Annotated in this window: 74 protein-coding genes, 1 tRNA gene, 1 rRNA gene and 1 pseudogene; 40 read left to right on the forward strand and 37 right to left on the reverse strand. The window is 71.4% G+C overall.

The genetic code is table 11. The features are described 5' to 3' along the window. The 3 genes from rrf to ACIRR9_RS48250 all read left to right on the forward strand — a co-directional run. A 5S ribosomal RNA gene (gene rrf / locus ACIRR9_RS48240) occupies positions 1–87 on the forward strand; the annotation flags it as partial. Between the two features lie 113 nt (positions 88–200). Beyond that, on the forward strand, positions 201–863 hold the full coding sequence (locus tag ACIRR9_RS48245; protein WP_123981300.1) for a DegT/DnrJ/EryC1/StrS family aminotransferase: 663 nt from the start codon (positions 201–203) through the stop codon (positions 861–863). A gap of 76 nt (positions 864–939) precedes the next feature. Continuing rightward, a tRNA-Thr gene (locus ACIRR9_RS48250) sits at positions 940–1,015 on the forward strand. Positions 1,016–1,074: 59 nt separating this feature from the next. Here ACIRR9_RS48250 and ACIRR9_RS48255 read toward each other — a convergent pair. Beyond that, positions 1,075–3,828, reverse strand: coding sequence for a SpoIIE family protein phosphatase (locus ACIRR9_RS48255; protein ID WP_403766026.1), 2,754 nt, complete (start codon positions 3,826–3,828; stop codon positions 1,075–1,077). Positions 3,829–4,226: 398 nt separating this feature from the next. Here ACIRR9_RS48255 and ACIRR9_RS48260 point away from each other — a divergent pair, with 398 nt between their 5' ends. The 9 genes from ACIRR9_RS48260 (at position 4,227) to ACIRR9_RS48300 (ending at position 18,489) form a co-directional block, all read left to right on the forward strand. Further along, positions 4,227–9,683, forward strand: coding sequence for a HAMP domain-containing protein (locus tag ACIRR9_RS48260; RefSeq protein ID WP_403766029.1), 5,457 nt, complete (start codon positions 4,227–4,229; stop codon positions 9,681–9,683). Between the two features lie 274 nt (positions 9,684–9,957). Next, positions 9,958–10,641: a two-component system response regulator gene (locus ACIRR9_RS48265; RefSeq protein WP_403766032.1), complete on the forward strand. Its 684-nt coding sequence runs from the start codon at positions 9,958–9,960 to the stop codon at positions 10,639–10,641. A gap of 124 nt (positions 10,642–10,765) precedes the next feature. After that, complete coding sequence (locus ACIRR9_RS48270) at positions 10,766–13,492, forward strand: DNA translocase FtsK (protein WP_403766035.1); 2,727 nt, start codon at positions 10,766–10,768, stop codon at positions 13,490–13,492. A gap of 276 nt (positions 13,493–13,768) precedes the next feature. Beyond that, positions 13,769–14,611, forward strand: coding sequence for a RodZ domain-containing protein (locus tag ACIRR9_RS48275; protein WP_365345825.1), 843 nt, complete (start codon positions 13,769–13,771; stop codon positions 14,609–14,611). A gap of 92 nt (positions 14,612–14,703) precedes the next feature. Then, on the forward strand, positions 14,704–16,176 hold the full coding sequence (rimO, locus tag ACIRR9_RS48280; RefSeq protein WP_403766038.1) for a 30S ribosomal protein S12 methylthiotransferase RimO: 1,473 nt from the start codon (positions 14,704–14,706) through the stop codon (positions 16,174–16,176). After that, on the forward strand, positions 16,173–16,934 hold the full coding sequence (gene pgsA, locus ACIRR9_RS48285; RefSeq protein ID WP_403766041.1) for a CDP-diacylglycerol--glycerol-3-phosphate 3-phosphatidyltransferase: 762 nt from the start codon (positions 16,173–16,175) through the stop codon (positions 16,932–16,934). Before rimO ends, pgsA begins: the two co-directional genes overlap by 4 nt. Next, complete coding sequence (locus ACIRR9_RS48290) at positions 16,931–17,476, forward strand: CinA family protein (protein WP_384565607.1); 546 nt, start codon at positions 16,931–16,933, stop codon at positions 17,474–17,476. Before pgsA ends, ACIRR9_RS48290 begins: the two co-directional genes overlap by 4 nt. A gap of 109 nt (positions 17,477–17,585) precedes the next feature. After that, positions 17,586–17,960, forward strand: coding sequence for a helix-turn-helix domain-containing protein (locus ACIRR9_RS48295; protein WP_189262258.1), 375 nt, complete (start codon positions 17,586–17,588; stop codon positions 17,958–17,960). A 190-nt stretch (positions 17,961–18,150) separates the two neighbouring features. Beyond that, positions 18,151–18,489, forward strand: a complete 339-nt coding sequence (locus tag ACIRR9_RS48300) for a hypothetical protein (RefSeq protein ID WP_403766045.1) — start codon at positions 18,151–18,153, stop codon at positions 18,487–18,489. Between the two features lie 289 nt (positions 18,490–18,778). On the opposite strand, the gene ACIRR9_RS48305 is transcribed toward ACIRR9_RS48300, so the two are convergent. The 3 genes from ACIRR9_RS48305 to ACIRR9_RS48315 form a co-directional block, all read right to left on the reverse strand. Continuing rightward, the gene (locus ACIRR9_RS48305) at positions 18,779–19,543 is read right to left on the reverse strand and encodes an SDR family NAD(P)-dependent oxidoreductase (RefSeq protein WP_403253349.1); all 765 of its coding nucleotides are present in this window, start codon (positions 19,541–19,543) and stop codon (positions 18,779–18,781) included. Between the two features lie 32 nt (positions 19,544–19,575). Next, positions 19,576–20,406: an Fpg/Nei family DNA glycosylase gene (locus ACIRR9_RS48310; RefSeq protein ID WP_403766049.1), complete on the reverse strand. Its 831-nt coding sequence runs from the start codon at positions 20,404–20,406 to the stop codon at positions 19,576–19,578. A gap of 76 nt (positions 20,407–20,482) precedes the next feature. Beyond that, positions 20,483–25,444 (reverse strand): ATP-dependent helicase, encoded by a 4,962-nt coding sequence (locus ACIRR9_RS48315; RefSeq protein ID WP_403766052.1) that lies wholly within the window; start codon positions 25,442–25,444, stop codon positions 20,483–20,485. Positions 25,445–25,902: 458 nt separating this feature from the next. Between ACIRR9_RS48315 and ACIRR9_RS48320 the strand changes: the two genes are divergently transcribed. From ACIRR9_RS48320 to ACIRR9_RS48330, 3 genes are read left to right on the forward strand one after another with little or no spacing between them, the layout of a single operon-like run. Further along, a complete protein-coding gene (locus ACIRR9_RS48320) occupies positions 25,903–26,781 on the forward strand; it encodes an AraC family transcriptional regulator (RefSeq protein ID WP_403766055.1) in 879 nt (292 codons plus the stop codon). Positions 26,782–26,791: 10 nt separating this feature from the next. Beyond that, positions 26,792–27,538 (forward strand): AzlC family ABC transporter permease, encoded by a 747-nt coding sequence (locus tag ACIRR9_RS48325; protein WP_403766058.1) that lies wholly within the window; start codon positions 26,792–26,794, stop codon positions 27,536–27,538. Continuing rightward, entirely contained in the window at positions 27,535–27,843 is a 309-nt protein-coding gene (locus ACIRR9_RS48330) for an AzlD domain-containing protein (protein WP_403766061.1), read from the forward strand. Before ACIRR9_RS48325 ends, ACIRR9_RS48330 begins: the two co-directional genes overlap by 4 nt. A gap of 8 nt (positions 27,844–27,851) precedes the next feature. Here the strand turns inward: ACIRR9_RS48330 and ACIRR9_RS48335 are convergent, their stop codons facing one another. Further along, the gene (locus tag ACIRR9_RS48335; RefSeq protein WP_403766064.1) at positions 27,852–28,796 is read right to left on the reverse strand and encodes a hypothetical protein; all 945 of its coding nucleotides are present in this window, start codon (positions 28,794–28,796) and stop codon (positions 27,852–27,854) included. Between the two features lie 131 nt (positions 28,797–28,927). Here ACIRR9_RS48335 and ACIRR9_RS48340 point away from each other — a divergent pair, with 131 nt between their 5' ends. Next, positions 28,928–30,688, forward strand: coding sequence for an FUSC family protein (locus ACIRR9_RS48340; protein ID WP_403766067.1), 1,761 nt, complete (start codon positions 28,928–28,930; stop codon positions 30,686–30,688). Between the two features lie 16 nt (positions 30,689–30,704). Here the strand turns inward: ACIRR9_RS48340 and ACIRR9_RS48345 are convergent, their stop codons facing one another. Next, positions 30,705–33,017, reverse strand: a complete 2,313-nt coding sequence (locus tag ACIRR9_RS48345; RefSeq protein ID WP_403766070.1) for an FdhF/YdeP family oxidoreductase — start codon at positions 33,015–33,017, stop codon at positions 30,705–30,707. Between the two features lie 326 nt (positions 33,018–33,343). On the opposite strand from ACIRR9_RS48345, the gene ACIRR9_RS48350 reads away from it, so the two are divergent. Together ACIRR9_RS48350 and ACIRR9_RS48355 are read left to right on the forward strand one after the other, a co-directional pair. Further along, positions 33,344–33,538, forward strand: coding sequence for a DUF3046 domain-containing protein (locus ACIRR9_RS48350; RefSeq protein ID WP_123973639.1), 195 nt, complete (start codon positions 33,344–33,346; stop codon positions 33,536–33,538). A gap of 60 nt (positions 33,539–33,598) precedes the next feature. Continuing rightward, positions 33,599–34,852: an AI-2E family transporter gene (locus tag ACIRR9_RS48355; protein WP_403253342.1), complete on the forward strand. Its 1,254-nt coding sequence runs from the start codon at positions 33,599–33,601 to the stop codon at positions 34,850–34,852. 53 nt (positions 34,853–34,905) lie between these two features. On the opposite strand, the gene ACIRR9_RS48360 is transcribed toward ACIRR9_RS48355, so the two are convergent. From ACIRR9_RS48360 to ACIRR9_RS48375, 4 genes are all read right to left on the reverse strand, one after another. Then, positions 34,906–35,700 (reverse strand): hypothetical protein, encoded by a 795-nt coding sequence (locus ACIRR9_RS48360; protein ID WP_403766074.1) that lies wholly within the window; start codon positions 35,698–35,700, stop codon positions 34,906–34,908. Between the two features lie 81 nt (positions 35,701–35,781). After that, a complete protein-coding gene (locus tag ACIRR9_RS48365) occupies positions 35,782–36,921 on the reverse strand; it encodes an oxygenase MpaB family protein (RefSeq protein ID WP_403766201.1) in 1,140 nt (379 codons plus the stop codon). A gap of 72 nt (positions 36,922–36,993) precedes the next feature. Beyond that, positions 36,994–38,046 (reverse strand): polyprenyl synthetase family protein, encoded by a 1,053-nt coding sequence (locus ACIRR9_RS48370; protein ID WP_403766077.1) that lies wholly within the window; start codon positions 38,044–38,046, stop codon positions 36,994–36,996. Next, a complete protein-coding gene (locus ACIRR9_RS48375; RefSeq protein WP_403766080.1) occupies positions 38,039–38,314 on the reverse strand; it encodes a polyprenyl synthetase in 276 nt (91 codons plus the stop codon). The genes ACIRR9_RS48370 and ACIRR9_RS48375 overlap by 8 nt, the downstream gene beginning before the upstream one ends. A 794-nt stretch (positions 38,315–39,108) precedes the next feature. On the opposite strand from ACIRR9_RS48375, the gene recA reads away from it, so the two are divergent. The 3 genes from recA (at position 39,109) to ACIRR9_RS48390 (ending at position 43,682) form a co-directional block, all read left to right on the forward strand. After that, entirely contained in the window at positions 39,109–40,239 is a 1,131-nt protein-coding gene (gene recA / locus ACIRR9_RS48380; protein WP_365345859.1) for a recombinase RecA, read from the forward strand. A gap of 4 nt (positions 40,240–40,243) precedes the next feature. Next, positions 40,244–41,056, forward strand: a complete 813-nt coding sequence (gene recX / locus ACIRR9_RS48385) for a recombination regulator RecX (RefSeq protein WP_403766083.1) — start codon at positions 40,244–40,246, stop codon at positions 41,054–41,056. A gap of 97 nt (positions 41,057–41,153) precedes the next feature. Further along, entirely contained in the window at positions 41,154–43,682 is a 2,529-nt protein-coding gene (locus ACIRR9_RS48390; protein WP_403766086.1) for an ABC transporter permease, read from the forward strand. 26 nt (positions 43,683–43,708) lie between these two features. On the opposite strand, the gene ACIRR9_RS48395 is transcribed toward ACIRR9_RS48390, so the two are convergent. Next, a complete protein-coding gene (locus ACIRR9_RS48395) occupies positions 43,709–44,098 on the reverse strand; it encodes a VOC family protein (protein WP_365345865.1) in 390 nt (129 codons plus the stop codon). 96 nt (positions 44,099–44,194) lie between these two features. On the opposite strand from ACIRR9_RS48395, the gene ACIRR9_RS48400 reads away from it, so the two are divergent. Then, positions 44,195–44,983, forward strand: a complete 789-nt coding sequence (locus ACIRR9_RS48400) for a TetR/AcrR family transcriptional regulator (RefSeq protein ID WP_403766090.1) — start codon at positions 44,195–44,197, stop codon at positions 44,981–44,983. Between the two features lie 28 nt (positions 44,984–45,011). Here the strand turns inward: ACIRR9_RS48400 and ACIRR9_RS48405 are convergent, their stop codons facing one another. From ACIRR9_RS48405 to ACIRR9_RS48425, 5 genes are all read right to left on the reverse strand, one after another. Next, positions 45,012–45,437 carry a rhodanese-like domain-containing protein gene (locus ACIRR9_RS48405; protein WP_403766093.1) on the reverse strand — a complete coding sequence of 142 codons (426 nt, stop codon included), beginning with the start codon at positions 45,435–45,437 and terminating at the stop codon, positions 45,012–45,014. Beyond that, positions 45,434–45,985, reverse strand: a complete 552-nt coding sequence (locus ACIRR9_RS48410; protein WP_365345871.1) for a cysteine dioxygenase — start codon at positions 45,983–45,985, stop codon at positions 45,434–45,436. Before ACIRR9_RS48410 ends, ACIRR9_RS48405 begins: the two co-directional genes overlap by 4 nt. Positions 45,986–46,051: 66 nt before the next feature. Further along, entirely contained in the window at positions 46,052–46,138 is an 87-nt protein-coding gene (locus tag ACIRR9_RS48415; protein WP_350779852.1) for a putative leader peptide, read from the reverse strand. 63 nt (positions 46,139–46,201) lie between these two features. Next, positions 46,202–47,818, reverse strand: a complete 1,617-nt coding sequence (locus ACIRR9_RS48420; RefSeq protein WP_403766205.1) for an FAD-dependent monooxygenase — start codon at positions 47,816–47,818, stop codon at positions 46,202–46,204. Positions 47,819–48,163: 345 nt separating this feature from the next. Then, entirely contained in the window at positions 48,164–48,868 is a 705-nt protein-coding gene (locus ACIRR9_RS48425; protein ID WP_403766096.1) for a TetR/AcrR family transcriptional regulator, read from the reverse strand. Between the two features lie 53 nt (positions 48,869–48,921). Between ACIRR9_RS48425 and ACIRR9_RS48430 the strand changes: the two genes are divergently transcribed. Further along, positions 48,922–50,046: an FAD-dependent oxidoreductase gene (locus ACIRR9_RS48430; RefSeq protein WP_403766099.1), complete on the forward strand. Its 1,125-nt coding sequence runs from the start codon at positions 48,922–48,924 to the stop codon at positions 50,044–50,046. A gap of 158 nt (positions 50,047–50,204) precedes the next feature. Here the strand turns inward: ACIRR9_RS48430 and ACIRR9_RS48435 are convergent, their stop codons facing one another. The 4 genes from ACIRR9_RS48435 to ACIRR9_RS48450 form a co-directional block, all read right to left on the reverse strand. After that, entirely contained in the window at positions 50,205–51,101 is an 897-nt protein-coding gene (locus tag ACIRR9_RS48435; protein ID WP_403766102.1) for an amino acid ABC transporter permease, read from the reverse strand. Beyond that, positions 51,098–51,745, reverse strand: a complete 648-nt coding sequence (locus ACIRR9_RS48440) for an amino acid ABC transporter permease (protein WP_123973623.1) — start codon at positions 51,743–51,745, stop codon at positions 51,098–51,100. Before ACIRR9_RS48440 ends, ACIRR9_RS48435 begins: the two co-directional genes overlap by 4 nt. 114 nt (positions 51,746–51,859) lie before the next feature. Then, positions 51,860–52,777 (reverse strand): glutamate ABC transporter substrate-binding protein, encoded by a 918-nt coding sequence (locus ACIRR9_RS48445; RefSeq protein ID WP_403766105.1) that lies wholly within the window; start codon positions 52,775–52,777, stop codon positions 51,860–51,862. 88 nt (positions 52,778–52,865) lie between these two features. After that, positions 52,866–53,642, reverse strand: coding sequence for an amino acid ABC transporter ATP-binding protein (locus ACIRR9_RS48450; RefSeq protein ID WP_403766108.1), 777 nt, complete (start codon positions 53,640–53,642; stop codon positions 52,866–52,868). A gap of 317 nt (positions 53,643–53,959) precedes the next feature. On the opposite strand from ACIRR9_RS48450, the gene ACIRR9_RS48455 reads away from it, so the two are divergent. Beyond that, positions 53,960–54,646: a response regulator transcription factor gene (locus ACIRR9_RS48455; protein ID WP_403766111.1), complete on the forward strand. Its 687-nt coding sequence runs from the start codon at positions 53,960–53,962 to the stop codon at positions 54,644–54,646. A 9-nt stretch (positions 54,647–54,655) separates the two neighbouring features. After that, positions 54,656–56,062: an ATP-binding protein gene (locus tag ACIRR9_RS48460; protein WP_403766114.1), complete on the forward strand. Its 1,407-nt coding sequence runs from the start codon at positions 54,656–54,658 to the stop codon at positions 56,060–56,062. A 137-nt stretch (positions 56,063–56,199) separates the two neighbouring features. Here ACIRR9_RS48460 and ACIRR9_RS48465 read toward each other — a convergent pair whose 3' ends face one another. Further along, on the reverse strand, positions 56,200–57,198 hold the full coding sequence (locus ACIRR9_RS48465; protein ID WP_403766117.1) for a TAXI family TRAP transporter solute-binding subunit: 999 nt from the start codon (positions 57,196–57,198) through the stop codon (positions 56,200–56,202). 94 nt (positions 57,199–57,292) lie between these two features. Between ACIRR9_RS48465 and ACIRR9_RS48470 the strand changes: the two genes are divergently transcribed. Further along, complete coding sequence (locus ACIRR9_RS48470; RefSeq protein WP_403766123.1) at positions 57,293–57,751, forward strand: MazG nucleotide pyrophosphohydrolase domain-containing protein; 459 nt, start codon at positions 57,293–57,295, stop codon at positions 57,749–57,751. A 7-nt stretch (positions 57,752–57,758) separates the two neighbouring features. On the opposite strand, the gene ACIRR9_RS48475 is transcribed toward ACIRR9_RS48470, so the two are convergent. From ACIRR9_RS48475 to ACIRR9_RS48490, 4 genes are all read right to left on the reverse strand, one after another. Beyond that, positions 57,759–59,204 (reverse strand): hypothetical protein, encoded by a 1,446-nt coding sequence (locus ACIRR9_RS48475; protein ID WP_403766126.1) that lies wholly within the window; start codon positions 59,202–59,204, stop codon positions 57,759–57,761. Positions 59,205–59,425: 221 nt separating this feature from the next. After that, on the reverse strand, positions 59,426–59,785 hold the full coding sequence (locus tag ACIRR9_RS48480) for a DUF6204 family protein (protein ID WP_316783428.1): 360 nt from the start codon (positions 59,783–59,785) through the stop codon (positions 59,426–59,428). Between the two features lie 56 nt (positions 59,786–59,841). After that, positions 59,842–60,393, reverse strand: coding sequence for a histidine phosphatase family protein (locus ACIRR9_RS48485; RefSeq protein WP_403766129.1), 552 nt, complete (start codon positions 60,391–60,393; stop codon positions 59,842–59,844). A 135-nt stretch (positions 60,394–60,528) separates the two neighbouring features. Further along, positions 60,529–61,269 (reverse strand): IclR family transcriptional regulator, encoded by a 741-nt coding sequence (locus ACIRR9_RS48490; RefSeq protein ID WP_403766208.1) that lies wholly within the window; start codon positions 61,267–61,269, stop codon positions 60,529–60,531. 74 nt (positions 61,270–61,343) lie between these two features. On the opposite strand from ACIRR9_RS48490, the gene mhpD reads away from it, so the two are divergent. From mhpD to ACIRR9_RS48510, 4 genes are read left to right on the forward strand one after another with little or no spacing between them, the layout of a single operon-like run. After that, entirely contained in the window at positions 61,344–62,141 is a 798-nt protein-coding gene (mhpD, locus tag ACIRR9_RS48495) for a 2-keto-4-pentenoate hydratase (RefSeq protein WP_403766132.1), read from the forward strand. Further along, positions 62,138–63,070 carry an acetaldehyde dehydrogenase (acetylating) gene (locus ACIRR9_RS48500; RefSeq protein WP_403766135.1) on the forward strand — a complete coding sequence of 311 codons (933 nt, stop codon included), beginning with the start codon at positions 62,138–62,140 and terminating at the stop codon, positions 63,068–63,070. Before mhpD ends, ACIRR9_RS48500 begins: the two co-directional genes overlap by 4 nt. Beyond that, positions 63,067–64,104 (forward strand): 4-hydroxy-2-oxovalerate aldolase, encoded by a 1,038-nt coding sequence (dmpG, locus tag ACIRR9_RS48505; RefSeq protein ID WP_403766138.1) that lies wholly within the window; start codon positions 63,067–63,069, stop codon positions 64,102–64,104. Before ACIRR9_RS48500 ends, dmpG begins: the two co-directional genes overlap by 4 nt. A 13-nt stretch (positions 64,105–64,117) precedes the next feature. Next, positions 64,118–64,951 (forward strand): isocitrate lyase/phosphoenolpyruvate mutase family protein, encoded by an 834-nt coding sequence (locus tag ACIRR9_RS48510; RefSeq protein WP_403766141.1) that lies wholly within the window; start codon positions 64,118–64,120, stop codon positions 64,949–64,951. A gap of 47 nt (positions 64,952–64,998) precedes the next feature. Here ACIRR9_RS48510 and ACIRR9_RS48515 read toward each other — a convergent pair whose 3' ends face one another. From ACIRR9_RS48515 to ACIRR9_RS48530, 4 genes are all read right to left on the reverse strand, one after another. After that, positions 64,999–67,431 carry a carbohydrate binding domain-containing protein gene (locus tag ACIRR9_RS48515; protein ID WP_403766144.1) on the reverse strand — a complete coding sequence of 811 codons (2,433 nt, stop codon included), beginning with the start codon at positions 67,429–67,431 and terminating at the stop codon, positions 64,999–65,001. Positions 67,432–67,735: 304 nt separating this feature from the next. Further along, on the reverse strand, positions 67,736–68,881 hold the full coding sequence (dgoD, locus tag ACIRR9_RS48520) for a galactonate dehydratase (RefSeq protein ID WP_403766147.1): 1,146 nt from the start codon (positions 68,879–68,881) through the stop codon (positions 67,736–67,738). 81 nt (positions 68,882–68,962) lie between these two features. Continuing rightward, positions 68,963–69,727, reverse strand: a complete 765-nt coding sequence (locus ACIRR9_RS48525) for an SDR family NAD(P)-dependent oxidoreductase (RefSeq protein WP_403766150.1) — start codon at positions 69,725–69,727, stop codon at positions 68,963–68,965. A 48-nt stretch (positions 69,728–69,775) separates the two neighbouring features. Further along, a complete protein-coding gene (locus tag ACIRR9_RS48530) occupies positions 69,776–70,810 on the reverse strand; it encodes a LacI family DNA-binding transcriptional regulator (protein WP_365345906.1) in 1,035 nt (344 codons plus the stop codon). Positions 70,811–71,180: 370 nt separating this feature from the next. Here ACIRR9_RS48530 and ACIRR9_RS48535 point away from each other — a divergent pair, with 370 nt between their 5' ends. The 6 genes from ACIRR9_RS48535 to ACIRR9_RS48560 all read left to right on the forward strand — a co-directional run bounded on the left by ACIRR9_RS48535 (position 71,181) and on the right by ACIRR9_RS48560 (position 77,121). Continuing rightward, complete coding sequence (locus ACIRR9_RS48535) at positions 71,181–72,449, forward strand: ABC transporter substrate-binding protein (protein WP_403766154.1); 1,269 nt, start codon at positions 71,181–71,183, stop codon at positions 72,447–72,449. Positions 72,450–72,557: 108 nt separating this feature from the next. After that, entirely contained in the window at positions 72,558–73,430 is an 873-nt protein-coding gene (locus ACIRR9_RS48540) for a carbohydrate ABC transporter permease (protein ID WP_403766157.1), read from the forward strand. Positions 73,431–73,511: 81 nt separating this feature from the next. Next, positions 73,512–74,426 carry a carbohydrate ABC transporter permease gene (locus ACIRR9_RS48545; RefSeq protein WP_403766160.1) on the forward strand — a complete coding sequence of 305 codons (915 nt, stop codon included), beginning with the start codon at positions 73,512–73,514 and terminating at the stop codon, positions 74,424–74,426. After that, positions 74,423–75,097 (forward strand): bifunctional 4-hydroxy-2-oxoglutarate aldolase/2-dehydro-3-deoxy-phosphogluconate aldolase, encoded by a 675-nt coding sequence (locus tag ACIRR9_RS48550; protein WP_403766163.1) that lies wholly within the window; start codon positions 74,423–74,425, stop codon positions 75,095–75,097. Before ACIRR9_RS48545 ends, ACIRR9_RS48550 begins: the two co-directional genes overlap by 4 nt. Next, the gene (locus ACIRR9_RS48555; protein ID WP_403766165.1) at positions 75,094–76,053 is read left to right on the forward strand and encodes a sugar kinase; all 960 of its coding nucleotides are present in this window, start codon (positions 75,094–75,096) and stop codon (positions 76,051–76,053) included. Before ACIRR9_RS48550 ends, ACIRR9_RS48555 begins: the two co-directional genes overlap by 4 nt. A 21-nt stretch (positions 76,054–76,074) precedes the next feature. Then, entirely contained in the window at positions 76,075–77,121 is a 1,047-nt protein-coding gene (locus ACIRR9_RS48560; protein ID WP_403766168.1) for a lactonase family protein, read from the forward strand. 126 nt (positions 77,122–77,247) lie between these two features. Here the strand turns inward: ACIRR9_RS48560 and ACIRR9_RS48565 are convergent, their stop codons facing one another. Then, the gene (locus ACIRR9_RS48565; RefSeq protein ID WP_403766170.1) at positions 77,248–78,492 is read right to left on the reverse strand and encodes an NADH:flavin oxidoreductase/NADH oxidase family protein; all 1,245 of its coding nucleotides are present in this window, start codon (positions 78,490–78,492) and stop codon (positions 77,248–77,250) included. Between the two features lie 108 nt (positions 78,493–78,600). On the opposite strand from ACIRR9_RS48565, the gene ACIRR9_RS48570 reads away from it, so the two are divergent. Further along, positions 78,601–79,176: a TetR/AcrR family transcriptional regulator gene (locus ACIRR9_RS48570; protein WP_403766173.1), complete on the forward strand. Its 576-nt coding sequence runs from the start codon at positions 78,601–78,603 to the stop codon at positions 79,174–79,176. A gap of 61 nt (positions 79,177–79,237) precedes the next feature. Here the strand turns inward: ACIRR9_RS48570 and ACIRR9_RS48575 are convergent, their stop codons facing one another. The 7 genes from ACIRR9_RS48575 to ACIRR9_RS48605 form a co-directional block, all read right to left on the reverse strand. Then, the gene (locus ACIRR9_RS48575; protein ID WP_403766176.1) at positions 79,238–79,528 is read right to left on the reverse strand and encodes a helix-turn-helix transcriptional regulator; all 291 of its coding nucleotides are present in this window, start codon (positions 79,526–79,528) and stop codon (positions 79,238–79,240) included. A 108-nt stretch (positions 79,529–79,636) separates the two neighbouring features. Beyond that, positions 79,637–79,897 carry a hypothetical protein gene (locus ACIRR9_RS48580; protein WP_403766178.1) on the reverse strand — a complete coding sequence of 87 codons (261 nt, stop codon included), beginning with the start codon at positions 79,895–79,897 and terminating at the stop codon, positions 79,637–79,639. Between the two features lie 26 nt (positions 79,898–79,923). Then, complete coding sequence (locus tag ACIRR9_RS48585; protein ID WP_403766181.1) at positions 79,924–80,670, reverse strand: PP2C family protein-serine/threonine phosphatase; 747 nt, start codon at positions 80,668–80,670, stop codon at positions 79,924–79,926. 71 nt (positions 80,671–80,741) lie between these two features. Continuing rightward, positions 80,742–81,563, reverse strand: coding sequence for a carbohydrate ABC transporter permease (locus ACIRR9_RS48590; protein WP_403766184.1), 822 nt, complete (start codon positions 81,561–81,563; stop codon positions 80,742–80,744). Then, positions 81,560–82,507 carry a carbohydrate ABC transporter permease gene (locus ACIRR9_RS48595; protein ID WP_403766186.1) on the reverse strand — a complete coding sequence of 316 codons (948 nt, stop codon included), beginning with the start codon at positions 82,505–82,507 and terminating at the stop codon, positions 81,560–81,562. Before ACIRR9_RS48595 ends, ACIRR9_RS48590 begins: the two co-directional genes overlap by 4 nt. Positions 82,508–82,522: 15 nt before the next feature. Then, positions 82,523–83,908 (reverse strand): extracellular solute-binding protein, encoded by a 1,386-nt coding sequence (locus tag ACIRR9_RS48600; RefSeq protein WP_403766189.1) that lies wholly within the window; start codon positions 83,906–83,908, stop codon positions 82,523–82,525. 136 nt (positions 83,909–84,044) lie between these two features. Continuing rightward, on the reverse strand, positions 84,045–85,010 hold the full coding sequence (locus tag ACIRR9_RS48605; protein ID WP_403766192.1) for a carbohydrate kinase family protein: 966 nt from the start codon (positions 85,008–85,010) through the stop codon (positions 84,045–84,047). A 143-nt stretch (positions 85,011–85,153) separates the two neighbouring features. On the opposite strand from ACIRR9_RS48605, the gene ACIRR9_RS48610 reads away from it, so the two are divergent. From ACIRR9_RS48610 to ACIRR9_RS48620, 3 genes and pseudogenes are all read left to right on the forward strand, one after another. Beyond that, positions 85,154–85,942, forward strand: coding sequence for a DeoR/GlpR family DNA-binding transcription regulator (locus tag ACIRR9_RS48610; protein ID WP_403766195.1), 789 nt, complete (start codon positions 85,154–85,156; stop codon positions 85,940–85,942). After that, positions 85,939–87,309 carry a 6-phospho-beta-glucosidase gene (locus ACIRR9_RS48615; protein WP_403766197.1) on the forward strand — a complete coding sequence of 457 codons (1,371 nt, stop codon included), beginning with the start codon at positions 85,939–85,941 and terminating at the stop codon, positions 87,307–87,309. Before ACIRR9_RS48610 ends, ACIRR9_RS48615 begins: the two co-directional genes overlap by 4 nt. Position 87,310: 1 nt before the next feature. Then, positions 87,311–87,425, forward strand: a pseudogene (locus ACIRR9_RS48620) (glucosamine-6-phosphate deaminase); the annotation flags it as partial.

The raw sequence follows: 87,425 nt of genomic DNA on the forward strand, positions 1-87,425 counted from the left end.
GGTTACATTCCGAACCCGGAAGCTAAGCCTCACAGCGCCGATGGTACTGCAGGGGGGACCCTGTGGGAGAGTAGGACGCCGCCGAACAAATATTGAAAGGGTTGGATCTGGAACTTCGGTTCCGGGTCCAACCCTTTTTCTGTTTGCGTAACGTGTCGTTCACGTTCCGCGCCGAACATCCAAGCATGGGTACTGCTGCAATGCTCAGGGCTGCCGGTGTCGGAGTCGGTGACGAGGTCATCGTGCCGGCCTTCGGCAACGTCGAGGTCGCCGAGGCCGTGACACTGGCCGGTGCGCTTCCGGTGTTCGCCGACATAGATCCGCTGACCTACTGCCTCGACGTGACGGCAGTGGAGGCGGCCGTAACCCCCCGCTCCGCGGCGGTGGTTGTCGTACACCGATTTGGACGGTGGGCCGACGTACGGCGATTGCGTGAGCTGGGGCAGCGGCACGGGCTGCTGGTGCTGGAGCAGGGCGAGTCCGAGGCGCCGTACGACGAGATAGCCCAGCGGCGGCAGCGGGCCGCCTACCTCGATGCGAAGCTGCGCGGTGTGCGGACACCCGACGGCGGTGACGGGCACACCTTCCAGCAGTACGTCGTGCGGGTGCCGGGGAACGGCCGGCCCGACCGGGACGCCTTCGCCCGGGCCTTGCGGGGCAAGGGAGTTGACTGCCGGGTTCCGGTGAAGACAGCTGTGCACCGGCTGCCGGAATTCCGGCGCTGCGTCTCGCTGCCGGAGACCGAGCGGGCGGCCGACGAAACGCTGGCACTGCCCGTGGACGCTTCCCTGACCAAGCGGGAGATGCAGCGGATCGTGTCCGCCTGCAATGCCCTCGGCGGACTGCTGCAGCCCGCCTTCTGAAGGAGTTTGGGAACTCGGGTCTGTTCGGGGTACGATCTATTTCGTTGCCGCGGGGGAAACCCCGAAAAGGCAACAGGCCCCTATAGCTCAGTCGGCAGAGCGTCTCCATGGTAAGGAGAAGGTCAACGGTTCGATTCCGTTTGGGGGCTCCAACAAGAAAAGTCCCGCCCTTTCGGGCGGGACTTTTCTGTGTCCTCCTCCGTCCCCGCCCTCAGTCCTTCTGAAGGCCGGGGACCCGCATCGCCAGAATGGCCATGTCGTCCGACGGGGCGTCCGACGCGAAGCGTTCCACCGCGCGCATGATGCGTGCCGCCACCGCGCCCGCCGTCAGGCCCGTACAGGTCGTCAGAACGTCCGCGAGGCCGTCGTCGCCCAGCATGCGCGTGCCCTCCCGGCGTTCCGTCACACCGTCGGTGACGCACAGCAGGACATCGCCCGGGTCGAGGGTGACCGACTGCTCGTACAGCTCCAGGTCCTCGATGACACCGAGGAGCGGCTGCGGTTCGGCCGCCGCCTCCACCGTGCCGTCCTGGCGCAGACGGAGCGGGAGCGGGTGGCCGGCGCAGACGACCTTCATCTCGGCGCTGCCGTCCTCCTGGGGGCGCATCTCGCCGTACAGGAGGGTCAGGAAGCGGCTGCGGGAGCCCTCGTCGAGGATGGCGGAGTTGAGGCGCTCCAGGACCGCCGGGCCGCTGAGGCCCTCCCGTGCGAGGAGCCGCAGGGCGTGCCGGGCGAGGCCGGTGACGGCGGCCGCGTTGGGGCCCGTACCGCAGACGTCGCCGATGGCGAAGCCGTACGCGCCGTCGGAGATGGGGAAGACGTCGTAGAAGTCGCCGCCGACCTCGTTGCCCTCACCGGCCGCGCGGTAGATGACCTCGACCTCGACGCCGTCGATGTGCGGCGTGCCCGGGGGCAGCAGGCTTCGCTGGAGGGCCTGGCTGATGGCCGTGCGCTCCGAGTACAGGCGGGCGTTGTCCAGGGCCAGGGCGGCTCGGCGGGACAGGTCCTCGGCGAGTTCCAGGATCTCCTGGCGGAAGTGTTCGTCGGTGGGCTTGCCGAGGGTCAGCATGCCGATGACGCGGTTGCGGGCGACCAGGGGGAGGACGACCGTCTCGCCGCCGACGGCGGAGGCCGTGGCGAGGGTCGGGCCGATCCCGGAGGAGACCTGCCGGGTGGGGCCGCCGGTCAGGCCGAGGCTGCGCATGGAGCTGCGCAGGGCGGCCTGGTGGGCGTGCTCGCCGGGGGCCGTCCAGACGCGGGCGCCGGGTGTGGGCACCGGGTCCGGCGGGGGCACCTTGGAGAGCAACGACTTGATGCCGTCGATGAGTTCCTCGTCCTCGTGTAGGACGTACGACAGGTACGGCTCGGAGGCCTGGTCGGCGATCGTGTAGACCGCGCACCAGGTGGCGAGGGTCGGGACCGTCATCTGGGCCATCAGGGCGAGGGTCTGGTCGCGGTCCAGGGTGCCGGCGAGCAGGTCGGAGGCCTCGACCAGGAAGCTGAGCGAGCCGCGGCGCAGCCGCTCCAGCTCGCCCAGGCGGGCCGACTCGACGGCCAGGGCGATGCGGTCGGCGGCGAACTGGAGGCGCAGTGCCTCCTCGTTGGAGTATCTGGCCGGGCCCTCCGCCGCGACGCCCAGGGAGCCCGTCAGGCGGCCCTCGACCTTGAGCGGGACCGTGACGACCGAGCGCATGCCGGTGCCGGCCAGCAGCGGTACGGCGCCCGGTACGGCCGTCAGGTCCTCGTGGACGGCCGGCATACGGGCCGAGCCGTAGCGGCCGGGGCCGGCTTCGACGGGCACGCGCGCGAAGCGCTGCCTGGCGGAGGGCAGGCCGGTGGAGGCGCGGACCTCCAACTCGGTCTCGTCATCGGTGGCGAGGAGCAGGAACGCGGAGTCGCCGTCGAGCATGTCCCGGGCGCGCTCCACTGTGCGCTGGAGGAGGCCGTCGAGGTCGTCCGGGGCCGGGGAGCCGATGAACACCTCGAAGGGGTCGGTGCTCTGGCCGTCGGAGCCGCCGGTGTCGGAGGCGGGGACGCGCAACGGGGTCTGCAGCACGGCCCGTTCGTGGTCCCGTACGAGGAGGCAGACCGTGGAGGGCTCGCCGCCGGTGTCACGGACTCTGAGGTGCGAGGCGTAGACGGAGGTCACGCGGCCGTCGGCGCCGCGGATGCCGTAACTGCCCTCCCAGCGGGACAGTTGGAGGGCCTCCGCGATACCGGTGCCGGTGCCCGGGGTGTGCGGCCAGGCCGCGAGGTCGGTCAGGGGCTTGCCTGTGACGTCCGCGGAGGTGTGGCCGAAGAGTTCCTCGGCGTCCTCGTTCCAGGCCGTCACAGAGCCCTTGCGGTCGATCTGGACCACCGCGACGCGGACCCGGCCGTCGGCGAGGGGGAGCAGGTCGGCGGGGAGGGACGGTCCGGCCGCGCGGGTGCCGACCGGGCGTTCGGGGAGGTCGAGCTGGAACCAGACATTCTTGTGCGTGGGCGTGTACTCGACACCCCAGCGGGTGGCGAGGGCCGCGCAGAGCTGGAGCCCGCGGCCGCCCTCGCGGTCGGGGCTGCCCATGTTGACGGCGGATCCCTGCAGGGGGACCTCGCGTTCCGGGTAGCGGTCGGCGACCTCGATGCGTACCCCGTCCTCCGTGCGCAGGCACAGGACGTCGGCGTGGGTGCCGGCGTGCACCACCGCGTTGGTCACCAGTTCGCTGGTGAGGACCACTGCGTCGTCGACGATGTCCGCGAAGCCCCAGCCCTGGAGCGTGTCGCGGACGAAGGACCGGGCGGTCGCGACCGATCGCCCCACGGGCTCGAAGCTGGCGGCCGCGCGCGCGGTGATCACAGAACTCCTAGTCCGGGTGTCGACATGCAGGCTTGCCTGGCCGGCCGGGTCGTGCCGCTGCTGCGGCATCAGCTCGCCCGTGGGCCGTGGCTCCGGGTTGTGTCCCCCGGGGATCACTCCGGTGGTCATGGTCTGCGGCCGCCCCTCCGAATGCCCGCTCGTTCTCGTGCCACCGCCCAGGCCGGACGGACCGGTGCGGCTGGACAGCCGCATGCAAGGTTACTTACCTTCGCCGTCCGAGCGGATGCCGGTCGCCAGTGTTTACGCCCTCAGGGTGTGCGGACGATGTGCGAAGCTGCCGAACTGTTATGGCCTGGTTCGGCCAGGGTGAAACACTGGGCAAGCTTCTGGTGAAGGTCCGGTCAGCCTGAGTGCGTTCCGTGTACGGCGGGCAGCAGCCCCTGGTGTGGTCGGATCCCATCTGGCAGAAATACGCAGCAGTAACTGGTACGCCGAAGTAAGCGGTACGCCGAGTATGGCGGTACCCGAGCACAGCAGTAACGGTCGACCCCTGCGGGAGGGACACAGTGGAGTCTGGCGCAGCGGCGCGGGGCACTAAGGCGCGCGCGAAAGGCGGACCGTCCCTGAGCAGGCAGCGGGGCGGCGGCGGGACCACCGCGGTGGACACGGCCGCCCTGAACCGGTTGCTGGTGGCTCTGGAGGCGATGCGGGAGGGCAACTTCCGCAAGCGGCTGACGGTGTCCGGCGACGGCGTGATGTCGGAGATCGCGGCGGTCTTCAACGAGGTGGCCGACCGTAATCTCCACCTCACGGGTGAGTTGTCGCGCGTACGTCGGGTGGTCGGACGTGAGGGAAAACTCACGGAACGGCTGGAAACGGGCGCCTGTGAGGGGTCTTGGGCGACCGCCATCGACAACTCCAACGCGCTCGTGGACGACCTGGTGCGGCCGGTCTCCGAGGTGGGCCGGGTCCTGACGGCGGTGGCCGAGGGTGATTTGTCGCCTCGGATGGAGTTGCGGTCGCCGTCGCCGGACGGGGCCGGGCATCCGCTGCGCGGTGAGTTCCTGAAGGTCGGCCGGACCGTCAACAACCTGGTCGACCAGTTGTCGACGTTCACCGACGAGGTCACGCGCGTGGCCAGTGAGGTGGGCACCGAGGGCAAGCTGGGCGGGCAGGCCCGGGTGCGCGGTATGTCGGGTTCGTGGCGTGATCTGACGGACTCGGTCAACACGATGGCGTACCGGCTGACGGCGCAGGTGCGGGACATCGCGCTGGTGACGACAGCTGTCGCCAAGGGTGATCTGTCCCGGAAGGTCACCGTTCAGGTCGCCGGCGAGATGCTGGAGCTGAAGGAAACCGTCAACACGATGGTGGACCAGCTGTCCGCGTTCTCCTCCGAGGTGACCCGGGTCGCCCGCGAGGTGGGCACGGACGGCATCCTGGGCGGCCAGGCGCATGTGCCGGGGGTCGACGGCACGTGGAAGGAACTCACCGATTCCGTCAACACCATGGCCGGCAACCTGACGGCCCAGGTGCGCGGGATCTCCGAGGTGACCACCGCGGTCGCCAACGGTGATCTGTCGCGCAAGGTGACCGTCCAGGCGCGCGGTGAGGTCGCGCAGCTCGCGGACACCATCAACCAGATGACCGAGACGCTGCGGATCTTCGCGGACGAGGTCACGCGCGTGGCCAACGAGGTAGGCGCGGCCGGGCAGCTGGGTGGTCAGGCGAACGTGCCGGGTGCGGCGGGCACCTGGAAGGACCTGACGGACTCGGTCAACACGGTCTTCCGGAACCTGACGACGCAGGTGCGCGACATCGCCGCGGTGACGACCGCGGTGGCCAGCGGTGACCTCTCGCAGAAGGTCACCGTGGACGTGGCCGGCGAGATGCTCGAACTGAAGAACACCGTCAACGGCATGGTCGACCAGCTGTCGTCGTTCGGCGCCGAGGTCACGCGGGTGGCCCGGGAGATCGGTGTCGAGGGCGAGTTGGGCGGCCAGGCGCAGGTGCCGGGTGCGGCCGGTACCTGGAAGGACCTGACCGACTCCGTCAACACCGCGTTCCGCAACCTCACCGGGCAGGTGCGCAACATCGCCCAGGTGACGACGGCGGTGGCCAACGGCGATCTCTCGCAGAAGGTCACGGTCGACGTCTCCGGTGAGATGCTCAAGCTGAAGAACACCGTGAACACGATGGTGGACCAGCTCTCCAGTTTCGCCGACCAGGTGACACGGATGGCCAGGGACGTGGGCACCGAGGGCCGCCTCGGCGGTCAGGCCCGCGTGGACGGCGTCTCGGGCACCTGGAAGGAGCTCACGGACTCCGTCAACTTCATGGCCGGCAACCTGACCTCGCAGGTGCGGCAGATCGCCCAGGTGACGACGGCGGTGGCGCGGGGCGATCTGTCCCAGAAGATCGACGTCGACGCGCGCGGCGAGATCCTCGAACTCAAGAACACGATCAACACGATGGTCGACCAACTCTCCGCCTTCGCCGACCAGGTCACCAAGGTGGCCCGTGAGGTGGGTACGGAGGGACGGCTGGGCGGTCAGGCGCAGGTGCCCGGTGTGGCCGGTGTGTGGCGGGACCTGACGGATTCCGTGAACGGCATGGCCGGCAACCTCACGGCCCAGGTGCGCAACATCGCCCAGGTCGCGACCGCGGTGGCCCGCGGTGACCTCTCCCAGAAGATCACCGTGGACGCGCGCGGTGAGATCCAGGAGCTGAAGAACACCCTGAACACGATGGTCGACCAGCTGTCGTCGTTCGCCCAGGAAGTCACGCGCGTCGCGCGCGAGGTGGGCACCGAGGGCATCCTCGGCGGCCAGGCCGAGGTGCAGGGGGTCGCGGGCACCTGGAAGGACCTCACCCAGTCCGTGAACTTCATGGCGAACAACCTGACCATCCAGGTGCGCAACATCGCCGAGGTCACGACCGGGGTGGCCAAGGGCGACCTGTCGAAGAAGATCACTGTCGACGCGAAGGGCGAGATCCTCGAACTCGTCACGACGGTCAACACGATGGTCGACCAGCTCTCCAGCTTCGCCGAGCAGGTGACCCGGGTGGCCCGTGAGGTGGGCACCGAGGGCATCCTGGGCGGCCAGGCGCACGTTCCGGGTGTCACGGGCATCTGGAAGGACCTCAGCAACAACGTGAACCTGATGGCCAACAACCTGACCATGCAGGTGCGCAACATCTCCCAGGTCTCGGCGGCGGTCGCCAACGGCGACCTGACCCGGCAGGTCACCATCGAGGCGAGCGGTGAGGTGGCCCAGCTCGCCGACACCATCAACACGATGGTGAAGACCCTGAGTTCGTTCGCCGACCAGGTCACCAAGGTGGCCCGTGAGGTGGGCACGGACGGCATCCTCGGCGGTCAGGCGCACGTTCCGGGTGTGGCGGGTACCTGGAAGGACCTCACCGAGTCGGTGAACCAGATGGCGTCCAACCTGACCGGTCAGGTGCGCAACATCGCGATGGTCACCACGGCCATCGCGAAGGGTGATCTGACCAAGAAGATCGACATCGACGCGCGCGGTGAGATCCTCGAACTCAAGACGACGATCAACACGATGGTCGACCAGCTGTCCAGCTTCGCCGAGGAGGTCACCCGGGTGGCCCGCGAGGTGGGCACCGAGGGGCAGTTGGGCGGTCAGGCACGCGTGCGTGACGTCGACGGCACCTGGCGGGACCTCACCGAGTCCGTGAACGAGATGGCCGGGAACCTGACCCGGCAGGTGCGTGCCATCGCGCGCGTGGCGACCGCGGTGACCCGTGGCGACCTGAACCTGAAGATCGACGTGGACGCGTCCGGCGAGATCCAGGAACTCCAGGACTACATCAACAAGATGATCGCCAACCTGCGCGACACCACGGTCGCCAACCAGGAGCAGGACTGGCTCAAGGGCAACCTGGCCCGTATCTCCGCGCTGATGCAGGGCCGCCGCGACCTGGCGGACGTGGCCTCCCTGATCATGAGCGAGCTGACGCCCGTGGTCTCCGCGCAGCACGGCGCGTTCTTCATGGCGATGCCCCTGGTCGACGGCAAGGACCTGAGCGCCGAGAACGAGGACGCGTACGAACTGCGCATGCTCGGGTCGTACGGCTACTCGATGGGTTCCATGCCGACGTCGTTCCGGCCCGGTGAGGCGCTGATCGGCACGGCCGCCAAGGAGAAGCGCACGGTCCTGGTGGAGAAGGCGCCCAGCGGCTATCTGAAGATCTCCTCCGGGCTCGGCGAGGCTCCGCCGGCGCAGGTGATCGTGCTTCCGGTGCTGTTCGAGGGCAATGTGCTCGGCGTGATCGAGCTGGCGTCCTTCACGCCGTTCACACAGATCCAGAAGGACTTCCTCAACCAGATCGCCGAGATGATCGCGACCAGCGTCAACACCATCTCCGTCAACACCAAGACCGAGGTGCTGCTGAAGCAGTCGCAGGAGCTGACCGAGCAGCTGCGGGAGCGGTCGGCCGAGTTGGAGAACCGGCAGAAGGCCCTTCAGGCGTCCAACGCCGAACTGGAGGAGAAGGCCGAGCTGCTGGCCCAGCAGAACCGTGACATCGAGGTGAAGAACACCGAGATCGAGGAGGCCCGACAGGTCCTGGAGGAGCGTGCCGAGCAACTCGCCGTCTCCATGCGCTACAAGAGCGAGTTCCTCGCCAACATGTCGCACGAGCTGCGCACCCCGCTCAACTCGCTGCTGATCCTGGCCAAGCTGCTCGCGGACAACGCGGAGGGCAACCTCTCGCCGAAGCAGGTGGAGTTCGCCGAGACCATCCACGGCGCGGGTTCCGACCTGCTGCAGCTGATCAACGACATCCTCGACCTGTCGAAGGTCGAGGCGGGCAAGATGGACGTCTCCCCGACGCGTATCGCGCTCGTGCAGTTGGTGGACTACGTGGAGGCCACCTTCCGGCCGCTGACCGCGGAGAAGGGCCTGGACCTGTCCGTACGGGTGTCGCCCGAGCTGCCCGCCACTTTGCACACCGACGAACAGCGGCTTCTCCAGGTGCTGCGCAACCTGCTGTCCAACGCGGTGAAGTTCACCGACTCCGGCTCTGTGGAGCTGGTGATCCGGCCGGCGAGCGGCGATGTGCCGGTGCGGATCAGGGAGCAGCTCCTGGAGGCCGGTTCGCTCAGCGATCCGGACGCGCCGCTGATCGCGTTCTCGGTGACGGACACCGGCATCGGGATCGCGGCCAGCAAGATGCGGGTGATCTTCGAGGCGTTCAAGCAGGCCGACGGCACGACCAGCCGCAAGTACGGCGGCACGGGCCTCGGGCTGTCGATCTCCCGGGAGATCGCGCAGCTGCTCGGCGGCGAGATTTACGCGCAGAGCGAGCCGGGCCGCGGCTCGACGTTCACGCTGTATCTGCCGCTGCACCCCAGCGAACTGCCGCCGCAGGGCTACCAGCAGTCCCTGCCCGCGCTGGAGGCAGGTGACCTGGTGGCCTCCCAGAGCCACGGCATGGAGCTGTCCGGCGTGGAGATCGAGACGCCGGCCGAGGTGAAGTCGTACCAGGAGACCCAGAACGGTGCCGCCGCGCTCTTCCGGCGCCGGCGCCGGGGTGTTCCCCAGGTCGCCGAGGCGTGGCCGGTGCTCGCCGAGCAGGAGACGACCCCGCTACCGCGCCGGGGCGTGCGGTTCGGCGGCGAGAAGGTCCTGATCGTCGACGACGACATCCGCAACGTCTTCGCGCTCACCAGCGTCCTGGAGCAGCACGGTCTGTCGGTGCTGTACGCGGAGAACGGCCGCGAGGGCATCGAGGTCCTGGAGCAGCACGACGATGTCGCGGTCGTCCTGATGGACATCATGATGCCCGAGATGGACGGCTATGCGACGACCACGGCGATCCGTCGGATGCCGCAGTTCGCCGGGCTGCCGATCATCGCGCTGACCGCGAAGGCGATGAAGGGCGACCGGGAGAAGGCGATCGAGTCGGGCGCCTCCGACTACGTCACCAAGCCGGTCGATCCCGATCACCTTCTGGCGGTGATGGAGCAGTGGATGCGCGAGGAGTGACCGCAGTGACCAGTTGTGATGTGAACGTTGCGGGAACCTTCCGTGTGCACCGGGAGTTGCTGACTCAGGGTGGCCGGACCCGTGTAGAAGTGCGGGATTGGGGGAACCTTCTGGTCTCCGGCTGCGTTTCTGCTACGTGCACAGTGACATCGCGGTGACAGGGTGTGGCGACAGGCGGGGTGCGGCTACCATGACCGGCACAAGGACGGGCGGCGAAAGGGAGTCGTCCCCTGGGGCGGCGCCCGGTGTACCGCCGGGGCGAGGAGGGCGGGCCATGGTGCAGAAGGCCAAGATCCTCCTGGTCGATGACCGGCCGGAGAATCTGCTGGCGCTGGAGGCCATCCTCTCTGCGCTCGATCAGACACTGGTGCGGGCATCGTCCGGGGAGGAAGCGCTCAAGGCACTGCTCACGGACGACTTCGCGGTCATTCTGCTGGACGTCCAGATGCCGGGCATGGACGGTTTCGAGACCGCGGCGCACATCAAGCGACGGGAGCGGACCCGGGACATCCCGATCATCTTTCTCACCGCCATCAACCACGGGCCGCACCACACCTTCCGTGGCTACGCGGCGGGCGCGGTCGACTACATCTCCAAGCCCTTCGACCCGTGGGTGCTGCGCGCCAAGGTCTCGGTGTTCGTCGAGCTGTACATGAAGAACTGCCAGCTCCGCGAGCAGGCGGCGCTGCTGCGGCTCCAGTTGGAGGGCGGCGGCAAGGGCGGCGCGGTCGCCGGCAAGGAGTCCGCGGGACTGCTCGCCGAGCTGTCCGCCCGGCTCGCGGCCGTCGAGGAGCAGGCCGAGGCGCTGTCCAAGCAGCTGGACGACGAGTCCGCGGACGCGGCAGCGGTGGCCACGGCGGCTCACCTGGAGCGCAAACTCACGGGCCTGCGCCGGGCGCTGGACGCCCTCGAACCGGGCATGGGCGGCGGCAGCGCAGTGCTTCCGTCACAGAACTGACCGCGACGGCGGACACAGTTGCCCATGAGAGCGTGTCAGTTCCGCGCCCCGGCAAGGGCGACACGAACGGGTGAAGCAGCGGGCACGCGTGTCCCCTGTCGCATCCCCCGGTAACCTCACCCCCATGGCCTCACGTTCCTCGGCAGCCAAGAAGCAGCCCGCGAAGAAGGCCGCTCCCTCGAAGGCTCCGGCGAAGAAAGCCCCGGCCAAGAAGGCGCCCGCCAAGAGGACCGCGGCCAAGAAGTCGGTGCCGGCGCCCAAGCCGGCACCCAGCCCCACCGGGGGCGTCGTCCGCCTGGTGCGCGCCCTCTGGCTCGGTCTCGCGCACGCCGTCGGCGCCATCTTCCGCGGCATAGGACAGGGAGCCAAGAACCTGGACCCGGCCCACCGCAAGGACGGCGTCGCCCTGCTCCTGCTCGCCCTCGCCCTGATCGTCGCCGCCGGCACCTGGGCCGACCTGCACGGCCCGGTCGGCGACCTGGTCGAGATCCTCGTCACCGGCGCCTTCGGCCGCCTCGACCTGCTGGTGCCGATACTGCTCGCGGTCATCGCCGTACGGTTCATGCGGCACCCCGAGCAGCCGGAGGCCAACGGCCGGATCGTGATCGGGCTGTCCGCGCTCATCATCGGTGTGCTCGGCCAGGTGCACATCGCCTGCGGCTCCCCGGCCCGCAGCGACGGCATGCAGGGCATAAGGGACGCCGGCGGCCTCATCGGCTGGGCGGCGGCGACCCCGCTGACGTACACCATGACCGAGGTCCTCGCGGTACCGCTGCTGGTGCTGCTCACGGTCTTCGGGCTGCTCGTCGTCACCGCGACCCCGGTGAACGCCATCCCGCAGCGGCTGCGCGCGCTCGGTGTGCGCCTCGGGGTGCTGCACGACCCCGAGCCGGACGAGTACGGCGAGGACGACGAGCGCTACGACGAACAGTGGCGCGAGGCGCTGCCCGCGCGCCCCCGCAGGCGTTCGAGCGCTCCCCAGGACTACGACCCCGACGAGGCCGAGCAGCAGGCCCTCGCCAAGCGCCGCGGCCGCCCGAGGCGCTCCGCGGTGCCGCAGCCCGAGATGGGCCGTCAGATGGACGCCGTGGACGTCGCGGCGGCCGCCGCCGCGGCGCTCGACGGCGCCGTTCTGCACGGCATGCCGCCCTCGCCGCTCGTCGCCGACCTCACCCAGGGCGTCGGCATCGGCGACCGCGAGGACACCACGCCCACGCCCCTGCCGAGCCCGAACCCCGCCGCGAGCCCGAGTCCGGTCCCGGCCGCGCGGCCCAAGCAGGAGAAGCTCAAGGGCGTCGTCGCGGATCTGACCAAACCGGCCCCCGACGAACCCCGCGACCTGCCCCCGCGTGCCGAGCAGCTCCAGCTCTCCGGCGACATCACCTACTCGCTGCCCTCCCTGGAGCTCCTCACCCGCGGCGGCCCCGGCAAGGCACGCAGCGAGGCCAACGACCGGGTCGTCGCCTCGCTCACCAACGTGTTCTCCGAGTTCAAGGTCGACGCGGCCGTCACCGGCTTCACCCGCGGGCCGACGGTCACCCGCTACGAGGTCGAGCTCGGCCCCGCCGTGAAGGTCGAGCGGATCACCGCGCTCACCAAGAACATCGCGTACGCCGTCGCCAGCCCTGACGTGCGGATCATCAGCCCGATCCCCGGCAAGTCCGCGGTCGGCATCGAGATCCCGAACACCGACCGCGAGATGGTCAACCTCGGTGACGTGCTCCGGCTGGCCGCCGCCGCCGAGGACGACCACCCCATGCTGGTGGCGCTCGGCAAGGACGTCGAGGGCGGCTATGTGATGGCCAACCTGGCGAAGATGCCGCATGTGCTGGTCGCCGGTGCCACCGGGTCCGGTAAGTCGTCGTGCATCAACTGTCTGATCACGTCCATCATGGTCCGCGCGACCCCCGAGGACGTCCGCATGGTCCTCGTCGACCCCAAGCGGGTCGAGCTGACCGCCTACGAGGGCATCCCGCACCTGATCACGCCGATCATCACCAACCCCAAGCGGGCCGCCGAGGCGCTCCAGTGGGTCGTGCGCGAGATGGATCTGCGCTACGACGACCTGGCGGCGTTCGGGTACCGGCACATCGACGACTTCAACCAGGCCATCCGCGACGGCAAGCTCAAGACGCCGGAGGGCAGCGAGCGCGAGCTCAAGACGTATCCGTATCTGCTGGTGATCGTCGACGAGCTCGCGGACCTGATGATGGTCGCGCCCCGGGACGTCGAGGACTCGATCGTGCGCATCACGCAGCTCGCGCGCGCGGCCGGCATCCACCTGGTGCTCGCCACGCAGCGGCCGTCCGTCGATGTCGTCACCGGCCTCATCAAGGCGAACGTGCCCTCGCGGCTCGCCTTCGCCACCTCCTCGCTGGCCGACAGCCGCGTCATCCTGGACCAGCCGGGCGCCGAGAAGCTGATCGGCAAGGGCGACGGACTCTATCTGCCGATGGGGCAGAACAAGCCCACCCGTATGCAGGGCGCGTTCGTCACCGAGGACGAGGTCGCGGCCGTCGTCCAGCACTGCAAGGACCAGATGACGCCGGTCTTCCGGGACGACGTCGTCGTGGGCACCAAGCAGAAGAAGGAGATCGACGAGGACATCGGCGACGACCTCGACCTGCTCTGCCAGGCGGCCGAACTGGTCGTCTCCACGCAGTTCGGGTCGACGTCCATGCTCCAGCGCAAGCTGCGTGTGGGCTTCGCCAAGGCCGGCCGGCTCATGGACCTCATGGAGTCCCGAGGGGTGGTCGGGCCGAGCGAGGGTTCCAAGGCGCGTGACGTTCTGGTGAAACCCGATGAGCTGGATGGAGTGCTTGCCGTGATCCGGGGGGAGTCTGAGGGGTAGGTCTGTCTCAGGGCACGGGCGCCTGTAGACCGGGTGGAGTCACGGTCGTGATCCACTCGTTAGAGATCGTCGGGCAACCGTTTCCCTTTGACGCACGTCAAGTTGAGCGAAAGGAAAGGTGTGTACTCCATCCTGGTGCGCACACCTGACCCGTCATCGGGATGTCGGGCCATACCGATGGCGTACAAAGTCGTACCGCCCGGTTGCCTCACCCTTTTGCACCCCCCATAGACTGAACCTCCAGCACAGGCGGCTACACGCTCGAAAGGCGCCCCCGTGTCCATCGGCAGCAACTCCCCTGAAGACGAGCGTCCGTTCCAAGACGAGTCCGAGGAAAACCGCCCCTCCGTAGGCCGAGCCCTCAAGCAGGCCCGCATCGCCGCCGGGCTGACCGTCGACGAGATCAGCGGGAGCACCCGGGTCCGTATCGCCATCGTGCACGCCATCGAGGCCGACGACTTCGCGCCCTGCGGCGGCGATGTCTACGCCCGAGGGCACATCCGGACCCTGGCCAAGGCCGTCGGCCTCGACCCCGAGCCGCTGCTCGCGCAGTTCTCGGCCGAGCACGGTGGTGGGCGGCCCGCGCCGACGCCCGCCGCCCCGCTGTTCGAGGCGGAACGCATCCGTCCCGAGCGGCGCGGACCCAACTGGACCGCGGCCATGGTCGCCGCGATCGTCGTCGTGGTCGGCTTCGTCGGCTTCACCGCCTTCAAGGGCGGCGACGGCAGCGACGCCAAGCAGTCGGTCGCCGAGGGAGCCACCCCGACGACCAGCAAGCCGGCCTCGCCGACCCCCAAGGAGAGCAAGCCCGACAAGGCTCCCGCACCCTCCGACAGCGCGATCGCCGCCGCGCCCCAGGACAAGGTCACCGTCCAGGTCAGCGCGACGAACGGACGCAGCTGGATCTCGGCCAAGGACCACAACGGCCGGATGCTCTTCGACGGGCTCCTGAAGAAGGGCGACTCCAAGACCTTCCAGGACAGCTCCAAGATCAACCTGATCCTCGGCGACGCCGGCGCCATCCAGCTCTACGTCAACGGCAAGAAGATCGAGGACCAGTTCCAGCCCGGAGCCGTGGAGCGCCTGACCTACACCAAGGGCGACCCGGAAGTCGGATAAACGTTCGAATAAGGCACGTACACAAGGGGTTGGCCATGATCGGCCAGCCCCTTCGACGTGGGGTGTCAGTGAGACAAAGTAGTCTTGAGCCCATGCCTGAACGCCGTACCGTCGCACTAGTCACTCTCGGCTGCGCCCGTAACGAGGTGGACTCGGAGGAGCTCGCAGGCCGTTTGGAGGCGGACGGCTGGCAGCTCGTCGAGGACGCATCGGATGCCGATGTCGCCGTCGTCAACACCTGTGGTTTCGTCGAGGCCGCCAAGAAGGACTCCGTCGACGCCCTCCTGGAGGCCAACGACCTCAAGGGGCACGGCAGAACCCAGGCCGTCGTGGCGGTGGGCTGCATGGCCGAGCGGTACGGCAAGGAACTCGCCGAGGCCCTCCCCGAGGCGGACGGGGTGCTCGGCTTCGACGACTACTCCGACATCTCCGACCGGCTGCAGACCATCCTCAACGGCGGCATCCACGCCTCACACACCCCGCGCGACCGGCGCAAGCTGCTGCCCATCAGCCCCGCCGAGCGCCAGGACTCGGCCGCGACGGTGGCTCTGCCGGGCCACGGCCCGTCCGACCTCCCGGAGGGCGTCGCGCCCGCCTCCGGCCCCCGTGCGCCCCTGCGCCGCCGTCTGGACGGCTCCCCGGTCGCCTCGGTCAAGCTCGCCTCCGGCTGCGACCGGCGCTGCTCCTTCTGCGCCATCCCGTCCTTCCGCGGCTCCTTCATCTCGCGCCGCCCGAGCGACGTGCTGAACGAGACCCGCTGGCTGGCCGAGCAGGGCGTGAAGGAGATCATGCTGGTCTCCGAGAACAACACCTCCTACGGCAAGGACCTGGGCGACATCCGCCTTCTGGAGTCCCTGCTGCCCGAGCTCGCCGAGGTGGACGGCCTCGAGCGGGTGCGCGTCAGCTACCTCCAGCCCGCCGAGATGCGCCCCGGCCTGATCGACGTACTGACCTCCACCCCGAAGGTCGTCCCGTACTTCGACCTGTCCTTCCAGCACTCCGCCCCCGGCGTGCTGCGGGCCATGCGCCGCTTCGGAGACACCGACCGCTTCCTGGAGCTGCTCGACACCATCCGCGGCAAGGCCCCGCAGGCCGGCGTCCGCTCCAACTTCATCGTCGGCTTCCCCGGCGAGTCCGAGTCCGACCTGGCCGAGCTGGAGCGCTTCCTGAACGGCGCCCGGCTGGACGCCATCGGTGTCTTCGGCTACTCCGACGAGGAGGGCACCGAGGCGGCGACGTACGAGAACAAGCTCGACGAGGACGTCGTCGCCGAGCGGCTCGCGCACATCTCCCGGCTTGCCGAGGAGCTCGTCTCGCAGCGGTCCGAGGAGCGCGTCGGTGAGACCGTGCACGTCCTCGTGGAGTCCGTCGACGACGAGGACGGCGTCTACGGCCGCGGGGCCCACCAGGCGCCCGAGACGGACGGACAGGTGCTGCTCACGAGCGGCGCGGGGCTGTCCGTGGGTCGTATGGTCGAGGCGAAGGTGGTCGGTACGGAAGGTGTCGACCTGGTCGCCGAGCCGCTGCAGGGCTCGCCCGCATGGAGTGAGGAGGCCGGCAGATGACCGGAGTCCCGGCGTCCGCCGCGGGCGGCTCGTCCGGCGCGCACGGCGCCCCGGGCTCCGCCGCCACCTCCGGTTCACAGCGTGATTCCCAGGCCGATCCGCAGAGCGCAGATCTTCAGAACGAGGAGAAGCCGCCGCGCGGAGCGAAGATCGCCGCGGCCGCCGTCAACCAGGCCAGCCTGTGGAACGTCGCCAATCTGCTGACCATGCTCCGGCTGGTCCTGGTGCCCGGCTTCGTTGCCCTGATGCTGGCCGGCGGCGGCTACGACCCGGCGTGGCGATCGCTCGCCTGGGCCGCCTTCGCCATCGCCATGATCACCGACCTGTTCGACGGGCACCTGGCGCGCACCTACAACCTCGTCACCGACTTCGGGAAGATCGCCGACCCCATCGCCGACAAGGCGATCATGGGGGCGGCGCTGATCTGTCTGTCCGGACTGGGTGATCTGCCCTGGTGGGTGACGATCGTGATCCTCGCCCGGGAACTCGGCATCACGCTCATGCGTTTCGTGGTCATCCGCTACGGCGTGATCCCCGCCAGCCGCGGCGGCAAGCTCAAGACCCTCACCCAGGGCGTGGCCGTGGGGATGTACGTGCTGGCACTGACGGGGTGGCTGGCGACCCTGAGGTTCTGGGTGATGGCTGTGGCCGTCGTCCTGACCGTCGTCACGGGCCTCGACTATGTGAGACAAGCCATTGTGCTGCGACGGCAGGGAATCGCCGAGCGCGCGGCGGCGTCGGAGGAGACGGAAGCGTGAATTCCACGGCCGCCGAACTGGTGCGACTACTGACGGTGAGGGGTGAGACCCTGGCTGTCGCCGAGTCGCTGACCGGCGGCCTGGTGGCGGCGGAGGTCACCACCGTCCCGGGGGCGTCCAAGGTGTTCCGGGGCTCGGTCACCGCCTACGCCACCGAGCTGAAGCATGAGCTGCTCGGTGTCGACGCCACCCTCCTGGCCCAGCGCGGAGCCGTGGATCCGCAGGTCGCGGCTCAGATGGCGGCCGGAGTGCGGAAGGCGCTGGGTGCCGACTGGGGCCTTTCGACCACCGGAGTCGCCGGCCCGGAACCGCAGGACGGCCAGCCGGTCGGGACGGTTTTCGTGGCCGTCGACGGGCCGTTCGGCCCTGGCGCCGGTTCTGCCGCTGGCGGAAAAGTGGAGGCCCTGCGGTTGAACGGCGACCGCGCGGAAATTCGTAGAGAGAGTGTACGGAGCGTACTCGCACTGCTTCTGAGGGAGCTTGCGAGCGAACAGACCGGGAATGAGCGGACACAGGATACGGAACAGAACGGGGGGTTTTGATGTTTGCAGCCCTGAGTGAACACGACATCGCTCCCCGCACGGCCGCGGCGCAAGGCGGTACGGTGGGGCGTGAAGGATGCGGCTACGCGGTCCGAGGAGGGAGCCACCGATGATTCTGCTCCGTCGCCTGCTTGGTGACGTGCTGCGTCGGCAGCGCCAGCGCCAGGGCCGTACTCTGCGCGAAGTCTCCTCGTCCGCCCGAGTCTCACTCGGCTATCTCTCCGAGGTGGAGCGGGGGCAGAAGGAGGCTTCCTCCGAGCTGCTCTCCGCCATCTGCGACGCGCTGGACGTACGGATGTCCGAGCTCATGCGGGAAGTGAGCGACGAGCTCGCCCTCGCCGAGCTGGCCCAGTCCGCTCGGGCCACCGAGCCCGTGCCCACGCCGGTGCGTCCGATGCTGGGTACCGTCTCGGTGACCGGTGTGCCACCGGAACGGGTGACCATCAAGGCGCCCGCCGAGGCAGTGGACGTGGTCGCCGCGTGACGCCTGCGCGGGCCTAGACCGACAGAAGTGTACGAGGCCCCGGCCGGGGCTTCTCCAGGGACATCTGGGGGTGGTGCGGCCGGGGTTTTCGTGCGTCCGGCGGGCACATGCGTCCATTTGCCGGTGTCCGGTGGTGCGGTCATGGTGGGAGAGGCATGACAGGGGGCCGACCGACCACCGGAGAGAGCGCATGTACGTCGTGAAGAGCCCGCCGTCCGACGCGGACCCGAAGACCGTGGCCGATGCGCTGCAGGGCGCCCTCGTCGATCTGGTGGACCTGGCGCCGGTCGCCGAGCGGGCCTCGGCTCCGGGCGTCCCACCGGACGGGCGGGCGGTCACGGTGGGCTCCGGCAGCGGCATCGGGACGGCACCCGCGGGCTGGGTCAAGGACTCGGACGCGGTGGGAACCCTGGCGGAGGCGCTGGGCGCCGTGATCACCCGGATGCGATCTCGAGAAGCATCACCGGATGTTCCAGGCGGAGGACGCGTAGCAGTGGCCGGTGCCGTCCGACGGCTGTTGCATCGGTGAGCCCTTGGTGCGCCTCCCCGGTGGGCCGGGCGGCGTTCTAGCGTCCGGCTGGAGGTGGCGACCATGGTGGGGCGGATAGTGCACTGGGGGGTTGCCCTGGGGTTCGCGGCGGTGTGGTGGTGGGCCGTGCTGAGGATCGCGTTCGGCGACGGCGCCGGGGCATTGGAAGGGGCCGTGGCGGCCGGGGGATGGGGACTGAGCCTGCTGCCGGTGAACTGTGTGCCGAGGGCCCGGGCGGCGGGGGCCCTGGGTCCCGGGAGGTGGCGGACCGCCTGGCGGGCGCCGGGGGTCACCAGGGCATCGCCACCCCTCCGTTCGGGCGCAGGATCTGACCCGTCGTGAACGAGGAGGCGTCGGACGCCAGATAGAGCACGGCATGTGCGACGTCCTCCGCCTCGCCGACCCGGCCCAGGGGTGACATCCGGGCCATCCACGTCTCCGTCTGTCGCTGTTCCTCGCTGTCGTGCCGGTCGGTCATGGGTGTGCGGGTCCAGCCCGGAGCGACCGCGTTGACGCGGATACCGTGCTTGCCGACCTCGTTGGCGAGCGTCTTGGTCAGCTGGACCACGGCCGCCTTGGCCGCGCCGTAGCAGAGCAGTCCGGGGCCGCCGGTGTCGATCGCGCCGGACGCCATGGTGACGATGCTGCCGCCGCTCCGCCGGGCGAGCATCAGCCGCGCCGCCTCCTGGCAGGAGTGCAGTACCCCCTTGAAGTTGACGTCCAGTACCCGGTCGAGGTCCTCGTCCCGGGTCTCGAGGACCGGGCTGCGGTGCATGATCCCGGCGATCGCAGCCATGACGTCCAGCCGCTCGCAGGACTGCACGGCCTGCGCGAGCTGCGCCCGGTCGGTGACATCGAGAGGGTGGGTGCGGGCGGTGCCGCCATGGTCCTTGATGAGCGTCGCGGTCTCGTGCAGTCCTTCCGCGTCCCGGTCGGCACAGTGCACGGTCGCGCCCGCCTCGGCGAGCAGTACGGCGGAGGCCCGGCCGATGCCGCCGGCGGCGCCGGTGACGAATGCGGTGCGTCCGGTGAGGTCGTACGCCTTGAGGGGCATGAAGGGACGGTACGAGCGGATCTGACGGGTCGTCAATTGGTCGTACGCGTTCTCCGGGACGGCGGCGGGCCCGGGGCCGGGCCGGTCTGGCAGGCGGGGCACCAGTAGGCGGGGCGCTCGCGGGAGCCGTCGCCCTGGTCGGCGACGCGGATCGGGGTGTGGCAGCGCAGACAGGGGCGGGGTGCGCGGCCGTAGACGAACAGGTCCTGGTTGCGCAGGCCCGTGGTCCGGCGGACCGGGCGGTCACGGTTGGCCTCCAGGAGCCGCTTGGCGAGCCCGGGGAGCTGCGCGGCACGGTCGGCGGGGAGCGCGCCGACCGGGAGCCAGGGGGTCGCGCCGATCAGGAAGCAGAGCTCGCTCTTGTAGATGTTGCCGATCCCGGCGAGGTTGCGCTGGTCGAGCAAGGCCTCGCCCAGCGGGCGGGCGGGATCGGCGAGGAGGTTGGCGAGGGCGCGGTCGGGGTTCCAGTCGGGGCCCAGCAGATCGGGGCCGAGGTGGCCCACGGCGCGTTCCTCCTCGCCGGTGCGCAGGAACTCCAGGACCTGGAGGCGGTAGCCGACGGCCGTGCGGTCGGCGGTGCCGAGGATCGCCCGGATCTGGTGGGCCGGGCCGCCCCGCCAGCGCTCGTCGCTGCCGTAGACCTTCCACGCGCCCTCCATCCGCAGATGAGTGTGCAGCGTCAGACCGCCCTCGAAGCGGGTGAGCAGGTGCTTGCCGCGCGGAGTGGTGCCGAGGACCGTACGCCCGGTCAGGTCGACGGTGGCGTACCTGGGCACCCGGAAGTCGCTACGGGTCAGCGCCTTGCCGGCGAGCGCGTCGTGCAGGCGCCGGGCGGCCTGCCAGACCGTGTCACCTTCGGGCATGGGTCAAGGGTGGCACGGGAGAGGCGAGGCGGGGTGGGCCCGTGGGGCGCGCGGGCCGCGAGGTTCTCATGGCGGTTCACGCTCTCAGACGCAGGCCGCGCGGGGTCGCGATGAAACCTGCTCCCTCCAGGAGGGCGCCCAGGGGCGAGGTCAGGGCCGAGACGCCGTTGACGCGCTCCACCGTCACCGTGCCGAGGGTGCCCGCGCGGGCGGCGGCCGCGAGGGCCTCGGCGGCCGTACGGAGGCGGGGGTCGTCGGTGGCGGCCGTGTCCGGGGCGGAGGGCCAGGCCAGCAGGGTCTTGCCGCCGCGCTCCATGTAGAGGGTCAGCTCGCCGTCCACCAGGACGACCAGCGAACCCGCCTTGCGGCCCGGCTTGTGACCGGCGCCCGTCGGCGGCTCGGGCCAGGGGAGCGCGGCGCCATAGGCGTTGGCGGGGTCGGCGGCGGCGAGGACGACGGCTCTGGGGTCGGGGGCGGCAGGGGTACGGGTGTGGTGGTTGCCGTAGGCGTAGGGGTTCGCGCGGCTGCCGCCCCGGGGGCCGCCGTAGCCGGGGGCGCTGAACGGGTCGGCGGGGGCGAGGTCCTTGGGGGAGACGTAGTCGCCGGGCGCGGTGCGGGGTTCCGGGGGCCAGGCGAAGTCGCCGTCGGGGTCGGGGAAGTCGGCCGTGCCGAAGGGGCCGAGGGGCGAAGGGCCGTCGAAGGAGGCCGGGTTCGCGCCGTCACCTGGGCTTGCGAACACGGGAGTGCCGGTGGATCCGAAGCCGCTGCCCGGCAGGCCCTCGCCGCGGTCGCGGGCGTTGGACACCGCGCGCAGCCGGTCGACCGCGCCGTCCATCGCGAACTGGGCCGCGCCGAGCCCCTCGACGACATAACCACGGCGCGCCTGGCCGCTCTCCTCGAACGCCGACAGGATGCGGTACACCGCCGAGAAGCCGCCCTCGATGCCCTCCGCCGCGACCGCACCCCGGGTGACCACACCATGCCGGTCGAGAAGGGTACGGGCCACGGCGTGGGCACGGACGGTCGTGTCCGGCTCCCGCTGCGGGAGCAGTGACCAGCGGCCGGCCACCGTCGGCGGGCCGGTACGCGAGGCGGTGCGGGCGGCGGCCGTCAGAGAGCCGTAGCGGCCGCGTGGGACGGCGCGCTTGGCACGGTGGGCCGTGGACCCCGCCGTACGGCCCGAGCCCAGCAGGGCGCGCATCGGGGCCAGCGTGTCGTTGGTGAGCCGGCCGGACCAGGCCAGGTCCCAGACGGCGTCGGCCAGTTGGGGGTCGGTGGCGTCGGGGTGGGTGGTGGCGCGGACCTGGTCGGCGATCTGACGGAAGAACAGGCCGTAGCCGCCGGAGAGCGCGTCCAGGACCGACTGGTGGAGGGCGGTCGGCTCCAGGGGGTGCGGGGGCGGGAGGAGCACGGGGGCCGCGTCCGCCAGATACAGGGAGACCCAGCCGTCCTTACCGGGCAGGGCACCCGCGCCGGCCCACACGATCTCTCCGGCGGCGGTGAGCTCGTCGAGCATCGAGGGCGTGTAGTTCGCCACGCGGGACGGCAGGACCAGCTTCTCCAGGGCCGACGCCGGTACCGACGCGCCCTGCAACTGCTCGACGGCGCGCACCAGTCCGTCGACTCCGCGCAGCCCGTGGCCCTTGCCGATGTGCTGCCACTGCGGCAGGAACTGGGCGAGCGCGGCCGGGGCCACCGGCTCCAGCTCGTGCCGCAGCGCGGCCAGGGAGCGGCGGCGCAGCCTGCGCAGCACGGCCGCGTCGCACCACTCCTGGCCGATGCCCGCCGGATGGAACTCGCCCTGCACCGCCCGCCCTCCCGCGGCGAGCCGTTGCAGCGCGCCCTCGGTGACCGCCACCCCGAGCCCGAAACGGGCGGCCGCGGTGGTCGACGTGAACGGGCCGTGGGTGCGCGCGTACCGGGCGAGGAGATCGCCCAGCGGGTCCTTCACGGGCTCGGTGAAGGCCTCGGGGACACCGACCGGCAGAGCCGTGCCCAGGGCGTCGCGCAGCCGGCCCGCGTCCTCGATCGCGGCCCAGTGGTCGAAACCGGCGATCCGCACCCTGATGGCCCGGCGGGCGCCGGCGAGTTCCTTCGCCCACGGCGGCTCGGCGCCCCGCTCGGCCAACTCGGCGTCCGTGAGCGGCCCCAGCAGCCGCAGCACATCCGCCACGCCTTCGGGATCCTTGATCCGCCGGTCCTCGCTGAGCCACTGAAGCTCGCGCTCCAGCTCGGTCAGCACCTCCGCGTCGAGCAGTTCGCGCAGCTCCGCCTGGCCCAGCAGCTCGGCCAGCAGCCGGGAGTCCAGCGAGAGCGCGGCCGCGCGGCGCTCGGCGAGAGGGGAGTCCCCTTCGTACAGGAACTGGGCGACATACCCGAAGAGGAGGGAGCGGGCGAAGGGGGACGGCTCGGGGGTGGTGACCTCGACCAGGCGCACCTTGCGGGACTCCAGGTCGCCCATCAGCTCGACGAGCCCGGGTACGTCGAAGACGTCCTGGAGGCACTCGCGGACGGCCTCCAGGACGATCGGGAAGGACCCGAACTCACTCGCCACCTGCAGCAGTTGGGCGGCGCGCTGGCGCTGCTGCCACAGCGGGGTGCGCTTGCCGGGGTTGCGGCGGGGCAGCAGCAGCGCGCGGGCGGCGCACTCGCGGAACCGGGCGGCGAACAGGGCGGAGCCGCCGACCTGGTCGGTGACGATCTGATCGACCTCGCCCTTGTCGAAGGCGACGTCCGCCGCGCCCACGGGGGCCTGGTCGGCGTCGACCGCCGTGTTCAAGGGCGTGCCGGCCTTCATGGGCGCCTGGTCGAGCAGGTCGAGGCCCATCAGGTCGGCGTCGGGCAGCCGCAGCACGATGCCGTCGTCGGCGTGCATGACCTGTGCGTCCATGCCGTACCGCTCGGACAGGCGGGCGCCGAGGGCCAGCGCCCAGGGGGCGTGGACCTGCGCGCCGAAGGGGGAGTGGACGACGACCCGCCAGTCACCCAGTTCGTCCCGGAAGCGTTCGACCACGATCGTCCGGTCGTCGGGGACATGGCCGCAGGCCTCACGTTGTTCGTCGAGGTACGACAGCACGTTGTCCGCCGCCCACGCGTCCAGCCCTGCCGCGAGGAGGCGCAGGCGGGCGTCGTCCTTGGGGAGCGAGCCGACCTCGCGCAGGAACGCGCCCACCGCGCGGCCCAGTTCGAGCGGGCGGCCCAGCTGGTCGCCCTTCCAGAAGGGCAGTCGGCCGGGGACGCCGGGCGCGGGGGAGACCAGCACGCGGTCGCGGGTGATGTCCTCGATGCGCCAGGAGCTGGTGCCCAGGGTGAAGACATCGCCCACCCGGGACTCGTAGACCATCTCCTCGTCCAGCTCGCCGACCCGGCCGCCGCCCTTCTTGGGGTCGGCGCCGGCGAGGAAGACGCCGAAGAGGCCGCGGTCGGGGATGGTGCCGCCGGAGGTGACGGCGAGGCGCTGGGCGCCCGGGCGGCCGGTGACCGTCCCCGCGACCCGGTCCCAGACCACGCGCGGGCGCAGCTCCGCGAACGCGTCCGACGGATAGCGGCCCGCGAGCATGTCGAGGACCGCGGTGAACGCCGACTCCGGGAGGGAGGCGAAGGGCGCCGCGCGGCGGACCATGGCGAGCAGGTCGTCGACCTGCCAGGTGTCCAGGGAGGTCATCGCGACCAGCTGCTGGGCGAGCACGTCCAGCGGGTTGGCCGGGACCCTCAGGGACTCGATGGAGCCGGTGCGCATCCGCTCGGTGACCACGGCCGCCTGCACCAGGTCGCCCCGGTACTTGGGGAAGACCACGCCGGTGGAGACCGCGCCGACCTGGTGTCCCGCGCGGCCGACGCGCTGCAGTCCGGAGGCCACCGACGGCGGGGACTCGACCTGGACGACCAGGTCCACCGCGCCCATGTCGATGCCCAGTTCGAGGCTGGAGGTGGCCACCACGGCAGGCAGTCGGCCGGCCTTCAGGTCCTCCTCGACCAGCGCGCGCTGTTCCTTGGAGACCGAGCCGTGGTGCGCGCGGGCGATGACCGGCGGGGCGCCCTGGGCCGCGCCCGAGCCGCCCATCAGCTCGGCCGGGGAGTGATGCTCTTCGAGCGGCTCGCCGGTCACGCGCTCGTAGGCGATCTCGTTGAGCCGGTTGCACAGCCGCTCCGCCAGCCGGCGCGAGTTGGCGAACACGATCGTCGAACGGTGGGCCTGGACCAGGTCGGCGATCCGCTCCTCCACATGCGGCCAGATCGACGGCTTCTCCGCGCCTTCGCTGCCGTCGGTGGCCGGGGAGCCGCCCAGCTCCCCCATGTCCTCCACCGGCACGACGACGGAGAGGTCGAACTCCTTGCCGGACTTCGGCTGGACGATCTCCACCTTGCGGCGCGGCGAGAGATAGCGGGCCACCTCGTCGACCGGGCGGACGGTCGCCGACAGGCCGATACGGCGGGCGGGCCTGGGCAGCAGCTCGTCCAGCCGCTCCAGGGAGAGCGCGAGGTGTGCGCCGCGCTTGGTGCCGGCGACCGCGTGCACCTCGTCCAGGATCACCGTCTCGATGCCGGTCAGCGCGTCGCGCGTGGCCGACGTCAGCATCAGGAACAGGGACTCCGGGGTGGTGATCAGGATGTCCGGCGGGCGGGTGGACAGAGCGCGGCGCTCGGCGGCCGGGGTGTCGCCCGAGCGGATGCCGACCTTCACCTCCGGCTCGGGCAGGCCGAGACGTACGGACTCCTGGCGGATGCCGGTCAGCGGACTGCGCAGGTTCCGCTCGACATCGACCGCGAGTGCCTTCAGCGGCGACACGTACAGCACCCGGCAGCGCTTCCTCGGGTCGGCCGGGGGCGGGGTCGAGGCGAGCTGGTCCAGCGCGGCGAGGAAGGCGGCCAGTGTCTTGCCGGAGCCGGTCGGGGCGACCACCAGCACGTCCGAGCCCTCACCGATGGCCTGCCACGCGCCCGCCTGGGCCGCGGTGGGCGCGGAAAACGCCCCCGTGAACCAGCCGCGGGTCGCGGGGGAGAAGCCGTCGAGGGCTCGGTGAGCGGATTTCGCCATGGGTCAATCCTGCACCCGGCCACTGACAATCGAGCTGACCTGCGGAAACGAGGGCGGCAGGGGAGCGAGGGGCACGATTCGGCGACGAGCGGGCAAGGGCGCCGCGGCGAGGTCGGCCACCGCCGTACCGCCGCACCACAGTGTCGTGGTCGAGCGTGGTCGCGGCGGAGGGATTTTCGAGCGGCGATCCGCAACGGAGTGCCGCTGCGGCGGGTTCGGCACCGCCGGTCTCCACCGTCGTGGCTGATCGCCGTAGCGGCGGGAACGAAAGGCAGGTGTCGGCGCGTAACGACGGGATGGGAGGGGATAGGACGGGCCGGGGCACGGGGGCACGGGGGCACGGGGGCACGGGGGCACGGGGGCACGGGGGCACGGGGGCACGGGGCACGGGGGCACGGGGGCACGGGGCACGGGAGCAGGAGGCAGGGGGAGGGGCGGGTTCGGCTGACAATGGGCTTATGGCGGGAGCGGGCGAGCGGGCGCGGCACTGGCGGTACGAGGGGTTGCCGGATGTCGATCTGCTGCGGGCTCGGTACATCCGCAAGACGTTCGTCCGGCACACCCACGAGAACTTCGTGATCGCCGCCATCGCCGACGGCGTCGAGGTCTTCCACCACCGGGGCTCCGACGTGTCCGCGGGAGCGGGGGCGCTCGCGCTGGTCAACCCGGACACCCCGCACACCGGGCGAGCCGGGGTGCCCGAGGGCTGGCGGTACGGGGCGGTCTACCCGTCGCCCGCGCTGGTGGCCGGGATCGCCACCGAGACCACCGCGATCCGGGGCACCCCCGGCTTCGTCAGCCCCGTACTCGACGATCCCCGCTCCGTCGCCCTCGTGCACCGGGTGCTGCGCGCCGCCGACGAGGGCAACGCGCTCGCCGCCGACACCCTGCTGCGGGTCGCGGTCACCCGGCTGCTGCGCCTGAACGGCGGTCCGCTGCCGCAGCGGCAGGTCCGTACCGCCGGCGCCGGGTTCGCCGCACGCGCGCGTGCCGTGCTGGAGGAGCGGATGGCCGAGCCGCCGACCCTGGAACGGCTCGCCACCGACCTCGGCACCAGCCCCTTCGCGCTGTTGCGGGCGTTCCGCGACGCATACGGCATGCCGCCGCACGCCTGGCTGACCGACGCCCGGGTGCGTCGGGCGCGGCTGCTGCTGGACGCGGGCACGACCCCCGCGGAGGCGGCTGTCACGGTCGGCTTCACCGACCAGCCGCACCTCAACCGCCACTTCGCCCGGATCGTCGGCGTCCCGCCGGGCGCCTACCAGCGCGAGCGCAGCCCTGGAGCGCACCGGCGCGAGCGCAAGAACGTACAAGACGCGCGGGACGGGCGTCCGTAGCGTCCTGGGTGTGGCACAACAGTCAGCACTCGCAGACATACGCGGCGAAGGCGAGCCGAAGCCGGACTCCGCCGTCGTTCGGGACGCCCTCGGGGTCGGGGTCGCCGTAGGACTGTCCGGGTTCGCCTTCGGGGTGACCTCGGCCGGCAGCGGGCTCGGCCTGCTGCAGACCTGCGCGCTCAGCCTCCTGGTGTTCACCGGCGCCTCCCAGTTCGCCCTGGTGGGCGCGCTCGCGGCGGGCGGCAACCCGCTCACCGCGGCGGCCGGCGCCTTCTTCCTGGGCGTGCGCAACGCGTTCTACGGGCTGCGGCTCTCACAGGTACTGGCGCTCCCGCGCGCGGTGCGGCCGCTGGCCGCCCAGTGGGTGATCGACGAGACGACGGCGGTGACACTGGCCCAGCCGACGCGGCGCGCCGCCCGGATCGGTTTCACCGTCACCGGGCTCAGCCTGTACGTGCTGTGGAACCTCACCACCCTGCTCGGCGCGCTCGGCGCCAAGGCCGTCGGGGACACCGACGCCTGGGGCCTGGACGCGGCCGGACCGGCCGTCTTCCTGGCGCTGCTCGCCCCCATGCTCGAGGGCACGACGGAGCGGGCGGTCGCCGCTCTCGCGGTGCTGCTGGGGCTCGGTCTGCTGCCCGTGCTGCCCGCCGGGGTGCCGGTCCTGGTGGCCGCGCTGGCCGCACCGGCCGCCCTGTTCGTCTCCGGCCGCAGGTCCGGCCGTACCCGTGACAACGCACCTGAGGAAGCCCGATGAACACCTGGATCGCCGTCGGCGCGACCGCCCTCAGCTGTTACGCCGTCAAGCTCGCCGGACTGCTGGTGCCCGTGGGCGTCCTGGAGCGGCCCCTGGTGCGGCGGCTGGCCGCCCTGCTGCCGGTGGCCCTCCTCGCCGCCCTGACGGCCCAGCAGACGTTCGCCGACGGGCACGCGCTCATGCTGGACGCCCGGGCCGCGGGGCTCGGAGCGGCCGCCGTGGCACTGGTGCTGCGCGCGCCCTTCCTGGTCGTCGTCGGCGTGGCCGTGCTGGTCACGGCGGGGCTGCGGGCCCTCACCGGCTGAGACTCCCGTCACCCCACGAAGCGGCCGTACGCCCTGAGTGTGCGCAGGGCCTCGATCGTCACCATGGGGCGGGCCTCCAGGGCGACGGCCGGCGCCCACTGCCGCCATCGGATCGGCCAGCCGCCGTCGTCCGCCTGCTCGGCGGCGAGGAAGTCCAGCGAGCGCTCCATCTCCTCGTCGGTGAACCACGCGCGCGCGAGGGAGTGCGGGCTCTTCGCGAAGTCGTGCGGGAAGTGGTGCTCGGCCGGGGCGTAGCCGGGCGCGACCGGGTACGCGTCGAGGTGTTCCGGGTCCAGCGCGGCCAGCCGGTGCTCGCGCACCAGGCGGCCCAGCCGGTCCGCGGCCGCCTCCGCGCGCGGCCGGTCGGGAGTGGCATCCAGGAAGGCGACGGCGGCCTCGATCTCGTAGGGGTGCGACTTCTCCAGGGACTCCACGGCCTCCCAGCAGAAGTCGGTCGCCCGGAACAGCCAGGCGTGCCACACCTCGTTGCGGTGCAGCAGGCCCACCACCGGACCGGTGGCGAGCAGCTCACTGGGCGGGTCGTCGACGACCGGGACGAACGGCGCCGCCGGGTAGCCGCGCTGGCTCGGGTGGACCGCAGGCAGTGCCCCGTCCGCCGTCGAGACGGACGTCAGATAGCGGCACACCCGCTCCACCCGCTGCCCGCCGCACCGCTCGATGGCGTCTAGGACGCGCAGCGCGTGCCCGGTGTGCAGCGGCTGGCTGACGGGACCGCGCAGATCGGGCTCCAGCGCGTGACCGTACCCGCCGTCCTCGTTGCGGTAGGCGTCCAGCGCGGTCTCCACCGGATCGGGGGCGCCGTTCAGGAAGTGGTACGAGAAGAGGCGCTGCTCCAGCACACGCGCGGTGAGCCAGATGAACTGCTCGGCGTGGAACAGCGGGGAGTGCGCCGGGGGCGCAGGGGGGAGTGGGGAAGCTCCGGTTTCGGCCATGCGAAAGACCGTAGGGCGGAAAGCGGTCTCGGCAAGCGGTCCCGGGCAGGGCCCACCCTCAGGGGCGGGATACCGGTGTCACGCGGTTGACGCTGGTATCCGAGGAACGAAAGTGGGTGATATTGCAGATTATGGGTCGTTTGTATCCCTTCCGTTCTGCCGCAGCGGAGAGCGGGCGGCGGCGTTCGGTGGCCGTGGCGCGCGTACTCTCCCCACGCGGTGCGCTTGCCCTGCGCACGGTGGACGGGGCGTTCAGCCACGCCGTGCAGGCTGCGATCGCCACCGCACTGCCCGTCCTGGTGTTGCTGGCGGCCGGACGGGCGGAGTACGCCGTCTACACGATCCTGGGCTCTTTCAGCACTACGTTCGGGCAGAACCTGCCCTACCCGCGGCGCGCTCGGGTCCTCGCGGTGGTGGGGCTGGCCATGACGGCGTGTGTGGGCTGTGGCGCGGTTCTGGCTGCGTGGGCTCGGCCGTGGGAGGGGGCGGCCGGTGCCGCCGTGGTGGTCGCGGCGATGGCCGTGGTGGCGGGTCTGGCGAAGTTCGCCTGCGACGCCACGCGCCTGGGCGGGCTCGGCGCGGTGCTGCTGCTGTTCTCGTTCGCCGTCGCGGCCAACGCCCATCCCTCCTCCTACGCCGACGTCCTCCCGCGGACCGCGCTCGCCGCAACGGGGGCGGCCGTGGTCTGGGCGGTGGCCATGGCGGGCCGGTTCGTGCACCCCGACCGGCCGCAGCGCCTCGCCGTGGCCGCGGCACTGCGCGCGGTCGCGGAACTGCTGGAGGCGACCGGCGCGGAGGAGGAGGGCAGGCCCGTACGGAACCGGGCCACCGCCGCGGTCCTGCAGGCGTACGAGTCCCTCGGCCTCATGCCCTCCGCGGCCACCGGGCGAGGTGTCCGCGGCAGCGTCTGTGTGCGCTTGACCGACCTCTCGTGGTCGCTCCTGACCGACACCGCTCGCCGGCCGCCGGACGGCCCCGCCGAGGTGGCGCGGAATCTGCGTCGGCAGGTCGCGCTTCTCGTGGATCTGCGCCGCCCGGTTCCCGCCCTGCTGCCCGAGCTGTTGTTCCCGTTCGGGGCCGTACCGACCGGCACCCCGCCGAGTTCGGCGAAGGCGGGGTCCGAGAGGGCCGACCTCGCCGCCCGTCGTGCCGCCGTGCTGCTGAGGGGGCGGCGGCACGGTCATGCCGCCGTCCTGCTGGTACCCGCGCTGCGGATGACCCTGGGCACCGGCCTGGCGGGTGCTCTGGCGCTCGTTCTGGGGCTCGGGCACGGCTATTGGGCGGCGATCTCCGCGGCGGCGGTACTCCACGCGGTCAACGTCCGTACGGCGGCGCAACGGGCCGTCCAGCGCACTGTGGGGACGGCCGCCGGGCTGGCGCTCGCGCTCGGCGTACTGGCCACGGCCCCCAGCCCCACGGCCTTGGTCCTCGTGATCGTGCTTCTGGAGTTCCTCCTGGAGTACTTCGTGGCCCGCAACTACGGTCTCGGCGTCGTGTTCCTCACCCCGCTGGCGCTGCTGCTGGCCGAACTGGCCGCCCCGGAACCAGCGCGGTCGCTGGTCCTGGAGCGAGCGGTGGGCAGCGTGCTGGGGATCGCCGTGGGGCTGTGCTGCGCACTGCTGGTGGTCCACGACCGCGCCGCGGTCCGGGCGGAGAGAGCCATGGCGGTCTGCGTGCGGGCCGCCGAGCGTGCGGAGCGTGCGCTGGCGAAGGGGCGGGAGGCGTCGCTGCCGGTCGCCCGGACGCGATTGGCCGCGGCGGTGGTGGAGCTGCGCGAGGCCGACGACGCCGCAGCCGGCGAGTTGTGGTCGGCGGAGATCGACCCCACCGAGCTCACCGCCGTGGAGCAGCGCGCTTATCACCTGCTCGACAGGCTTTCCCGACGGGAATGACGTCCGGAGCCGCGGCTCAGGCCGCTGCCTCGATCACGACGTTGATGTGCTTCATGAGCGGCTGGTCGCTCTGGGTGCTGTAGTCGCCGATCGCGATCAGTACGTTCATCTCCGGCATGTAGCCGGCCGCGCAACCGCGCGGGATCTCGTACGGGATCGCGACGAAGTCCTTCAGGGAGCGGATGCTGCCGTCCCGGGCGGTCGCGGTGATGTCCACCCGGCCGAACTCGGCGATCCCGCGTTCGCGCATGTCGTCCGCGTTCATGAACACGAGGGTGCGCAGGTTCTTGATGCCGCGGTAGCGGTCGTTGTCGGAGTAGATGGTGGTGTTCCACTGGTCGTGGGAGCGCATGGTGCCCAGCACCAAGGTGCCCGCGGTGGGGACGACGTCGGGCAGTGGGGCCGTCGAGATCTCGGCTTTTCCGGACGGCGTGAGGAAGACCAGTTCGCGGGCGGGCTGCTTGATGCGGAAGCCGAGGGGAAGGCGTACGCGACGGTTGAAGTCCTCGAAACCGTCGAGGACCTGGGCCATGGTGTCGCGGATGCGGTCGTAGTCCTCGATGTACCACTCCCAAGGTGTGGAGCTGTCGGGCAGAGCGGCGCGGGCCAGGCCCGCGATGACGGCCGGTTCGGACAGCAGATGCCGCGAGGCGGGGCGCTTCATGCCGTTGGACAGGTGAACCATGCTCATCGAGTCCTCGACGGACGTGCTCTGGAGGCCGTTGCGCTGATGGTCCTTCTCGGTCCGGCCGAGGCACGGCAGGATGAGGGCCTGGCGCCCGTGGACGAGATGGCTGCGGTTCAGCTTGGTGCTCACCTGGACGGTGAGTTCGCACTTGCGCAACGCCGCATAGGTGTACGGGGTGTCGGGTGCGGCGAGGGCGAAGTTGCCGCCCATGCCGACGAACACCTTCACGTCGCCGCGGTGCATGGCCTGGATGGTGTTCACGGTGTCCAGGCCGTGTGCACGGGGCGGGTCGATCTTGCAGACCTCGGCGAGACGGTCCAGGAACTCCTCGGTGGGCCGGTGATCGATGCCGCAGGTGCGGTTTCCCTGGACGTTGCTGTGCCCGCGCACCGGGGAGGGCCCCGCTCCTTCGCGCCCCAGGTTGCCGCGCAGCAGAAGCAGGTTGATGATCTCGCGGACGATGTCGACGCCGTGTTCGTGCTGGCTGACGCCCAGGCACCAGCTGAAGATGCTGCGGTCGGCATCGCAGTACACGCGCGCGGCCTTGACGATGTCGGCCCGGCTCAGACCGGACTGGAGCTCGAGTTCCTCCCAGGAGGTGTTCTCGCACAGCGTCCGGTACTCGTCGAAGCCCGTGGTGTGGCGGTCGATGAACTCCTTGTCCAGCGCCTTGGGGTCGGTTCTGGACTGCTCCAGGACCGCCTTGGCCATACCGCGGACGAGTGCCATGTCGCCGCCGATGCGCGGCTGCAGGTTCAGGGTGCTGGTCCGGGTCGTCTTGAAGACCGCCATGTCCAGGAAGTCGTGCGGGACGATGGTGCGGGTGGCGGCCGCCTCGACCAGCGGATTGATGTGTACGACCTGGGCGCCGCGATGGTAGGCCTTGGCCAGGGCGGTGAGCATCCGCGGCGCGTTGGAGGCGGCGTTGACCCCCATGATGAACAGCGCGTCCGCGGTCTCCCAGTCCTTGAGGTCGGCGGTGCCCTTGCCGGTGCCCAGCGCCGCCTGCAGAGCACGGCCACTGGCCTCGTGGCACATGTTGGAGCAGTCGGGCAGGTTGTTCGTGCCCAGCTCGCGTGCCATCAACTGGTAGAGGAACGTGGCCTCGTTGCCGAGCCGCCCCGAGGTGTAGTAGGAGGCCTGACCCGGGTGGTCCAGTTCGCGCACGACGCGGCCGAACAGCTCGAACGCGTCCTTCCACTTGATCGGGACGTAGTGGTCCGTGTCGGGGTCGTACCTCATCGGCTCGGTCAGCCGGCCCTGGTCCTCCAGTGCGAAGTCGCTCCATTCGGACAGCTCGGACACCGAATGGGCGGCGAAGAACTCACGCCCGACACGCTTGGGTGTCATCTCCCAGGTGACGTGCTTGATCCCGTTCTCGCAGATGTCCAGTTTCAGACCCTTGAGGTCGTCCGGCCACGCACATCCAGGACAGTCGAACCCCGAGTTCTCGTGGTTCATCCGCATGATGGCCCGAGGCCCGTCCACCAGTGCGCGCTCACGCAGCAGGACCTGGGTCACGCTCTTGGCCGCGCCCCAGCCCGCGGCCGGATGACGGTACGGATGGAACTCCGGAGAGCCCTTCGCGGCCGGCCCGACCTCCGGCTCCGGTGATTCCTGCCCGTCGCGGTTGGCGCTCATGGTCCTCAACCCCATTCGACCTTCGGGAACCACTGAGTGAAAGGGTGCCTTCCGGCAGGCTAGGACGACTGAATACGGCACGCCATCCGACTCGGCCGGCCGGCCCGCGAGCTCGGCTTTCATGACCTGCGCCACACCTTCGCCGCCCACCCCGGCCCTACTCTGCGTACGTACACGCACCTCATGCCCGACGCGGGCGCGCCGGGTTGCGCCACCATGGATGCTTGGTTCAGCGGGGAGGCGGACTCCCTGGCAACCCCCTGACGGTCGTGCGGGGCGTGCGGGGCGGTAAACATGCAGGTCATGGCGGGTATGGAGCGGAATTCATGCGGTTGACAGTCTTCTGGCAGCGGATGGCGGAACACTTCGGTTCCGGGTACGCCGAAACCTTCGCGCGCGATCACGTGATGACGGAGCTCGGCGGGCTGACGGTGCACGAGGCGCTCGACTCCGGCTGGGAGGCCAAGGACGTGTGGCGCGTGGTCTGCACGGTCATGAACGTTCCGGGGGAGAAGCGCTGACCGTGCACGAAGATCGGATACGGGCCACGTGTTGTCAGTGGCGTGGGCGAGACTTGCACCGTGGCATCCACTGACGAGGACGGGCGGACCGCCCAGAACGCATCCCCGGTCGACACGGCGCCGCGTGCCGCATCCCCGGCCGCCGACGCCGCGGCACCGGGCGCCCGCATGCCGCGCTGGCTGCCGCGCGCCATGGTGCTGGCGCTCGCCCTCGTCGCCGCGTTCCAGCTGGGCAGCTGGGCGTTCCACCAGCTCACCGGCCTGCTGATCAACATTCTGATCGCGTTCTTCCTGGCGCTCGCCATCGAGCCCGCGGTGAGCTGGATGGCCCTGCGCGGTATGCGCCGCGGCTTCGCCACCTTCCTGGTCTTCCTCGGCCTGGCGATCGCGGTCGCCGGGTTCGTCACGCTGCTCGGCTCGATGCTGGCCGGGCAGATCATCAAGATGGTCGAGGGCTTCCCGGACTACCTGGACTCGGTCATCAACTGGGTCAACGAGACGTTCCGCACCCATGTGAGACGGGTCGACGTCCAGGAGGGCCTGCTGCACTCCGACTGGCTGCGCAAGTACGCGCAGAACAGCGCGGCCGGTGTCCTCGACGTGTCCGGGCAGGTGCTCGGCGGTCTGTTCCAGCTGCTGACGATCGCGCTGTTCGCCTTCTACTTCGCCGCCGACGGCCCCCGGCTGCGCCGCACCCTGTGCTCCGTGCTGCCGCCCGCCCGCCAGGCCGAGGTGCTGCGCGCCTGGGAGATCGCCGTCGACAAGACCGGCGGCTATCTCTACTCGCGCGGCGTGATGGCGCTGATCTCCGGCATCGCCCACTACATCCTGCTGGCGGCCCTGGGCGTGCCCTACGCGCCCGTGCTCGGCGTCTGGGTGGGACTGGTCTCGCAGTTCATCCCCACCATCGGCACCTATCTCGCGGGCGCGCTGCCGATGCTGATCGCGTTCACCGTCAACCCCCTGTACGCGGTGTGGGTGCTGGTGTTCGTCGTGATCTACCAGCAGTTCGAGAACTACATGCTGCAGCCCAAGCTGACCTCCAAGTCCGTCGACATCCACCCGGCGGTCGCCTTCGGCTCGGTCATCGCGGGCACCGCGCTCCTCGGCGCCGTCGGAGCGCTGATCGCCATCCCGGCGGTCGCCACGCTCCAGGCGTTCCTCGGCGCCTATGTGAAGCGGTACGACGTCACGGACGACCCCCGAGTGCACGGGCACCGCCGCCGCGGCACGAGCGGACCCGGGCTGCTCACACGTGTGCGACGGCTGATATGGCAGCAGCCTGCCGAGGAACCCGAGGAGGGCTCGGCCTGACGGCCGCGGCGATCGGTACCGGCCGCGGCGATCGGTGCCGGCCGCGGCTGCCGCTATCGGTAGGTGAGCACCGCCCACACCCCGGCCGCGCCGACCGCGGCCGCATAGCAGCACACCGCCGCGGCCACGACCCGCCATCTGACCTGTTCGCTCCAGGAGGTGCGGGAGAGCAGCCAGGCGAGCGCCGGCAGAACCAGCACCGCGTGCAGGCTGACCCCGTGCAGCGGCTTGAGCGGGGCCGTAGAGGCGTACGCCGCCTGCTGGTGCCCGGTCCGGACGAGCACCACGCCGCGCGCGATCATCGCGGCTCCCGAGGCCAGCGCCACCAGCAGGATCGCGAACCCGGAGCGCATCGCGAGCGCCATGCCCACGGGACCGGCCGGCCGCCGCCGGAAGGACGCCACCGCGAAGACGGCGAGCAGCACCACCAGGACCCCGCCGCCCACCGCGAGCGCCATGGACACCGCCGTGTCGAACGGCGTCTCCATGTCCAGATGCGAGGGCACTCCCCGCCACGCCTGCAGTGTGATCCCGCCGACCTCCACCACACAGTCGGCGGCGAACACGAGGAGCAGCACGGTCCGCAGCCGCTCCCCGATCCTCAGATACGACGTGACCCAGGTGACCGCGATCAGCGTCAGCCCGAAGGAGAGCCCGAACGTGACGGGCTTGCGCCAGGAGACCGGGCCGTACCAGGGGCCGCCGTCCACGGCGAACACCACCAGATGCGCCAGGCCGGACAGGACGAGGAGCGCACCGGTCGCGTGGCAGAGACGCTCGGCGGGACGGGCCCCGGTCAGGGCGGTCGGCGGTGTTCTCCGGATGGGCGTCTTCACGGGCGAGGGCATGCGCCCAGCCTCCCGGGAATTGCCCGCGCGGTCGTCGTCCGGCCGAAGACAGCCGCCGTACGCCCCGAGGAGTAGCGGAGATCAGGAGACCGTGGTGGCCGGCGGGGTCCACCGCCGGGTGCGGGGCACCGTGCCCGAGACGCCGTAGTCCTTCTTGAGGTGTTCGGGGATGGCGTAGTGCATGACGCGGCCACGGGTGAGGGAGGACAGTTCGAGGACGGTGGTGAGGTGGCCGAGGCGGTCCAGGGCCCAGGCGCCCAGCGGGGAGCGGTCCTCGATGGTCTCCAGGACGCCGAGGAGGTGCGGTACGGCCTTGACGACGGTGTCCCACGGGGTGCGCGGCACGTCCAGCCAGTCCGCGCAGGTGTCGCCGACCAGGTGGCGGATCAGGGCCGAGACGACCGGGTCGAAGAAGGTGCCGGGGACGACCTCCTCGTAGAGGTCGATGAGCTGCCGGGTCAGGACCGCGCCCTCCTCGGAGGGCCCCATGTACCGGACCATGTACAGGTCGAGGAAGGCGCGTGCCTCGTCGAGGGTCTTCGGGACGGCCTCCTGGTCGACGCCGAGCATGGCGCCCACCACCCGCCACGCGTAGTAGTACGCCTCCGCGCCCTCCGTGGACAGATGGATGCCCAGCCGGTGCAGGCTGTCGAGGACCAGCAGCGAGAAGAACATCTGCCCGCCGATCATGTCCTCCTGGCAGATCGGCGTGCCCAGCGCCTCGGTGTCCCAGCGGTTCTCGCGCTTGAGGTGGTGGCGGATGGAGGCGTGCAGCAGGCGCACCTTCTGGGCGGCCGGGACGAAGCGGCTGCCGGCCTCGAAGGCGTCGGGCCGCATCAGATAGACGGTGAACTGGCCGGTCTCCGCCATCCGCTTCGAGGGGTACTTCAGCCCGTGGGTGGCCGACAGCAGCTTCGCCACGCGCGGGACGACGTAACAGGCCGGCATGGAGGCGAAGGAGAGCGCGGTCGAGATGTGCACGTTGTTGTCGATGAAGAACAGCCGGGCCTTCTCCATCTCGCTCCAGTCCACCCAGGACGGCGGCACCCGGGTGGCCTCCAGGTACTCCCGGGCGACGTCGGGCAGCCCGTCCGGCAGGGGAGCGCCGGCGGTGGAGACGTAACGCATCAGTGTGTTGAACGTCCCCACCTCCCCGCGCTCGAAGAGTGCGGCGACGGTGGCGTCGGCGAGTTCGTCACCGGCGTGCCGCAGGGCGTCCATCGAGGCCTCGGTGTGGGTGGTCACGGCGGGGCTCCTTGTCATCGCGGGTGTGTCGCGGGTGTGTCGCGGGTGTCAGGACTGGCGGACCGTCGCCGAACGGGCCAGCGCGGTCAGGGCGCCGGCGGCGGGGGCCGGCACGTCCAGTTCGTGGAGGGCGTCGAGCGCTTCGGTGACCCGCGCGCCGATCATGTGCTCGATCCGGTCGGGTGCCCCCAGCCGGCACATCACCTCGCGGACCGCGTCCAGGCCGTCCGCGTCCAGGTCACGGCTGCCGAGCAGGGCGCCCAGCCGCTCCCGGTCGTCGTCCCGGGCGAGCCGCCAGGTCTCCGCCAGCAGGGCCGTGGGCCGCTGGCCGCGCACATCGTCGGCGTTGGCCTTGCCGGTGTGTTCGGGTGCCCCGAACAGGCCGAGCAGGTCGTCGCGCAGCTGGAACGCCTCGCCCAGCGGCAGCCCGTACGCGGAGTACCCCTCGCGCAGCCGCTCGCCGGCTCCGGCCAGGGCGCCGCCGATCAGCAGGGGCTGCTCGACGGTGTACTTGGCGGTCTTGTAACGGATCACCTTCAGCGAGGCCGCGGTGTCCGGACCGGCTCCGGTGCGCAGGATCTCCAGGCACTCGCCCGCGATCAGCTCCCGGGCCAGCATCGACCACAGGGGGCGGGCCCGGGCGAGGTAGGCGGCGGGCAGCCCGCAGGTCGCGAACAGCTGCCCGGCCAGCGACATCAGCAGATCGCCGACGAGCATCGCCAGCGACCGCGCGGTGTCGTCGGCGCGCGGACGGTCCCGTACGGCGGCACGCAGGGCGATGTGCGGGGTGGGGCGCCCGTGCCGCAGCGGGCTGTCGTCGATGAGGTCGTCATGGACGACGGCCGCGGCGTGCACCAGCTCCATGGAGGCCGCCGCCCGCACCAGCGCGTCGCTGTCCGGCTGGCCCACCGCACGCCAGCCCCAGTAGCAGAACGCCGCCCGCAGCCGTTTGCCGTCCGTGACCGCCGCTTCCAACTGCTCGGCCACCGGGCCCAGGAGCGGGTCGACCGCCGCGAACAGGTCGGCCTCCCGAGCGACGAACCGGCGCAGCACCTCGTCGACACGGCTCTTGAAGGCGCCCGGATCCCACCGGTCAGTCATCGCCGGCGGCCCGCCGGACGAGGGCGTGCCGGGCGAGGATCTCCAGCTGGGCCGGGGGGACGGTCGTGTACCGGTCCAGGACCAGGCGCCCCCGAGCGGTGAGTTCGTGCTCGGCATCCGACGCCAGCGCCCCGGCGTCCGAGCGGCGCAGCAATCCCCGTACCGTCCCCAACGCGGTGCCCAGCGTGCTCACCGCCAGATCGGCCAGCCCCGCCGCCAGCAGCACGGCCTGCTCGTCCAGGCCGCGTCGTCCCGTCTCACGTGTCATGCGCTCTCCCACCCACGGCACACAGGGGCGGCGCCGCTCACCGGCCCCCTCTTCGAGCATCGCGGCACGTGGGGCGCGGCCAGGCGGAAACTCACGATCGGGTGAACGCCGGGCCGGGTGGTGCGGATCGCCGTGCCGCGCTGCCGTGTCCGGCTGCCGCCCCCGGCGTGCCACGCGCTCCCGCCCGCGTGGCGCGCACGCCCGATTCCCGCACGTCGCGCATGCCGACCTCGCACGCCCTGCGTCCGAGCCCCGGCGCGTCGCCCTGCGTCCGAGTCCCCCGGTGCGTCGCCCGTCTCCGCCTCGCGCGCCCTGCGCCCCCGCCGCGTGCGCAGCGCGTGGTCCGCCCCGAGGGCTCCCGGTCCCGTGCGCGTTCCGCCCCGTGCCTGTTCCGTCCGCGCGCTCCCGTCGCCGCGCGCCGGGTGCTCCTTCCTCCGCACGCCCCGCCCCCGTCCCCGTGCGCTCCTGCTTCCGCCCGCCCCCGTCCCTGCCCGACACGCCGTCCGAAGCCCATCCGGAGTCCGTCCGTGGGTGGTGGGTGAGCGGTGGGTGAGCGCTCTGCGGGGAAGTGGCGGGAGTACCGCGTGGTGCGCTTGACATGAAAATCGAACATCCATTCTTATGGATGCTCCGGCACGGCCCGCGGTGGGGATTCCAGCGGCAGTTCGACACGGTTTCGGTGGAGAAGTCCCCGAGTTATCCACAGGCCGGACCGGCGTCGGGGCGCATTGTCAGTGGCAGGCGTTAGCGTCTTTGACGTGAAGCGATCGACTCAAGCAAACCGGGTGGAACCCATGGCAGGAACCGACCGCGAGAAGGCGCTCGACGCCGCGCTCGCACAGATTGAACGGCAATTCGGCAAGGGCGCGGTCATGCGCATGGGCGACCGGACGAAGGAGCCCATCGAGGTCATCTCGACCGGGTCGACCGCGCTCGACGTCGCCCTGGGCGTAGGCGGCCTGCCACGCGGCCGCGTCGTGGAGATCTACGGACCGGAGTCCTCCGGTAAGACGACCCTGACCCTGCACGCCGTGGCCAACGCGCAGAAGGCGGGCGGCCAGGTCGCGTTCGTGGACGCGGAGCACGCCCTCGACCCCGAGTACGCGCAGAAGCTCGGCGTCGACATCGACAACCTGATCCTCTCCCAGCCGGACAACGGCGAGCAGGCTCTGGAGATCGTGGACATGCTGGTCCGCTCCGGCGCCCTCGACCTCATCGTCATCGACTCCGTCGCCGCGCTCGTGCCGCGTGCGGAGATCGAGGGCGAGATGGGCGACAGCCACGTCGGTCTCCAGGCCCGCCTGATGAGCCAGGCGCTGCGGAAGATCACCAGCGCGCTCAACCAGTCCAAGACCACCGCGATCTTCATCAACCAGCTCCGCGAGAAGATCGGCGTGATGTTCGGCTCCCCGGAGACCACGACCGGTGGCCGCGCGCTGAAGTTCTACGCCTCGGTGCGACTCGACATCCGCCGCATCGAGACCCTGAAGGACGGCACCGAGGCGGTCGGCAACCGCACCCGGGTCAAGGTCGTCAAGAACAAGGTCGCACCGCCCTTCAAGCAGGCCGAGTTCGACATCCTCTACGGCCAGGGCATCAGCCGCGAGGGCGGCCTGATCGACATGGGCGTGGAGAACGGCTTCGTCCGCAAGGCCGGCGCCTGGTACACGTACGAGGGCGACCAGCTCGGCCAGGGCAAGGAGAACGCGCGCAACTTCCTCAAGGACAACCCCGACCTGGCCAACGAGATCGAGAAGAAGATCAAGGAGAAGCTGGGCGTCGGCGTCCGCCCGGAGCAGCCCGCCGCCGAGCCGGGCACGGACGCGGCGGTCACCACCGCGGCCACGGACGACGCGGCGAAGACGGTGCCCGCCCCGGCCGCCGCCAAGGCCACCAAGCCCAAGGCCGCCACCGCCAAGAGCTGACGCCGTGACACGACGAACCGACTGGGCCGACCACGAGTACACGTCCCCCGGTGCCCCATGGGGCAGGGGCGCCGGGGGCGACTCGGGCTCCGCCGGGGACGGCGACGAGGCCTACGGCAGGTACGGGCGGGACAGCGCGGACGGCGGCTCGTACGAGGACGGCACACACGACGGCCCGGACGGGCCCCGCGGGCACGGGTCACCCGGCCGTGGCCCGCGGAAGCCCGGGACCCGCCGTCGGCGCGGCTTCGGGGAGCCGTCCGGTGAGGACGGGGGCTCCTCCTCCTTGTCGAGGGCCGAGCAGGGGGAGCCTCCAGCGGACCCGGCTGAGCGGGCGCGGGCGATCTGTCTGCGCCTGCTCACCGGGACCCCGCGCACCCGGAAACAGCTCGCGGACGCCCTGCGCAAGCGGGAGATCCCGGACGATGTCGCCGAGGAGGTGCTGTCGAGGTTCGAGGAGGTCGGGCTGATCAACGACAGCGCGTTCGCGGACGCCTGGGTCGAGTCCCGGCACCACGGCCGGGGACTGGCCAGGCGCGCGCTCGCCCAGGAGCTGCGGACCAAGGGCGTCGACGCGACGCTCGTCGACGAGGCCGTCGCACAGCTCGACTCCGAGCAGGAGGAGGAGACGGCCCGCGAACTCGTCGCCCGCAGGCTCCGCTCCACCCGGGGGCTCGACCGGGACAAGCGGATCCGCCGCCTCGCCGGCATGCTCGCCCGCAAGGGGTACTCCGAGGGCATGGCCCTCAGGGTCGTCCGGCGGGCACTGGAGGAGGAGGGCGAGGACACGGACCTCCTGGAGGGCGGGGACTTCTGACGGGCCGGCAGGCCCGAGGAGGGTGGGGCTAACCCCCTGTCAAGACGCCGGACCACCGCAGTGCCCGCGCACCCTCGCGTGGACGACCGTGTACGCCATGATGCTGCGTTACGCCCTCAAGACCGTCCGCGCCCGCAAGGCCGGGTTCCTCGGGGCCTTTCTGGCCCTGCTGTGCGCGGCCGCGCTGATCTCCGCCTGCGGCACCCTCCTCGACACCGGCCTGCGCGGCACGATCCGCACCGAGCGCTACGCGGCGACCCCCGTCGTGGTCTCCGCCGACCAGTACGTCCGCCGGACCACCGTCAAGCACAAGCACGGCAAGACCAAGGTCAAGCGCAAGGCGAAACCCATCGCCGAGCGCGCCTGGCTGCCGGCCGACCTGGAAACCGGACTCGCCCGCACCCCCGGTGTCGCCCGGGTCGTGCCCGAGCTGACCTTCCTCGCCCAGCCGTTGACCCCGGCCGGCACCGGCGGCCGTACCGCCTACGGGCACGCCTGGGAGTCCGCCGCGCTCACCCCGTACCGGCTGGTTTCCGGCACCGCCCCGAAGGCCGCCACCGACCTGGTCGTCGACCGCGACCTCGCCGCCCGCGCCCACCTGCGGCCCGGCGCCACCCTCACCGTGCAGTCGACGCAGGCCCCACGCGCCTACCGGATCACCGGCATCGCCGCCCCGGCCACGGACGTGCGCCAGCAGACGTCCCTCTTCTTCTCCGCCGCCGAGGCCCGCAGGCTGGCCGCGCACCCCGGGCAGGTCACCGCGTTCGGCGTGCTGCCCGCCCACGGCACCGACCCGGACCGGCTGAAGCAGGCCCTGACGCGGGCACTGCGCGGCACCACCGCCGAGGTCTCCACCGGGGACGCTCGCGGCCCCGTCGAGTTCCTGGACGCGGCCGCCGCCAGGGTCCGGCTGGTCAGCATGGGCGGTGCCATGGGCGGGACCTCGCTGCTCGTGGCGATCCTGGTGGTCGTCGGCACCTTCGCGCTCACCGTCCAGCAACGGCACCGCGAACTCGCCCTGCTGCGAGCCATCGCCGCCACCCCCGAACAGATCCGCCGACTGCTCGGCCGCGAGGCGCTGATCGTCGGCGCCGCCGCCGGCACGGCAGGCGCACTCCTCGGGCTTCCGCTCGGCGCTTGGCTGCACACCAGGTTCGTCGCCCTGGGCGCCGTACCCGCCACGCTTCAGCACACCACCGGCGTCTTCCCGCCGTTCGCCGCGTTCGCCGCGACACTGGCCGGTGCCTGGGCCGCCGCCCGTATCGCCTCTCGGCGCATCATCCGGATCCGGCCGACCGAGGCGCTGGCCGAGTCCCGTGTCGAGCCCGCCCGGCCCGCCCGGGGACGGATCGCCGCCGGTCTGCTGCTGCTCGCCGGTGGGGTCGTACTCGTCGTCCTGCTCACCTCCCTGCGTACCGAACCCGCGTCGACTCCCGTCACCTTCCTCGCCGTCGTGGTCCTCTCCACCTCCGTCGCCCTGCTCGGCCCGCTACTGGTCAGGGCCGCCGCACTGCTGCTCGCCGGCCCGCTGCGGCTCACCGGTCACGGTGGCCGGCTCGCCACCGCCAACCTGCGTGGCAACGCCGCCCGGATGGCCTCCGTCGTCACCCCCCTCACCCTGCTCATCGGTATGACCTGCACCGTGCTGTTCGTCCAGTCGACCCTCGGTGACGCCGCTCGCGCCCAGGCCCGCGCCGGGGTCACCGCCGACTGGGTGGTGGCCGCCCAGGGACCCGGTGTACCGGCCGCAGCGGCACGGCAGCTGCGCACGCGCCATGACGCCGTCACCGAAGTGGTTCGCACCACCGTCCGCATCGGGCTCGACAAGTACGCGGCGCAGGGCGTCACCCCCGAGGGCCTCAGCCGCACCTGGGACCCCGAGGTGACCGCCGGCTCCCTCGGCCGGCTCACCGACCGCACCGTCGCCGTCAGCCGACTGACCGCCGATCAGCACCACTTGGCGCCCGGCAGCACCCTGAAACTCACCCTCGGCGACGGCACGCCCGCCACGCTCACCGTCGCCGCCGTCTACGCCCGGGGTCTCGGCTTCGGCGACCTCACCTTCGCCCACGACCTCGTCGCGCACCACGTGGACAACCCGCTCGCCTCCTCCGTCCTCGTCAGCACAGCCCGTACACAAGCACAACTCGCGACTACCCTCCGTGAGTTCCCGGGGCTCCGGATTCTTTCGCCGGCCGCCGCCGACTCCCTCCAGGCCGACCGGCAGCAGGCCAACGCCGAGGTCAACTACCTGGCCATGGGGCTGGTCCTGGCCTTCACCGCCATCGCCGTCGTCAACACGCTCGCCATGTCGGTCGCCGCACGGATCCGGGAGTTCGCCCTGCTCAGGCTGGCCGGGGCCACCCGTCGCCAGGTGCTGCGGATGCTGCGTACCGAGGTGCTGTCGGTGCTGACGCTGGCCACGGCCCTCGGCAGCGGCATCTCGCTCGCCGTCCTGACCGCGTTCAGCGTCGGTATGACGGGCCGGGCCGCGCCGACGGTCACGCCGTTGCTGTACGTGACCGTCGTCGCGACCGCCGCACTGCTCGCGCTGGTGGCTGCTGCGCTTCCCGGGCGGGTGGCGCTGCGGGTGCCGGCGGTGACGGTGGCGACGGCGAAGGACTAGCCGGCCGGTCCCGGAGGCGGGTCGGCTCAGTGGCCGCCGGACGCGTTCCAGTCGACGAGCTGGACGATGACGCCGTTGGGGTCGGTGACCTGGAAGGCGCGCTCGCCCCAGGGCTCCTCGCGCAGCGGCATCGTGATCGTGACTCCCTCGGCGGTCAGGCGGGCCAGTTCGGCTTCGAGGTTGTCGACGACGAAGGCGAGGATCACCCCGTCGGCGTGGTCCTCGCGCTGGTCCTCGGGGAGCGAGGCCAGCCCGCGCCGCAGATAGACGACGTTCATCCCGGCGTCGTCGCGGGTCAGCGACGCGAAACCGTCGGCGGCCAGCTCCTCGCGGAATCCGAAGTGCTCGGTGAGGAAGGCGCTGGACGCCATGACGTCGTCGACGTTCAGGGACACGGCGGAAGCGGTGATCGACAAGGAGGCTCCTCTGGTCCGGGCGAATTACTCTGTACGCAGTACACTATACAACGTACAGAGTAATTGGCGGGGAGCGTGGTAGGGGAGGATGTTCGGATGCCTCTCGACCGAAGCGGTGCCGGTGATCCGGCCCGCTCCCTGGAACTGCTCTGGCGTGTCCCTGCCACCGCACCGCGACGCGGTCCGCGGCAGCGGCTGGACATCGACACGGTCGTTGCCGTCGCCGTAGGGCTGGCCGATACCGAGGGCCTGGACGCGGTCACCATGCGCCGTGTCGCGCAGCAGCTGGGGGTGGTCCCGATGACGCTCTACACCTATGTGCCGGGCAAGGCCGAGCTGCTGGATCTCATGCTGGACACCGCCTATGTGCAGATGCCCCGGTCCGACACCGCCGGCCGGCCGTGGCGGGTCCGGCTGGCCGCGGTGGCCGAGGAGAACAGGGCGCTGTTCGAGGCGCACCCATGGGCCGCGACGGTCTCCACCGGCCGTCCGCCGCTCGGGCCGGGGATGATGGCCAAGTACGAGCACGAACTGTCGGCGCTGGACGGACTCGGGCTGGACGACGTCGAGATGGACGCCGCGCTGACCTTCCTGCTCACCTTCGTGCAGGCCAACGCCCGCTCGGCGGCGGAGGCGCGCGCCGCCCGGCAGGACAGCGCGCTGGACGACGAGCAGTGGTGGGCGGCCAACGCCCCGCTGCTCGAAAGGGTTCTGGACCCGCGCGCCTACCCCGTCGCCGCCCGGGTCGGCACGGCGGCGGGCACCGCGCAGGGTGCGGCCTACAGCCCCCGGCATGCCTGGGAGTTCGGGCTCGCCCGGGTGCTCGACGGGCTCGCCGCTCTCGTCGACGGCCGCGGGAACTCGACCGGGACCGGCGCGTCGTAGAGGACGACAACCAGTCGCTCATGGGCGACTACGGCGTGACCGGCAGCCCCGCCGCCTTCCACGCCTGGAAGCCGCCGATCAGATCCGTCGCCCGGCGCAGCCCCAGCTGGTGCAGGGAGGCGGCGGCCAGGCTGGAGGCGTAGCCCTCGTTGCATATGACGACGACCTGGAGGTCGTGGCCGGTGGCCTCGGGGGTCTTGTGGCTGCCCTGCGGGTCGAGGCGCCACTCCAGTTCGTTCCGCTCTATGACGAGGGCGCCGGGGATCACGCCGTCCCGTTCGCGCAGCGCCGCGTACCGGATGTCGACGAGGAGGGCTTCGCCGGCCTGCGCGGCGCCGTACGCCTCGTGCGCCCCGATGCGCCGGTAGGCCGCGCGAACCCGCTCCAGCAACTCGTCGATTCCTACCGGCTGTTGCTCCACCGGCTGTTGCTCCGCCCGCTCCGCGCCGCTCACTGCCAGTCCTCCGGGCGCTCGACCTGCTCCAGGCGCAGCACCGGTCCGCTGCGGCTGTAGCGGCGGATCCGGGGCAGCGGCGGGTAGTAGGCGTGGACGGAGATCGCGTGGTGCTCGGTGGACTCGTTGAGCACTTCGTGGACGTGGTCGCGGCCGAAGGAGCGGCCCTTTCCGGCGGGCAGCCGGCGCTCGCGGTCGACGCCCTCGGAGAGCTCCAGCGTCCTCCAGCCGTCGGTGGGCAGCCGGGTGGCCAGCGAGTTCTCCTTCAGCTCACCGGCGGCGGTCAGGAAGGCGCCGACCGACTCGGCGTGGTCGTGCCAGCCGGTGCCGGTGCCGGGCGGCCAGCCGATCAGCCAGGCCTCGCTGCCGCCGGGGCCGTCGAGCCGTACCCAGGTGCGGCCCTCGGGGTCGAGCGGGAGCGAGGCGATCAGCTCGGCGTCGGCGGCCGTACGCCGGACGAAGTCGAGGAGGTCCGCCTGGGTGGGCGCGGCGCCGGGCGCGGAGGCGGAGGGAGAAACGGACGAGGAGAGAGAGGCAGACACGTGCACCGTTCCTGATGAGGGTTCGCAGAAGCGGGCGCAGACGGCGCCCGGAGAGAAGAGGTGAATGCGAAGTCAGCAGGACGGAAGACACACGCAGCCCGCATAGCGGACGAGGTCCACATGGACCTTCCGCCACAGGCGCACAGTGGTGTCGTTCACGATGCGGAGTACACCACGCCGGTCGAGGCCGGTCAACTCACCGTCAGCATGTGGACCGCTCGGTCACCGCGCGGTGGAACCGGCCTCCGCCTCCGCCTCCGTCTTCTCCGTGTCCTTGCCGCCCAGGGTCGCCTCGGCCGCCGCGTACAGATCGGCGGGCCGGACCCCGTTGAGCGCCGTGACCAGATGGCCGTCGGGGCGCACCAGCAGCACCGAGTGCGCCGGGGCGCCCGGGTAGGCCTCGGCGACCAGCAGTTCGGCGGGGTGCGGCAGCGCGGCTACGGCGGCCGCCAGCCGGGGCATGATCCCGGCGGAGACCCAGTGCTTGCGGTCCCACACGCCGGTACCCGGCGCGATCAGTACGACGAGCAGCGCGCCGCGGCCGAGCCGGGAGCGCAGCTGCACGAAGGTGCCGTCCTCCGCGGTGACCCGGACATCGGTGACCGGCGACCCCGGCGGGGTGTCGACCGCGACCTCGTGCTCCAGGTGCCGGGGTGCGAGCGGCGAGTCGGCGTACGCCCCCGGCGCGCCGAGCGGGCCGTGCCCCAGATGGCCGTCGGTGAGAAGCGCGTCGTGCCCCCGGGACGTGCCGGGGACGAACCCGCGCAGCCCGCCACCGCCGCGCAGTACCGGCAGCACCTGGTCGGCGGCGCGCAGCCGGGCGGCGACCACCGCGCGCCGCTCGGTCTGGTAGCTGTCCAGCAGAGCCTCGTGCGGGCCGTGGTGCCAGGCCGGGGCCAGCTTCCAGGCGAGGTTGTCCACGTCCCGCAGGCCCTCGTCCAGCCCGTGTGTCCCGATCGCGCCGAGCAGGTGCGCGGCGTCGCCGGCGACGAACACCCGGCCCACCCGCCACCGGCGGGCGAGGCGGTGGTGCACCGTGTGCACACCGGTGTCGAGCAGGTCGTACGGCGGTGTGGTGCCGTCCGTCCAGCCCGCGAGGGTCTCGCGGATCCGGGTGACCAGCAGCTCGGGCGTGACCAGGTCCTTGCCGGGCGGCAGCAGCCAGTCCAGGCGCCACACGCCGTCCGGGAGGGGGCGGGCGGTCACCTCCCCGGCCGAGGGCCCGGACATCCGCCACGGCGGTGTCCGATGGAGCAACGCCTGACCGGGCCACGGAAGTTCCGCGCGCAGCGCGGCGACCGCCTGCCGCTCCACCGCCGTACGGCCCGGGAAACGGATGTCCAGGAGCTTGCGGACGGTCGAGCGCGGGCCGTCGCAGCCCACCAGGTAGCTGCCGCGCCACCAGGTGCCCTTGGGGCCGCGGGTGTGCGCGGTGACGCCCGAGCGCTCCTGCTCGATGGTGTCCAGGCGGCTGTCCGTGGCCACCTTGACCAGCGGTTCGTCGGCGATCGCGGCGCGCAGGGCGTTCGTCAGCACGTGCTGTGCGATGTGCAGCGGGGACGGCTCGGCCGCCTCGTCGAAGACGACCTCGCGGATCACCTGCCGACGGCGCATCGACCGCCAGCCGGTCCAGCGGGTGCCCAGGTCGTCCAGCGGGGCCCCGCTCAACCGGGTCAGCAGGGCGGCGGTGTCCTCGCGCAGCACGACGGTGCGGGCCGGGCGCGGCTCGTCCTTGCCCGGGCCCTCGTCCAGGACGACGGACGGCACCTCCTGGCGGGCCAGCGCCAGGGCGAGCGTGAGCCCGACGGGCCCCGCTCCGACGACGATCACCGGGTCCACGGCGCGGCGCCCCCTGCCCGTACGCAAGTCCCGACGGAGATAGGTGAACAGGTTGTTGGAGCAGGGTGCACGATCACAGAACGTATGCAACAGACTGGGCGCCACCCGGTCAAGCGGCGCACCCGGGGACACGTCAGCATGGCGGGCGCGCGGCGGCTGGGACGGCAGGGAGCGCGGAGCGGCGGGAGCCGGTTCGGCGGGGCCGCCGCGCCGGCCTGCCGGGCGATCCGGGCGGCGTGGATCCGGCCGGCCGCACCCGGTTTCACGCACGGCGTGCGGACGTGGCTCCTGCCGGTGTCCGGCATGAGGTGGGCGTCAGGCCGGCGGGCGGGTGAGTCTGGCGGCTCAGGCCGGCGGTCGGGTGAGTCTGGCGGCCACGGCGTCGAGGACCCAGTCCAGGCCGGTCGTGAAGGATGTCTCGGCGTCCACGTCCGTGCCGTCGTACACGGCCTTGGCCAGCGCCGGGAAGCGGCCCGTGGCCAGCATTCTCGTCACATACGGGCCGGAGGCGCGCTGCCGGTCGCGCTCGGACAGGCCCGTGGTGCGCTCGGCCCGCACGTTCGCGATCTCGCGTCTGATCGCGCCGGTGACGTAGGCGCCGACGGTCTCGGCGGCGCGCATGACGGTGTCGACGTCGGCGAGGCCGTCGAGGGCGGCCAGCTTGGCCTCGGTCACGGCGAGGCCGTTCGGGCCCAGGGACGGGCGGCCGCCGAGCAGGTCGGCCAGCCATTCGTGACGGAGGACGGCCTGCCTGGTGCGGTGGGCGAGGACGCGCAGCGCCGCCCGCCAGTCATCCGGCTGGTCGCCCGACTGCTCCTCGGGGAGGATCTCGCCCTGGACCACGTCCACCATGAGGTCGAACAGCTCCTCCTTGGTGGAGATGTATCCGTACAGCCGCATCGGGCCGACGTTCAGCCGGGCGCCGACCTTGCGCAACGACACCGCCTCCAGCCCGCCTTCGTCGGCCAGCGCGACGGCGGCGGCGACGATCCGGTCCCGGTCGAGCGGCACGGGGCGAATCGGCGGCTCCGGCCGGTCCCACACAGTCATGGTCACATCGTACTGTTGCGATGCATCGTACTGAGAAAATACAGTGTATCGACATGAGACATCGCATCGCAGTGGTCGGCGGCGGCCCGGCCGGTCTGACCTTCGCCCGTGTCCTGCACCGCCACGGTTACCCCGTCGCCATCCTCGAACGCGATCCCGGCCCCGGCGCCCGCCCCCCGGGCGGCACGCTGGACCTGCACGAAGGGCTGGGCCAGCGCGCGCTGGACAAGGCAGGGCTGCTGGCGGAATTCCAGGCGCTGTCCCGTCCCGAGGGACAGGCCATGCGCATCCTGGACACGGACGGGACCGTCCTGCGCGACTGGCACCCCCGTCCCGACGACCGGGCCAATCCCGAGATCGACCGCGGACAACTCCGTGACCTGCTGCTCGGCCCGCTCGACGTCCGCTGGGGGCAGGGCGTGACGCGGGTGGTGCCGGGGGCCAGGGACGGCGTCCTCGTCCATTTCGACGACGGGCGACAGGAGACGTTCGACCTCGTGGTCGGCGCGGACGGCGCCTGGTCCCGGATCCGCCCGGCCGTCTCGCCGGTGACGCCGCACTACACCGGTGTCACCACGGTCGAGACCTCCCTGGACGACGTCGACACCCGCCACCCCGACCTCGCCCGGTTGATCGGCGACGGCTCAGTGGCCGTCTACGGCGTGAACCGAAAGCTCGTCGCCCAACGCAACAGCGGCGGTCACGCCAAGGTGTACGCCCAGTTCCGCGCACCGCTGGACTGGCACTCGGACCTGGGCCTGGACCTGGCCGACGCCGAGGCCGTGCGAGCGAGCCTGCTGGCCCTCTTCGACGGCTGGGCCGCGCCCGTCCTCGACCTTCTCCAGCAGGGCACCGCTTTCGTCCACCGCCCCCTCTACGTCCTGCCGGTGTCCCATACCTGGACCCATGTCCCCGGGGTGACGCTCCTGGGCGACGCCGCCCATCTGATGCCGCCCTTGGGGGCGGGCGCGAACCTCGCGATGCTGGAAGGCGCCGAACTCGCCGAGTCCATCGCCACCGGCTCCGGAGATCTGGACGACACCGTCCGCGCGTTCGAGGAACAGATGTGGGCGCGGGCCGGCCGGTGGGCGAAGATCACGACCGCCGGTCTGGAACGCCTGGTGAGCCCGGACCCCGCCGCGGCCCTCGCCGTCTTCGACCAGGTCCAGCCGTCCTGACCGCCGAGCCACGGCTGCACTCCGGCCCCTGCTCACGCCCCAGGGCGGCACGCGGGCCGACGTCACCCGGCGTCGCGACAGGGCAGGGGCGGGCGGCAGAACGATGCCACCCGCCCCTGCCCGCTACGGCTTCACCGGCTTCGCGGACCGGGTCACGATCAACTGGCCCCGGCGGCGCCGTCGAGCACCACCGGGGGCTCGGCCGCCGCCACGGCGACGCCGGTCTTCGCGCGCCGTCCCCGCCGCTCGATCCACGTCGCGAGGGACGAGAGGGCGAGGCACATGGCGATGTAGATGGCGCCGACGACGATGACGACCGCCGTGAACGGGTTGTCCCCGTTGACGATGATGTTGGAGGCCATCGTCCGCGCCGCGAACAGGAGTTCCGTGTACGTGATGACATAGCCGAGCGAGGTGTCCTTCAGGGTGACCACCAGCTGGCTGATCATCGTGGGCAGCATGGAGCGCACCGCCTGCGGCAGCAACAGTGTCGTCATCACCTGGTACTTGCGCAGGCCGAGGGCGTACGCGGCCTCCACCTGCCCCCGGGGTACGGCGTTGATGCCCGCGCGCAACACCTCGGCCTGCACGGATCCGTTGTAGAAGGTCAGCCCGACGACCAGGCCCCAGAACGCGGCGTTGTCCCCGACGACGCCCAGATCGTCCTTGTAGCTGAGGAACAGCACCCACAGGGCGTAGATGGTGATGAGCAGCGGCACGGCGCGGAAGAGCTCGATGAACCCGGTCGCGAACCAGCGGACCGGCCGGTGCTCCGACAGCCGTCCCACGGCGAGCAGCAGCCCGAGTACCAGGGACAGCGCGCCGGCCGCCGCGAACACCTTCAGCGTGGTCAGCACACCGTCGCGGATGTTGGTGCGTACGCCCGCGTTGTTGAAGATGTTCCAGATCTTCGGATCCAGCTGGCCCTTCGCGTCGAGCCGGTACACCACGAAGGCGAGCAGCGCGGCCAGTGCCAGCGAGCCGGCCACGGTGTACAGGCGGTTGCGCAGGCGGGCCTTGGGGCCCGGTGTGTCGTACAGAACGCTCGAACTCATCGCGCGACCCCCAGTCGACGCTCCAGCAGCTGGAACAGACCGCTGATCGAGAAGGTGATGACGAGGTAGCCCAGTGCCACCCACAGGAAGATCCAGGCGATGGCGTAGCCCTGGTCGCTCAACGTCTTCTGCCAGCCGAACAGTTCGGTGACGCTGAACGCGCCGGCGATCGCCGAGTTCTTCGTCAGCGCGATGAAGATCGAGCTCAGCGGCGCGACCACGGTGCGGGTCGCCTGCGGCAGCACGATCAGCCGCAGGGTCTGCGAGAACGTCATGCCGAGCGAACGCGCGGCCTCCGCCTGCCCCAGCGGGACCGTGGTGATGCCCGACCGCACCGCCTCGCAGACGAAGGCCGAGGTGTAGAAGCTCAGGGCCAGCAGGGCCTTCGTCCACGGGCTCATGCCCGGAGCGAAGATGACCGGGACGACGAACCAGGCTATGAGGAAGAGCAGCGTCAGAGGCGTGTTGCGGAACAACGTGACCCACGCGGTGCCGAACGCCCGCAGCGGAGGCACGGGGGAGACCCGGAACCCGGCGATGACGACACCCAGCACCATCGCGAGGAGCCCGCTGGCCAGCGTCAGCAGTACGGTGCCGACGAACCCCTCGCGGAAGTCGGCGAAATGGTCGAGCAATACATTCACGGGGAGGTCCTCGTGGTGGTGTGCGGGCACGGAAGACCGCGTCCGGGGCGATACGCCGCCGCGGCGTCGCGGGCGATGCCGGCGACGCCGCGGCGACGGCGTCTCAGCGGCGCGTCAGTAGCGGTTGACGGCCGGCGGCTCCTGGTACGCGGAGCCGGACAGGCCGAGCGTCGCGTCGTACGCCTTCTTGTAGTCGCCGTTCTTCTCGTGCTTCTCCAGCGCGTCGTTCACGGCGTCGCGCAGCGCCTTGTCGTCCTTGTTCATGCCCACGCCGTACGGCTCCTGCGTGAACGGCTTGCCGATCACCTTGAGCTTCGTGGGGCGCTGCGCCGCGTACCCCTTGAGGATCGCGTCGTCGGTGGTGACGGCGTCGACCTCGTTGTTGAGCAACTGCTGGACACACTCGGAGTACTTCGACAGCTCCACGGTCTTCGCGCCGTACTTGGGCTTCTTGATCTCCTGCAGCGGGGTCGAGCCCTTGATGGAGCAGACCGTCTTGCCCTTCAGGGAATCGGGACCGGTGATGCCCTGCTCGTCCTTGCGCACGAGCAGATCCGCGCCGGCCAGGAAGTACGGTCCGGCGAAGCCGACCTGCTTCTTGCGCTCGTCGTTGATCGTGTACGTGCCCACGTACAGGTCGACCTCGCCCTTGGAGATGGTGGTCTCACGGACGTTGGAGTCGACGGTCTTGAACTCGATCTGCTCCGGCTTGAATCCCAGGTCGGCGGCGACCATCTTGGCGATCTCGATGTCGAAGCCGGACCGCTTGCCGGTCGTGTCCTCGAAGCCCAGGTACGGCTGGTCGTTCTTGGCGCCGATGACCAGCTTGCCGCCCTGCTGGGCCTTCTTCAGCGTGGCGGAGTCGATCTTCACCCCGGTGGCGACGGTGTACGTCGGCAGCTTCGGCGCGTTCGCGCCGGTCGCCGTGTCGCCGGCCTGGTCGCCGGCGTTCCCGGACTCACCGCCGCAGGCCGTCAGGGACAGTGCGAGGGCGGCGAGGAGCGCCGCGGAGGCGGACGTACGAGTCTTCATGAACGGATTTCCTTCGGATCGGTGAGTTCGGCGGCACGGGGTTCCGGGCACACGCGGGCCCGGGAACCGGCAAGGCGGTGCGGCGGTGTCAGTGGTGCAGGATCTTCGACAGGAAGTCCTTGGCCCGGTCGCTGCGCGGACTGCTGAAGAACTGGTCCGGCGCGGCCTGTTCGACGATCCGGCCGTCGGCCATGAAGACCACCCGGTTCGCGGCCGAGCGGGCGAACCCCATCTCATGGGTGACGACGATCATCGTCATGCCGTCCCTGGCCAGCTGCTGCATGACCTCCAGGACCTCGTTGATCATCTCGGGGTCCAGCGCCGACGTCGGCTCGTCGAAGAGCATGACCTTCGGGTCCATCGCCAGCGCCCGGGCGATCGCGACCCGCTGCTGCTGGCCGCCGGAGAGCTGCGCGGGGTACTTGTCGGCCTGGGCGCCCACGCCGACCCGGTCCAGCAGGGCGCGGGCCTTCTCCTCGGCCTGCTTCTTGTCCGCCTTGCGGACCTTGATCTGACCGAGCATCACGTTCTCGAGCACGGTCTTGTGCGCGAAGAGGTTGAACGACTGGAAGACCATGCCGACGTCGGCGCGCAGCCGGGCCAGCTCCTTGCCCTCCTGGGGCAGCGGCCTGCCGTCGATCGAGATCGTTCCGGAGTCGATGGTCTCCAGACGGTTGACGGTGCGGCACAGAGTGGACTTGCCGGACCCGGAGGGTCCGATCACCACGACGACCTCACCGCGGGCGATCGTCAGGTCGATGTCCTGGAGCACGTGCAACGCGCCGAAGTGCTTGTTGACGCTCTTCAGGACGACCAGTTCGCCGGTCGCGGCCGTGTTCTCCTCGGCCACCGATACTTCGGTCATCGCTTTCGGGCTCCGTCCTCCTCGGTTTCGGAGGAATGTAGTGAGAGCGGATGACCAGCGTCATTACATCTGAGGGAGATCTGAGCATCACGATCCGATTGCGTCCGGACACGTGTTGTAGCGTCGGTGAGGGGCCCGCGTATCGGCCCCGTAACGGAACCGGCGCGGCGCCGGAACCCTCTTGACGCCGTCGACGTCCATCAGCGTGACTGCCTTGATGCACGCGCGCGTGCGCGTTTTCTACAATGCGCGGGTTTTCCACTGGCAAGCCGACGGCGAACCAGGACCGTACGACCGCTGAACCGGAGGGGGCCGGGATGAGACTGCTGCTCGTCGAGGACGACAACCATGTCGCCGCCGCGCTCTCCGCGGTGCTGGCCCGGCACGGGTTCTCCGTCACCCACGCCCGCAACGGCGAGGAGGCCCTCCAGGCCCTGGTCCCCGAGAGCGACGGCTACGACGTCGTCCTGCTCGACCTCGGCCTGCCGGACCAGGACGGCTACGAGGTCTGCGGCAAGATCCGCAAGCGCACCAGCACCCCGGTGATCATGGTCACCGCCCGCTCCGACGTCCGCTCCCGCATCCACGGGCTCAACCTGGGCGCCGACGACTACGTGGTGAAGCCGTACGACACCGGGGAACTGCTCGCCAGGATCCACGCCGTCAGCCGGCGCACCCACCATGAGGACGGTTCGGCCGGCGGCGACAGCGCGCTCCGGCTCGGCCCCGTCCACATCGAACTGCCCACCCGCCAGGTCAGCGTGGGCGGCACCGCCGTCCAGCTCACCCGCAAGGAGTTCGACCTGCTGGCACTGCTCGCCCAGCGGCCCGGCGTGGTCTTCCGCCGCGAACAGATCATCAGCGAGGTCTGGCAGACCAGTTGGGAGGGCACCGGCCGTACTCTGGAGGTGCACGTCGCCTCCCTGCGCGCCAAACTGCGCATGCCCGCGCTCATCGAGACCGTACGCGGCGTGGGCTACCGGCTCGTCGCTCCGGCCGCGTAGCGGGGACGGGTGCGCACCCGGCTCCTCCCGCTGCTCATCGTCCTGATGGCGGCCGTGCTGCTCGCGCTCGGCGTCCCGCTCGCCGTCAGCACGGCCTCCGCACAGCAGCAGAAGGTCGTCGTCGACCGTATCGACGACACCGCGCGGTTCGCCGCACTCGCCCAGTTCGTCACCGACGCGCCCACCACCGCGCGTCCCATGCGCACGGACGACCGCCTGGAGACCCTCCGCCGCGAACTCGCCAGCTACTACGGTGTCTACGGCATCCGCGCGGGCGTTTTCTACCGCAACGCGTCCTCCATGGCCAACGCGCCCGACGACTGGGTGCTGCCGAAGACGGGCGAGGTCCGGGAGGCGTTCGGCGAAGCGCTGCTCAGCCGCCGCAGCCACGACCCCCAGCAGGTCTGGCCCTGGCAGCGCAGCCGGCTGGTCGTCGCCTCGCCGGTGATCCGGGACGGCGATGTCGTGGCCGTGGTGGTCACCGACTCGCCGACCGGACCGATGCGTTCGCGAACTCTGCGCGGCTGGCTGCTCATCGGCGCCGGTGAGATCGCGGCGATGCTGCTCGCCGTCGGCGCGGCGCTCCGGCTGACCGGGTGGGTGCTACGGCCCGTACGGGTCCTCGACGCCACCACCCACGCGATCGCGAGCGGGCGGCTCAAGTCCCGGGTCGCGGCGGCCGGCGGGCCGCCGGAACTCAGGCGGCTGGCCCGGTCGTTCAACGAGATGGCGGACAACGTCGAGGACGTGCTGGAGCAGCAGCGCGCGTTCGTCGCCGACGCGTCGCACCAACTGCGCAACCCGCTCTCCGCGTTGCTGCTGCGTATCGAACTGCTCGCCCTCGAACTCCCCGAGGGCAACGAGGAGATCGCCTCGGTGCAGACCGAGGGCAAGCGGCTCGCGCAGGTCCTGGACGACCTGCTCGACCTCGCGCTCGCCGAGCACGCCGAGGCGGACCTGATGCTGATCGACGTCGGGCGGCTGGCACGGGAGCGGGTCGCCGCGTGGGCTCCGGCGGCCACGGCGAAGGGGGTCCGGCTGACCGGCGACTGCCCGCCGGCCACCGGGTGGGCCGACCCGATCACGCTGTCCAGCGCGTTGGACGCGGTGATCGACAACGCTGTGAAGTTCACGCCGGAGGGGGGTGTGGTGGAGGTGTCCGTGGCGGCGGACGGTGATGTGTGCACGGTCGTGGTGACCGACACGGGGCCGGGGCTGACCGATGAGGAACTGGTGCGGGTGGGGGACCGGTTCTGGCGGAGCGGACGGCACCAGAATGTGAAGGGGTCGGGGCTGGGGTTGTCGATCACTCGGGCGCTGCTGGCGGCGGGTGGGGGCGCGATCGCTTACGAGCACCATGAGCACGATGAGCAGCGGGGGTTGCGGGTGACTGTTTCGGTGCCGCGTAGTGGGTGAGGGAGGGGTGGGGTGGGGTGGGTGCGGTTGTGTCTTGGGCGCGGGTGGGTGGGGGCTGGTCGCGCAGTTCCCCACGCCCCTGACGGGGCGCTCCGGTCAGGGGCGTTTCAAACCGAAGAACCTCAAGCGGGGGAGTTTCACGGCTTGACCGAGCGGTAGTAGCGCCTCGCGCCCTCCTGCAGGGGCAGTGGGTCCGTGTAGATCGCCGTGCGCAGGTCCACCAGCTGGGCGGAGTGGACGTGGTTGCCGATGTCGTCGCGGCTCTTGATCACCGTGCGGGTCACCCACTCCGTGAGGCGCGGGTCCATGTCCTTGCGGGTCATCAGCACGTTGGACACCGCGATCGTCGGCACCGTCGTGCCCGCCTGGATCGACGGATACGCCGACTCGGGCATGTTGGTGGCCCGGTAATAGAGCGCCGCCTCGCTCTCGGTGTGCAGCTTGGTGACCAGACTGCCCTCTATCGGCACGAACGTGTAGCTGAACTTGTCCGCGAGATCCAGCAGCCCCTTGGTCGGCAGCCCGCCCGACCAGAAGAACGCGTCGATCTGGCCCCGCCGCAGCTGGTCCGGGCCGGTGTCTATACCGTCCGACACCGGTGTGATGTCCTTCACGGGGTCGATCCCGGCCGCCCTGAGCACCCGGTTGGCGATCAGCCGCACGCCCGAGTTGGGCAGCCCTATCGCCACCCGCTTGTGGCGCAGCTGCGCGACGCTGGAGATGCCCGAGTCGCGCCCCACGACGAGCTGGACGTAGTCGTCGTAGAGCCGTGCCACTCCGCGCAGCCGTCCGGCGCCCTTGCCGTCGTTGAGTTCGTACGTCTCCACCGCGTCGGCCGCCGCGATGGTGAAGTCGGCCCGGCCGGTCGCCACCCGCTGCACGTTCTCGTACGACCCCGCGCTCTGGACCAGCTTCACCTTCAGACCCGGCATGTCCTTGGCCAGTTCGGTGCGCAGCCGTTCGCCGTACTCCTGGTAGACCCCGCGCAGCGTCCCGGTGCTGAAGGTGATCGTCCCCCTCGGCGGTGCCTCGCCCAGCGGCAGCAGCCACCACAGCAGCAGGCCGAACGCGACGAAGCCGGCGGCCGCGCCCTGGAGCGCGCGGCGCCGGCCGATACGGGGGAACACCTTGGACATGCGCGCGATCCTGCCAGCCGGTCACCGTCCTGACCAGGGCCGGGGGTACGGCGGCGGAGCGGGACTGTCAGTGCCGGCCGCTAGAGTCGTTCGCATGACCAGCTCCGCGGCCGGTTCCTCGGCCCGTTCCTCGACCGACTCGCCGGCCGGCTCCTCGCCCGCCGGCCTCGTCCGGGAGTTCCACCGCGCCTTCGGCCTGCACGCCCGCACCACGCCGGCCGAGGTGGCGCCCGAGCTGGCCGCGCACCGGGGGGAGTTGCTCGCCGAGGAGGCCGCGGAGGTCGCCGAGGTGGCGGTCGCCGGGCCCCTCGACCGGCTCGCGCACGAGCTGGCCGACGTGGTCTACGTGGCGTACGGCACCGCGCTGGTGCACGGGATCGACCTCGACGCGGTGATCGCCGAGGTCCATCGTTCCAACATGAGCAAGCTGGGGCCCGACGGGCAGGTCGCCCGCCGGGCCGACGGCAAGGTCCTCAAGGGCGAGCACTACCGTGCGCCGGATGTCTCGGCGGTGCTGCGCAGCCAGGGCTGGATACCCGGCGGCGAGGCCTGACCCGGGCTCAGAGTGTGCCGCCCGCCAGCTTCCACTCGCGGTGCAGGGCGCCCAGCGGGATGCTCCGCTGCAACACCGGCGTACCGAAGACCGACAGCTGGAGACGGAGGGTGCCGGAGAGGTCGACACCGCCGTACAGGTTCCAGGCGCCCTGGGCGTCCGCGCCGGGGGTCGCCGATGTCGCGGTGATGGTGCCGGTGGCCTCGCCGCGCAGGTAGGGGGCCAGGTCGGCGGTGACGCCCACCGTGCCGTAGAGGCCGACCGAGGCCTCGGCACCCAGCCCGGCCTTGACGCTTCCGGCGGTGGTCACCGAGGAGCGCACCGGCGTGCTCGTCATGTCGGAGCTGCTGACCGGCGTCCAGCCCTGGGCCGTGCCGAAGGTGCCGCCCGCCTTGAAGTCGCCCTTGAGGCTCTGCTCCACGTCGACGGTGATCCGGCCGTCGCCGCTGATCTGGAGGTAACAGGTCAGGTCGAGGTTGACGACGACGGGGACCGGGCCGACCTGGAGGACGGGGTCGGCGTGCAGCTTGGCGAACGGGATGCGCAGCGGGGTGGCCGTGGCCGCCGCGGCCCGGCCCTTGACCGCCCAGCCCGAGTTCCAGTCGCCGGACACGCCCAGGTAGGCGGAGCCGGGCGCGCTTCCGGAGCCCTCGCCGCCGTAGGCGAAGTCGACCTGCGGGGCGACCTGGACGAAACCGGACACCGAGGCCGCGGCGGACGCCGGAGCGCCCTCGGCGGTGGGCACCTCGGCGCTGACGTCCAGGCGGAGACTGCCGAGCGGCACCGTGGCACCCTCGGGTCCGACGCGCACATCACCGGACTTGGACCAGGACACCTTCACGTCGGGCAGCAGCTTGTCCACGTCGAAGGCGGCCGGGTCGACCGGCACGGTGCCCTTCGCGGTGTCGTCGCCGAGCAGGGCGTCGAGCGTGGCGGGCTCGGTCTGTACCTCGGTGCCCTCGCCGGTCTCGCCGATCACCTTGGTCACCTTGGCGAGCAGGCCGTCCGGGGCGCCGGGGGCGGGGGCGCTGGCGATGACGTCACCGACGGCGGCCTGCCGGGCCGAAGCCGGCGCGGAGGGGCTGGGGGAGACCGTCGGAGAACCGGGGGACGCCGTCGGGGAGACCGGAGAGGCCGGGGAGGCCGTGGGCGAGGCCGAACCTCCGGTCCCGGCCTTGGATATGACGGCACGTCGGGTCTTGCTGTCGTACGAGCTCACGGTGAGCGTGGTGCGGTGGGCCGGCCGGTTCGAACCCGCCGAACCGGCGGCCGTGGCCGAGGTCGCGGCGGGCGCGGCGGCGACGGCGAGCGCCCGGCCGTCCGGGCGGGCGGCCGCGGTGGTGTCGTCGGAGACCCGGGCGGTCCCCTGGGCGCGGTCGCCGGCGGAGGTCTGGTGCTGCGACGAGGAGCAGCCGGTGGCAAGGATCAGGGCGGTCACGGCGAAGGCGGGCATGAGGGCATGCCCGTGCCTCGTGCGTCTGCGCAAGGTCAGTCCTGGGGGTGGGGGATGACGAAGAGACACCGACGATGGTTACCGGCCAGTAGAACTGGTCGGTAACTCGGTGTGGCCCCGAGCATGCCACGCCCGCGACACCTGGCCTCCGCGAACCGGCCACATCCCAACGTGACCTGGACCACGGCGACTTCAGGTCGCCGTGGCCATTTCCGGGAAGGTCAGCCCTGTCGCTGTGCGGCCGCCCGCCGCTGCCGCTTGCCGAGGGGAGCCTGCGAGAGGTCCTCGGCGCTCGACCGGAGGTTCTTGTAGCCGTACCCGCGTTCGGTGAGCCACGCCCGGGCCGCCTCCTCGGCACGTTCCGCCGCCTCCAGGATGTCCTCCTCTTCCTCCCCGCCGTCCAGGAAACGGAAGGTGAAGGCGGGCCGGGCGGCGATGTCGTAACTCAGGTGGCCCTCGGGTGTGAAGGCCGCGCGCAGCACGTCGTGGTCGGCGGCCCGGGACAGCAGTTCGGCGCGCTGCTCGGCGCCGAGACCGTCGAAGACGCCGCGGACGGTGACACGGAAGGTGCGGGTGGTCATGCCCGCGACCCTAGGCAGGGCGGCGGCCGCCGCTCCACCGGTTTTCCCGCCCGCGGTCAGCCGCCCACCTGGCCGAGCCGCAGGTTCCAACGTCCGGATCCGCCCGTGAGCTCCGTCGCCGCCAGCGGCGGGACGTCCACTCGCCAGAACGCCGCCTCGGGCGCCCCGAGGGCGTGCAGCACCACAGCCCGTACGACCTCCGGTTCCACCACGGCGACCGTTCTGCCCGCCGTCCGGCCCGTCAGGTCCAGCCACTCGACGACCCGCGCACGGAACTCCCGTACCGACTCGCCCCCGTGGGGTGCGGCCCCCGGGTCGGACAGCCACTGGACCAGCGCCTCGGGCTCGGCGGCGCCGACCTCCTCCAGCGTCCGTCCCCGCCAGCGGCCCGCGTCCAGACCCGACAACGCGAGCTCCGCCGAGACGTCGAGGCCCAGCGCGGCCGCCGTCTCCCGGCAGCGCACGCTGGGGGAGACGACCGCCCGGCCGGTGACCGGCAGGTCGAGTGCCACCGCCTCCGGGTGCTCGATGGAGTCGCCGTCGTCGAAACGGGCCCGCCGCAGGGAAGGGGTGATCGCCGGGGCTATGAGAATGACTCGGCAGCTCACGGGCCGGTTCCTCCTGGGGAGTCCATCGTCGTCAGTCGTCAGTCGTCAGCGGTCAGTCGTCCGGCGTCTGCGGCGGGGCGGACGGCTGGACGCGCATGACAGTACGCCAGTACGCCAGTACGCCCCGCTCCCGGTTCACGCTGATCCCGCTGGACGGCTGCCCCCGCGCAGCGCCCGCGACAGGCCCAGCGCCGCCGTTCGTACGGCCGGGGCCAGCTGGGCCGGGCGGAACCGGCCGCACGGTACCGCGACCGAGAGGGCCGCGACCGCCGTGGGCCCGTCGAAGACCGGCGCCGCGATGCAGCTGACGCCCGGCGCGGCCTCTTCCTCCTCGTAGGCCAGGCCCGCGACCTGGGCCTGTTCGACGGCTGTGCGCAGCCGGGCCGGATCCGTGATCGAGTGCGGGGTGAGGCGGGGGAGCGGCTCGGCCAGCACCTCCTCGACCAGTTCGGCCCCCGAGAACGCGAGCAGGGCCTTGCCGACCCCGGTGCAGGTCAGCGGGAGCCGGCCGCCGATCCGCGAGGGCAGCCGGAGCACGTCGTGGCCGTGGATGCGCTCGACGTAGACCACCTCGTGGCCCTCGCGCACCCCCAGGTGCACAGTCTCGTGGGTGGCCTCGAAGAGGTCCTGGAGGAACGGCAGCGCGGCCTCCCGCAGATCCTGCCGGCGCGGTACCAGCGACCCCAGCTCGAACAACGCCCCGCCCAGCCGGTAGGTCTCCGCGTCCCGCTCCAGCAGGCCCAGGCGGACCATGTCGGCGCAGAGCCGGAACACGGTCGTCTTCGGGAGCTTGGTCCGCGCGGCGAGTTCCGTCAGGCGGAACGCACCGCCGTTCGGGCGATAGCAGTCCAGTACGGACACCGCCTTGTCGAGCATATTGCCCTGAGAGCTGTTCCGTGTCATGGAACATATTTTGCCGCACTCCGAAGGACGCGCCTATACCTGTCGGCATGAACACCGACCTCGTGACCAAGGTGGCCGACGTCCTGGCCGAAGCCACCCGTACCGGCACCCCCTGTGCCCCGGTCCGCGCTCTCCTTCCCGGGGGCGACATCGAGACCGCCTACGCGGTGCAGCGACTGCACGTCGAGCGGGGCGTGGCCGCCGGCCGCCGGCTCGTGGGCCGCAAGATCGGGCTGACCTCGCCCGCCGTGCAGCGCCAGCTCGGGGTCGGCCGGCCCGACTTCGGGGCGCTGTTCGCGGACATGGCGGTCGGCGAGGGCGAGCCGATCGCGGCCGGGCGGCTGCTGCAGCCCAAGGTCGAGGCCGAGGTCGCCCTGGTGCTGGACGCCGATCTGCCGCACCGCGACCCCACCGTCGCCGACCTGCTGCGGGCCACCGCCTTCGCGCTGCCCGCGCTGGAGATCGTGGACAGCCGGATCGCCGACTGGGACATCACCATCGTCGACACCGTCGCCGACAACGCCTCCTGCGGCCTGTTCGTCCTCGGCGGTACGCCGGTCCCGCTGGACCGCGTCGACCTGCGGGGCGTGCGGATGACCCTGGCCAGGAACGGCGAGACCGTCTCCCGGGGTACCGGCGCCGACTGCCTGGGCAGCCCGCTCACCGCCGCCCGCTGGCTCGCCGCCACCCTGGCCGGGCTCGGCGACCCGCTGCGGGCCGGCGACATCGTCCTGACCGGTGCGCTCGGCCCGATGGTCGTCGCCGCCGAGGGCGACGAGTTCACCGCGCGCATCGAGGGCCTCGGCGCGGTCGGGGTCGCCTTCGCCACCAAGGGAGCAGCATGACCACGAAGGTCGCCGTCATCGGGTCCGGCAACATCGGCACCGACCTGATGATCAAGATCCTGCGGCTCTCCGAGTCCCTGGAGATCGCCGCGATGGCCGGCATCGACCCGGACTCGGACGGCCTGGCCCGCGCCCGCCGCCTGAAGGTGGCCACGACCCATGAGGGCGTGGACGGCCTGGTCGCGATGGACGCCTTCGAGGACGTCTCGATCGTCTTCGACGCCACTTCCGCAGGCGCCCACCGCCGCCATGACGAGGTGCTGCGCGCCCTCGGCCGTACGGTCGTCGACCTCACCCCGGCCGCGCTCGGCCCGTATGTCGTCCCGCCCGTCAACGGCGACGCCCACCTGGACGCCCCGAACGTCAACATGGTCACCTGCGGCGGCCAGGCCACGATCCCCGTGGTGGCCGCCGTGAACGCGGTCACCCCCGTCCACTACGGCGAGATCGTCGCCTCGATCTCCTCCCGCTCCGCCGGTCCCGGCACCCGGGCCAACATCGACGAGTTCACCGAGACCACGTCGGCCGCCATCGAGAAGGTCGGCGGCACGGCCCGCGGCAAGGCGATCATCGTGCTCAACCCCGCCGAACCGCCGCTGATCATGCGGGACACCGTGCACTGTCTGGTCGGCGACTGCGACGACGCGGCGGTCACCGCATCGGTGGAGGAGATGGTCGCCCGGGTGCGGACGTACGTCCCCGGTTACCGGCTCAAGCAGAAGGTGCAGTTCGAACGGGTCGCCGCCGACGACCCGCTGCGCACCCTCGCCCCCGGCGACGCCGTGAAGGTGTCCGTCTTCCTGGAGGTGGAGGGCGCCGCCCACTACCTGCCCGCCTACGCGGGCAACCTCGACATCATGACCTCGGCCGCGCTGCGCACCGCGGAGCGCATGGCCGCGTACCGCGCCCCGGAGGTGGCGTCCCGATGACCGGTCCCCGTCTGTACGTCCAGGACGTCACCCTGCGGGACGGCATGCACGCCGTCCGCCACCACTACACCGTCGACCAGGCCCGCACCATCGCCGCCGCCCTCGACACGGCAGGGGTCCGCGCGATCGAAGTGGCCCACGGCGACGGCCTCTCCGGCTCCAGCGTCACCTACGGAGTCGGCGCGCACACCGACTGGGAGTGGATCGAGGCGGTCGTCGGCGCCGTGCGCCAGGCGATCCCCACCACCCTCCTCCTGCCCGGCATCGGCACGGTCCACGACCTGAAGCAGGCCCACTCCCTGGGCATCCGCTCGGTCCGGATCGCCACCCACTGCACCGAGGCCGACATCTCCGCCCAGCACATCGCCGCCGCCCGCGGACTGGGCATGGACGTGGCGGGCTTCCTGATGATGTCCCACCTCGCCGAACCCGCCGAACTGGCCCGCCAGGCCAAGCTGATGGAGTCCTACGGCGCGCACTGCGTGTACGTCACCGACTCCGGCGGCCGTCTGACGATGGACGGCGTGCGTGACCGCGTCCGGGCGTATCGAGACGTCCTGGACCCGGCCACCGAGCTGGGCATCCACGCCCACCACAACCTCGGCCTGGGCGTGGCCAACTCCGTCGTGGCCGTCGAGAACGGCGTCACCCGCGTCGACGCCTCCCTCGCCGGACAGGGCGCCGGGGCCGGCAACTGCCCGCTGGAGGCCTTCGTCGCGGTCGCCGACCTGATGGGCTGGGAACACGGCTGCGAGCTGTTCCCGCTGATGGACGCCGCCGACGACGTCGTACGACCGCTGCAGGACCGTGAGGTGCGGGTGGACCGCGAGACCCTCACCCTCGGGTACGCGGGCGTGTACTCCAGCTTCCTGCGGCATGCCGAGGCCGCCGCCCGCAGGCACGGTCTGGACACCCGGGCGATCCTGGTCGAGGTGGGCCGCCGCAAGCTGGTCGGCGGGCAGGAGGACATGATCACGGACATCGCCCTGGATCTCGCCGGGAGCCGATGCCCCGTGGTTGTCAGTGGTGGCTGACAGACTGGGCGGCGTGGACATCGAACGCCGTGAACTGGCCGCACGCTTCGTCGGACTGCACCGGGAAGGCTGCTTCCTGCTCCCCAACGCCTGGGACGCGGGAAGCGCCCGAGTCCTGGAGTCGGCCGGCTTCCCGGCCGTGGCCACCACCAGCGCGGGCGTCGCCTTCTCGCTGGGCCGCCCGGACCACGACTACGGCGGTGACCGGGTCGACCGCGCGACGATGACCGGCCGGATCCGCGAGATCGCGGCCGGGGTTCGGATTCCGGTGAGCGCCGACCTGGAGGACGGGTTCGGAGAGTCCCCCGAGACCGTGGCCGAGACGATCTCGATGACCCTCGCCGCCGGAGCCGCGGGCGGCAACATCGAGGACTTCACCGGCGACCGCTCCCGGCCGCTCTACGACCCCGAGCTCGCCGCCGACCGGATGCGCGCCGCACGCGAGGTCGTCGACGCGGCCGGCGAGCCGTTCGTCCTGGTCGGCCGTACCGACGTGCTGCTGACCGGCGGCCCGCTCGACGAGGCCGTCCGGCGGGCCAACGCGTATCTGGCGGCGGGCGCGGACTGCGCGTTCGTACCGGGTGCGGCCGACGCGGAGACGATCGGCACCCTGGTGAGGGAGATCGACGGCCCGCTGAACGTGGTGATGGGACTGACGGGCAGCGCCCTGTCACTGGCCGACCTGCGCGAGCTGGGGGTGCGCCGGGTCACGGTGGGCGGCAGCATCGCGCGGGCGATGTACGCGCGGTTGCTGGGTGCGGCACGGGAGTTGGCGGAGCGGGGCACGTTCTCGTACGCCGAGGACCAGATCTCGCAGACGGACCTGAACGAACTCTTCCGGAGATGACGGAACGGGCGGACCGGATGGTTCCGGCCCGCCCGCGCCCGCCGCTGTTATTTCAGCTTGATCAGCGAGTAGTCGTCGCAGTAACCGGCCGCCGAACCGGAGTTCTTGTAGCAGTAGACACCGGCGGAGGTGGTGGAGACGCCCGTCGTGAAGAAGATGGGCTGCTGGGTGTAGGACGTGGTCGAGGACCGGAGATACGTCTCCGTACCGCCGAAGCTCTTCACGCCCACCGCGACCTCCTCACCGGCGGTGGCCACCTTGGCCCAGCCGACCAGCAGATAGGTCCCGCTGGAGGTCAGACCGCTGACGGTCTGGATGGCGCCGCTGGCACTGACCCCGGTCTGGAGCGCGTAGCTGCCGGAGCGGGCGTTGGAGGCGACCACGCCGGCCGCCGTACCGGTGGACTGGACCCACGGGGTCAGCGCGCCGGTCTCGAAACCGGGGTTGGTGACGGCGTTGGTGGCGGAGGACAGCGGCTCCACCGCGAGGTCGTCGCAGTAACCGGCCCCGCTGCCGCCGGCGTTCTTCCAGCAGTAGACCGTCGCCGTGGTGCTGGACGATCCGGTGGTGAACAGGACGGCCGCCTGGCTGTACGACGTCGTCGCGATGTTGGTGTAGGTCTCGGTCCCGCCGAAGTTCTTCACGCCGATCGCGAGGGTCTCGCCCGCGGTGGCGACCTTGGCCCAGCCGGTCAGCAGATAGGTGGTGCTGGGGCTGAGGCCGGTGAGGGCCTGGTTGGCGCCGCTGCTGGAGGCGGTTGTGGTCAGCGCGTAGCTTCCGGTGCGGGCGTTGGCAGCGGTCACGGAGGAGGAGTTGCCGCTGGCCTGGGTCCAGGGGCTCAACGAGCCCGTCTCGAAGCCCGCGTTGGAGAGCAGGTTGCCGCCGGTGCCGTTGTAGGCGCCGATGTTGGGGGCGGCCGTCGAGGAGACGGCGTTGCCGAAGGCGTCCTGGCCGCCGTTGGAGCTGATCACCGTGCCGGCCCGGATCACCGGGGAGGACGCGTGCACCTGGTAGGCGTTCTTGCCGGTGTACGAGGACGAGGTGTCGGCGTTGCCCGGGTTGCGGAACTCGGGGTCGGTGGTGACCTTCGCGGTGTCGGCGGGCTCGCGGGACGGGTGGTTGCCGTAGAAGAGGTTGTTGGAGTAGGTCGAGGTGCCGGTGGTGGTGAAGTAGTTGCCGGAGCCGTAGTTGAAGACGGCGTTGTTCTGGAAGGACAGGGCGCCGCTGATGGAGGTGCCGGAGCGCGAGTAGAGGATCGGGGTGCTCAGGCCGTCCCGGACGGAGAAGGTGTTGTTGTAGAACAGCGGGACCGCGCTGGAACTGCCGCTCTGGTTCGGGACACCGCCCACGAAGTGCAGGACGCCGCCGCCGTGGGTCTGGGTGCCGGAGGCCGGGCAGCCGGAGTTGCTGCCGTCGTTCTCGCTGATGTTGTAGCGGACCACCGTGCCGTCGCTGGGCACCGTCGAGGTGGGCTCGTTGGCGATGGTGAAGGGCGGCATCACCAGCAGGAAGCCGCCGAGGTTCTGGTGGCTGTAGTTGTACTGGAACGTGGTGTTGTGGTTGCCCCAGTCCACGTCGAAGCCGGTGCCGTCGGCGCCGTTGATGTGGCAGTACACCTCGTTGTTCTGGACGACGGTGTTGCTGCTGCCGGACATCCAGATACCGGCGGAGGCGCCGTTGCAGTACTGGCCGGACGGCGGGCAGGTGGACTTGGCGCCGCCGTAGCCCGCCTTGTTGCCGTCGATCAGGGCGCCGTCGTTCTTCACGACGAGGATGTCGTCGGCGCCGTCGTAGGTCATCGTGTTGTTGCGGATGACCGTGTTCGTGGTCAGGCCGGTGCCCTGGCCGTCCCCGTCGGGGGTGACGGCGACGGCGATCCGGTCGACGTGGTCGAAGGTGTTGTTCTCGACCACGACGTCGTCCCAGGTGGACACCGGGGTGGTGTGGTCGGTCTGGACGCCGACGCCCGCGTTGGTGGAGTACCACCCGCCGCCGTAGCCGGCGATGTTGTGGATGTACATGTCGTGCACGCGGATGTGGTGCAGGATCCCGCCGGAGCTGTTCTCGGCGAGGACGCCGGAGCGGTAGGCGGGCGAGGAGGCGTTGTCGACCAGTTCCAGGCCGCCGATGTCCCAGTACTGCTGGTTGAGCAGCTTGATGACCGCGCCGGTGGCGCCGGCCGCGTCGATGACCGGCTTGGCGCCGGAGCCGTAGGAGCTGATCGAGATGTTGCTGCCGGAGGCTCCCGAGCCGCCCGGGGTGAGCTGGCCGGTGCAGGTGGTGCCGGCCTTGAACAGGATGCTGTCGCCCGCGGTGAAGGTGGTGCTGTTGACGCTGCCGACCGCGTTCCAGGGGCTGGACTGGGTGCCGGTGCCGTTGCTGGCGGCCGAGCAGTCGACGTAGTAGGTGGTGCCGGCCGCTTGCGCGGCGGTGGCCGGGACGAGCAGCGCGCCCGCGAGGGTGGCCAGAAGAGTCAGCACACGGGCTGTTCGACTGGCCGGACTCACGGATGATCTGCGACGCTTCATTGCGACGCTCCTTGGTGAGAGTGAGTGTCCTCCGAAAAACCGGGCGGGTCCGTTGCCGCGGGCCCGTCCGGGGTCTTTGGGGTGGGGGGTGAAGGAAAGCGGGGGGTGCGGGACCGTCTAGCGGGTGCGGGTGCGTTGTGGCTGGTCGCGCAGTTCCCCACGCCCCCGAGAAGATGGGTCCACTGGTCGCGCCCGAAGGGGCGCGGGGAACTGCGCGAACAACCCCCACCGGCCCGCAGCCAAGTCGCTACCGTCGCTACCAGGACGCCAGAGAACCGTCCGTGTTCCGCCACACCGGGTTCCGCCACCGGTGCCCCTTCTCCGCCGCCTCCCGGATCGCCGTCTCGTCGATCTCGATGCCCAGACCCGGACCCGTCAGCCGGTCGATGTAGCCGTCCTTCACCTCGAACGGCGAGGAATCGGCCAGATATCCGAGCAGCCCGCTGCTGTCCCCGTACCCGATGCCCAGGGACTGCTCCTGGATCAGGAAGTTCGGGATCGCGAAGTCGAGTTGGAGGCTCGCGGCGAGGGCGATGGGGCCGAGGGGACAGTGCGGGGCGACCAGGACGTCGTACGCCTCGGCCATCGCCGCGATACGACGCGTCTCCGAGATGCCGCCCGCGTGGCTGATGTCGGGCTGGGCCACCGCGATCCCGTCGCCGAGCACCTCACGGAAGTCCCAGCGGGAGAACAACCGCTCACCCGTGGCGATCGGGATCGAGGTCGAGCGCACGACCTCGCCCAGATCCCTCGTGAACTCCGGGAGCACCGGCTCCTCGACGAACATCGGCAGCAGCGGCTCCAGGTACGGCAGGACCCGCCGCGACATCGCCCCGCTGAAGCGGCCGTGGAAGTCCAGCGCGAGGTCCCGGTCGGGGCCGATCGCCTCCCGGACCGCCGTGACGCGGTCGACGATCGCGGCGATCGCGGCCGGTGTCGCCAGCGGTTCCAGCTGGGCGCACGGGTTCATCTTCACGGCGGTCAGGCCCTTGGCCACCTGGCCCGCCGCGGACTCGGCGAGTTCCTCGGGCGTCTCGCCGTACAGCCAGCCGTAGATGCGGACGCGGTCGCGGACATGACCGCCGAGGAGCTGGTGCACGGGCACGCCGTGGGTCTTGCCGGCGATGTCCCACAGCGCCTGGTCGATACCGGCGAGGGCGCTGCTGAGCACCGGGCCGCCCCGGTAGAAGCCGCCCTTGGCGAGCATCTGCCAGTGCTCCTCGATACGCGCCGGGTCCTGGCCCAGGAGGTAGTCGAACATCTCCTCCACGGCCTTCGCCGTCGTGTGCGCCTTGCCCTCGACGATGGGTTCTCCCCAGCCGGATATGCCCTCGTCGGTGTCCACCCGCAGGAACAGCCAGCGCGGCTCGACGAAGAACAGCTCGTATCCGGTGATTTTCATGGTGCGGGACCTCCGGGTCCGCGGGCACGACGGCCCGGGGCGGTGACATGAGAAGGGGTTCTGAGAGAAGGCCTGCGGCCGTTACTCGTGCGCGCTGATGCTGCGGCCGCCGTCCACGACCAGGGTCTGGCCGGTGATGAACGCGGCGTCCTCGGAGCCGAGGAAGGCGACGGCGGCGGCGATGTCCTCGGGTTCGCCGATGCGGCCCACCGGGGTGCGGGCGACGGTCCGGGCGCGGTACTCGGCCGGCGCGTCCACCCACAGGCCGGTGTCCACCGCCCCGGGGGCCACCGCGTTGACGCGGATCCGGCCGCCGTACTCGACCGCCAGCTGCCGTACGAGAGCCGTGACTCCGCCCTTGGCGGCGGCGTAGGCCGGGAAGCCGGCGAAGCCGAGGACCGCGTGCACGGACGACGTGATGACGACGGCGCCCCGGGCGGCTTCCAGAAGCGGCACCGAGGCCCTCGTGCCGTAGAAGACCGAGTCGAGGGCGAGGCGCAGGTGGCTGTGCCAGGAGGCGTCGGAGAGTTCGTGGATCGCGCCGGGCAGATTGCGGCCGGCGTTGAGGTGGAGGAGGTCGAGGCGGCCGGTCCACTGCCCGGCGGCCCGGACCGCCTCCGGCCAGGCCTCGGGGTCGGTCACGTCCAGGGCGCGGTGTCGGGCGTCCCCGCCCTTGGCGCGGACCTCCTCGGCCACCCGGGCGGCGCCCTCCTCGTCCACGTCGGTGACCAGGACGGACGCGCCCTCGCCGGCCAGCCGGTGGGCGGTGGCCGCGCCGATGCCGGAGGCTGCGGCGGTGAGCAGGGCGGTGCGCCCGGCGAAGCGGGTGGGGATGGTGCGGCTCATGAGGTTCCTCTCGGTGCGACCGGCGGCTCGGTCATCCCGTTAGGTAGGTCAACTGGGTCTTGACGGGGGAGCGGTGGAGCCGCGCAGGACCAGCCGCGGCTCGGTGGGGACGACCACGTCCCCGGGTGACTTGCCCTCGATCTCGGCGACCAGGGCGTCGACGGCGGCGGTGCCCAGTTCGTACAGCGGCATCGCGACGGTGGTGAGGGAGGGGGTGAGGTAACCGGCGACCGGCAGGTCGTCGTTGCCGACCAGCGAGACGTCCTGCGGTACCCGCAGCCCGAGTTCGCCGATCGCGTGCAGTGCGCCGATCGCCTGGGCCAGCGAGCTGGTGTACAGCGCGGTGACCGGCGGCCGGGAGTCGGTGGGGGCGAGCAGCGCGTGGGCGGCCGTGGCGCCGCCCTCCTCCGTGAACTCGCCGGCGGCGACCGGCGCGGCGAGCAGTCCCAGCTCGCCGGCGCGGTCGAGGAACGCCTGTTTGCGGTCCTCGCTGGGCGCGATGCCGGCCGGGCCCGCGATATGGCCCACCACGCGATGGCCGAGCTCGTGCAGGTGGTCGAGCGCGGTGACGCTGGAACGGGCCACGTCCATGGTGACGTTGCGCCCCGAGCCCTCGACCGCGCGGTTGAGGAACACATGCGGGACGGGGCTGCGGCGCAGCGTCTCCAGGAGCGGATGACCGGGACGGGCGGAGGCGATCAGCAGCCCGTCCACGCGGCCTTCCTTGACCAGGTCGTTGAAGGTCTCGTCGGCCTCCTGCCCGTCGAAGTCCTCGGCGAGCAGGGAGAGATAGCCCAGCTCACGGGCGCGCTGGTAGGCGCCGCGGGAGATGGTGACGTACGTCGGGTTGCCGAGGGACGGGACCAGCAGGGCCAGGGCGTGGGTGCTCGCCCCGGCCAGGGCGCGGGCACCGGAGTGCGGGCGGTAGCCGAGCGCCTCCGCCACCTCGTGGATGCGCGCTCTGGTCTCGGGGCGGACGGACAGGTCCTGCCGTCCGTTGAGGACCTTGGACACGGTCGCCTTGGAGACGCCGGCTTCTCTGGCGACATCCACCAGCCTGGCCCGTACTGGCTGATCGGGCACTTCGGTTCCTCCCTGGACGGTGAGTCGGGTTGGTGAACGCTGTGTTGCGTTCGGCCTCTTGACACCTTCTGGCGCCGCAACTTAGCGTTCGCCGAAGTCTTGGTCAACCGGTTTCCTCAAGTGGATATCAGTGATATATCCATGCAGACCAGGCCGAAACGGCAGAGCTGAAACCAGCCAGTGGCAGTGGTCCGCAATCCGGACCGGCCCGATGTTCGAGATCCCGATCCATCCCCGATCCCGCCCCCCGCTCCCCCCACTTTGTTCGTCACCCCAAACTCGGTTCGAAATATCGAACGAGTCGCATGTCCGCAAACAAACCCCGCAAACACGAGATGTCGGCACCGCCGACGAATGGGTGAGGTGTGCAATGAAGCGCTCCGGGAGACTGCTCGCAGTCGCCACCACGGTCGCCGCCCTGGCGACCACGCTCGCCGCCTGTGGCGGTGGCTCCGGCTCGTCCTCCTCGGACGGGAAGGTGCACATCAAGGTCGAGGCGTGGAAGGGCGGCGGCGCGGAGCCCGCGAACGTCGCGGAGATCAACAAGGCCTTCGAGAAGGCCAACCCCGACATCAAGGTCGACTTCGAGTACATCACCGCGAACGACACCTACACCCAGAAGCTCCAGCCCGAGCTGCTGGGCGGCAAGGCCGGCGACGTGATCATGGTCGACACGGACAAGATGAACAAGTGGGGCGCCTCCGGCTACCTCGCGGACCTCTCCAAGGAGTCCTGGGCGGGCAAGATCTCCGACTCCGCAAAGCCGTTCGCGACCAGCGGCGGCAAGGTGCTGGCCATGCCGATGGAGCTGATCGGCATCGGCCTGTACGCCAACATGGACCTGCTGAAGAAGGCCGGCATCACCGAAGTCCCGTCGGACTGGCCGACGTTCCTCGCCGACCTCGCCAAGGTCAAGAAGGCCGGCATCACCCCCATCGCGCTGCCCGACAAGTCCGGCTGGACCGGCAGCTCCACCTTCCAGGCGATCGGCTCCACGCTCGTCTACCAGAAGAACAAGGAGTGGGACGCCGACTTCCTGGCCGGCAAGACCTCCTTCGGCACCGACTGGAAGACCTCCCTGGACCAGCTCAAGACCCTTGAGGACAAGGGATACGTCAGCTGGAAGAACGAGCTCGGCGTCGACGAGTGGTCGCAGGGCCCGCAGGACTTCACCGCCCAGAAGAGCGCCTTCTGGTACCAGGGCGCCTGGCAGGTCTCCAACGTCGCCAAGGCCGGCTTCCCGGTCCAGTTCACCCCCTGGCCGGCCGGCGCCGCCGGGACCAAGCCCAACGCGATGCTCTTCTCCGGCACCATGTGGGGCGTCAACTCCCAGTCCCAGCACGCCGACGCGGCCAAGAAGTACGTGGACTTCTGGTCGCAGAGCGAGAACCTCGCCAAGTACCTGGACGCCGAGCACGCCGAGTCCCCGTTCACCGGCGGTACGACCCCGGACGCCACGGAGACCAGGACCTTCAACGCCGCCTTCAACGAGGGCCGTTACCGCGTCCTGCCGTCCAACTCCTGGTACGGCGCGACCGCCGAGACCACCGTCGGCTCCAAGATCCAGGCCTTCCTGCTGGGCCAGGCCTCCGAGGCGCAGACCCTGAAGGACATCCAGACGGCGGCCTCCGCCAAGTAGACCGGCCGTACCGCCCCGTCCCGGGACCGCCGCGGTGCGGGTGCGGCCGCTTCCCCGCACCTCCCGCCCGCCCTCACCGCGGCCCCCGGCCAAGGAGGATCGATCCTCGTGTTCCACCGCCGGCGCGCCACCATGGCCGCCTTCCTGCTCCCGGCGATCGCCGTGTACAGCGTCTTCATGCTGTATCCGCTGGTCCGGGGCGTCTACCTGAGCTTCACCGACAGCCTCGGCGGCCCGGTGGCGAACTTCGTCGGGCTCGACCAGTACAAGGCGATGGCGGACGACCCGGCCATCACCGCCGCACTGTGGCACACCGTGCTCTACGCGGTCGTGGTCGTCGTCGTGCAGAACGGCCTCGGTCTGTTCTTCGCGTCGATGCTGTTCCGCCGGCCCCGGGTCCGCAAGGTGCTCAACGTCGTCCTGCTGACACCGACCCTGATCTCCCCGGTGATGGCCGCGTTCATCTGGTCGTACCTCTTCGCACCCAGCGGCGGGCTCAACGCGATGCTCGACACGATCGGACTCGGCAGCCTCCAGCACGTCTGGCTGGGCGACCCGCACACCGCGCTGTACGCGGTGGCCGCCGTCAACGTCTGGATGTTCACCGGCTACTCGTGCGCGATCTTCCTCGCCAGCTATATGAGCATGCCGGCCGAACTCCTGGAGGCGGCCGCGCTGGACGGCGCGAGCGGCTGGCGGCGGTTCCGCAGCATCGAGTGGCCGCTGCTCGCCCCCGCCCTCACCGTCAACGTCACCCTCAGCCTCATCGGCTCGCTCAAGGTCTTCGAGTTCCCGCTCGTCCTCACCAACGGCGGCCCGGCCGGCGCCACCGACACCCTGACCCTGCTGGTCTACCGGAACATCTTCGGCGGCGGGAAGTTCGCCCTCGGCGTCGCGCTGTCGGTGCTGCTCCTGGTGACCGTGGTCGTCCTGTCCAGCGCGACCAACTCCCTGCTCAGGCTGCGCGAACGGCGCATCTGACAGCGCCCCCGACGGCAGCGCTTCTGACGTCGGCGCGTGTGACGTCGTACCGCACCTGATCGATTCGGACGGATCGCCACCATGACCTCTCAACTCTCCGCAACCGCACGGGAGACCGGCCACCGGGCCGGGACACCCGGCCAGGGCGTCGCGCCCCGTACGCCGAGCCGCTGGACCCCGCGCCGTCTCGCCGGCGGCCTCGGCACCGCCCTGCTCTGCCTCGGCACCGTGCTGTTCGTGCTGCCGTTCCTCTTCACGGTCGTCACCTCGCTGCGCACCGCCGCCGATGTCGCCCGCTCGCCGCTGGGCATCCCGCACTCCTTCACCCTGAAGAACTTCAGCGACGCCTTCAGCCAGATCCACTACGGGCCGAGCACCCTCAACACCCTGCTGATCACGGGCCTTTCGTGTGTGTGCATCACCGCGCTGGGCTCGCTGGCCGGGTATCCGCTGGCCCGGATCACCGCGGGCTGGTCGACGGCCGTGTACCGGCTGTTCATCCTCGGCACCTCCATCCCGGTCTTCGTGGTGGTGGCACCGCTCTACCTGCTGATGCGGGACATGAACCTGCTCGACACCTACGCGGGCGTGGTCTTCATCTACACCGCGATCAACCTGCCGCTGGCGGTGTTCTTCTACACCAGCTTCATCCGCTCGGTCCCCACCGACCTGGAGGAGGCCGCGGCGCTCGACGGCTGCGGCGCGTTCCGCACCTTCTTCGTCGTCATCCTGCCGCTGCTGCGGCCCGTCACCAGCACCCTGCTGACCTTCGTCGCCCTGCAGATCTGGAACGACCTGCTCGTCCCGCTGGTCTTCCTCCAGGACCCGGGCAAGCGCACCGTCATGGTGAACGCCTACTCCTTCATCGACCCGCACACCGTGCAGCCGACCACCCTCTTCCCGGCCGCCCTGCTCGGCGTGCTGCCGCTGCTGGTCATCTTCATGTTCTTCCAGCGCCAGGTCGTCGCCGGCATGTCCGCGGGAGCGGTCAAGTGACCGTACGCCCCGCCCTCACCCCCCAGCTGGACCGCACCCGAGTGATGGCCATCCTGCGTTCGGCCGACGCCACCGGACTGCCCGCCGTCGCCCGCGCGCTCGCCGCCGGCGGCGTCACCTGCCTGGAGGTCACCCTCACCACCGGGGGAGCCCTGGACGCGCTCGCCCGGATCCGGGAGGAGCTCGGCTCCGCCGTCGCGGTCGGCGCGGGTACCGTCATGACCCTGGCCGACCTGCGCGACGCGGTCGCCGCCGGTGCCGAGTTCCTGGTCGCCCCCGTCGTCGAACCCGAGGTGATCCGCGCCGCCGCCGACCTCGGCATCCCCTGTTACCCGGGCGCCTGGACCCCCACCGAGGTCGCCACCGCCTGGCGGGCCGGTGCCGCCGCCGTCAAGCTCTTCCCCGCCTGCACCGGCGGACCCGCGTACCTACGGCAACTGCGCGCCCCGCTCCCGGACATCCCGCTCGTCGCGGTCGGCGGGGTGGGCCTCGCCGAGGCCGCGGACTACCTGGCCGCCGGGGCCCTGGCCGTGGGCGTCGGCTCCCCGCTGCTGCGCGGCGCGGACCTGGCCGCCGACGACCCGGAAGCCCTCGACGCGCTCACCGGGCGAGCGCGCGCCTTGCTGGAGACGGTCAGGCTCGCGGCGCGGGCCGGGAAGGGCGACCTGTGAACAACTCCGCCGACCAGCCGTACCTCGTCACCGTCGGCGAGACCCTCGCCGTCCTCTCCGCCGCCGGGCCCGGCCCCCTCGCCCTGGGCGCCGCGCTGCGCCTGGGAGTCGCCGGGGCCGAGTCCAACGTGGCCGTCGGCGTGAGCCGGCTCGGCGGCCGGGCCACCTGGATCGGCCGGGTCAGCGAGGACCAGCTCGGCGAACTCGTGCTGCGCGAGCTGCGCGCCGAGGGCGTCACCGCGCTGGCCGTCCGCGACCCCGCGCCCACCTCGCTGCTCCTCAAGGAGCGGCGCACCAGCACCCACCACCGGATGCGCTACTACCGCACCGCCACCGCCGGGGTCCGGCTCGCCCCCGAGGACATCCCCGAGCAGGTCGTCGCGGGGGCCGCGGTCCTGCACATCACGGGGATCACCCCGGCCCTCGGCGAGGACCCCGCGAGCGCGGTCCGGCGCGCGGTGCGGATCGCCAAGGACGCCGGTGTCCTCGTCTCCTTCGACATCAACTTCCGCTCCCTGCTGTGGAGCGAGGAGGAGGCCCGGCGGGCCGTACTGCCGCTGCTGCGCGACAGCGACCTGGTCTTCGCGGGACCGCACGAGGCCCGGCTCGCGGTGCCCGACCTGCACGAGCCCGCGGAACTCGCCAAGGGGCTCTGTGAGCTGGGGCCGAGCGGAGCGGTCGTGAAACTGGGCGCCGAAGGGGCGTACGCGCTCCTGGACGGGGTGTCGTACCGGCAGCCCGCGCTGCCCGTGCGGGTGCACGACTCGGTGGGCGCCGGGGACGCGTTCGTCGCCGGCTACCTCGCCGAACTGCTGGCCGGTGAGCCGCCCGAGCGCCGGCTGAGCACGGCCGCCCGGCTCGGCGCGTTCGCCGTCGCCACCACCGGGGACTGGGAGGGCCTGCCGCGGCGCGCCGAACTCGCCCTCCTCGACCACCACGACGACGTACTGCGCTGACCCCCCACCCGAGGAGCTTCCATGTCCACAGTTCTCGCCGGCTCCTACACCCCCGACACCGGGGGTGCGGGCGTCGGCCTCTCCGTCCTGAGCCTGCACGCCCGGTCGTTCACCGCCGAGGCGCCCCCGGTGCCCGCGAGCGGCGCCTCCTTCCTGGCCGCCCACCCGACCCTGCCCGTCGTCTACACCACCCACGAGTCCACCGAGGGGGCCGTCTCGGCCTTCTCGGTCCAAGGGCCGGTCGAGGGGCCGGTCGAGGGGCCGGCCCCGCTGGGCGCGCCCGTCACCAGCGGCGGCGCCAACCCCTGCCACCTCACCGTCCACCCGGACGGCGGGTGGCTGCTGACCGCCAACTACGGCACCGACACCCTCCCCGGCACGGTCGCCGTGCACCGGCTCGACGCGGCCGGCCGGATCACGGACCTCACCGACGTCGTCGAGCACAAGGGCTCGGGACCGGTCGCCGGACGGCAGGAGGGCAGCCACGCCCACCAGGTCCTGGCCGACCCGGCGGGCCGGTTCGTGCTCGCCACCGACCTGGGCGCCGACGCCGTGTTCACCTACCGCCTGGACGCGGTGAACGGCACGCTGGAACGCACGGCGGTGAACCGACTGCGCCCCGGCTCCGGACCCCGTCATCTCGCCTTCGCACCCGCCGGCGACCTGGTGTTCAGCGCCGACGAGCTGTCCTCGACGGTGACCTGCCACCGGTACGAGGCGGAGACCGGCACCCTCGTCGAGCTGTCCCGCGTGCCCGCGACGGTCGTGGCCGACGTGCCCAACCAGCCCGGCGGGATCGTCGCCTCGGACCGCTTCGTCTGGGTCACCAACCGGGGCGCCGACACGGTGGCGGCCTTCCGCGTCGACGGCACCACGCTGGTGCCCCTCGGGGAGACCCCGGCCGGCGGTACCTGGCCGCGCGGCCTGACCTCGGTCCCGGGCCACCTCCTCGTCGCCAACCAGCACGGCGGCACCCTGGCCGCGCTGCCGGTCCTGGAGTCGGGCGCGCTGGGCGAGGCGGTCGCCACGGCGGCCGTTCCGTCGGTGGTGTGCGCGCTGGTGCTGTGAGGGCTGGTGGGGTGTGAGGCCCGGTGGTGCCGGCGCTGGTGGTGTCAGGGCTGGTGAGGTGAGACCTGGAGGTGCCAGAGCCTGGTGGTGTCGGGCCTGGTGATGCGAGGCCTGGTGATGCGAGGCCTAGCGGTGTGGGGTCGCCTTCGGCAGCCAGGAGCGGTAGCGGCGCAGTTGGCGGCGCGCCCGCAGTTGTTCGGAGGCGAGGGCACAGGCCGGGCGGGTGGTGACCCTCGGCTCGGCGCCGCGGGCCATCCGGCGCAGCTGATGGCGGACCAGGGCCATGCCCGCCGCCGACGCGAGGGTCTTGTCCGACCAGGTCACCGGGGGCAGCTGCCCGTCCGCCTCGCGGCCCTGCCGCCAGCGGGCGGGCAGGTCCGGGGTCACCGCGAGCGCGGTGCCGACGCCGACCAGATCGACGCCGTCGGCCAGGACCTGCTCGGCGGAGTCCCGCCGCGTGATCCCGCCCGTGAGCATGAGCGGGAGCGGGCTGGTGGCGGCCAGATCCTTCGCCAGGTCCAGGAAGTAGGCCTCGCGGGCCCGGGTGCGGGCGTCGGCCGGGCGGCCCGACATGGCGGGGCTCTCGTAACTGCCGCCGGACAGTTCCACCAGGTCGACGCCGAGCGGTTCGAGCAGCGCGATCACCCGGCGGGCGTCCTCGACGTCGAAGCCGCCACGCTGGAAGTCCGCGGAGTTCAGCTTCACCGCGACCGCGAACTGCGGCGGCACCACGGCCCGTACCGCGCGCACGACGTCCAGGAGCAGCCGCGCCCGGTTCTCCAGCGGGCCGCCCCACCGGTCGGTACGCCGGTTGACCAGCGGGGACAGGAACTGGGACAGCAGATAACCGTGCGCCGCGTGGATCTGCACCCCGTCGAAACCGGCTTCTGCGGCGCGCCGCGCGGTGACCGCGAACCGCCGCACCGTGGCCTCGATCTGCTCCGGCGTCATGGCGGTCGGCCGGCCGAACCGCTTGCTGTGCCTGCCCAGGTCGACGCGCACGTCCGACGGTCCCCAGACGACCCCGGGCATGCCGGCCTGGATCTGGCGGCCGGGGTGGTTGATCTGCATCCACAGCGCCGCGCCCCCGGCCCGGCCGGCCCTCGCCCACTCGGCGAACGGCTCCAGCGGTGTCACCTCGTCGAGCACGACGCCGCCCGGGCCGGTCAGCGCCTCGGCGTGCACCATGACATTGCCGGTGATCAGCAGCCCGGCGCCGCCGGCGCCCCAGCGCCGGTAGAGCGAGAGCAGCCGGTCGTCCGGGAGCTGCCCGGCACCGGCCATCCCCTCCTCCATGGCCGCCTTCGCGATCCGGTTGCGCAGGACCGCCCCGGACCGCAGGTGCAGGGGCGAGAACAAGGGGCTGGACATGCGGGGTCTCCTCTCGGCCGCCGTAGAATGTGTGCGGCGCCAACAATGTGTACGACGCTCACATTAGGTCGCCGATGTCAGCACTGTAAACATCGCTGAGGGTGACCCATGACACCGTCGACCGACTCGTACCATCACGGCGATCTACGGGCCGCCTGCCTGCGCGCCGCCCGGGAGCTGCTGGAGGAGGACGGCAGCGGCGCGCTGTCGCTGCGGGCGGTGGCGCGGCGGGCCGGGGTCTCGCCCACGGCCCCCTACCGCCACTACGCGGACCGCGACGCACTGGTCTCCGCCGTCGCCGCGGAGGGCTACCGCGAACTCGCCGGGTACCTCACGGCAGCGCACCCCGCGCCGTCGGCCCCCGACGACCTCGTCGCCGTCGCCGTGGCCTACGTCCGGTTCGCCCTCGACCACCCGGCGCTGTTCCGGTCGATGTTCGCGGAGCCGTGCGACCCCGGCAGCGCCGAACGCGTCGAGGCGACCGCCGTGATCTCCGCGTACGTCGACACCCTCGTCGCCGACGCCTTCCCCGGCGACACCCGGGACGGACTGCCGACCGCGGTGTGGGCCCTGGTCCACGGGCTGGCGTTCCTGTTCCTGGACGGCAAACTCGACGCCGCCACACCGGAGGCGGTCGCCGAGCAGGTCCGCGTCACGGTCCGGGCGGTGCTCAGCCTCGGGTGAGTGCGCATGGACGACTTCGCAGCGGGTGACCCTGCCCGGGTGGCTCCGGCGCGGCCCCGGATCAGCGCGCGGCCGTGTCGTCCGGACCGGCGGACAGCGCGCCGCGCGGCCGGCCGCGCGAGGTGACACCGAGCTTCGCGAAGACCTTGCCCAGGTGGTACTGGACCGTCCGCGGGCTGAGGAACAGCCGTACCCCGATCCCGGGGTTGGACAGGCCCTCCCGGGCCGGCCGTGCTGTCCGGGCCTCCTGGGGCGTCGGTTCGACCGTGCTGGTCACGGCCCGCTTGCGGGCGCTCTCCCCGGTGGCGCGCAGCTCGCGGCGGGCCCGAGCCGCGAAAGCCGCCATCCCCATGGACTCCAGCATGCCGTGCGCGACACGGAGTCGGGTGCGCGCGTGGGCGCGGCGCCGCTGCCTGCGGCTCGGCCGTCGGACCACGCCGTAGCGCCGGGTGCCGCCCGGTCAGACCTCCATCACGGTGTCGCAGTCCGGGCAGGCCACGGAAGCGTGTTCCGCGGGGTACCAGGGCTCTCCGGGGTGTTCGGAGGGCCGGCGGCCGGTCGTCTCCATGGCGAAGGTGTCCTTGCCGCAGAGCGTTCGGGGTCCCGCGACGGTGTGCGATCCCGGGGCCGCGGGAGCCACGTGCACCCTGCGGACGCGCCGCTGTGCGCCACCCGACGCTGCCGCCGGCCGGTCGAGTTCGTTGACGACGATCTCGGTCATGTCTCCACCGTAGGCGGGGACCTTCCTCAGGTGTCCGCGACGCGTACGACCGCCAGCGTGATGTTGTCGGGGCCGCCCGCCGCGATGGCGGTCTTCCACAGCTCGAAGGCCGCCCGGCCGTCGTCGTGCTCCCGGATCACCTCGTCGAGTACGTGCTGCGGCACCGGGTCGGTCAGGCCGTCGGTGCAGATGAGGTAGCGGTCGCCGGCAGACAGGGGCACGGTCGTCACATGGGGCTGGACGGCGCGGTACGCGAGCGTGCCGCCCAGGCACTGGGTGACGAGGTGCGTGGTGTGCCGCCCCTGTTCGAGCGGGGGGCTGTCGTCGACGCTCACCTGGCGCAGCCCGTCGGGAGCGGCCGCGAAGACCCTGCTGTCGCCCACGTTGAACACCGTCAGCGAGTCCGGCTGCACAACGACCCCGGCGACCGTGGTCCCCATGGTGGCGAGGTCGCCTCCTTCGCCGCCACCGGCCTCGTGCACGGCGCGGTTGCAGGCGTTCAGGGCGTCGCGGACGGCGTCCTCGCCGCTCAGGGCGGGGCCGATCGACGCCATCCGGCGGGCCACCAGGGCGCTGGCCACGTCGCCGCCGGGCTGCCCGCCGAGCCCGTCGGCGACGGCGACGACGAGGGGCGTCCCGAGCGGGAAGACCAGGGTCTGCGAACTCTCGGTCACCGTGGCGCACAGGGTCCACGGCCCGATCACAAGGCTGTCCTCGTTCCGTTCGCGGAGCAGCCCGGGGTGGCTGAGCGCGCTCACAGCCGCGTATCGCATGGGACGCCACCGCCTTCCCGCACGGGCCACGGCGGTCGGTCGACTCGCCGCGCGGCGACACTCTCACCTTCTCACGCCTTGACGGCGCCGGAGAGCATGCCCGAGATGAAGTGACGTTGCAGGAAGACGTACAGCGCGACCACCGGCAGGGCGACGATGATGGACGCGGCCGCCAGCAGGGAGTACTGGGTGGTGTGCTCGCTCTGGAAGAACGCCAGGCCCAGGGGTGCGGTGCGCTTGTTCTCGTCGGTGATCATGACCAGCGGCAGCAGGAACTCGTTCCAGGTCCACATGAACACCAGCATCGCCATCGTCAGCAGGGCGGGACGGCTGGTGGGCACGAGGATCCGCCACAGGAGCCGCCAGTCCGTGGCGCCGTCCAGGCGGGCCGCCTCGATGATGCTGACCGGCACCGAACGGAAGAAGTTGCGCATCCAGAAGACGCCGAACGCGAGGGACTGGGCGGTCTGCGGCAGGATCAGCGCCCAGTAGGAGTCGGTGAACCCGGCGTCGCGCAGGTTGAAGTAGAGCGGGATGACGAACGCCTCGGGCGGGACCATCAGGCCGATCAGGGTGATGTAGAAGAGCAGCGACCGGCCGGGGTAGTCGAAGTGCGCGAAGGAGAACCCGGCGAGGATGGCGAGGAGGGCCGTGAGGACCACCACCGCCACCGCGACCAGGACGCTGGAGCCCAGGTAGGTGGCGAAGTGGCCCTGGTGCCAGGCGGTGGTGAAGTTGCCGAAGTCGAGGTGGTGGGGCCAGGTGAAGGACGGGGACGCCTGGGCGGCGGGGGTGAGGGCCGAGGCCACCACGCCGATCAGCGGGACCAGGGCCAGCCCGGCGAAGACGGTCAGGACGACGTAGTTGAGCGCGCGTTCGCGGGCGGAGATCATGTCCCGTCCTCCTCGGGCTGGAGCTTGGTGATCAGGAAGGTGATGAGCAGGATCACCGCGGTCAGCACGACGGCGATGGCACAGGCCGAGCCGACCTGGCCGGTGCCGAAGGCCCGGTTGTAGACCTCGAAGGCGGGCAGGCTGGTCGCGTTGCCGGGGCCGCCGTGGGTGGCGACGTACACCAGGTCGAAGGTCTTCAGGGCGGCGATCACGGTGAGGGTGAGGGCGACGGTGATCTGGCCGCGCAGGCCGGGGAGGGTCACGGCGAAGAACTCCCGTACGAGGCCTGCCCCGTCGAGCTTTGCCGCCTCGTACAGCTCCCCCGGGATCTGGCCGATGCCGGCGATGAACAGCACCAGGCACAGGCCGATCTCCAGCCAGGTGCCGATGAACCCGACGGACGGCAGCGCGGTGGAGAAGTCGCCGAGCCAGGGGCGGGCGACGGCCTTCAGACCGATGGCGCGCAGGGCGGTGTTGAGGACGCCGTCGGGGGCGTAGATCGCCGTCCAGGCGGTCGCGGTGACGACCATGGCGACGACCTGCGGCAGGAAGATCAGCGCGCGGAAGACCGAGACCCCGCGCAGCCGGGAGGCGCGGGTGGTGATCGCGGCCAGCATCAGGGCGAGCGCGATCGGCAGGACCGAGAAGAAGAGGATCAGGACGAAGGAGTGCAGGAATCCGGCGCGCAGCTGCGGGTCCCGGGCGATCTCGGTGTAGTTGGCGAACCCGGCCCAGGTGGAGGCGGAGATGCCGTCCCAGTGGAAGAGGGAGATCTGGACCAGCTGGCCGAGCGGGATCAGGAGGAAGACCGTGAGGACGGTCAGGGCGGGAAGGGCGTAGAGGTAGCCCTTCCACTGGACGCGGCCGCGGCGCCGGGCCGGGCGCCCGCCGGGGGCGTCGGCCTGGCGCTTGCGTGCCGTCGGGCGGTGTGCGGTGACAGCCATGAGGGGGTGTGAGCCTTAGCTGCCCTGCTGGAACTGGGCGTAGTCGGACTGGAGTTGGGCGCCGAAGGCCTGCGGTGTGAGCTGTCCGGCGGTCAGTTCCTGGACGGCGGCGGTGAGGGTGTCGTAGAAGGTCGGGGTGGTGTAGTCGAGATAGGGCAGCAGGCCGTCCTTCTCGCTGACCGCCTTCCATTCGGCGAGGATGTCGGCGTCGACGGTGCCCGCGGCGGGCTTGTAGTCGGCCTGCGGGAGGGCGGGCAGGTTGCCGTTGTCGGCGAGGACCTTCATGCCGTTGCTGTCGGCGAGGAAGTTGATGTAGGCGGCGGCCACGTCGGGGTGCTTGGACTTGGAGGTCATGGCCCAGGCGAGGCCTTCACCGCCCTGGGTGAGCGGGGGCTGGCCGGCGGCGGGGCTGAGCGCGGTGAAGCCGACGTTCGTCTTCATCTTGGGTTCGAGTACGGCGGCCTGCCAGGTGCCGTCGACCAGGAAGAGCGACTTTCCGGCGGCGAAGTTCGCGACCGCCTGGTCCTTGCTCTCCCCGTTGAAGCCGGAGCCGAGGTAGCCCTTGTCGGCCCAACCGCGCAGCGTGGTCGCGGCCTTCAGGCTGCCGGGGTCGGTCCACTTGGCGCCGCCCTCGTCGAACACCAGCTTGCGGACCTCGGCCTTGCCGGCGGTGGCCGCCTGGACGACACCGAAGATGTGGATGCCGGGGCTTTTGTCCGCGTCGCCGTAGGAGAGGGGCTGGAGCCCGGACGACTTGGCCTTGGCGAGGGCGGTCTCGAAGCCCGTGAGGGTGGTGGGGACGGTCAGGCCGAGGGACTTGAGCTTGGCCTTGTTGTAGTAGATGCCGACGATCTCACCGGTCTGGGAGACCCCGTACAGGTTGCCGGTCTTCCAGGTCCTGCCGTCGGCGGAGAAGCGGTTGAGGTCGAGCAGCTGGGAAGGGAAGGAGGTGTCCCAGCCGTAGACCTTGGCGTAGCTGTCCACGGGCTGGAGGAGTCCGGCCTTCACGAAGGCGCCCATGTCGGGGTAGCCCTGGTTGGCCTGGACGACGTCGGGCGGGTTCGAGGAGGAGAGGGCGAGCTTGAGGGTGGTCTTGAGGTCGGAGAAGGACCGGGAGACGCGTTTGATCGTGACGTTCGGGTACTTCGCCATGAACGCCTTGTTGAGCGCTTCGGTGGAGGCGTCGGTGCCCGGGTCGGTGTTCTGGTCCCACTCGGTGAGAGTGACCTTGCCGGCCTTGGCGACGTCCGTGGACACCGGTCCGGCGGTCTTGTCCGCGCCGCCGGCCGACGAGTTGCCGCCGGGGCCGGGCGAGCAGGCCGCGACGGCCGTCAGCAGGCCGGTGACGAGGGCGGCCGCGGCGACGCGCCGGGCGGAACGGCCTCGGGTTCTCTCGGACATGGAGTGGTCCTCCTGGTGCTGGTGGAGCTGAGCGGGCGGTACGGGGGTTCCCGGACGGTGCGCGGGAACCCGGCGGCCGGCAGACGACGGCCGGTGGGGTATGTGGGATGTCCGGCGCAGTGGCTCCGGCGGAGCGTCAGCGCAAGATCGCGCGTATCCGCTCGACGTCGTCGCCGGGGATGCCGGACTTCTCGGTGAAGCCGGAGATCTCGGTGAGGAAGGCGTCGACGGCCGCCCGGTGCGGGGCGGCGGCCGCGCCGCCCAGGCTCCGCACCGACAGGGCGGCGCACAGTCCGGCGAAGCGGAGGCGGGTGGCCAGCGGCCAGCCGTGGCTGAGGCCGGTGATGAAGGCGGCGGTGAAGACGTCGCCGGCGCCGGTGGGGTCGACGGCGGGCACGCTGGGGGCGGGGATCCGGACCAGTTCGCCGGTGACGCCGTCCACCGCGACCGCGCCGCGCGGGCCGTCGGTCACGACGACGTCCGCCACCAGGTCGTCCAGGACCTTCACGGCCTCCTCGACCGTGCCGGTGCGGGTGTAGCTGGTGGCCTCGACCGCGTTGCAGACGAACACGTCCACCTCGGCGAGCCGGGTGAGCAGCTCGGGCGACCAGCGGCCGGTGGGGTCCCAGCCGACGCCGCCCACCACCCGGGTGCCCCGGGCGCGCAGCCGGGAGACCCAGCCGGGCAGTGGCCTGCCGATGGTGAGCTGCACGAAGCGGGCGTCGGGCAGTTCGCCGTCCCACACCTGCGGGCGCCGGGCACCCTCCTCCTCGTAGGTGATGAAGGTGCGGTCGTGCTCGTTGGTCGCGGCGACCGTGACCGGGGTCTGCACGGCGGGGTCGCGGCGCAGCCAGGAGAGGTCGAGGTTCTGCTCGCGGGCGAGTTCGGTCACGAGGTGGTCGCCGAGGAAGTCGGTGCCGATCACGGCGAACAGCCCGGTGCGCAGCCCCAGCCGGGCCGCGGCCACACTCCGGGTCGCGGTGCCGCCGGGCACGACGGCGAACCGGTCCGCGTACACCTCGCCGCCCGGCGCGGGCAGGTGCGGGATGCCGGCGAAGACCAGGTCGCAGAAGACTTCGCCGGCGAAGAGCACATCGACCACGGATACCGCCTCCGTCCGGTGCCAGCACAAGAAGTGCTCAACTATGAGCATCGCTCACGCGATATGACAAGAGTCAGTCAGTTACGAGAAGGTTTCCCGTCGTCAGATGACTGAAGTCAGTCATCCGGTGCTATCTTCACTGCGTGACTTCACGCAACAGACACGCGAAGATCGTGGAATCCCTCCGCACGACCGGAGTGGCCTCGGTGCGCGAACTCGCCGAGCGGCTCCAGGTCAGCGAGTCCACGATCCGCCGGGACCTGATCGAGCTGGACCGCAACGGCGAACTGGTGCGCACCTACGGGGGCGCCGCCATGTCCCCGCGGGCCGTCCTGGACGGCACCGCTCAGGAGCCGGAGGAGGCCGAGATCCCCTTCGACGTGGTCGCCACCCGCGACCAGGCGATGAAGGAGGCCATCGCGGAGGAGGCCGTGAAGCTCGTCGAGGACGACAGCGTGGTCGTCCTGGACATCGGCACCACCCCCCAGGCCATCGCCCGGAGGCTGCGCGGCCGTCCGGTCACGGTCATCACCAGCAGCCTCGCCGTGCTCGACGAGCTCCGTCACGATGAGGCGGTACGGCTGGTGATGCTGGGCGGGGTGCTGCGCCGCAACTACCAGTCCCTGGTCGGTTCCCTGACCGAACAGGCACTGCGTCAGGTCAGTGCCGACCTGCTGTTCCTCAGCTGCACAGGGGTGCGTCCGAGCGGTCACGTGGTGGACAACATGGCGGTCGAGGCACCTCTGAAGCAGGCCATGATCGAGACGGCCGGGCAGGTCGTCCTGGTTGCCGCCGAGACCAAGTTCCCGGGCACCGGCTCGCTGCGCGTGTGCCCGCTGTCGGACATCGACGTCCTGATCACGACCGGCGGTGCCGATCCCGACACGCTCCAGCTCTGCCGCGAGGCGGGTGGAAAGGTGATACTCGCATGAAGTTGACCGTCCTCGGCGGCGGCGGATTCCGCGTGCCGTACGTCTACCAGGCCCTGCTGGGCGACCAGGGCAGCCCCCGTATCGACGACGTCTGGCTCTACGACACCGATCCGGCTCGTCTCAAGGCGATGGCCGAGGTGCTCGCCCGGTTCGCCGACGGCCGGCCCGACGCCCCCCGGGTCACGGTCAGCACCTCCCTGGACGACGCCCTGGAGGGCAGCGACTTCGTGTTCGCGGCCATCCGGGTGGGCGGCCTCGCGGGCCGGATGTGCGACGAGCGGGTGGCGCTGGACCTGAACGTCCTCGGCCAGGAGACCACCGGCCCGGGCGGTCTCGCCTACGGCCTGCGCACCATCCCCGTGATGCTCGACATCGCGCACCGCGTGCGCAGACTCGCGCCCGACGCGTACGTCATCAACTTCACCAACCCGGCCGGGATGATCACCGAGGCGATGCAGAGCGTCCTCGGCGACCGCGTCCTGGGTATCTGCGACACCCCGTCCGGCCTCGGCCGCCGTATCGCCACGACACTCGGACTCGACCCGTCCCGGGCCCAGTTCGACTACGTCGGCCTCAACCACCTCGGCTGGATGCGCCGGGTGCTGCACGACGGCGAGGACGTACTGCCCCGGCTGCTCGCCGACGACCAGCGCCTCGGCAGCCTGGAGGAGGGCGTGGTCTTCGGCAAGGACTGGCTGCGCGACCTGGGCCTGATCCCCAACGAGTACCTGTACTACTACTACTTCAACAGGGACGCCGTCCGTTCCATCCTCGACGCCCCGCAGACCCGCGGCGAGTTCCTCGCCCGGCAGCAGCGGGAGTTCTACGAGCGGGTGACCGAGGCCGCCGGAGGCTCGGCCGTGCGGCTGTGGCGGGACACCGTCGCCAACCGCAGCGCCAACTACATGGCCGAGGCCAAGGGAGCCGTCCAGGGCGAGGCCGAGGCCGCCGCGGACTTCCAGCCCGACCCCGCGCACCAGGGCTACGCCGGCGTCGCCCTCGGGGTGATGGCCGCGATCAGCCGCAACGAACGCGCGACGATGATCCTCAACGTCCGCAACGGCACGACCGTGTCCGCGCTCCCCCAGGACGCCGTCGTCGAGGTCCCGGTGACCGTCGACGCCAACGGTGTCCACCCGCTCACCGTCACCCAGCCCGACCTCCACCAGGCCGGTCTGATGCAGCAGGTCAAGGCGGTCGAGCGGCTCACGATCAGCGCGGCCGTCACCGGTTCCCGCACCGACGCGGTCAAGGCGTTCTCGCTCCATCCCCTGGTCGACTCGGTCAACGTCGGCCGTCAGCTTCTCGACGGATACATCGACAGCATTCCCGAGGTGGCGGCCGTGTTCGCAGGCGGGCGGGGCTAGCGTGGAAGTTGTCATCGTTTTGGATGCCGCGGCGGGTGGCGAGCTGATCGCCGAGGCCATGGCGCGGCTGCTGCGGCGCAAGCCGGACGCGCTGCTCGGGGTGGCCACGGGTTCCA

The sequence above is a fragment of the Streptomyces sp. NPDC101234 genome (assembly GCF_044767525.1).
Lineage (GTDB): Bacteria > Actinomycetota > Actinomycetes > Streptomycetales > Streptomycetaceae > Streptomyces > Streptomyces sasae.

Bases quoted from the DNA above. Each gene is read 5' to 3' on its own strand.
- ACIRR9_RS48245 (WP_123981300.1), top strand. From the start codon at position 201: ATGCTCAGGGCTGCCGGTGTCGGAGTCGGTGACGAGGTCATCGTGCCG.
- ACIRR9_RS48255 (WP_403766026.1), bottom strand. From the start codon at position 3,828: ATGACCACCGGAGTGATCCCCGGGGGACACAACCCGGAGCCACGGCCC.
- ACIRR9_RS48265 (WP_403766032.1), top strand. From the start codon at position 9,958: ATGGTGCAGAAGGCCAAGATCCTCCTGGTCGATGACCGGCCGGAGAAT.
- ACIRR9_RS48270 (WP_403766035.1), top strand. From the start codon at position 10,766: ATGGCCTCACGTTCCTCGGCAGCCAAGAAGCAGCCCGCGAAGAAGGCC.
- rimO (WP_403766038.1), top strand. From the start codon at position 14,704: ATGCCTGAACGCCGTACCGTCGCACTAGTCACTCTCGGCTGCGCCCGT.
- pgsA (WP_403766041.1), top strand. From the start codon at position 16,173: ATGACCGGAGTCCCGGCGTCCGCCGCGGGCGGCTCGTCCGGCGCGCAC.
- ACIRR9_RS48295 (WP_189262258.1), top strand. From the start codon at position 17,586: ATGATTCTGCTCCGTCGCCTGCTTGGTGACGTGCTGCGTCGGCAGCGC.
- ACIRR9_RS48300 (WP_403766045.1), top strand. From the start codon at position 18,151: ATGTACGTCGTGAAGAGCCCGCCGTCCGACGCGGACCCGAAGACCGTG.
- ACIRR9_RS48305 (WP_403253349.1), bottom strand. From the start codon at position 19,543: ATGCCCCTCAAGGCGTACGACCTCACCGGACGCACCGCATTCGTCACC.
- ACIRR9_RS48310 (WP_403766049.1), bottom strand. From the start codon at position 20,406: ATGCCCGAAGGTGACACGGTCTGGCAGGCCGCCCGGCGCCTGCACGAC.
- ACIRR9_RS48315 (WP_403766052.1), bottom strand. From the start codon at position 25,444: ATGGCGAAATCCGCTCACCGAGCCCTCGACGGCTTCTCCCCCGCGACC.
- ACIRR9_RS48320 (WP_403766055.1), top strand. From the start codon at position 25,903: ATGGCGGGAGCGGGCGAGCGGGCGCGGCACTGGCGGTACGAGGGGTTG.
- ACIRR9_RS48330 (WP_403766061.1), top strand. From the start codon at position 27,535: ATGAACACCTGGATCGCCGTCGGCGCGACCGCCCTCAGCTGTTACGCC.
- ACIRR9_RS48335 (WP_403766064.1), bottom strand. From the start codon at position 28,796: ATGGCCGAAACCGGAGCTTCCCCACTCCCCCCTGCGCCCCCGGCGCAC.
- ACIRR9_RS48340 (WP_403766067.1), top strand. From the start codon at position 28,928: ATGGGTCGTTTGTATCCCTTCCGTTCTGCCGCAGCGGAGAGCGGGCGG.
- ACIRR9_RS48345 (WP_403766070.1), bottom strand. From the start codon at position 33,017: ATGAGCGCCAACCGCGACGGGCAGGAATCACCGGAGCCGGAGGTCGGG.
- ACIRR9_RS48350 (WP_123973639.1), top strand. From the start codon at position 33,344: ATGCGGTTGACAGTCTTCTGGCAGCGGATGGCGGAACACTTCGGTTCC.
- ACIRR9_RS48360 (WP_403766074.1), bottom strand. From the start codon at position 35,700: ATGCCCTCGCCCGTGAAGACGCCCATCCGGAGAACACCGCCGACCGCC.
- ACIRR9_RS48365 (WP_403766201.1), bottom strand. From the start codon at position 36,921: ATGGACGCCCTGCGGCACGCCGGTGACGAACTCGCCGACGCCACCGTC.
- ACIRR9_RS48370 (WP_403766077.1), bottom strand. From the start codon at position 38,046: ATGACTGACCGGTGGGATCCGGGCGCCTTCAAGAGCCGTGTCGACGAG.
- ACIRR9_RS48375 (WP_403766080.1), bottom strand. From the start codon at position 38,314: ATGACACGTGAGACGGGACGACGCGGCCTGGACGAGCAGGCCGTGCTG.
- recA (WP_365345859.1), top strand. From the start codon at position 39,109: ATGGCAGGAACCGACCGCGAGAAGGCGCTCGACGCCGCGCTCGCACAG.
- ACIRR9_RS48390 (WP_403766086.1), top strand. From the start codon at position 41,154: ATGATGCTGCGTTACGCCCTCAAGACCGTCCGCGCCCGCAAGGCCGGG.
- ACIRR9_RS48400 (WP_403766090.1), top strand. From the start codon at position 44,195: ATGCCTCTCGACCGAAGCGGTGCCGGTGATCCGGCCCGCTCCCTGGAA.
- ACIRR9_RS48425 (WP_403766096.1), bottom strand. From the start codon at position 48,868: ATGACTGTGTGGGACCGGCCGGAGCCGCCGATTCGCCCCGTGCCGCTC.
- ACIRR9_RS48430 (WP_403766099.1), top strand. From the start codon at position 48,922: ATGAGACATCGCATCGCAGTGGTCGGCGGCGGCCCGGCCGGTCTGACC.
- ACIRR9_RS48435 (WP_403766102.1), bottom strand. From the start codon at position 51,101: ATGAGTTCGAGCGTTCTGTACGACACACCGGGCCCCAAGGCCCGCCTG.
- ACIRR9_RS48445 (WP_403766105.1), bottom strand. From the start codon at position 52,777: ATGAAGACTCGTACGTCCGCCTCCGCGGCGCTCCTCGCCGCCCTCGCA.
- ACIRR9_RS48450 (WP_403766108.1), bottom strand. From the start codon at position 53,642: ATGACCGAAGTATCGGTGGCCGAGGAGAACACGGCCGCGACCGGCGAA.
- ACIRR9_RS48455 (WP_403766111.1), top strand. From the start codon at position 53,960: ATGAGACTGCTGCTCGTCGAGGACGACAACCATGTCGCCGCCGCGCTC.
- ACIRR9_RS48465 (WP_403766117.1), bottom strand. From the start codon at position 57,198: ATGTCCAAGGTGTTCCCCCGTATCGGCCGGCGCCGCGCGCTCCAGGGC.
- ACIRR9_RS48470 (WP_403766123.1), top strand. From the start codon at position 57,293: ATGACCAGCTCCGCGGCCGGTTCCTCGGCCCGTTCCTCGACCGACTCG.
- ACIRR9_RS48475 (WP_403766126.1), bottom strand. From the start codon at position 59,204: ATGCCCGCCTTCGCCGTGACCGCCCTGATCCTTGCCACCGGCTGCTCC.
- ACIRR9_RS48480 (WP_316783428.1), bottom strand. From the start codon at position 59,785: ATGACCACCCGCACCTTCCGTGTCACCGTCCGCGGCGTCTTCGACGGT.
- ACIRR9_RS48490 (WP_403766208.1), bottom strand. From the start codon at position 61,269: ATGCTCGACAAGGCGGTGTCCGTACTGGACTGCTATCGCCCGAACGGC.
- mhpD (WP_403766132.1), top strand. From the start codon at position 61,344: ATGAACACCGACCTCGTGACCAAGGTGGCCGACGTCCTGGCCGAAGCC.
- ACIRR9_RS48500 (WP_403766135.1), top strand. From the start codon at position 62,138: ATGACCACGAAGGTCGCCGTCATCGGGTCCGGCAACATCGGCACCGAC.
- dmpG (WP_403766138.1), top strand. From the start codon at position 63,067: ATGACCGGTCCCCGTCTGTACGTCCAGGACGTCACCCTGCGGGACGGC.
- dgoD (WP_403766147.1), bottom strand. From the start codon at position 68,881: ATGAAAATCACCGGATACGAGCTGTTCTTCGTCGAGCCGCGCTGGCTG.
- ACIRR9_RS48525 (WP_403766150.1), bottom strand. From the start codon at position 69,727: ATGAGCCGCACCATCCCCACCCGCTTCGCCGGGCGCACCGCCCTGCTC.
- ACIRR9_RS48535 (WP_403766154.1), top strand. From the start codon at position 71,181: ATGAAGCGCTCCGGGAGACTGCTCGCAGTCGCCACCACGGTCGCCGCC.
- ACIRR9_RS48545 (WP_403766160.1), top strand. From the start codon at position 73,512: ATGACCTCTCAACTCTCCGCAACCGCACGGGAGACCGGCCACCGGGCC.
- ACIRR9_RS48560 (WP_403766168.1), top strand. From the start codon at position 76,075: ATGTCCACAGTTCTCGCCGGCTCCTACACCCCCGACACCGGGGGTGCG.
- ACIRR9_RS48565 (WP_403766170.1), bottom strand. From the start codon at position 78,492: ATGTCCAGCCCCTTGTTCTCGCCCCTGCACCTGCGGTCCGGGGCGGTC.
- ACIRR9_RS48570 (WP_403766173.1), top strand. From the start codon at position 78,601: ATGACACCGTCGACCGACTCGTACCATCACGGCGATCTACGGGCCGCC.
- ACIRR9_RS48575 (WP_403766176.1), bottom strand. From the start codon at position 79,528: ATGGGGATGGCGGCTTTCGCGGCTCGGGCCCGCCGCGAGCTGCGCGCC.
- ACIRR9_RS48580 (WP_403766178.1), bottom strand. From the start codon at position 79,897: ATGACCGAGATCGTCGTCAACGAACTCGACCGGCCGGCGGCAGCGTCG.
- ACIRR9_RS48585 (WP_403766181.1), bottom strand. From the start codon at position 80,670: ATGCGATACGCGGCTGTGAGCGCGCTCAGCCACCCCGGGCTGCTCCGC.
- ACIRR9_RS48590 (WP_403766184.1), bottom strand. From the start codon at position 81,563: ATGATCTCCGCCCGCGAACGCGCGCTCAACTACGTCGTCCTGACCGTC.
- ACIRR9_RS48595 (WP_403766186.1), bottom strand. From the start codon at position 82,507: ATGGCTGTCACCGCACACCGCCCGACGGCACGCAAGCGCCAGGCCGAC.
- ACIRR9_RS48600 (WP_403766189.1), bottom strand. From the start codon at position 83,908: ATGTCCGAGAGAACCCGAGGCCGTTCCGCCCGGCGCGTCGCCGCGGCC.
- ACIRR9_RS48615 (WP_403766197.1), top strand. From the start codon at position 85,939: ATGAAGTTGACCGTCCTCGGCGGCGGCGGATTCCGCGTGCCGTACGTC.